The organism is Campylobacter sp. P0109 (assembly GCF_002138755.1).
In the GTDB taxonomy this organism is placed as follows: domain Bacteria; phylum Campylobacterota; class Campylobacteria; order Campylobacterales; family Campylobacteraceae; genus Campylobacter; species Campylobacter devanensis.
This window is the reverse complement of sequence record NZ_MJKK01000003.1, coordinates 1-115,343: the sequence shown is the minus strand read 5'-3', so window position 1 is coordinate 115,343 and position 115,343 is coordinate 1. Positions and strand designations below refer to the sequence as shown.

Sequence of the window (115,343 nt, the reverse complement as noted above, 5' to 3'; positions counted from 1 at the left end):
CTAAACTCTAAAAAGCTGTGATTCATAACACCTTCGCCTTTTGTATCGGTCAAAAATTGACTTCTAAAGCCGATAAGCCCACGAGCTGGAATCTCAAATTCGATTCTAGTTTGACCATCGCCAGTAGGATTCATACTAACCATCTCAGCTTTTCTTTTGCCAAGCTTTTCAATTACTGCTCCAGTACAATCATCTGGTGCATCTATTACAAGTAGCTCAAATGGCTCACATTTTACTCCATCGATCTCTTTTATAATTACTTCTGGCCTACCAAGACAGAACTCAAAGCCCTCTCTTCTCATATTTTCAGCTAGAATTGTAATTTGTAATTCACCACGACCGCTTACTTTAAATTTACCTTCGCCTATATTTTCATATTTCATAGCGATATTGGTTTTCATCTCGCTCTCTAGGCGTTCATCAAGTTTATTTGATGTTACATATTTACCCTCTGTACCTGATAGCGGGCCATCATTTACGCTAAATACTACGCTCAAAGTAGGCTCTTCTATATGAAGTGGATCAAGTGGCATTGGTGAGTTAGGATCTACTACGCTATCTCCTACATCAAGAGCATCAAATCCGGCAATTGCTACGATATCTCCGCTACTTGCTGTATCTATATCTGTGCGTTCAAGTCCTAAAAATCCAATAAGTTTGCTAATTCTACCTGTTGTTTTGCTACCATCTGCTTTAGCTAGCATTACATTTTGGTTTTTGCTAATTGTGCCATTAAAAATTCTCGCAATACCAATTTTACCAACATAATTATCATAATCTAGTGTGAAAACTTGAAGTTGCAGTGGATTTTCATCTTTGCCACTTGGAGCTGGAACATGATTTATAATAGTTTCAAATAAAGGCTCCATATTGATATTTTCATCTTCTAGCTTATGTTTAGCATAGCCATTTTTTGCCGCAGCATATACGATTGGGAATTCAAGCTGTTTATCATTGGCATCAAGTGCAACAAATAGATCAAAAATCTCATTGATAACTCTATCAGGATCGCCAGCTGGTTTATCAATTTTATTTATTACAACGATTGGGCGAAGACCTAAAGATAGGGCTTTTTTTACAACGAATTTGGTTTGTGGCATTACGCCTTCTTGTGCATCTACAAGAAGCAAAACCCCATCAACCATCTTTAAAACACGCTCAACCTCACCACCAAAGTCGGCGTGTCCTGGAGTGTCGATGATATTGATTTTATAATCTTTATAGCGAATAGCTGTATTTTTGCTAAGAATTGTGATACCACGCTCACGCTCGATATCATTGCTATCCATAACTCTTTCACCTATATTTTGGTGTTCTGTAAATGTGCCTGATTGTTTAAGTAGCTCATCTACCATTGTTGTTTTACCGTGGTCAACGTGTGCGATGACGGCGATATTTCTGATATTTTCCACTAGATTTTCCTTAAATATTTTCAAATTTTTAGGGGCGATTATATCTAAAAGTTGCTAAATTTGCTTTGAATTTAATAAATATAACATAAAGCCTAAAATTTGGAATAGAATTTGCTATATAAGACCAAAATTCTTAAACTAGGATAGCAAATGCAAGGTTTAAACGAAGCGCTATTAAGCTCAAGTAATTCCACTCAAGTCCAAAGCAAACCTGTTAAAACTGAACAAAATGAAGGCGATGATAGCTTTTATAAAATGATTGAAAATAGCGTAAAAGAGTATGAAGATTCTAAAGCTTCACAAAACTCTCAAGAAAATAATCAATCAAAATCGCAAGAACAAAGCACCAATCAAACCACACAAGGCTCTAGTACAAACTCTAGCGATAAAACTGCTCAAAACTCTAATCAAACAAATAGCGCTAAAACCGATAGCTCACAAAGCGATAAAATGGTTCAAAATAGCGCTTCAAATTCAGCCCAAAGTAGTCAAAATACAGATGAGATTATGCTAGAAAATGCTGATTTTATAACGCTTTTAAGCCTTTTAGAAGCTAGTGATGGTAGTACTAAAACAGGCGCTAATCTGCTAAGTTCAAGCTTAAATAAATTATTAGCTACTGAACAAAATATCAAAGAGCTAAAAGGGGCTAAAAATCTGCAAGAATTGCTAAATTTAAGTGAAAAATTTGGCCTAGGTCTAAGCAAAATAAAAATCTCAAAAGATGGTCTTGAAGCGCTAAAAAATGAGTTTAAAAACCTAAATGCTAAAGGGTTTTTTAATCAAATTCCAGCGCTAAATCAAGCTATTGATTTAAATGTAATTACTAAAAAAGATATAGAAAAGGCACTTCAAAAAACACAAAAAGATGATAAAAGTGTCTTAAGTAAACTAATGCAAGGTCAAAGTGTAGAACTAAGCGATGATATAAATTCAGTCAAAAAGCTACATCCAGAAGCTAAAATCGATACTCAAAAAATCACCCAAAAGCTTGCTCAAACTGCTGAGCAAAAGCTAAATCAACCTTTTGAGCTAAATAAAGAGATTAAAGATACTAAAACTACTACAACAACTACACCAAATGCTACAAAATCTCAAAGCATATCTAGCATTGATGATTATTTAGCAAATATTATGCAACGAGCAATGAAAGAAAGTAGCGAACAAAGTGCTAAAGTGGCTATGACAGCTACTACTGATTTAGCTAGTAGCAGTGTAGAGACAAGTTTAAGTGAACAAACCACTCAGGGCATAGAATCAACTAGCCAAACAAATTCTCAGGTAAAAGATATTGTAAATAGTGCTAAATTAAATGCTAAAGAGTTAAATTTAAGACAGGTTTTTGATAATTTTACAACTCAGCTTCAAGAAAAAATTAGCGAATACAAGCCGCCAATTACAAGATTTCACCTAACACTAAATCCAGGAAATTTAGGCGAAGTCGAGATTACTCTAATTAATCGTGGCTCAAATTTACATATAAATTTTAACTCCAATAATCAAACTATGCAGCTATTTATGCAACACCAGGCTGAATTTAGAACCAGCCTTGTAAATATGGGTTTTAGTGAGTTATCAATGAGCTTTAATGATAATGCTAATAAAGAACAAAGCCAAGGTCAAAATAAAAAGGCAAAATTTGTTAGTGAAGATAGCGAGCTAACAGAAATAGCTCAAAATGAAGAGAGTGTTTTAGAAGTAATACTACCAAAGTATTTCTAAATTTGGAATGCAAATTGCTTTAAAGTAAAAATGTAAGAAAAAATTAGGAGAGCATCATGGCAACATCTATTAATCAAACACCACAATTCACCACTGATAAATGGGCGGCTAATGAAGCCAAGCAAAAAGCCGATAGCGTAACAGGTGGAGTAAATCCAAATTCGCAATTAGATAAAGATGCTTTCTTGAAGCTTTTATTAGTTGAGTTGCAACACCAAGACCCAACCGAGCCGATGGATAGCGCAAAAATGCTAGAACAAACCAGTCAGCTAGCTACAGTTGAAATGCAAGAAAAAACCAACCAAGTTATGAGCCAATTAAGCGCGCAGATGCAAGCAAGTGCTTCACTAAATGCTATGAGTGCATTAGGCAAGATGGCAAATCTAGCTAACTCAGTAGCCAAAGATACGCCATCATCTCAGGTTGATTTTAGTCTATTCTTCCCAGTTGATGCAGTTAGCGGAACAATTGAGATATACGACTCAGTAGGTAATGTCGTTCGTAATGTCAGCATAAGTGATATTAAATCTGGTGTAAATCAATTTAGATGGGATGGTTTAAGCAATAGCGGAGAACCAACACTTCCAGGTGAATATTTAGTAAAAGCTAAATATATAGATGCTAATGGCGGCAATAGAGAGACTGTTTTAGGTCAGTATCCAGTCGAAGCTGTTAAATTTGAAAAAGGCGTAGCATATATCAAAGTTGCTGGTGAGTTTGTAGCGATGGATCAAGTTAGAGAATTTACTGAATCAATTGTACATAATACAGTAAATTCAAATCAAACTAATTCAAGCAATAAAGAAGAAGAATCAGAAGATGAAGATCTAAGTGATAAACCACAAGATGCTAAAGATAAATTAGCTAAAGATGAGAGTCAAAAAGATGAGGTAGTTAAGTCATGATGATAGGATTTTATAATGGCGTAAGTGGTGTAAAGACTGCTGAATTTGGTCATAGTACTATTGGAAATGATATCTCAAATATTAATACAGTTGGCTATAAAAGCTCTACAGCAGAGTTTAAAAGTCTATTTTATAGTACTTTAGCAAGTGCATCTAGCTCACCGGTAAATTCGCAAATCGGACTAGGCTCGACCAAGATGGCTACATCTTTGAATTTCACTCAAGGGAACCTTCAACCTACTGATAATGTTTTTGATATGGCTATAGATGGAGATGGGTTTTTTGGGTTAATGGGTGCTAATGGTGAGCAGTATTTTACTAGAAATGGTGAATTTACCAAAGATAGCGATGGAAATTTAGTAAATAGAAGCGGTATGTATCTACTAGGTACAGTCGCTCCGCTAAGTAGCGCAACATTAGGAGAGAGTGCATTAAATAAACTAGGAGTAACAGGTGGAAATGTTGAGGCTTATAGTATCCCAATTGGCGATAGTATTAAGCTAGGTAGCGTAGACTCTCAAGGTAAAATTCAGCTCCCAGATATACTATATACACCATCGTCGCCAACAACACAGGTAAGCTACTCAGGCTATTTAAATTCAACTATTTATACTGAGCCTCGTAGTGTAGAGCTTACTAGTGAGAGTTTTGTAGTTGAAGCTAATAAAGATACTAATAAAATCACTATTACTGGCGATTTAAATTTAACTCCAGAGATCCATCATCCAAATAAAGCTAATAACGAGGTAATGATCACTATCACAGATGCAAAAGGTCAAAGTGTACAAATAAAAGCCTCAACTCAAGCTGATGGAAAATTTTCAGCTGAATTTGACAATAGCAATGCAACGACCAAGTTAGATTTAAATGGTGAACTAACCTACTTAGCTAGTGCAATGGTAAAACAAGAAGTAGCTACTCCGCAGACATTTACTACTGATATTTGGGCGCCAAACGGGGATAAAAATATTTTAAAACTTGAATTTACTAAGCAAGTTCCGCAAGATCAGCAAATCGCATTTGATGCTGTTGTAAGCGTGATTGGCCCAGATGGAAATATTATCAGTGCTACACAAGGCGAGCTAAGATATAATCAAAAAGGTGCATTAGTTAGTAATACTTTAGGCGCTATTAATAATGGTGGGGCAAATTTAGAACTATCACTAGGAACACCATATAATCCAGCAGTGCCAAATACAGGCTTTGATGGATTAAAGCCAGCTGAGCAAATTAGCGCTGAATTAAGCGTTTCAAAAAATGGCAGATCCGAAGGTTTGCTAACTGAATATACAATGAGTGATAGCGGGGATATTTTGGCCGTTTTTGATAATGGTGATATGGCAACAGTAGCAAAGGTTGCTCTATATCACTTCCAAAACAATCAAGGCCTAAACAAAGCTAGCGAGAATACTTATCAAGCTAGTGCAAATTCAGGTGAGCCAATATTTTATACTAATGCTAATGGCGAAGTGATTTATGGGGCAACGATTCGTAATCATATGCTAGAGATGAGTAATGTGGATTTAGGTGTATCGCTAACTGATATGATCGTGATGCAAAAGATGTTTGATGCTAGCTCAAAATCCATCACAACTGCCGATGAGATGATAAAAAATGCTATAAATTTGAAACGCTAAATTTAGCGTTTCAAGCTTTTATTTTAACTATAATTTAGTAGAAATCTTAATTGTTTTTCTTTTTATAAATACTACTATATCCAAATTTGAAATATATTTTATAATTAATTTAATTTTAAATTAAATAATTAATCTCTATTTTTAATCTCGTTTTTTTTTTTTGATAACCTACCGTTTGCAAATCAAATTTAGGAAATTAAAAGGTAGGAAATGCAAAAGCATATAAGAGAAAATGGGAATGTGATTTATGGAGATTTGTCTAAGCAGTTAAATTTAAAATATAAATTTAAAGGCAAAAATAATATTATATTTTTTGCCGGTGGGAGTAGAAATGTTAATATCACCTTTGGAGGTAGTAATGGCGTATTGTTTGTAGGCGAGAATGCCGAGCTAACTGGAGGTATTGATTTGAGAAACAGTGGCTTGTTTTATATTGGAAACGGATTTACTTCCAATGGAACCCAATTTAGGGTGTTGGAATCTAAAAATATAATAGTTGGTAATGATTGTATGTTTTCATGGAGCATATGGGTTTCTACAGCCGATCATCATTTGATTATGGATTCAAATACTAATAACAGAGTTAACTTTTCTAAAAGTGTTTATATAGGAGATCATGTCTGGTGCGGTCAAGAATCAGCAATTTCCAAAGGTGTATTTATAGCATCTGGCGCAATAATAGGCGCAAAGAGTATGGCGTGCAAAAACTGCTATTCAAACACAGCAAATGCCGGAAACCCTATTAAAGAAGTAAAGCAAGATCTATTTTGGTTGAGAGATATCACTAGTCCATGGGGAAAAGCAGAAACCCTAAAACACTTAAATATCCCAAATGATAATTTCAAATATACCTATAACCAAAACGAATTCCTATCCCCTAAAGCAATTGAAGAAAAACTAGACTCCCTAAACACAGCACAAGAAAAATTAGAATTTGTATATAATGCAATATATTGCAATAAAAATAAAAATCGCTTTGCATATTTTAAAGATATGCCTTATGATATCCCTTTACCTAAATATGAAAATAAATTTAAATCTTTAAAATTTGAAGAGATAGATGAAACTAAACCACAGCCAACCCCGCCAGCTCCAAAACCTACACCACAGCCAACCCCACAAGAACTAGAGATTAAATCTCTCAAAGAAGCATTATCTAAAAAAGAAAAAGATATTAGTAGCTTAGAAATAAACTACCAAAAAGCCCTAAACACGAAAAATCATTTAAGCTATAAGTTAGGAGCTGCTCTAATAAAAGCCAATAAAAATTGGTATAAAGGCGGATATATCAAATTTATATTTGAAGCTATAAAAATCAAAAACGAGCATAATAAAACTAAAATATAGCTTTAAATTAAATTGTTTAGATAAAATATTTGAGCTTTTTAAGTAGAATTTCCCTTGAGATAGCAAAACCTTAAATGATATTTAAGGATTATGAGGTGGTGATGAGCTTTAATCAAGAAGTCTATAATTTGTTAAGATTAATACCAAAAGGCAAGGTGGTTACATACTCTCAGATTGCGCTGTGTTTGGGTAATGTGAAGTTGGCTAGGGCTGTTGGCAACGCTCTACATAATAATCCCAACCCAAAGCTATACCCTTGCCACAGAGTGGTAAATCGCAAAGGTGAGTTATCTAAGGCATTTGCGTTTGGTGGGAGTGGGGCGCAGATGAAAATGCTAGTTGATGAGAATACCCAATTTGATAGATTTAATCGTGTTAGGCTCGATATTTGCGGGTTTGATATTGAGAAATTTATAAAGTCTCAAAGCTAGATGAATTGTTATAATCTTAATTTATTATTAAATATTTCTATTAGTTTTAATTTATAATTTTATTTTTTTTTTTTTTTTTTTTTTGATAAACTGCCTGCTTTTGAAATTGAATTTGAAAAGTTGGCAAAATGAAAAATATCATACTTCTTGGTGGTAGCAACTCTGTGATGGTAAATGGGTTGCAAAAAGGTCTTAGAGAGTATGCGAATGTGACAAATTTGGCTTTAGGGGCAACAACAAGTATCCAAAACCTTTATGAATTAAAACGAGAAAAAAATCAAGAAGCCATTAAAAATGCTGATTTGATAGTAACTGAGAGTAATATAAATGATATTGACCAACATGCGGCCAATAATTGCGCTTTACCACTTAATATTATATTTAAAAATTTACAATATTTTTATCAAACTTTATATTCACTAAATAAGCCTGTATGTATTATTATTTTTCCATTTTATTTTAAAAATCATCAATTAATTAATAATATGCATAGATTTTTGGCTAATTATTTTGGGTTAAATATTATAGATATACAAAATTACTATGCTATAAATAAATTGGTAGATTTTGGTTCTAAATTTGACCATCATCAGCTTTCAGTCATAAATCGCAATATTGGCAAAGAGATTGCTAAAAATATTGATTGCTTTAAAACTTCAAATAAGAATTTAGATATTAATCTACCTGAATTTAAGATATCAACCCCACAAGATATGAAAAGAGTTGGGAATTTCAAGATTTTCAATCCTAAAAATTCAATGTATGATGAGATAGTTTATAGGTTAGAAGGTGATAATTATTTGAGTTTTGAAGGGTATGAAGGGTATCAAATATTATCTGTGCATAGCTGGAATTTGGGTTTAAATGGAAATATGGACTTTTCAAATGAAAAATATACTTCTATACATTTATATAGTGATAAATTTAGTATTATAAAACCATCATCAAGTCATAATCAAAATTATGAAATACAAGCTGAACCGGTGATAACTAAAAATACTATAGTTAAATACAATAAAGATTTGTTACCTTATACAGAATTGCATATGTTTGCTTGGTTTGATAGCTTAAATTCAATAAATTTACCATACTTCGATCTAATCTCATTTTTCTTATGTAAGCCAAATCCAAAAATGAAATTATTTAATTTAAGTCTTATCCCAAGTGATAAAGATATAGAGATTGATAGTGATATAGACCGCTCTTATCTGATACCAAATATCGTATTTTTCAAAGATTCTATGGAGTTTATAGATGAGTATATCGGGCATTTGTATCCTAATATCACAAAACACATTGATAGAGTCCTAAGCCCACAAATTATAAATAGACTTAAAGAGCAGTTAGCTACGCCACCGCAACCGCCAAAGCCAATCACGCCACAACCAGTTCAACCAGCTCCGCAAGAGCAGATAAACTTACTCAAAGAAGAGATAAATAAAAAAGATAAGGCTATAAAAGAATTTAGCGATAAATTGAGCTCGCAAGAAGCTAGTCTAAAATCAACAAATGAGAGCTTACGCAAAAAAGATCTAGAGATCGAAAATTTAGAAATAAATAGCCAAAATATCAAAAACCATCTAAGCTACAAACTAGGAGCTGCCCTTATAAAAGCACATAAACAATGGTATAAAGGTGGATATATCAAATTTATATTTGAAGCCATAAAAATCAAAAATGAGCATAATAAAACTAAAATATAGCTTTAAATCAAATGATAAAGATAGATTAAATCTAAAATTTAGCCCCAAAAGGGCTAAATCTTCTCACGCTTCTAAAATCGCCCCATTACTTGCGTTGGTAACTAGCTTTTGGTATTGTCTTAACCAGCGACTATCTACCTTTTTGCCGGCGTATTTCCACTCTTGTTTTCTAGCGTTGATCTCATCATCGCTTAAGCGAACATTTATGCTGTATTTATCTACATCAATATCGATGATATCGCCATCTTTTAAGAGACCTATCATACCGCCTTCAGCAGCTTCAGGGCTTACATGGCCTATGCTAAGCCCCCTTGTGGCACCGCTAAATCTCCCATCAGTGATTAAGGCTACATCAGCCCCAAGCCCACGCCCCATTATAAGGCTAGTTGGGCTTAGCATCTCTTGCATTCCAGGGCCGCCTTTTGGCCCTTCGTATCTTAAAACAACCACATCGCCTTTTTTGACCTTGCCACTACTGATACCTTCTATGGCTTCATCTTGGGAGTTAAAGCAGATCGCTTTGCCGCTAAATTGTCTTGAACCGACTATGCCAGCGGTTTTTATAACGCAGCCTTGCTCGGCTAAATTACCAAATAAAATGGCTAGTCCGCCGACTTTTGAGTATGCGTTTGCTACTGTGTGGATGATATTTTGATCCAAAATTTCAGCATTTTTGACCCTATCGCCTAAGCTCTCACCACTTATAGTAGGGGCGTCTAAATTTAGCAATTTATCATCGAATTTAGCTATCTCATTTATAACCGCACTTAGCCCACCAGCCTTGGCTATATCTTCCATATGCACACTAGGTAGGCTTGGGGCGATTTTGGCTATATGTGGGACACTTCGACTAATATCATTTAATTTTGCTATATCTAGTGGCGCACCAGCTTCACGGCTGATGGCAAGCATGTGTAAAATTGTATTTGAGCTACCGCCCATTGCCATATCTACGACCATTGCGTTGTGGATGGATTTGGTATTTATGATATTTCTGATTTTATATCTCTCATCAAGGGCGATTTGGCAGATTCTTTTCGCAGCTTTTCTGATTAGCTCTTCTCGCTCTTTGGTTAGAGCTAGGATAGTTCCATTGCCCTCTAATGCCACGCCCATCGCTTCACAAAGGGTATTCATAGAATTAGCTGTAAACATTCCACTACAGCTACCGCCACCAGGACAAGCGTTACACTCTATATGTTTAAGCTCTTTTTCATCTATTTGCTTTGTCTCATACGCCCCAACAGCTTCAAAAGCTGAATTTAGATCCAAGGCCTCACCCCTAAGCCCAACTCCAGCAGCCATTGGCCCACCGCTTATAAATATAGTTGGCACATTTACTCTTAAAGCCCCCATGAGCATTCCAGGGACTATTTTATCGCAGTTTGGCATACACACTAGCGCATCAAGGCAGTGAGCATTCATCACAGTTTCAACTGAATTTGCTATTATCTCACGGCTTGGGAGAGAGTAGAGCATACCGCCATGTCCCATAGCGATACCATCATCTACGCCGATACAGTTAAACTCAAAAGGCACGCAGCCGTTTTTGCGAATTTCATCTTTTAGGATTTTAGAGTATTTATCTAAGAAAAAATGCCCTGGAATTATCTCTATAAAGCTATTTGCCACGCCTATAAAAGGCTTATCAAAATCCTCATCTCTTAGCCCAGTTGCCCTTAGTAGCGATCTGTGTGGGGTTTTGGTATAGCCTTTTTTGATATTGTCACTTCTCATTTAATCTCCTTAATCTATATTCTTTTTTGGTTTACATAGTAAAAATAGATAGATATATCCTACCACTCCGGCGACAAAACTAGCCAGTAATATCGCTAATTTATCAGCGTGATAAAATACTGGGCTATCATTATAAGCCAAAGCGCCTACAAATAAACTCATTGTAAAGCCGATTCCAGTTAATATACAAACTCCATAAAATTGCAGCCAATTTGAACCTTCAGGAAGTTTAGCAAATCCAAGCTTGATAAAGATAAAGCTAAATAAAAATACGCCAAATTGCTTACCAAAAAATAGGCCAAAAAATATACCCATACCGACTGAATTTATAAGTTGTTTAGGATCAACTCCAGCTAGGCTAACTCCAGCATTGACAAAGGCAAAAACCGGTAAGATAAAGTAGCTTGTAACGCCGTGAAGATCCTTTTCAAGGTCTTTTAGCATACTTGTGCCAGCACTATCTCTCATAGGGATGAAAAATGCGGCTAAAACCCCAGCTATGGTAGCATGGACACCACTTTTTAACACGCTAAACCAAAGGATTAAGGTAAATAGCAAAAATATCGATTTTTTATTTACTTTTAAGCGGTTTAGGATAAATAAAATAATTAAGCAAATAAATGAAATTCCAAGCGAAGTAGTAGATAGCTCAGTTGTATAAAATAGCGCTATAATCACGATCGCACAAAGATCATCTATAATAGCTAAGGTTAGCAAAAATATCTTTAAAGAGCTAGGCACTCTATTACCAAGAAGCATAAGCACCCCAAGAGCAAAGGCAATATCAGTAGCAGTAGGTATCGCCCATCCTCTTATAGCAAACTCATCACTATAATTAAACCCCCAAAATATAAGAGCAGGACAGACAACTCCGCCAAGAGCACCTATAATCGGTAGGGCTATTTGTCTAGGATTGGATAGTTCGCCTTCTACAATTTCACGCTTTAATTCTAGTCCCACAACAAAGAAAAATACCGCCATAAGGCCGTCATTTACCCATAAAATCAGCGGTTTAGCTAGGGTAAATTCTCTAAATCCGATGCTAAATTCAGATCTTAAAATCTCTTGATAGAAGTGGCTTAAAATGCCATTTTGAAATACCAAGGCCAAAATCGTAGCAATAATTAGCAAAACGCCGCCAAAGCTCTCATGCTTTACAAAGGTTTTGATAAAATTTAATTTCATTTTTGCTCCTGTCTTATAATCTCTTTTATTAGTAGTTGAGGGATGATTAACCCACGAAATGAATTTTTAGCAATTGTTACTAAGATATCAATACTCTCACCACTTTTTGGTAAGTAGTCAAAGTTAAAAAATATCGCTTCTAGTGTTTTATTATCTTTTTGTAAAATAATTTTTAGGTGAGATTCCTCCTTGCCAATTTTCTTAGCTGATTTTACCATTGCGCCTTTTAGCTCAAAAAGAGGGCGTGGATTTTTCTGTCCATACGGCTCAAAAAATTCCAAAATCTCTATTAGCTCATAATCAATCGCTTCAGGGTTAATCTGTCCTAAAATCTCATCATTTGTGCTAAAATCATATAGTTCTTGCAAAAAGCAAGATTGATTTATTGCAGTTTTAAATTTGTTTAAATTAGCACTTTCTATCACTATTCCAGCAGCGCCTTTATGCCCGCCATATCCACATAGTAAAGACTCTTGAGAGGCAATTAGCGAAAGAATATCAAATTTACCAACACTCCTAGCGCTACCTTTGGCCTTATCTCCATCTATACTAAAGACAATTGCGGGTTTTTTATACTTTTTAGCCAAGCGACTTGCGACAATTCCGATAACTCCCTCGTGCCACTCATTACCCCATGTAACGATAATATCTTCATTTTCATCTATATCATTTTGGCTAGATTCAAAAAGCGCTTTTTCTTGAGCTTTGCGTGAGGCATTGAATTCGCAAATTTTATCTAGATATCCATTGGCTTCTTTTAAATTTCTAGAGCGTAAAAACTCATATGATATGGTTGCATCATCTATTCTGCCTGCTGAGTTTATTAGCGGAGCAATTAAAAAGCTAATATCATCAAATTCAAATTTTTCTTTATTATAGTAATTTTTTATCGCTTCAAAACAGGCTCTTTTGCTAGAGTTTATCCGTGCTAAACCTAAACGGACTAAAATTCTATTTAAATCTCTTAATTCCATCATATCTGCTATTATAGCTAGAGTTAAAAGATCAAGAAATTTGGCCATATCATAGTTTCTTAGTTCACATACCTCTTTTAGTGCGCCAATTAAATACCATGCTACTTGAGCGCCACAAATTTCGATATTTGGAAATGGGCAGTTAGCTTGCTTTGGATTGATTATTGCATATGCTTCTGGTAGTGTAGGAAGTGGCATATGGTGATCAGTGATGATTAAATCAATCCCTTTTGCTTTACAAATTTTAGCAGCTTCAATAGCGCTAATTCCATTATCTACTGTGATGATTAAAGTGGCATTTTCTAATTCGTTTATAATCTCTTCATTTAATCCGTAGCCATCTTTAAATCTATTTGGAATTTTGATAATAAAGTTAGCAGACATATCAGTTAAAAACTCAGCCATTATAGCTGTGCTTACGATTCCATCTACATCATAATCGCCTACTACTGCTATTAGCTCATCGTTTTGGATGGCTTCTTTGATTCTTTTGGCTGCCTTGAAAGTATCTTTTAACTCACAAGGCAGTGGAATTTCGGAGAGTTTAGTATGGATATCGTTACTAAAACGACTACTTAATAGCTCTTTGATTGCCTCTTTATCTAGCATTTTTATATTCTATTCCAGCTTTTATAAATCCTAGTATTGCAGGGTTTGGCTTGGTTAGCCTTGATGTAAATTCAGGATGAAACTGAACGCCTAAGAAAAATGGATGATCTTTGATCTCTACAGCCTCTATAAGTCCATCACTCTCACCGCTTACTATTAGGCCGGCTTTTTCAAATTCGGCTCTATATTTTGGATTTGCTTCATATCTGTGGCGGTGACGCTCTTTGATTTTGCTTTGATTATTATATACTTTAGCTAGTAGTGAGCCTTTTAGCAAGTCGCACTCATATCCGCCAAGTCTCATAGTGCCACCAAGTGGGCTTGTGTGAGTTCTTAGCTGTTTATTTCCATTTGCATCAATAAAGCTATCTATTAGATATATAATAGGATTTTTGCAATTCTCATCAAATTCGATTGAGTTTGCATCTTCTAATTTTAGTACATTTTTAGCAAATTCTATCATGCTAAGTTGCATTCCAAGGCAGATTCCTAGATATGGGATTTTGTTTTCTCTAGCGAATTTGATAGCTTCTATTTTGCCACTTACGCCACGAGGCCCAAAGCCTCCAGCGACCAAGATAGCATCGCAATCTTTTAATGTTTCAGCAACATTATTAGAATCTATTTTTTCACTATCACACCATTGTATATTTACTTTTGTATCTAAATTGGCTCCAGCATGAATAATGCTTTCAGTTAAGCTTTTATAGCTCTCTTTTAAATCTATATATTTGCCCACAAATGCAAGATTAACCTCTGTGCTAGGAGCTATTACTCTTTTTACTAGATTATCCCAGTTTTGCATATTTGGCTTAGGATTTTTAAGATTTAAATTTTGAGCTATTGGTTCAAGGATATTTTGGTTTAAAAAGCTTAATGGGACTTGGTATATGCTTTGCATATCTGGGCTTTCTATGACTGCATTTCTTTCTATACCGCAACTTGCTGCTATTTTATCTTTTAGCTCTCTATTTAGTGGCATTTCAGTACGACAAATGATCATATCTGGGCTAATACCTATGCGTCTTAATTCGCCTACGCTGTGCTGAGTTGGCTTGGTTTTTAGCTCGCCAGCTACCTTGATATATGGCACTAAAGTAAGATGGATAAACATCCCATTTGATCTTCCCACTTCGCTTCTAAGCGCTCTAATAGCCTCTAAAAATGGAAGACCCTCGATATCGCCTACAGTTCCACCTATTTCTACTATTAAAATATCATTGCCTTCACCAGCTTTTTTAATACGATCTACTATATCGCCTACGATATGTGGGATAACTTGTATAGTCTTTCCTAGGTAATCACCACGACGCTCACGCTCTATAACTGAGCTATAAACCTTACCAGTTGTAAAGTTATTATCTTGAGATAGATCCTCGTCTAAAAATCTCTCATAATGCCCTAAATCTAGATCTGTCTCAGCGCCATCATCAGTGACAAAGACCTCGCCATGTTCAAGTGGGCTCATAGTTCCAGGATCGACATTTATATATGGATCTGCTTTTAGCATACTAACCTTATAGCCTACATTTTTAAGCAGTGTAGCAATGCTTGCTGCTGCGATACCTTTGCCTAAACTACTTAATACTCCACCTGTAACAAATATATATTTCGTCTCTTTACTCATAACTATTCCTTGATTAATTGGGCGATTATATCAAAATTATTTTTACTATCTGATTAAAAATTATAATTATTTTTTATATTTTTATAAAACAAATTATCATATAATGAATAATGTAGAGTAATTAAGGAAAAGTTATGAAATCAATCAAATTATCGTTTATTCTTCCTATATATCTGTTTGGTGTTACAGATTTTGAGCTTATCAATTATAATGATAAAAGCGTAAGCGGTGATGGCGTATTTGTTGGGGTTATCGATAGTGCGATAAATAAAGATCACCCTAGCTTATCAGGGCAAATTCAAGAACAGATTTATTCTAATTATGGAAATAGCGTTTATACTCCAAATTTTTTAGTTGATACTCATGGTAGCCATGTAGCTGGGATTATACTAGCTAAGCCTGATGGCAAAATAGGCGGAATCGCTACAGATGCCAAGGCTTATGGCGTTCAGATAACAGGGCATAATACTGATGGCTCATCTAGTTTTACAGCCCCAAATGTATATGAGTATTTTAAGGATAAAAATATCGCAGCTATTAATAATAGTTGGAATGCCACGGTTTATCCGCTATCTGGATTGAATTCGCTTACTAGTTCATCGATTTCATTTCTAAAAAATGCTAATAATCCAAATGATTATATCCCGTTAATTCAAAGAGATTCAACTGCAAGTGATCTTATAAAGCTATCTAAAGAGAAGCAAATTCTTAGCGTTTTTGCCTCTGGTAATGAGGGGATTATATCTCCTGGGATTATGGCTTTAGCCCCATACTATGATGAAGAGATCAGATCTATAATTGTAGTAACAGCCCTAGATAGCTCACAAATTAGCAAAGATAGTGATGGCAAATTTGTGATGACTACTTACGATAATGGAAACTATGTAAGTGCTGCTACTACATATGCTAATGGATTAAAAGGTGTTTATAACTTTAGTTTAGCAGCACCTGGGACAAATATCAATAGCGTAAATGCTAGCTATAATGTGTATGATGATATATTTAATCGCTTAGATAGAAATCAATATAGAGTCTCTAGCGGCACATCTATGGCAGCCCCTATGGTAACTGGCGCCGCTGCTTTGGTAGCTCAAAAATTCCCATTTATGAGTGGCAAACAGATAGCAGATACCTTGCTCTCTACTGCTAATAAAGATTATATAGCGCCTAAAATTATAGTAAAAGAAACTGTAACTGGAAAATCTCTTTGCGATGGTAATGTTCTTTGTTTTGGCACAAAGAAATACACAGTATTTTATATAGATAATAAAATTCCAAGAAAAGAAGATGGCAGTATAGATGAAAAAGCTGTTGAGACGGATTTAAGAATATCTAATTATTGGGAATCTGGCTGGAAATATGATCGTATGAGTGGTATGGCAGCTATCGATGATGATGACTATCCATGGGTTCAAGAGGTTACGAAAGAGGATCTATTTGGTCAAGGAATTTTGGATATTGATAAGGCTTTAAAAGGTATAGGAATCTTAGATGCAAATAGATTAAGCGATGCTGATGTAAGTAGTCAGTATGGCGAAACTGCGGTATATTACTCGCTAGATACTAAGGGAAATGATACTGAGTTTAGCAACGATATAAGCCAAAGAAAATGGGAAGCCGCCACTCACAACCCCGAAGCATATAATTTGCCTAAAAAATTAGATAATCTAAATGTAGGACTTATCAAATCAGGCAATGGAGTCTTAACCTTAAGTGGTGCCAATAGCTATGAGGGTGCTACTGTTATAAATGCTGGTGGTATAAGACTACTAAGCAAAGATAGTAAAACAGCACAAATAGCCGGAAGTGTCTATGTAAATAGTGGCTCAACCTTAAGCGGTAATGGGGTTATTAAGCAAAATTTAACCAACGATAACTCAATCATTCGCCCTGGCAATGAGGATTTAAGCGATTTAGTCGTTGATGGCACATACTCGCAAACAGGCCAAAATTCAAAGCTTATTTTGGATTTTGGCAATGATGATAACTCGCAATTAATTGCTAAAGATTATAGCATTAGTGGTGGAAATTTGGAGTATAATCCATTAGCGCAGTATTACACAGTTAATAAAGAGATTAAAATTCAATTAGGTGGTTTGGCTACTCATATAGGTAATTTTGCTAATGTTGAGATAGCTAGTAATAATAGTATTAGTTTTGAGATTAAGCTTGATAGCGATAAAACTACGATAAATAAAGATCCAATCTCCATACCGCCAATCCATGAAACCGAGGTGCCATCTAATCCGCAAAACCCAACTCCACCATCTAGTGAGAATGTAACCCCACCGCAATCAGAACAACCAAATACACCATCACAACCAGTTGCCCCTAGTGAGCCAAATAATAATCAAAACAATAACCAACAAGCTCCTAATAATAACCAAAACAACCAAAACAACCAAAACAACCAACAAAATGGCAATCAGCAATCCCCTAGCAATAGCCAAAATAGTGGTTCTCAAAGCTCAAATAGCTCTCAAGGTGGCACAACTTCGCCAAGCAACCCACCATCTAGTGAGAATGTAACCCCACCGCAATCAGAACAACCAAATACACCATCACAGCCAGTTGCCCCTAGTGAGCCAAATAATAATCAAAACAATAACCAACAAGCTCCTAATAATAACCAAAACAACCAAAACAACAACACTGGGCAAACCCCTAATAATAACCAAAATAGCGGAAGCATAATAGTAACTCCTGTAGTTAAACCAAATGCTTACAATAGCAACTCTACTACGCTTAGTCAAACTATGAGAAATATCAGAAGTAATGTAAATTTAAGTAGTAAATATAATCAATTTTTCAATACCCTTGATAGTAGCGATTCTAATACATATCAAGAGACTATGAGCCGTATAGAGGGTAATTCTGTATTTGATTTAACATCAATTATTACGCAAAATCACACTAGTTTTTACCAAAACAATATGCTCTTTAGCATAAATCCAGTAAGTTCAACTCTATTTTCTTATAACTCAAATCCATACGATAGTGGAATTTTTGTCGCGTCTGTGGCTAGTGATTATGCTATAGATTTGGGATTTGATAGTTTAAAACCAAAAAATTATTGGTATATCAATCCAACTTATAAAAGATATAATGGCAATGGATTTGATGGATATCAAAGCGGCGTAAGTGTGAATTTAGCTCATAAATTAGATGATGGGATTATATCTTATGGAGTTGGGGCTAGTAAGTCTAGCTTGGATTTTGATATTGGTGCAACAGCTAAGAGTTCAAATTTTGATATAGCATTAAATTATACTCACGATTTTGAGAGCTTTAAGCTCCTTAGTGGCGGTTCGTTTATGGTTTCATTTAATGAAAATGAGCGTATAGTAGCTAATACCTTAAGTAGCGATTATAAGAGTTATAGCAGTAGCTTGCAACTTGGTGTAGCTAAGGATTTTAGGCATTATAGTATTGTTGTTACTCCGCTTGGATATTTAGGCTATGGTAAAATTTATCAAGAGAGCTTTAAAGAAAGCGGTGGTATATTTGCTAAAAATTACGATAATATAAATCACGATTTATACACAGTTGGCTTGGGGTTAAATTTAGCCTATGAAGGTAGCGATGAAAAAAGTAGATATACAGGTTATATTATTTATGAAAGAATGCTAGATGGCTACGATATGGACGCTAGTGCTGAGTTTAATGATTTTAAGGGGCAAAAATTTAGTCAAAGATATCACTTAGATAAAAATAGGTTAAATCTTGGCGTTGGAGCTGAATACGCCTTTAATAGTGGTTATTTTGCTAAATTTGGCATTGGTAGCGAGTTTGCTACAACTAGTGATAATTATAATCTCTCAGTTACATTTGGTAAAAGATTTTAATTAAAACCTACTTCATAAATTTAGGCTTTTTAGCCTAAATTTAATTATTAAAAGATATAATCTTACATTTATTTTAAGGAGTTTTTGTGAAATTTATCATTTTTTTTATATTTTTAGCTAGCTATGCTTTTGGTATTAGCGTTACTGATATGCGTGGTAAAACCGTACAAATTCCATCAAATTTAAATAGAATAGCTACTATTAGCGATGGCTTTGTTGAGAGTGTTATGACTCACCTTGGTGAGATTCGCAGAGTCAGCGCAATTGCGTCTTGGTCGCTAAAGCGTGATTATAGATATAAGATTAAAGGCATAAACGAAGAGCTTGAATTTACTGGATTAAATACTATGAGAGCTATGCATCCATGGCTTGATACTTTGCCATGCTTTAACTCACCTCAAGGCAATATTATCAACTATGAAACCCTAATGCAATCAGCCCCGCAACTTATTATAGTTCGAGTAGGGGATTGTACTATTGGTGGAGCAGATAAGGCGGCATTAGAAAAAACATTATCTATACTAGAAGCCTCCAAAATTCCTTTAGTTGTACTATACTCGCCTACATATACTAAAAATTTAGCTACGATAAAAGATGAAATGAGAATCATTGGTGAGATTTTTGGAAAGAGTGAGCAAACCTTAAAACTCTATGAGTATTTAGTTGGGATTGAGAATTTAATAAAATCTCGCACCCAAACTGCTACAAATCAGCCAAAAATGCTATATCTAGGCCTAAGTCTAGCAGCTAAGAAAAATGGTGCTAGTGGCATCACATATGGCATTGATACTCCAGAATCTCAGCTTTTAACTACTACTATAAATGCTCAAAACGCATTTAATTTGGCTAAAGGTTCTAGGGTAATGATTAGTGCAGAACAGATATATGCGCTTGAACCTGATGTTATATTGCTACCTACATATAATGGCTATCATCCAACATTTGAACTTTATGAAAATGAGAGTTATGCTAATTTACGAGAGCTAAAGGCTGTACGCCAAAAACGAGTATATTCACTTCCATGGACGCCGATGAACTGCTCAAGGCGTCTAGAATATCCTTTGGAGCTTTTAATAATTGCAAAAGCAGCGCATCCAGATAAATTTACTGATATAAATATTGGCAACTTTGCGCTAGAGTTTTACCAAAAATTATATGGGGTAGATATAGAGGCTGCTAAAATGCTTCGTTCAGCACAAATTTTGGATTGGACTGAGCAGTTTTGAGAGTTTTTTTAGTTGTAGTTTTGCTCTTTGTTTTATTAATTTGCGCATCAATTTTTGCCTTGCTTAGTGGAAATTTATCTCTAAGCGTAGCCGATGTGATGGGCGTGATTGCTTATAAGCTTTTTGGAATAGGAGAGCTAAGTGCAACTGGAGAGATTGTGGTATGGAATCTTAGAGTGCCTAGGATTTTAATAGCGATTTTAGTAGGAGTTTCTTTAGCGTGTGCTGGAGCGATTTATCAAAGTATTTTTAGAAATCCTTTAGTTGAGCCATTTATCTTAGGGGCTAGTTCTGGGGCTAGCTTTGGGGCTAGTCTTGCGATTTTATTGCCAAGCATCTTTTTTTCACTTGAGCTTAGTGCTTTTACTTTTGGACTTTTGGCGGTATTTTTAGCCTATACTTTAGCTTTTGAAAGAGGTGTTACAAATAGTGTTGCGCTTGTACTTTCAGGGGTTATTGTGGGGGCGATTTTTAGCTCGCTTGTTGGAATTATGAAGTATTTAAGCGAGGATGCTCAATTAAGAGAGATTACATTTTGGATGATGGGTGGACTATATCACGCTAGTTGGGATGATATAGCTGTAAATGGGCTATTTGGTATACCGTGTTTTATCATTGCTTTTGCTCTTTCGTGGAAGCTAAATTTGCTTAGCCTTGGCGATGAAGAGGCTAGATCACTAGGTGTAAATCCACAAATTTATAAAGCTATTTTTATCGTTATAGCAACTTTGCTTAGTGCTTTAAGCGTAGCAAGTGTAGGGATTATAGCATGGATTGGATTAATGATGCCGCATGCTGCTAGAATGCTAGTAGGTGCTGATAATAGAGTGATTTTACCTGTAGCTGGACTGATGGGAGCGATTTATTTGCTGCTTTGTGATACTTTATCTAGGACACTAAGCAGCGGAGAAATTCCTGTAGGGATTATTGTTTCGCTACTTGGGGCGCCGTTTTTACTATGGATTTTAAAGGTTAGAAGTGCAAAACTATTTGGATAAATTTGTAGTTGAAAATCTTAAATTTAGCTATGGAAATAACCAAATTTTGTGTGGAATTTCATTTGAGCTTGAGCGTGGGGATTTGCTTGGATTGATGGGATCAAATGGTAGCGGTAAAACCACATTGATACGCTCTCTTTTGGGATTTTTAAATGCTAGTTATTATGAGTATAAAATATTTGGAAGTGAGTTTAAAAGTCTTAAAATTAGTCAAATTTCAAGATTAATATCCTATGTTCCCCAAGCCCATAATCTACCATTTAATTATACTCTTTTTGATATGGTCTTAATGGGAAAAAGGCCGCATTTTGGCGGAGTTTTTGGTTTTAGTAAAGATGATATAAAAGCTGTAGAAAACGCTATGGATATTGTGGGAATTTTACCTTTAAAAGATAAGAGTTTTAGCTCTCTTAGTGGCGGACAAAAGCAGCTAGGATTAATAGCTAGAGCCATAGCCCAAGACTCGCCTATAATGATTTTAGATGAGCCAACTAGTGCGTTAGATTTTAATAATCAAATTTTGATTTGGAAAACTATGCACGCCTTAGCAAAAAATGGTAAAATTATAATAATTTGTAGTCATGAGCCAAATCATATATTTTGGTTTGCCTCTAAGGTTTTAGCTATTAAAGGTGGAAAGGCTTTAGCATTTGGCAAAAGTGAGATAATAAATGAGATTTTATTAGAACAAATTTATGGAGCAAACTATAAAATTTGCTCCTTAGCAAATCAAAAAATAATATACTATTCAATCAATTAATAAAGGAGAAAAAATGGCAAAAGTAGCTGTGATGATGGCAAATGGTTTTGAAGAGATTGAAGCGCTTAGCGTGGTTGATATTTTACGCAGAGCTGGTGTAGAGACTAGTATGGTAGCACTTGATAACTCTTTAGAAGTAATCGGTGCGCATGGCGTAAGCCTAAGAGCTGATGTATTATTTAATGAGTATGATTTTGTCAGTGCTGATATGATTGTTTTACCTGGAGGGCTTCCTGGAGCAGAGTATCTAGCCAAAAGTGATAAACTTGGTCAAAAATTAAAAGAAGCCAAAGCAAATAACAAGAAGTTAGCAGCTATTTGTGCAGCTCCTTGGGCGCTTAGCACTGCTGAGGTTTTAGGTGAGCATTATACTTGTTATCCAGGATTTGAAGATACAGTAAATCACGCTGGATATAGGGCTGATAAAAATGTCGTAATAGATGGAAATATCATCACCTCAAGAGGTCCAGCTACGGCTATGGAGTTTGCTTTAATGCTTGTTCGTGAGCTATGTGGTGAGCAAAAATATAGCGAACTAAAATCTGGGCTTTTAGCCTAATTTTTAGCTTAAAAAATATAGTTGCATTTTTGTCTTTTTATATTAAATTTTTGCTAAATTTAATATAAAAAATTATAGAATATTAAAATTTTTATCTACGGAGGTAATACATTGAGTATCCAAGAAGATTTTGTAACCATTAAAGTCAAAAAATCAAAACTAAAATATGAAGAAGAGCTTAAAAAACTTCAGGTTGAATTTTTAAAATTTCAAACATATGTTAAAAAAGAGGGCTTAAAAGTCTTAATAATTTTTGAGGGTCGTGATGCTTCTGGTAAGGGCGGTACGATAAAAAGATTAATCGAACACGTAAACCCAAGGGGATGTCGTGTGGTTGCGCTTGAAAAACCAAGTGATGTTGAAAGAACTCAGTGGTATTTCCAACGCTATGTTGATCATTTGCCAAGCGCTGGAGAGATTGTAATCTTTGATAGAAGCTGGTATAACAGAGCTGGAGTTGAGCCTGTTATGGGATTTTGTACGCAAGAAGAGCATAGGGAGTTTTTACGCCAAGTTCCTAAATTTGAAGAGATGATAGTAAGCTCAGGGATTATTTTATTTAAGTTTTATTTCTCAGTATCAAAAGATGAGCAAAAAAGACGCTTTAAAGAGCGCAACACTGACCCATTAAAACAGTATAAACTCTCACCAGTTGATGAAAAGAGTCAAGAATTATGGGATCAATATACAATTGCTAAATACTCAATGCTATTAGCTTCAAATACTCCATATGCGCCTTGGTCAATCATTGTAAGCAATGATAAGAAAAAGGCTAGAATAAATGTATTTAAGCATATTTTAAGTAATGTAAATTATGATAACAAAATTAGCCAAAAAGAGCTAAAAGTAGATAATGAAATTTATAGAAGCGGAAGCGCTGAAATCCAAAAAATGGAAGAAAATTTCAACCAAGAACACATTAAAGCTAGGGATTAAGGTTAATTTGTTATAATACAACCTAAAATTTTATCAAGGAAAAATATGTCAAAAGTATGGAAATTCGGTGATAATATTGACACAGATGTCATAATAGCAGCTAGATACCTAAATACTAGCGATCCAGAAATTTTAGCTAAGTATGTAATGGAAGATGCAGATAAAGATTTTAGCTCAAAAGTAAAAGTTGGCGATTGCATTGTAGCTGGTGAAAACTTTGGTTGTGGAAGTAGTCGTGAACACGCTCCAATAGCGATTAAAGCAGCTGGAATAAGTGTCGTAATCGCTAAATCATTTGCTAGGATTTTTTATAGAAATAGCTTTAATACAGGTCTATTGATACTTGAGTGCGCTCAAACTGATAGCATTAATGAAGGCGATGAATTAGAAATTGATTATAGTGGTGGAATTATTAAAAATTTAAGCCAAAATTGCGAGTATAAATTTGAACCAATTCCTGAATTTATGCAAGAACTAGTAAAGTCTGGCGGACTAATTAACTACGCTAAAAGCACTCTTTAAGGATATTTATGAAAAGTTATAATATTTGTGTAATAAAAGGCGATGGAATCGGCCCAGAGATCGCTGATGAGGCTATAAAGGTTCTTGATAGTGTGAGTGCTAAATTTAATTTTGAATTAAATTATGAGTACTATTTGATGGGTGGGGCAGCAATAGATGTCTTTGGTGAGCCTCTTCCTGATGAGACGTTAAATGGTGCTAGAAAGAGCGATGCGGTACTTTTTGGTGCGATTGGTGGTGAGAAATGGGATAATCTACCTAGACATCTTCGCCCAGAGAGTGGGCTATTAAAGCTTAGAAAATCACTAAACGCATATGCAAATTTGCGTCCAGCAATGATATATGATGAGCTTATTAACGCCTCAACATTAAAAGCTGAGGTTATAAAGGGTGTAGATATCTTAGTTGTTAGAGAGCTAACTGGTGGATTATACTTTGGTCAGCCTAGAGAAAAGCTCGAAGATAGAGCCTATAACACAATGACTTATACAGTTAGCGAGATTGAAAGAATTGCTAAAATTGCCTTTGAAGCAGCGATGAAAAGACGTAAAAAAGTTTGTATGGTAGATAAGGCAAATGTACTTGAAACTAGTCAATTATGGCGTGAAGTAACAGCAAAAGTAGCACAAAATTACCCAGATGTAACGCTTGAGTATATGTATGTAGATAATGCAGCTATGCAGCTTGTACGATATCCAACTGGATTTGATGTTATTTTGACTGAAAATTTATTTGGAGATATTTTAAGCGATGAGGCTAGTATGGTTTGTGGCTCTATTGGTCTTCTTCCAAGTGCTTCAATGGGTGGTGATGTAGGAATCTATGAGCCAATCCATGGAAGTGCTCCAGACATAGCTGGACAAGGTATTGCTAATCCTATAGCTATGATTCTTTCAGCTGCAATGATGTTAAGATATGCCTTAGGCGAAAATGAAGCAGCAAACTGCATAGAAAACGCTATAAAAGCTGTATTAAAAGATGGCTATAGAACCAAAGATATCGCTAAATTTGACGCAGTTGAGATCTGTACAACTAGTGAAATCGGCTCAATTATTAGTGACTATATCAAAAAACAATGAGAGGCACAATTACAGAGGCTCTGATTTACGAAAATCAAGGGCTAAGAGATGAGGCTCTAGAGGTTTATAAAAATATTTTAATGCGTGATCCAAACAATCAAGAAGCACGCTCAGCTATTAGACGGCTAAGTGGTCTAAAGCGCAAAAATGGCGAGACAAATGAACAGATGCTAGAGTTTTATCTAAATTTAAAAGAAAACGATGATGCTGGTATAAGAGAATTTAAAAGGTGGTTGATAAAGATATGAGATTAGAAGATATTGCCAAGCTTACTATTGATGAGGTAAATGCTCAACTACAAGGCACAAGCAGTGCTGTGGCTAAAAATGGCTTTATCGTTGAAGAAGCAAGCGATAATGATGAATCTAATGAGTTAAGGCGTGAGTTTGATTTTAATCAAGAACCTCGTCAAACTATGCAGCCTCAGTTTAAAGCTCAAACTATAGCGCAAAAAGAGGCTGCTAAGAAAAATGCTATGGAGATAAAGGAGATGCTAGCTTCTAGAGTCGCATCTATGGATACTTCAGAACCATTAAGATCAAGACCGCAGCCAAAGCCGCAACTCCAACCACAAGCCCAGACAAGACCACAAGCACAAAAAAATCTTGGATCAAGCGAGATGTTATATCTACAAGGGCTAAAAGAGAGAATTGGCGTGCTATTTGAGGGGCTAAATAGCGCTGATAGTAGCAATAGGGAATTTAGGATGGATATGACGATTAAATTTTTGGAATTTATGCTTGCTAGTATCGACAATAGGCTATCAAATCTCTCAAAATAGCGATTTTGACGAACTTAAAAAATTACTTTTAAACCATACAAAACGAGCCTACTTAGTTGGCGGATCGGTGCGTGATGCTATACTAGGAATTGGCTCAAAAGATTATGATATTGAGATTTACGATATTACGCCAGATAAATTTGATGCCCTGATGCAAGAGTGTGGTGCTGTAGGTGTGGGTAAGAGCTATTTTGTCTATAAGTTAAAAAACTATGATCTAAGTTTACCACGAACTGAATCTAAAAGCGGATATGGTCATAAGGGTTTTAGTGTAGAGTATTGCAATGATGAACGCATAGCTAGCGCACGCAGAGATTTTACAATAAATTCAATTATGGTAAATATATTTAGCGGTGAGGTATTGGATTTTTGGGGTGGCGTGAGTGATTTAATGGCTAAAAGATTAAGAGTTACTAACCCTAAAACTTTTAGCGATGATAGTTTACGAGTACTTCGTGGAGTTCAGTTTGCTGCTAGATTTGATTTGGTTTGTAATAGCGATAGTCTTAAGATTATGCAAAAAATAGATATAAGCGATTTAAGTGCTAACCGCATATATTTAGAGCTTGAAAAGTTTTTTATAGCTAAATTTAAAAGACATGCAATGGAGTTACTTAGTGAGCTTGGGCTAGATTTAAAGCTTTTTGGCGTGGAGTTTGATGAGCGATTTATACAACAAATTTCAAATAAAATTCACACTCACAAGGCTTCATTTTTATACCATTTAATTAACTATTACGCTATTGATGGCAAATCTCTTATCTCTAGACTTGCTTTGCCAAATTGCTATTCTATATCTTATAAACAGCCATTTTTAAGGCGAGTAAGTAAATTTGAACTACTTAAAATCGCCCTTGATATGCCGCTTTGTCAGTGGCTTGGACTTGATAGCAAGGCTAGGATTAAGATGGCAAAGGATTTAGGAATTTATGATTGTAAATTCTCACCGCATATTGATACCACCAGTATCAAGGCGACTGGCAAAGCGTATGGCGATGAGCTAAAACGACTTAAAATAGGGGCTATAAAGGATTATTTAAATGATTGCAATTGATCTTGGAAGCAACACGATTAGAGCCTGTAAAATGCGTAGATTGGGTAGTGGGAATTTTGAGTGCGTTTATAGCTTTGAGCGGATAGTTGGTTCAGCTCGTGGGCTAAGCCATACTGGATTAGCCACAGATGCTATGGAGCGCATTAGAACAGCAGTGGCTCAGCTTTGTACTGAGACGTCATTTAGCTCTAGTATAGCAGTAGCGACTGAGGCTTTTAGACAAGCGTCAAATTCTAGCGAATTTTTTAGGGATATTAGAGCTGAATTTGGTATTGAATTTAATATTATTAGTGGTGAAGTTGAAGCATATTTAACCCGTTTAGGTGTAGAAAATCGTGCTAAAATTTTAAATCTTAATCTAAAAGATTCTCTTTTAATCGATCTTGGTGGAGCTAGTACAGAGATTAGTTTTGGCGAGATAAGTCGTAGTTTTAGCTTTGGGATTATCACAGCCTTAGAGAGCAATAAGAGGGCTGAGATATCAATAGCTATAGAGTTTATTAAGCAGTTTAAATTTAACAATATTATTTTAACTTCTGGCGTACCTACAACAGTCGCAGCGCTTAAGCAAGGGTTAAATTATGCTAATTATAGAGCAGATTTGATAAATGGAGTGCAGATTAAAAATACAGATTTAAACTGGGCGGCAAATTTGCTAAAAACTACACCAAATAAAGATGAGCTAGTAGGTAAAAATCGTGCCGATTTGATTGTTAAAGGGTGTGAGATTTTATCAAATTTAGTAGGGTTTAGCCCGTGTATAGTGATTGATGATGGTTTGCGAGAGGGTCTTTTTATAGCAAAAAAATTAAATTTAAAGGAGATAAAATGAGCGTAAAAGCACAAATTTTAAATGATATAAAAGCAGCGATGAAAGCTGGAAATAGTTTTGAGAGAGATACCTTGCGTATGATAAACTCGGCATTTAAGCAGATTGAAGTTGATGAGAGAGTGGAGCTAGATGATGCTAGAATCTTTACAATTTTACAAAGCGAGATTAAGCGTCGCAATGAATCAGCCACGCAGTATAAAAACGGCGGTAGAGATGACCTAGCCCAAAAAGAACTAGGCGAGATAGAGATAATCTCTAGATATCTACCAAAACAGCTTAGCGATGACGAATTAAATACTAAAATATCCGAGCTGATAGCGCAAAATAACTTAAATGGGATTAAGGATTTAGGTGCATTGATGAAGTTAGCCAAAGAGTCCATCGGCTCAGCATGCGATGGTAAGCGTATGAGCGAAGCGGCTAAAAAGGCACTTTCATAATTTAAATTTGCCCCATTTAGGGGCTTTATTATTTGCAGTTATATGTGGCTGTTGCCGATAGGGTTTGGGTATGTTTGGACTCTATTGGCGTTTGGGTTGATTTTAGGTTTGCATATACTGCTGGGTGGCTAGTTCCGGTAAAATCAACGCTATTTAATACACAATTTTTACCAAGCTCATTTGAGTAAAGCTGTGCTTTTTGCATAGCGTTATTTAATACTTTAATGTGTAGTAGCTCGTTATTTTGTGTTGATATGGCATCTGATACTGATGGAGTTATGGCTGGTAGATTAATGCTTATAAACTCATTGTTTTTTAATAGCGTATTTAATTGAGTAATTAAGTTATCATATTTATCAATGCTATTTTTATCAAATTTACATCCAATATCAAAGTTTATAAGCTGTCCGGTGATGATTCTAGCACCATCATTGTAGCTATAGCTTGGATTTATTGAGTAGGTAGAAGCTTTACAAATTTGACTATCTTTGGCTAATTTTAACGCCTTATCAAGTGTAGCAGTGATAATTTCTAGCTCATTTGGAGCTATTTGGTCTTTGGTACGCAAAGCATTTGTAGATTCTAAGCTAATATTTGCACTAAATTGATCTGGAATAAACTCCACGCTCTGTGTAATTGTGCGATTAAATTTAAGCTCTTTATCGCTAAACTGATTTTGAGATAAAAACTTAGCATCAAATACCACACCAGCGATGAATACTATAAGCACAGCCAAAGCAAAAAGCGACTTAAAAAGAAGATTTAACATATTTATCCTTATTTTTAAAATGATTTAGTATTTTACAACAGATAATATAATGCTAAGTAAAGAGCTAAAAAGTTAAAATTTGCTCTTTACTCTATTATTTTTAAACCTTAATCTGCTCAAGCTCACCCAGTGCCGCAGCGATATCTGCTTTTATCTCTTCTAATATCTCATCTGGAGTTGCTATATTTTCGCTATTTATTACGCTTTGTTCTTTTATCCACGATATATCGAGGTTTGTTTTATCTCGCTTTAATATCTCATCTATGCTAAAACACTTAAATCTCTCACTTTGTTTTCTTTGAGCTAGATTATCGCCATAGCATTGGATAAAATCAGCCAAACTCTCATCATTTAGTGGATTTTCTACAAGAGTAAAATTTTGATTTGTCCTTAGATCATATACCCATACTTGAGTAGTTTTAGGCTCATTACTTGGAGTTAATTTATCAAAAAATAGCACATTTGCCTTTACTCCTTGTGCGTAAAAAATCCCAGTAGGCAGACGCAAAATCGTATGTAGATTAAAATCCTTTAAAAGTCGTTGCCTCACTTTCTCGCCAGCTCCGCCCTCAAATAGCACATTATCAGGTAGTATAGCAGCTGCTTTACCACCAATTTTTAACACGCTCATTATATGTTGCAAAAAGTTTATCTGTTTATTAGAAGTGCTTACTATGAAATCATCTCTTTCATAGCTTTCGCTTTGAGTATTTACGCTGCCATCATCACCCATAATTTTGGTAGATGATTTTTTGCCAAAAGGTGGATTTGTCAGTATCATATCGTATCTTTGATCGCCTAGACTTAAAAGGCTATCGCTTGTTTTTACTGGACTCTCATCACCGCCTATATCATGTAAATATAAATTCATCGCACATAGACTAGTAACTAGTGGTGAAATATCGGTGCCACTTAGTGCTTTTGTTTTTAGATTTTCTAGCTTGGTTTTATCTTTGCTACTAGCTCTCATATACTCATACGCTTCTAGCAAAAATCCGCCAGTTCCACACGCTGGGTCATTGATACTCATACCAATTTGTGGCTTCATTACGCTTACTATGGCTTTGATTATTGCTCTTGGGGTAAAATATTGTCCCGCTCCGCCTTTGGTTTCGGTGGCGTTTTTTTGTAATAACCCTTCATAAATCGCCCCTTTGACATCTACATCTAAGCCTAGCCAAATTTCATTATCTATTAAGCTTACTAGCCGTTTTAGTTTGGCTGGTTCGTTGATTTTGTTTTGAGCTTTTTGGTATATAGTGCCTACTATACCACTTTGCTTTGATAGAGTGTTTAGGGCATTGGTGTAAGCAGTTTCTAGCTCACTTCCATCTAAATTTGACAAATTTTGCCATTTACAATGAGAAGGCAAAAGCGACGCAACGCCCAAAAATTTCTCTCTCTCATCATCCATTTTTAAAAATAGCAAATAGGTAATTTGACTTACATAATCTGTATAGCTAACTCCACTATCTCTTAATATACTAGCGTAATTCCATACCTTGCCTATTAACGCACTTTCGCTCATATTTCACTCCTTAACTCTCCACTAAATGCTTTTTTTAATATACTTTGTTTTAAGTTTTTAGCATTTTGAATGCTTTTATCTATCAAATTTAGAGTTTTATCCACTATTGCAAATCTCCTATCTATCTCAGCCACTATTAAATTTTGTTCTGTTAAATTTGGCAAAGGAATTTCAAGCTGTTTTAATTCTGAAACACTAGCTATATTCTTTATAGCTGTACCTATTGTTTTTTCAAGTATTAAATTTTGAAATTTATTAGAATTAAAATAATGAATAAAAAAAGAATTTAAAATTTGCTTTTGATCTAATTTTATTTTTAATAAAGCTTGATTTATTATCCCTATTTCTGTATTTTTCGGTAGTTCTAAAATTTTTCCTAATGTTCCAGAGCAACTAATCAATAAATCACCAGCACTTGCTTTAAATGCTTCAAGTTCTTTAAATTTTTCTTTTGTTATAAAATATCGTTTCCAATGCGGATCTGAATTTATAGGATTATATTGTTCAAAAACCCTTATACCATTATCAACAAAAAATTCTTTTTTTAAAGCACTTCCAAAGGGACCTCGCTTCATCGAGTATTTTTCTTTTGAAATAATTTCCCCCAGTTTTTTGACTTCCCAGTGAGTAGGTGAAGTGCTAGGTAGCAAATCGCCATTAAACGCAGATTTAAGCACGCTTTGTTTATAAAGTTTTAGATTTTCTTTTGCATTTATTAGATTGGTTATAGCATTTTCAATTTTTGCAAAACTATCATCTAACTTATCCGCAATAGCCTTTTGCTCTGATAATGGTGGAAGTGGGATTTCAAAATTTTCTAAAAAATTGATTTGTAAATTTTTTACAGTTGAGCCAACAGCCAAATTTGAAAGTTTTGAATATGTATCGCTACTACTAAAAAAATAAAAAACATAATCCTTTGAAATTTGAATTTTTGGTTCAAAAATCAACCAACCATCATGAACAGCCCCATTTATTTTAGAAATATATGGTCTGCCAAAACTCATTGAATTTGTTAAAAGCAAATCTCCTGCTTTGACGGCTCTACTTTTTTTTAATCCACTTGCTAAAATTTTTTGTTTTGTATGTGTAATATATTTTGAACCAGTTTCAATATCACCGATTTTTATCCAATTTATTCCATTTTTATCATCTGTTAAATAGCTTTTAATAGGGCGTGGAGAACCACCACGAACAATATTGAAAATTTCCCCCAGTTTTTTGACTTCCCAGCCTTTTGGTATTTTATTCATCATTTTGCACTACTTCTAAATTTATCAATTATAATATCTTTTAATTCTTGTGGTAATTCTTTAAAATTTTTAATTAAACTATCAATACCTATTGTTTTATTATTTTGTGTTTTATCCATAAAATCACTTGGATTTTTTGAGATTATATCTATTGCCGATGACATAAGTTTAATAAGTAGCTCTTGATTTTCTTCGTTTAAATTTTGAATTTGATCTTTATAGCTTGCATATGAGCTAGTAACAGCTACTTTGTGTGCGTATTCTTGATATAATCTAGCTGCTTCTTTGCGTCTATTTGAGCAAAAAACTGCAAGCCAAATAATAGGCAATGAAATTACAAATTTACCAATAAAGCTAAATAATGCAACATTAAATGCATTTGTATCTACCATATTTGCTAATAATACTTTAATGTCTTCTAAAGTCCAAATAGATAATCCGATTAATGTAATTACACATATAATAAAGCCACCATTCCAAAATTTAATAATTATACCTATATCCTTTTTTTCTTCTTGATAAGAAGCTGAAAGACTGGCATTTGTAGCTTTTTCGTGTAGCCCTTTTATCATTTTATCATATTCATCGTGCTTAGCTTTCATTTTATCGTCATATTCTTTAAGCTCTGCAAACATCGTATCTAAGTGCTGTTCTAATCCGCCACTTCTTTTGTCATCATCACCCTTTTCACCAAAAATTTTTACATAGAATTTACTTATCTCATCTATTTTATTTGAATTTTCAGCTATTAGCTCTTTTGTGTTTTTAACATCGTTTGAAAGAGTAGTTATATAATTTTCTATTTCTTGCTCTATTGATAATTCGCTATTTTCTTGTTTTTCAAATAATGCTATTTGATAAGATTCAATATCTTCGTAGTACTGGTCTAACTTTTCTTTACTTGCTAAAATTTTAACTTTTAGCTCCTCTATTTCTTGATTATTTTCTTCTATTTGATTAGCATCAGTTTGAACTTTGTCTAAATCAACATTATTTAAAGCATTTCTTATAGCATTATCGTAGCTTGAAACCATTTCAGATATAGTTTCACGAGCTTGATTTTTAGGTATATATACATTTGAATACTGAGCTAGAACTTTTAAGCACGTATTGCATTTAGTGTTAAAATCTCTATAGTTATTAATCATGTAATTTATCTTATCGATTTCTTGATAAAATTCATAAGGCAGTAAATCCTGATCTAAATTTTTTATATATCCTTCTATATATTTAAGAATTTTCTTTGAGCGTGCAAAATCTTGAAGTTCGTCTTGCGGAATAGTGCTTTCATCAAAGTTATTAAGCCATTCTCTCATTTGGTTTATTAAATTAGTAAAATTATCTAAACTTGTCATAAAATTATCCTTTTAACTTTTATATTTTACTATATATTGAATAAAATTTTTAAAATTAATGTATAAATTAATGATTTTATACTATCATTACACCAGCTCAACTACCAGTGGTAGAAAGAGGTGGCTAGAAGTCGCCGTAGTACTTCACCATATCGGGGGATATTCCCCCGTAATCAAAACCACTCGCAATGCAGAAAATTTTATATATCATTTATTTCCTTTACGCCACTAAGGCTTGATTTAATTCTATTAGTAAATTCTCAAAGTTGTCAAAAAGCGTTCTAGCTTTTAAAATCCCACCCTTATCACTCAAAAAGCTCTGTATGTCTGCTAAATCAAGATAAGAATTGCTTATTATATACTCTTTTATAAGCTCTAAAAATTCGTTTTGTTTTTCATTAAATATTATACCCTTGTTCTTTTGCCTACCTTTCCATAGTTCAAATCTAGAATTTGCTATGCTGCTAAACTCCCTAAGCTCATCATCAAAACCTAGAGCAAATTTGACTAATTGTATGATATTTGTAAGACACCCCACAATACTTTTGGCGTTATTTTTCACTTTGTCTGGTTTGATTAAAGCGTAAGAATTCCATATTTGAAAACTATCTAGATTGTTAGATTTTAGCTTGTCGTTTAGTTCGTTTATTAACTCATAAGTAAGTTTTCTATTTTTATAATCTTTATTATAGATTATGCTTAGAGCCGTGATCTCATCTTTATTTTCATTGATAAAATCATTAAAATTTGCGATTATTTCATTTGCTTTGTTTTTATTGAATTCCGCATTTATCACACTATCTGGCGAAATATCATCTATATAGAGTTTTGATTTTTGCGATAGATCTAGTAACATTTTACGAAATATAGGCTTATTAAATGGTTTTAAAACTTCATCTTTTTTGGCTATGATTTCATCATTGTTTAAGTTTTGTGTAAGATCTACATCTAAGGTATCTAAAATATCGCTAGCGAGTTGCCCTAGTGTTTTTGAATCTAGTATTTTTGAAATTTGAGTTTTGTCATCATCGCTGATATTGGCTTCTATTCGCACTAGGCGTCCAGCAAGGCTAGAGAGCGTATCATCGCTAGTATCGCCATTAGCAACATTTTCTAAGATTTTAGCTAGACTTATACCTTTTTTGCGTTCAAGTGGTGCTGAAATTGTTTTTTTGCTTTCGCTTACACCTACGGCATCTATGAGATAGAATTTATCTTTGCTTTTAGCATTTGGTGTGATAGTTTGTAAATCATTAGGATTTATGGTGCGAACGCCTCTACCCTTCATCTGTTCGTAATACAAAGATGACTTTACATCACGCATAAAAATCACTACTTCAAGTGGCTTAATATCTGTACCTGTAGCTATCATATCTACAGTAACTGCTATGCGAAAAGTCGGGTCTGTTTTAAAGGCTTTTATTAGCTCTTCTGGTTTTGCGTTACCGATATTATATGTAATTTTTTTGCAAAAATCATTACCTTGCCCAAAAACTTCTCTAGTTATGCGAGTGATATTTTCAGCGTGATTATCATCTTTAGCAAATATAAGAGTTTTTGGTACAAAGCTATGCTCACGCTCTGGATAAAGCTCGGTAAAAATAGCTTTCTTGTAACATTCTAAAATAGTTTGAATTTGATTTATAGATACTACGGAGCGATCTAGGTCTGTTTTTTGATATTCTAAATTTTCATCTAGGCTTTCATAGTATTTTAATCTAGTTTTTTTGTCCATTACAGGCACTAAAAAGCCTTTTTGGATAGTGTTTCCGTATTCGCTGATTTGAGTTTTGATGCGAAAAATTTCACAATCAACATTTATACCATCTATTATAGAGCGCTCTAGCGGGTATTGACTAACTAAATTCGCACTAAAATATCCTAAAGTCTGCTTAGATGGAGTAGCAGTAAGTCCGATGATAAAGGCGTCAAAATACTCTAAAACCTGTCGCCACTCGCCATAAATACTTCTATGGCATTCATCAACTACGATAAAATCAAAACTCTCAATAGGGATATTTGGATTATAGCTTACTATTCGTTCGCTCTTATTTTCGCTTTTATAGTTTTCATAGGCTGAAATTTCTTCATCTTTTTCATCATAGTATTCATCGCCACTAAGCATAGAATACATACGCTGAATAGTGGTGATAACGACTTTTGCATCTTTATCTATGGTATTTGTATTAAGATGTTGAGTTATATAAACTTCACTAAATTTGCGATTTTCATCATTTAGGTGAAAATTTTCAAATTCATTTTTGGTTTGTTTGCCAAGATTGTTTCTATCTACCAAAAATAACACCCTTTTTGCACCAGCAAATTTAATAAGGCGATAGATAAAATTACATGCTGTAAAAGTTTTGCCAGAGCCGGTTGCCATTTGGATTAAGGCTCTTGGTTTATAATTTTTAAGGGAGTTTTCTAGCGAATTTATGGCATCAAATTGACACTTTCTAAGGTTTGCCATTTGTAGGCTCGGCATAGATGAAATTCTATTTCTTAAAGTATCTTCTCTTAGAATTTTTGCTAAAAATCAGGGCGATAGAATGCAAAAATTCGTCTAGAACGGCTTTTTTTATCACGCAAATCAGTAAAATAAATCTCAACACCATTGCTTTCAAATAAAAATGGCAACTCATTATCCATATGAGTGCGGACATTTGTAGGTAAATTTTTAGCATAATGACGCGATTGATTTTCTACACCGCTTAGACTAAGACCAGCTTTTTTAGCTTCTATAACGCCGCAAGCTTTGCCATCTATAAAGATAAGATAATCGGCAAAACTACCATCACTCATAGCAAACTCACGAACTACAACCCCACGATTTGCAGTGCGATCAAACTCATCTCTATTTTGTACGATAAACCCAGCTTTAACAAGTAAGGTATCTATATTTTGTCTAGATTTTTGCTCTGGTGTCATTTAAATTTCCTATAAATTTAACTTAACTCAATAGAGTTTTTAGTTTTTATTTTGCAATAGTTCTTATTAATTTTAATAAACTTTGATAGATATTTTTTATTTTTTTGAATATAAATTCACGCTTTACTTTGCAATGCTAAGTGCGATAAATTATCTCTTTTTATACCTTTAAACTTGCTTAATTTATATTTAATACAATTTTAAAAAAGTTTTAAGTTTTATTGTAGCTATAATTATTAAAAATTTATTTACACCTTTTTATATACAGTTATATTGCTCACAGCAAATTTGCGATAAAGCCAATAAATATAAGATTGCTTTACTTCGTTAGCATTAAATTAAAATAATTGAAATAAGGCGATAGCAAAAACTTAAAAGCTAGTTAAATATGGTTTAAAGTGTGTTTAAAATATTTAAAAAAGTGTTAAAGAGTGATATTGGTGCCTAGGGGGAGACTTGAACTCCCGACCTCCGGCTTATGAGACCAGCGCTCTAACCAGCTGAGCTACCGAGGCACAAAGGATTATGGTGGCTCTAACAGGACTTGAACCTGTGACCCCCACCATGTCAAGGTGATGCTCTACCAACTGAGCTATAGAACCTTTTTGGCTAAAAAGAATAGAATTATACAAATTCAAGCCTTAAATTTGAATAAATTTTTGGGCTTGAATTTAAAATTTATACCAAATTTGCCTTTACAAGCATAGCATATAGGATAACAAACATTATAATTGTAGGGACTTCATTATACATTCTAAAGAATTTACCACTTTTTGTGCAGCGATTTTCTTTAAATTGTTTCATAAAATATCCTAAACTAAAATGATAAATCACTAAAATTACTACACAAAGTAATTTCATATGAAAATATCCTTGCTTCATTAGTTCAGGTTTAGCGCCAATTAAAATAAATAATCCTGAAGCTATCGTAATAATCATCGCAATCCATCCAATTCCATGAAATAGTTTGGATTCTTGAATTTTTACAACATCACAAAAGCCGTTATTTGCGATATGTTCAGCATGATAGACAAATAGTCTAGGCAGATAAAAAAGCATCGCCATCCACGATATAAAAGCAGCATAGTGCAACCATTTTAACCATAAATAGGTTTGAAATTCCATATTTTCTCCTTAAATTTTTTGCAAGTTTAGCATATGATTTATAAATGAATTTAAATATTTTTTAAAATTATATCTTTTTGCCTTAGATACTCTTCGTAATTTATAGCACCACTTTTGTAAAGCTCGTAAAGTTTTTCTATATTTTCTAAATTTTTAATATCACTAATACTATGCTGCAATGCGTTTATCTCGTTTATTTTTACCACCCAGCTATGAAGCAAAAAAGCATCAATTAGCCACCATATTAGCCAAAATCCTAAAAATATATAGCCAATTAAAAATATTGTCGTAGCACTTCCAATCCAAAATAGTGTTAACTGCATAACTCCGCTTAAAAACTTTCCGCAGTAAATTCTATGAGCGCTAAAAGCTGATAGAAAAAACCATAACAGATAGGCTATGTAGATATTTCGTCCCATTATTTTGCCTTTTTTTGGATTAAGGTTTGTAGCAAGATTATAGCTACGCCTAAATTTATCATTATATCAGCAAAGTTAAACACAGCAAACTCAAACCACTTATGCCAAAATATATAATCGACTACGCCTGGATGTATGAATCTATCAAAAATATTAGAACATCCACTGCCTAAAATCAAACCAAAAGCCGCTGTGTGCGACTTTAAAAGCTCTTTTTGTTTAATTAAATAAATAGCTAAAAGTGCGATTAATGCAATCTGAAGATATTTTAAATTTCCTTCTAAAAACGCTAACATTGAAAATGCAACGCCTTTATTGTAAACTAGCACTAGATCAATAAAATCGCTTTGCCATCTAAAGCCTTGTAAAAATAGCCATTTGATTAGCTGGTCAGTTGCAAAAATGATAGCAAAATAGCCTAAAAATTGTAAAAATACCTTATTCATTTAATGCTTTTAAAAAGAATTTTTCTACCTCTTCCATCTTTTGAGCGACTAGATTTTCATCCTTGCCCTCTAAGAGTAGTCTAATTAAGTTCTCTGTACCAGAGTAGCGAAATAGTGATCTAATATGGAGTTTTTCTAGTTCGGATTCAAGCTCTTTTATTCCGCTGATTTGATCAAGTGGGCGTTTTTGTACTATTTTTAAATTTGTTAATTTTTGTGGATATGGTTTGATTTTTCCAAATATTTCACTAGCTTTTTTACCACTTTTTAATAAGCATGCACTAACTTGAAGTGCTGAGACTAATCCATCTCCGGTTTTAGAAAAGTCGCTAAATATGATATGGCCGCTTTGTTCGCCTCCAAAGTTTATCCCATGTTCTTTCATCATCTCTAAGACATATTTATCGCCAACATTTGAGCGTTTTAGGGCAATTTTGTGTTTGCTTAAGTAATCATCTAAAGCAGCATTGCTCATCACAGTTGTTACTATTGCTTTTTTGCTTAGCATATTGTTATCATCTAAATAGCTAGCCAATACCCCAAGAAGCGCATCACCATCGACTACTGTACCTTTTTCATCTACTACAACTAGCCTATCAGCATCTCCATCAAATGCAAATCCTATATCAGCTCTAAGTCTTTTAACCTCAGTAGCAAGACTCTCAGGATGCAAAGCGCCGCAATTTTCATTAATATTTGAACCATTTGGTTCATCATTTAAAACTATTATTTCAGCGCCTAATTCGCTAAATACTGTCGGAGCAACTTTATAGGCTGCACCATTTGCTACATCTAGGACAACTCTTAACCCTTTTAAGGTTAGCTCTTTTGGAAAGGAGTTTTTAATATGTACGATATAGCGACCTATTACATCGTCTATTCTTTTGGCGCTTCCGATATCTAGGCCAGTTTTTTGATTGTGTTGGATTAAATCTAGATTAAAGTAAATTTCTTCAATCTCTCTTTCATCGGCTTCAGCTAGTTTATTGCCACTCCCATCAAAAAATTTAATTCCATTATCAAAAAATGGATTGTGACTCGCACTTATCATAATTCCAGCATCACAACGCATATCTTCAGTTAAAAATGCAATAGCAGGAGTTGGCATTGGGCCAATTTGCACTACATCATAGCCAACTGCTGTAAGTCCTGCTACTATAGCAGTTTCTATCATATAGCCACTTTTTCTTGTATCTTTTCCTACTAGAATTTTATTAGTTTTAGAGTGCGCTCTAAAGTAAATTCCAGCAGCCATCGCTAGGCGCATAGCAGTCATTGCATCGAGCTTTTTACCTGCTAATCCTCTTACTCCATCAGTTCCAAATAGCTTCATATCATCCTCATAAATTTGTAAATTTAATCGCATTTTAGCTAAAAATGTTAAACTAACAAAAATAGTGCTAGAGTTGGCTATTTTACTATATTAAAAGATACTTAAATTCAGTTTTAATTAATAATATTTTGGTATAATTCCGAGCTAAAATTATGAAAAAGGTAAGTTATGGCAAATCATAAATCTGCTGAAAAAAGAGCAAGACAAACCATTAAAAGAACAGAGAGAAATAGATTCTACCGTACAAGACTTAAAAATTTAACAAAAGCGGTAAGAGTTGCAGTAGCTAACAACGATAAAGAAGCAGCATTATCAGCATTAAAAGATGTAAATAAAAGCTTCCATAGCTTTGTAAGCAAAGGTTTCTTGAAAAAAGAGACAGCTTCTAGAAGAGTTAGCCGCTTAGCAAAATTAGTAAATACATTAGCTGCGTAAGCTAGTTTATGCTCGCACAAAAATTACAACCATTCATAGATCGTTTTAGCGAGATTGAGAGCTTGCTAAGCGATCCATCAGTCATTAGTGATATATCCCGTATGACTGAACTTTCCAAAGAACAGCGAAATTTAGAACCGATTAAAGAAGCTAGTGATAGGTATCTTAGTATCTTATCAAGTATCGAAGAGAATCGTGAATTATTAGGTGATCCTGAGTTGGGTGAGTTGGCTAAAGATGAGCTTAAAACGCTTGAGCCAGCGCTTGAGAGATTAGAAAATGAGATTAGAATTCTACTTATCCCAAAAGATCCAAACGATGATAAAAATATATTTTTAGAGCTTAGAGCAGGTACTGGCGGAGATGAAGCAGCATTATTTGTTGGTGATTTGGCAAATGCATATATGCGCTATACAGAGCAAAGAGGATATAAATTCGAAATTGTTAGTTCTAGCGAGGGAAGTGCTGGCGGATTTAAAGAGATTATTTTGCTAATAAAAGGTGATGGTGCATATTCAAGACTTAAATTTGAAGGCGGTACCCATAGGGTTCAGCGTGTACCTGAAACTGAGTCACAAGGTAGGGTACATACATCTGCTATCACAGTAGCAGTAATGCCAGAAGTGCAAGATAGCGAGATTATTATCAATGAAAATGATCTTAAAATCGATGTAATGCGCAGTAGCGGTCATGGTGGTCAAAGCGTAAATACTACTGACTCGGCTGTAAGAATCACGCATAAACCAACTGGTCTAGTAGTAGTCAACCAAGATGGCAAAAGTCAGCATAAAAACAAAGAAGCCGCAATGAAGGTTTTAAAAGCTAGATTGTATGAGATGCAAGAAAAAGAGCGTCTAGCAGCCCAAAGTCAAGAGAGAAAAGATCAAGTCGGAACAGGCGATAGAAGTGGTAGAATTCGTACATACAACTATCCACAAAATAGGATTAGTGATCATAGGATAAATTTGACTCTATATAGACTTGATGCGATTATGGCGGGCGGGTTATTTGATGAGATTATCGATCCATTGATAGCTGATTATCAAGCAAATGCAATAGCGAGTGCTGGCTTGTGATGGAGTTGCTGCTTTTGGCTGTGGCACTATCGATGGATAGTGCAGCATTAAGCATAGCCAATGGCGCAAGATGTGGAAAATTAAATTTATTTAAAATTAGCAAAATTGCCTTTATTTATGGATTTTTTCAAGCTCTTATGTTGCTTATTGGTTACTTTTTAGGGCTTGAATTTATTAAATATGTCGAAGCCATTGATCATTATATAGCATTTTTTATATTATTTGTTTTGGGCGCTAAGATGATAAAAGATTCTAGAGAAGAAGAGAATCTAGAGTGTAGTATTGATTTGAGTTTAAAACTTTTAATAATTGGGGCGATCGCCACTAGTATAGACGCATTGGCTGTTGGTGTAGCGCTTAGCTTTGAGGGTGGTAGTATCGCAGTTAGCTCAATAGTTGTAGGGCTAGTATGTTTTGCTATTTGTATTGTTGCAGTTTATATCGGCAAGTATCTAGGTGAAGCGCTAGAGAAAAAGGCGCTTATTTTGGGTGGGGTTATCCTTATAATTATCGGATTTAAGATTTTGTTATCTCATATTTTTGATTTAGATATTTAGTTAGTATAGGCCATTTTTGATCTTTTTTATAACTCTTTTTTGGGTTAGTAAATTTATGGTATCAATGGCCGTTGGTTTGCTGATATTTAGCGTAGCGCATAGCTCTTTTATAGTGTATTTAGATCTCTTATCATCATCTAAATTATCTATGATAAACTCAATAATTTCTGATTTTTTATCCCCTAAAATCATACAAATAACACTTTTATATAGAGCTATATTATCCAAATTTATCTCCATTAATCTTTTTGATACATTATATCTAAGTTTGGATTATAGACGCTTGTTTGGATAGCAAAAAATCCTAGCATAGTGTGAAAAATATTATCATGTGAAAAGCTATTATCTTTTAATATTTTTAAGCTTTCTAGCTGATTTTGATCTTTTAGCCATAGCAGTGCTGGGACTTTGGTTTGAAAATCTGGTGCTAAGAAATATGGGGCGCCATGAAGGTAAATTCCGTTTTCTCCAAGGCTCTCGCCATGGTCGCTAACATAGAATAATCCGGTTTGCATATCGCTTTGTTCTAGCATATCTACTATTTGATTGACTATATAATCTGTGTATAAAATTGTGTTATCATAGGTGTTTACTATCTCTTCATAGGTGCAGTTTTTAAGCGTAGCGGTATCGCAAGTCGGGCTGAATTTAGCAAATTCTTTTGGATATCTTTTGAAGTATGTAGGTCCGTGGCTACCTTGGAGATGGATTACTATAAAGCTACTCTCTTTGGTATTTTGAATTCTCTGCCTGATCTCATCAAGCATAACGCCATCATAGCTATCGCCGCCAAAATTTTTGGTATCTTTTAAGCGAGCGCAGACGCCTTTGCAATATCCAGAGTTATTGCCTATCCAGCTTACTTTTATCCCAGCAGTCTCTAAGACATCTAGTAAATTTCCGCTATTTTGGGCTATATCAGCGGAGAAATTATCTCTATTTAAATTTGAAAACATACAAGGCAAGCTTATAGCAGTTGAGGTCCCGCATGAGCTAAATTTAGAAAAGCTTAAAAGCCCATTTTTTATTGAGTATGGATTTGTATCGTATTTATCATATCCATTTAGTGAGTAGTTTGCCGCTCTAGCAGTCTCACCAGCTACAAAGACAAATAGCTTTTTTGTCTCTTTTGTCTGTTTAGCATCAAGGCCAATAGGATTAAATTCGGCCTTTGGTGATAGGGATTTTATATATTTGAAGCTTGAGTATAGTGAATAAAATGGGGTTGTGTAAAATCTTATTTGATTGTAATTTCTAAAAAATGGGATATAATCTTTGCTTAAAATACCAAAAAGAGAGCCAAAAACTACTAATGAAGAGATTATGAGTATGGTGCGATTTTTTAAGGCTGTTGAGATATTGGTTTTGGTTATTTTGACTTTTATTATCAAAAATACAGCCACAATGGCTAAAAATATCCAAAATATCATATTTAAATTTAATAGATCTTGAACCTCTTTGGCGTCTGTTTGAAGGGCATTTCTTATCATTTCACTATCGATGATTACCGAGTAGGCATTCATAAAATAGGCCCCAACAACGCCAACGATGGTTACAAATATTGCTAAAGCCTTTGTGATATAGGGCAAAAATATTAAGCCAAATACAAATACTATTAACGAGTAAAATAGTATCGGTAAGGTTAATAAAGTAGAGATATTTTCAGAGAAATTTAAATTTTCAAACCCAAAGGCAAAAAATTTATAATTTAATGCTGTGATAAATAGGGCAAAATATAGAATAAATTTGTTTGAGCTCAATATAATTTCCTTTGAATTAAATTAAAAAAGATAGATTATATAGTTAATTAGTAATTTAATGATAAAAATATGGTTAATGATTGTAAATTTTAAAAAATATTTTAAAATTTGAATTATAATGAGATTAAAAAAGGATTAAATTTGAGATTGATTTCGTGGAATGTCAATGGGCTTAGGGCTGTTGTAAATAAAGATGGATTTTCGTGGCTTGGTGAGTATAGGCCAGATTTTTTGGCTTTACAGGAGATAAAGGCAAGCGAGGATAAGATACCAGCCGAAATTTATAATCTAGGATTTGAGAATATATCTGTAAATTCAGCTAAAAGAGCGGGGTATTCGGGTGTGATGAGCTTATCAAATTTAAAAACACAAAATCTAAAATCGCAGTTTTTTGATGATGATGAGGGTAGAGTTTTGGAGCATATATTTGATAATATCCATCTTTTTAATATATATTTCCCAAATGGTCAGCAAGGTGATGAGAGACTAGGGTATAAGATGGATTTTTATGATAAATTTCTAGTTTATATCAATGCTTTGGTTAGTGATGGTAAAGGGGTGATATTTTGCGGTGATGTTAATACTGCTCATCGTGAAATAGACCTTAAAAACCCAAAGGCAAATGCTAAAACTAGTGGATTTTTACCAGTTGAGAGAGCGTGGATTGATAGGGTGATCGAGGCTGGCTTTATCGATACTTTTAGATATATTCGTGGCGATATAGAGAGTGCGTATTCGTGGTGGAGTTATAGGTTTAACGCACGGGCTAAAAATGTCGGCTGGAGGATTGATTATTTTTTTGTCTCGCAAGGGTTAAAAGATAGATTAAAAGATGCTTTTATATTAAGTGATATCGAGGGTAGTGATCACGCTCCAGTTGGGATTGATATTGATTTGTAGGAGAATTTTATGAGTTTAGTTTTGGTTGTAGATATTCAAGAGAGATTAACTCCAGCGATGAGTGATGCAGAAGAGTTAGTAGCAAATTCGTTAAAGTTTTTACAAATTGCTAAAGAGCTTGGAATAAAAATCATTGCAACTGAGCAATATCCAAAAGGACTTGGAAATACTATAGATAGTTTAGATTGTTTTATAGATGAAAAATTTCAAAAGATGGAATTTAGCGCTTATAATGCTATAAAAGATCAATTAACAATGGTAAATAATATCTATATAATTGGCATTGAAGCACATATTTGTGTATATCAAACAGCTTTGGATTTAATAAAAAATGGCCATAATGTTACGCTAATTGATGAGTGTATTAGTTCTAGAGATCCAAAAAATAAATCCCTTGCATATGCAAATTTAAAAAATATAAGTGTAAAACCACTTGAAATGGTGGCATTTGAATTACTCAAAAGTGCTGAACACTCAAGCTTTAAGGCTATTTCAAAATTGATAAAATAGTTTTATTATTTTCTTTAGTGATAGCAAATTGCCACTAAAGAAAATAAGTTTTACTAATATTACAAGAGATAAAAGCAGCAGTTAGAACTAACAAATTTAACTATATTTACTCCATATCATAGCTATCTTCTTCCTCCTCATTATCATATGAATAGTCGTTTTCATCATAGTTGTAGCTATGATGGCTATCTTTGTAGCCATCATCGTAGTCATCATACTCATCATAATCTAGATCTTCATCTAAGTCATCATCATATATTTTAGACACTTTTTTCTCCTTTATAAATTTGAATTTTTGGGATGGATTCTATATATAGACTTCTGCTAGGGAAAGCGAAACTCGCATCATCATATCGCTCTACTATCTCCATTATTTTTAGCATTACATCCTCTTTGGTAGCTAAATACTCGCCCCAAATCACGCTTTTGCTAAAGCAATATATCAAGATATTTATAGAGTTATCGCCAAACTCATCAAGCACTACAAAAAGATTGCTCTTATATCCATCTAGGTCATCGACTGAAACCATACTTTGGCGATATTTTATCCGTGCGTCATTGCTATTTAGGGCACTATCTATACCGCTTTTAGCGATGCCAGGGTGATTTAAAAGCATCTGTTTTATATCATTTATGCAGTTTTGAATACTCTCTTTGCTTGTAGTGTAGCTTAGGCCGACTTGCATTTTGATTTGACGACCGACTTTGCGGCGATTCCAGTTTTTGATACTTTCGCTCATAATTTTTGAATTTGGTACAAATACCAAGGCATTATCAAAAGTCCTAATAGTGGTTTTTCTAAGTCCGACTTCTACTACAGTTCCTTCTATCCCAGCGCAAACTATCCAATCGCCTTGACTAAATGAGCTATCAAAAAGCAGTAAAATCGAAGCAAAAAAGTTGGCTATAATATCCTTTGTTGCTAATGCTACGGCTAATCCGCCGATACCAAGGGAGGCGATAATGGTGCTGATATCAAAGCCAATTTTGCTTAAAATTACCAAAATTGTAATGAGAATAACGATGAAATATAGCACTTTGATTATGAGATTTATCACCTCTTTTCGGCCTGATTTTTGGGCGATTTTGGATAATAGCATTATGCCATATCCATCAAGGGCACCTATCACAAACCACGCTATAACCACGCTATAAGCGATATCGAAGTAGTTTTTTATCTCTATATTTATGGTGGAAGGATAATAGGCAATTATCAAAGATAAATTTAAAGCATAAATAATAAAAAATGTAAATACCGGTAGCCTGATAGCAGCTACAAACTGCTCTTTAAATTGATTTTGTGTATTTTGATAGCGTGATAAGATGGTGATAAATATCCTATAAAGCAAAAGTGAGGTTAGTCTTGGTATTAAGATAAAAAATATACAAACTAAGATTATAATCGCTATTTTGCCGATATTTATAGAATTTGAGTTGAGGTTTAGAGATGAGTTTATCTTGTCAATTACGCTTTGTAAATTTAGGCTAGTTAACACAAAATTACTATCAAATAGTTCAGAATTATCCTTTAAATAGTTGAGAATTTCGCTATAAGTTTGCCTTTTTAGCTCTAAGGCGTCTATATCATCTTTATAAATTTGAGTTTGGTCTTGGCTTAGGGCTTTTATCTCTTGGTAGTTTGAGATTTGAATTTGAGTTATAGCATCTATCAAGGCTTCATCTGGAGTTTGGTCGTAGTCTTTGAAGGCTATTGAAATTTGAGATAGAGTTAGGTAGTAAATTTTGTCTAAATTTATAGATGCTAAATTTATTTGAGTTTTGATATAGTGATTAGAGCTAGGCTTATATTTTGCAAGCTCTTTATTTAGTACTTTTATGTATGAGTTTATCTGTGTTTGATTGAAGTCACTACTGCTAGTTATGAGTGCTGGTAGGCTCTTGATAAGGCTATCTTTTTCTTTTTGTAGAATGGATATCTCATCATTAATGCTAGCATTTTGCTCTTTTATTATGGTTAATTGAGAATTTAGCGATATGATTTTATCACTTACGCTAATTAGCTCATTTGATAATAAGATATTACAAAATAGATTAAAAATCAGTAAAAATTTGAGAGTAAATTTCTTCATAGTTGATGCTCTTTTCTAATAATTTAAAGCTTTTTGTAGTGTCATCATAGTTGTATAATTCTCCTGTTTCTATAATGTAGTGCCAACCATATAGTTTTAGCTCTTTGGCTTTGAGTTTGTCTATCACGCCTGGGAAGGTCATGATATTTTGAAGTGAGTTAATGATATTTAGCCTTTCAGTTACCCAAGCTCTTTTGGCTGGTGTTATATTCTTGTCTTTTAAAACTTCAGTTTTGATATTTTCAATTATCATAAGCCACTTTTTGACAATTGGTGTATTGGCTAGCTTATCATCGCTTTGATATAGTGCCTCACAGCCACCGCAGTTGCTATGTCCGCAAACTATGATATTTTTAATCCCTAGAGTATGTATCGCATACTCAATAGCAGCCGTTGTAGCTAAAAATTCATCTACTAATCTATAATGCGGGACTATATTTGCGATATTTCGCACGACAAATAGCTCACCGGGCAAGGTATTGGTAATCAAATTTGGGACAACTCTAGAATCAGAACAACCGATAAATAGCGTGTGTGGCGCTTGTTTTTTGCTTAGATGTTCAAATAGCTCTTTGTGCTCTATGAAGTTTTCTTCCATGAATTTAACTGCGCCGTTTATTATATTGTGATGCAAATTTACTCCTATTATTCTATATTATTTGGCAATACCGGCCTAGCTAATAGATAGCCTTGTGCATAGTCTATGCCTAGATTTTTGACAATCTCTAAAATTTGTGGAGTAGAGACAAACTCAGCCACGGTTTCATATCCTTGACGCTTAGCAAAATCTACAATCGTCATTACCACGCTTTGAGCATTCTTATCAAATGGTAGTTTAGATATGATAGAACCATCTATTTTGATATAATCTATATTTAATTCAAGCATTCTATAGTAGTTAGAATACCCACTACCAAAGTCATCAAGACTAAGCCTACAGCCATAATTTTTAATCTCTTGAATAATTGGGTTTATAGCATCATAATCATCAACCCCTTCACTCTCTAAAATCTCAATGGTAAGATTTTGTGGATTAGAACAGCTATCTAGCTTTTGAATAAATAAATTTTTAACTGGTTCATTCATCATATCTACACTTGAGAGGTTGATAGAAAATCTCTTTTTATCCCCAAAACGTTCTAAAAGTTCAAAAGCACGATTGATAACTTGCTTGGTAAGTGCTAGATATAACGATGTTAGCTTGGCCACACTTAAAAACTCATTTGGATAGTGAATTTGATTTTGTTGATCTAAAATACGAATTAAAATCTCATATGAGCTAATTTTTGGTTTATTTTCTCTAATATCAAATATTCCTTGACACTCGACAATTACTCTATTTTCATTTAAGGCGTATTGAATTAGTCGTGTAATGGTGGCGTTTTTTTGATAGTTTTTCTCTATTGGGTTATCGTGATTATAAAAGCTAAAACTTAAATCTTTATCCTTAGCATCTTGAGCAGCTAAAATAGCTTGAGTTAGTCTATTTAAATTTGGCTTATCTTCATTTGAGCTAATACCAATGGTAATAGAAATATTTGGTAAAATCTCAAATCCGCCCTCAGTCTGAATGGTGATATTTTTGGATTTGAAATATTCTAAAAGATATTTTATATCTTTTTTGATATTATCGCCTTTATACCAGATACAAAACTCATCAAGTTGCATTCTATATGCCATAGCGTCGATTTTATAAGTGCTAATAGCTAGTTTGATAGAGTTGGCAATTGCTACAAATATTAAATCAATTAAATCTGAGCGGTAAAAAAATCTTAAATTTACAAAATCTGTAATCATTAGATAAATTAGTGTGCCATTTTGGTTGGCTTTGATAGCATCATTGAGTGAGGTTAAATTTCTTAATCCTGTGAGATTATCAATATTTGAACTCTCTTGTAGTTGAGCGTTTTTAAAGTTTAATTCCTTACTAGTTAATCTCTCTTTTGTGATATCACGTTTTAGGATTATAGCTCCACTAATATCGTTAAATTCATCTAACATTGGTATCGCAACTATATTTTCGTAGATAAGAATTCCATCTTTTGATTTGCTCACAAATTCGTTATATGTTTTAACATCTTTGCTTTGGCAAATTTCATCAAATATATCAGTTCCTTGCATATTCATATTTAATGCACTTAGCTCTTGATTTATAATATCTTCTGGGCTAAAACTGCTTGAATTTATAAATGAATTATTTACACTTGATATTCTTCCAAATTTGTCTAAGATTATTATTTGATTTGGGTTGCTATCAATAAGATAGGCAAGCTGCTTTAGCTTAGCTTTATTACTGCGATTTTGATTGCTTAAAATCCCATTTTTAGTCAAAGCTAAAAATGCTACAACTAGTAAAAATACTGAACATGTAATAAGCGCATATAAAGCAGAGTTAAAATGCTCTATTGAGTGGTTTAGGAGTTGGTCAATTTTGCTTTCAATTTTTAGTGCTTTGTTTTGGATTTTAAGGTTTGGAATAGTGATTAAGTTATCATTTACATGCTGAATTTTGATTAAAAATTCATAATCAAACTGCTCCCTTGGCTCGTTAATTAGCTTGGTTAGATACCTATCAAACTCATCTCTATTAAAATCAGATATAAATCTTGAGTTGATTAACAAAGCATAGGCTTGTGCCATTTGTTTAAAATCTATAGTATTTGGTAGTTCTTTGTTTAGCTCAAATAGACTTTTAGAGATATCTTGACGGATTATATAATAATTTCTAATGATATCATTTCTGGTTTTTAATCCGCTTTTTAATGTGTCTAAAAGTTCAACATGTTCAACATTATAAAATAGTTTTGTAATAATAAAATTTGAGCTGATTTTATCCATTAAAGTGTTGATTTCATTAATACTATTTTCGGTATTTTCAATTGTCGTATGGATATTTTGGAGGTCAATTTGCAGATACAATTCCTCATTTAAGCGCTTTAATTCAGCAAAATCATATAATCGCTCATCTGTTTTTAATAAAATTTGCCCAGTTGATACGATAAAATAAAGGCATACCAAGACAAAAAATATCAATACAATTCTTATAATATTAGTTTTTAAAATATTTGCTTTCAAAATATCATAACTTTCACGCAAGTGGCGATGCTCTCACTGATCTCATCGCCTTTTGCTAGGTTTATTATCTTGTTTTTTATCTCATCTTTTGTGTAGTTTTGGCCGCTCATCTCTAAATGCCAAGCCAAATTCTCTACCATATCATCTAAGCTTCTTGTGGCAGTTCTATTCTCATTTATAATTTTGGATTTGAGCTTGATATTTTTGGTTTTTAGAAACTCTTCAAGCCTAGCTATAGGTGCTGACATATCAGATCTATTGGAATTGCTTTTAAAAAGCTCTAACAAATTTGATTTTCTAGGTTTGAGCCAATTCATATATATATGCGTATTAGCAAGGTTATAAAATATCTCAAAATCATCATCGCTCCTAAGTGCGGGCGACATAGTCAAAAATGCTATATCAAATTTACGATTTTTGATATCGTGTATTTGGTTATTTGTGGTTTGTATGTTGGTTATATTGTGTTCTTTGGCGCTTAAGCTTAAAATCTCAAGCATAGAATCACTGATATCTAAGGCTAAAACGCTCTTGCTCATTTTGGCTAAATGTAAGCTATATACACCAGTTCCAGCACCTATATCAATTACGCTTTTATCAGCAAAGCTAACCCCGCACTCATCCAAAAAAGCGAAAAATTCCGCCTCAAATGGACGCATAATAGGGCTAAATTTAGGATATGTTTTGGACTTTTTATTCCAAATTTCACGCATATAACTACCTTAGGATTGTTTGCTAAATTTTATCAATTTTTGCTTTAAATAAATTTAAGTCAAATCAGATATAATTTTACACTTAATTTTATGGAGAAAATATGGTTAGATTTAGCTTGATTTTGGCATTTTTGGTTGGAGTGATTTGGGCTAGGCCGGTAGTGAGTGCAAGTATTTTGCCAACGGCGTTTTTTGTTGAACAAATTGGTGCTAGTAGTGTTGAGGTTAATACGATTGTTCAAGAATTTGCCGATCCACACTCGTTTGAGCCTCGAGCTAGCGATATGAAAAAGCTTGAAAATAGCGATCTTTTCTTTGCAGTTGGAATAGAATATGAGGATGTTTGGTTGCCTAAATTTAGCAAGACATTTCCAAATTTAAAAGTTATAAAAACTCAAGGCAAAACACCAAAATATGATAAAATCACTCATGATGATCACCAAGAACATGGCGATCATAAGCATGAAGAACATAAGCATGAATTTGATACTCATATTTGGCTTGACCCTATAATGGTAAAGGAACAATCTAAAATAATTGCTAATGCTTTAAGTCAAAAATATCCACAAAATAGCGAACTCTATAGCCAAAATTTGGATAAATTTAATCAAGAAATTGATAAATTAGATAGTTATATAAAAGATAGTTTAAAAGATTTAAAAAATAGAAAATTTATGGTTTTTCATCCATCTTGGGGATATTTTGCTAAGCGTTATAATCTAACTCAAATCGCTATAGAATCAGGTGGCAAAGAGCCAAAGCCTGCTGCCCTTGCAAAGCTTATTAAAATGGCAAAGAGTGAAAATATCAAGGTGATTTTCATCTCGCCTGAGTTTAGTCAAAAATCAGCTAAATTAATCGCAGAACAAACTGGCGCAAAGTTAATAGAAATCAATCATTTATCAAAAAATTGGCTTGAAAATATGTATACAATTGCTGATATTTTTAAAAGTTCGCTATGAATATTGAGATTACAAATTTAAGCTTTGGCTATGATGATGGTAATATTTTTAAAAATTTAAATTTTAGCTACCATAGTAGAGATTTTTTAGCAATTATTGGACCAAATGGCGGAGGCAAAAGTACACTTTTAAAGCTAATGCTTGGAATATTAGAGCCACAATCTGGTAAAATTAGTATAGATTCTAAGCCGCCAAAATTAGCAAAAGAACTAATTGGCTATGTTCCGCAGTATATTCCAGTTAATAAAACCTTTCCAATGAGTGTTTTAGAAGTTGTACTGATGGGAAGACTGCGTAGTGGGCTATTTAAGTTCTATTCAAAAGCAGATAAAAATATGGCTATGCAAGCTCTTAAGATGGTAGGTATGCAAGATTTTAGCACCAGGGGAATTGGCGCACTTAGTGGCGGTCAAAGACAAAGAGTTTATATTGCTAGGGCATTAGTAAGTGGGGCTAGGATCTTAATGCTAGATGAGCCAACGGCTAGTATCGATACGCAAGGCCAAGCTCAAATTTATTCTGTATTAAAAGAGATAAACCAATCAAATGTAGGAGTAATTGCCATAAGTCATGATATAAATATGGCTATGAATTTTGCTACTAAAGTCGCCTATGTAAATAGTGGTAGCGTAGTGCTTCATGATATTTCAAATTTGGATAATAGAGAGTTTATAAATCATCTTAGTAAGAGTCATACACATTTTTGCGATGTTGAACTAGCGCTTAATAGTTGTGGTTGTGCTTCACATAAGGAGTAGTAGTGGAGATTTTAAGCTTTAGCTTTATGCAAAATGCTTTAATTGCTGGGATTTTAGTTAGTATAGCGTGCGGTGTGATTGGTTCACTTATTGTGATAAATAAGATGACATTTATCGCTGGTGGTGTTGCACATGGGGCGTATGGCGGGATTGGAATAGCCTTTTTTTTAGGCGCATCTCCACTTCTTGGAGCGGCTGGGTTTGCAGTAGCAATTGGGCTACTTATCGCATTTATTAGTGGACAAAATCGTGATCGAATAGATAGCGTAATTGGTGCTATCTGGGCGTTTGGAATGGCTGTTGGGATTATTTTTGTTGATCTTAGCCCAGGATATAATGCTGATTTGATGAGCTATCTATTTGGTTCGATTTTAGCTGTAAGCACAGAAGATCTGATATTTATGGGTATTTTGGATGCTATTTTTATAGCTTTTGCTTTGCTTTTTTACACTCAAATTTGTGCTTTTTGCTTTGATAGTGAGTTTGCTAAGCTTCGTGGAGTAAATGTTAACTTTTTATACTATTTGATGAGTGCTCTTATTGCTCTTTGTGTAGTTAGCACTATTAGGGTTGTGGGGCTTATTTTGGTGATTGCTTTGCTTAGTATTCCACCATATATTGCTGAGAAATTTAGTCCAAATTTGGCCATAATGATGGTTTTATCTGCGATTTTATCAGCTATATTTATATTTTGTGGGTTGATACTTAGCTACTATTTTGATCTTACTAGCGGAGCAGCAATTATCGCAGTAGCTACTGTGGTATTTTTTGTAGTGGAGTTTTATAAAAGAGGGTGATTAAATCCTCTTCATCATTGTCTCTAGCCAAGCTTTATCGAGCCACTGAGTATTATTATCTGAACGGTATTCAAAATTGTTACTTACGGCACGACCTTTTTCTCCAAGCCTATTAATAGCAAAATTAGCCTGTTTATCATAAAATTTAATAGATGGCCCAATTACATAATGATCATCAAATTCCAAGCTGTGCATAGTATCATCAGCACTTATCATTATTTCATGAAGTTTTTCGCCTGGACGAATTCCAATTATTTTAATAGGTAAATTTGGCGCTAGAGTTGCAGCCAAATCAATAATTTTCATAGATGGAATCTTAGGGATAAATAGCTCACCACCTTGCATTCTAGCAAAGTTTTTAAGAACAAATTTAACCCCATCTTCAAGTGTAATCCAAAATCTAGTCATTCTCTCATCTGTGATTGGTAGTTCTTTTGCGCCATTTGCGATTAGGCGCTTAAATAGTGGAACTACCGAACCTCTTGAGCCTACAACATTACCATATCTGACGACACTAAACCTAGTTGGGCTTGTGCCTGCGATATTATTGGCTGCTATAAAGAGTTTATCACTTGCAAGTTTAGTAGCACCGTATAAATTTACAGGATTGCACGCTTTATCAGTACTTAGAGCAATTACCTTTTCTACTCTATTTTTTAAACTAGCATTAATTACATTTTGAGCGCCATGAATATTGGTTTTAATACACTCCATTGGATTATATTCTGCGATTGGTACATGCTTCATCGCAGCAGCATGGATGACAAAATCTACACCATTCATAGCAGTGTTTAGTCTATTTTCATCACGCACGTCACCGATAAAATATCGCATTGATGAGCTTGAAAACTCCTGTGCCATTTCATATTGTTTTAATTCATCTCGTGAGTAGATTATTATTTTGTTTGGTTTATAATTTTCTAGCAATATTTTGGTATATTTTTTACCAAAACTACCAGTTCCACCAGTTATCAAAATATTTTTATTGTTAAACACTGCTATCTCCTAATATTAATGCATCTTAGCTGGAATTACTTTTTTAACCGGAATTTGGTTTAGTTCATAAGTTTTGCCATTGCTAAAGGTTAAATTTAAATCTATATTGCTATTTTCATTGATTTGATTTTGAATACCTAAAAACATTATATGAAGTCCACCTGGTTTTAGTTCAACTGATGAATTAGCTGGGATTTTGATACTTGGAATTTGTATCATTTTTTTCATACCATTTTCTTCTATGTGAGTGTGAAGTTCAGTTACTTTACTTATATTACTATTAGCTGAAATTAATTCAACATCGCTATTGCTTGTATTTTGAATTTTCATAAATGCAGCGCTGTTTTTAGCATTTGGTGGAGTTGCTTTGGCATATGGGTCAACTAATAAAACTTCAGCTTGTAAAGTAAGCATAGTTATAGCTGCTAAAGAGAAATATTTGAACATTACAATATCCTTATATAAAAATTTAAATAGGCCAAATTATACAGGAATTTAAATTAATTTTCAACCGATTTTGATATAATTTTGGAATTTAAAAATTTATAAAATTCAAGGAAAAACAGAGTGAAAAAGCTTATTTTGCTACTAATTTCAGCTTGTATGATTGCTGGTGAATTAGAAGACTTATACCTTCAAGGTGGTATCACAGCAGTGCAAAAAAAGATAGAAAAAAATCTTCAAAATCCAGAATACTGGAATAATAATTTAAAAGATATGAACTTGACATACGGCTACTATAGTAATAGCGATAGACTTATTATTGCAGTGGATAAAACTGCAAAGCAAATTTCAATAAATAGATATGAAAATGGTAATATTAAGGTGTTAAAAAGCAATGAGATAATCACTGGATTAATGGGCGAAAAACTAGTCGAGGGTGATCTAAAAACACCTGTAGGTGCATATGAGATTACTCGTAGATTTACCCCGCCAACAACATATTATGGGCCAGTTGCCTTTAGTCTTTCATATCCAAATTTATACGATAAGATGCGTAGCAGAACCGGCAGCGGGATTTGGATTCATGGCTATCCGATGGAGGGCGATGTAAGAGAAAACGAAGTAGAAACTAGAGGTTGTGTGGCGATGAAAAATGATCTGTTAATAGCCTTTGAAGATGTCGTAAAAAATAATAAATCCATTGTAATAATTAGTGAAAAAGGCTATCCGCAAGCTTTAACTTCAGATATTGCAGTGATTTTTGCTGGACTTTTTGCGTGGAAAAATGCTTGGACGATAAGCGATTTGGATAGATATTTAAGCTTTTATAGTAGTGATTTTCGCCGTTTTGATGGAATGAAATTAAGCGAATTCTCGGCGATGAAAAAAAGAGTATTTAGTAAGAATGAAAGCAAGATAATTGAATTTAAAAACTTTACAATCGTACCATATCCTAGTACTGATAGTAAAAATATTTATCGTGTGAGCTTTGATGAGAGATATAGAGCTGATACATATAATTTTGATGGGCAAAAGGTGCTATATGTGGCTGTAGAAAATAATAAGATGAAAATATTAATAGAGGAGTAAAAAATGAGCGATGATAAAGAGTTAGTTAAAAAGCAAATAGAAGAGTTTTTAGCTGCAAGGGGTAGATTTTTTGAAGTTTTGGATGCGAGTGTGCCTAAAAAGGGCAATAGCACGGCTTTTGACTTTGATGCTTGTAATGAACCAAGTCTAAAAGCACTATATAAAGAGTTTTACGCATATGATTATGCAGTAAGAAAGATGTTGCCACATATTTATAAAAAATTTGATTTGAGCTTTAATGTCTGAGATCTTACTCTCTAAGAGTGCTTATGAGCATAATCTTACTCAAATTGCTAAAAAAGTAGGCTCTAAAAAACGAATAATTTCTGTATTAAAAGATAATGCTTATGGGCATGGGGCGCTTTTAATGGGGAAAATTGCAAAAGAGTTTGGTATAGAGATAACCTGCGTAAAAAGCGAGATAGAAGCTAGAGAACTAGCTGGATTATTTAAGAGTATTATAGTGCTTTCTCATCTGCCAACTGGAAATGAAAGTAGTGAGTTTATTTATGCTATTAATGATATTAGGGCTTTAGAGATTATTAGGCCTGGTACTCAAATTCATCTTGCTATTGATACTTTAATGCATAGAAATGGTATAGATGTAAGTCAGATTAAAAGTGCTATAGAGATTATTAAAAGACGAAATTTAGATCTAAAAGGTGCTTTTACTCACTTTAGAGCTAGCGATGAGCATGGGGCAGATTACTTCGTGCAAAAAGATAATTTTGAGCTAGCTAAAATTATGATAAGAGAGCTATTTAATAAAGAGCTTATATTTCATTCTCATAACTCCGCAGCAATAGAAAGAGCTAGCGATGTAGGCGATGAGTATGTTCGTGCTGGTATGGCACAATTTGGATATTCTGGATTTGATGAGAGCTTAGGATTAAAAAAAGTTTTAAAGCTATATGCAAATCGTGTAAGCTCTAGAGTATTAAAAGCTGGTCAAAGCGTGGGCTATGGTGGCGTATTTACGGCTAAATATGATATGAATATTGCTACATATGACCTTGGCTATGGCGATGGGTTGCTTCGTTATAATGGTAAAGGCGAGTTATATTTAGCCAATGGCGAGCCAATTTTAGGCAAGATGTCTATGGATAGCTTTAGCTCTATAGATATGGGTGAGAGAATCTGCGTATTTGATAATGCTGATATTTGGGCGGAGTTTTTTGATACTATTAATTATGATATTTTAGTTAAGCTTAGCCCTACGATTGCTAGAAGAGTAGTGGAGTGATTGTTTAAATTTTTAGATTTAGACTATTTAATTTTTTTAGACTAAGCAAATTTAGATTAACCAAAATTTGGTTAATAAATTTTTAGATTATTAAATTCAAATCAATTTTTTAGATTAAGTGATTTTTAGATTAATAAAATTCTATTATTTAAATTCAGATTTAGATGATTGAATTTCTTCGGTTATTTGATTTTTAATTTTGAACCACATAAATGGCTCAGCCGACGCATTGTCGGCTAGAGTTTATTATACATATCCTTGATCGATCATCGCATCAGCGACTTTTCTAAATCCTGCGATATTTGCTCCTAGAACAAGGTTGCCCGGTACGCCAAATTCAACAGAAGTTTCATAGCTAGCTTCAAAGATATTTGTCATAATGCGGTGAAGTTTGCTATCTACTTCATCGAAAGTCCATTTTTGCATACTTGCGTTTTGTGCCATTTCTAATCCACTAGTTGCCACGCCACCAGCATTTGCAGCCTTAGCAGGACCAAATAAGAAATCTTTTTTGCTAAGCATAAAATCAATAGCCTCAAGTGTGCTAGGCATATTTGCGCCTTCACAAACCAATCTACAACCATTATTATAAAGAGTTTTGATATCTTCTAAATTTAGCTCATTTTGTGTAGCACTTGGGAATGCAGCATCACATGGAACGCTCCAAATAGCATTTGTACCAGCTTTATACTCGCTAACAGGAGTGAATTTCGCACTAGGTTTAGCCGCTGCGTATTCGCTAAGGCCTTTTCTCTCAACCTCTTTAATGCGTTTTAATAGCTCTACATCGATACCTTCACTATCATAGATAAATCCAGTTGAATCACTAACTGTTATAGGAAGTGCGCCAAGTTGATATAGTTTTTGAGCTGTATATATAGCCACATTGCCAGCACCGCTTATTGAACATTTTTTGCCTTCTAGGCTGCTATTTTGTTTTTTAAGCATCTCTTGAGCGAAATATACTGAGCCATAACCAGTAGCTTCTACCCTTACTAAGCTACCACCCCAGTCTAGTCCTTTACCAGTCAAAGCACCATCAAAGCGATTTGTTAGTTTTTTATATTGACCAAACATATAGCCAATTTCACGACCACCAACGCCGATATCGCCAGCTGGGACATCTTTTACATCGCCGATTAATTTGTATAATTCATTCATGAAAGCTTGACAAAATCTCATAATCTCGCCATCGCTTTTGCCTTTTGGATCGAAATTTGCGCCGCCTTTACCGCCGCCCATATTAAGACCTGTGAGTGAGTTTTTAAAGATTTGCTCAAAGCCTAAAAATTTGATGATATCAAGGCATACTGATGGGTGAAATCTCAAACCACCTTTATATGGTCCAAGAGCAGAGTTAAATTCTACACGATATCCGAAGTGTGAGCAAGGTTCGTTTTTGTCATTCATATAAGTCACTCTAAACATCGTAGTTCTTTCAGGCATTACAATACGATCTATGATTTTGTGATCTAGATACTTTTTCTCTTTTTCTAAAAGTGGCTCTAAAGTATGTAAAACCTCTGTAGCGGCTTGTAAAAATGTTGTTTGACCTGGACTTGACTTTTTGATATTTTCAAGTGTTTGGTTGATATACTCATGTACTGACATTGTAACTCCTATTGTGAAAATGTTTGTAGTTGGATTATATTTAATTTTTCTTAAATTTAATCTGAATATAGAAAAATTTGGGATAATTTTTGGTTATATTGTTACAAATTTACCCACTTTATGGGTGAAAATTATGCTTTTTTGCTAGAGAGATAAATTTTTTTAAAGCTCTTTTTTCTTTGGTATTCACACTATAACTAATGTGCTCTAAATACCATAAAATCAGGCTTGGTGATATATTTCTACTTTTTGAATATTCATTGAGTATGTATTTTGGTATCTTTATTTTTTGCTTTAAGAATTGATTAATAATTTTTTTATACAAATTTTGATTTTTATTACAGCAAAATAGTCCAAAAACAAAAGGTAACCCCGTTTTTTGATACCAAATTTCACCCATATCATAAAATTTATCCCCACCATCTTTTATATATTGTCTTAATGCTTCATCTCCTATTATTATCTCTCCATTAAGCGATAAAATTTTACCAAGCATATTTGAACTCTTAGATGCGGGGTCTAGTTTTTTGGGGCTATTTTTACGCACCAAGACAGATTTTACCGCACCTTTGGCGCATATTCCTAAATTTAGTTTTGTGTATTTTGGATTTCTACTCTCTATGCTTGAGATGATGGCGGCATCGATTCGTCTTTTGCTTAGATCTTCGCATAACTTTGCTGGGGTGCCTTTTTTGAATTCAATAGATTTTTTAGTTTGATTGCTTAGTGGGTAGCGCTTTAAAAATACATGAAATGGAAGCAAATTTAGATAATCAATCTTACCAAATAGCATATTTAAACCCTTTATAGTGTGTTATCTTCAGCGTCTTTAAGGGCTGAGATTTGTAGCCTTTATGGCTTAAAATTTGGATTAAATATATGGATTATACCCCAAATTTGCTTAATTTTTGAGTGTTAGCGTAGGGAATTATATCTAAAATAAATCAAAATATATTAAGCTATTTTTCTTATAGCCGATTTATGGATTATATTTCAAATAAAAAGAGATTTTATGAAAAATTTGCTTTAGCAACTATTTTTTAGTTTCTGCTCTTTTTTCAGCAGATAATTTTATCTTTTATTTTAATAATGGCGAACTTAGAGTTGCCGATATTAAGGCATATTAATTAACTTTGGGCGATTAATTCGCCTAAAGCTCAACGCAAGAAAGGTTTAAAATGAATATTAGCTTGCTATCATCAAATACATTTCAAATTCAAATTAATCAAAAATTGCCAAAAATAGAGCTAAATTTCGCTCAAACAGAGCAAATAAAACAAGATGAAAACACTGATAGATTTGGTAGAAAAATAGAGTATTATGATTATTATGCAGGATCTTACGGAGACATAAATATAGTCCAAAAATATGGAACAAAAACACAAACCAAAGAAGAAGCGTTGGATGAATTTATCGCTAGACAAACAAAGAGTATTTTAGGTGGTGCTTTTTATAATTCAACATTTGGTGCGTCAGATATAAGAGGTATATCAGAAGTAAGAGAACATACTATTACCATAGAGGATTTTGAGTATCCAACATTTGATAGTGGATATTTTTTTCATAATAATTATTATCAATATGGCAAAATCCCGCAAGAGTACTACCTAAACTCCTACGCAAACTCAAATTTAATTGATACTAAATTTGGTAAAGCGGAGCTATTTTTGGATTTAGCTGGGGATAATGATAGATTAGGAGTTGGAAGCTTTAGCTCAAATTCGCAGCTTTTTAGATTTGATAGTGATGGAAATGGATTTGTAGATAAAAATGACACCTACTTTGATAAATTAAAAATAAGAGCTTATGATAAAGATGGAAATGAGATTATCAAAAAACTTAGCGAAGTAGTTGATAGTATAAATTTAAAAGATTTCATAGATAGCAAGAGCAATGCCTTGAAAAAACTTGAAGCTCAAAAAGATAATTATGGAACAATAGAAGCTTATGAAAACTCATTACAATCGCTAAAAGATTATAATCCATACTCTATTTTTAAGCCTGAAGTAAGATATGAAAGTATGAATGAGAATGATATAAAAGAGCTCTCAAAACTAGCTGATGAAGATGGTTGGATAGATATAAATTCAAATTTGGGAGCTTTTAATGGATTGCTTGGGATTGCTTATGCTAAGCAAGGAGTTGATGGGAGTTATAGATTAGAAGAGTTATCGAGTTATCCGCATACTACAAATTTTGGCTTTAATAATGTATTTGATACAACAACCAAAGAGTACTATTGGCGAGATAGCGATAAAAACTCTTATCAAAATCAACAATACACGAGATTTATGAATTTATACAATGATTATATGAGCGAGCTTAAAAATAGAGATGATTATATAAATGAATTTGATGATGAAACAAAGGCAAAGTATCAAAATGTAAAATCTAGCGTTATGCTGTCTATAGAGCGTGAATTTAGCTCTGCGACCGGACTTAACTTCACCTTAGAAAATCTACAAAAAGTTAAAGATAGCTTTGAAAAAGATAGAGCAAATACCGCAAATATGCTTAAAGACACAGACACATTAACAGCTATAAGAATTAATAAAAATGGCACATTTACCCTTAAATTTAACAGCGGAAGGGAGATAATCGTAAATGAGCTTTATAAAGATAGCGGTAAGGCTTTTGACGTAGAGCTAAATTTAAATGCTAAATTCGCCACTCAAATAGAGCTAAATCAAGATATAGATTTGGTGGTGAGCGCAGCTAAAATCCAAGATAAAATCACAGGGCAAATCGAGATAAAATCCCTAAAAGATCTAGGTGTGGAGATAATCAAAAAGTTATCAAATAACAAATTCACACTCCAAACAAAAGATGGTAAAACCATAATCATAGATCAAATTTATACTAGATTGATGCCAAATAATCAAAATGATATAAATTTAATAGACGATAAGGATAAATTTTACCCAAAACCGCTTAGAATTTGGGTTTAAAATAGCTTTAGTATCTGTTTATTATAAAAAAGTATTATTATAAAGATATAAAAGGAAAAATACTCAAAAAGTATATTTTTGCTCTTGCTTTGGCTCTACCTTTGTTTGCTCAAGAGAGATTAATCCATGTTTATAAGTCGCCATCATGTGGTTGTTGTGGGCTTTGGGAAAGTTATATGGAGAAAAATGGTTATAAGATCAGCTCTCATGCTAGTGAGGACTTTATAAAAATTAAAGAAAAATTAAATATCAAAGATGAGTATCAAAGTTGTCACACAGGGGTTATCGATGGTTACGCTATTGAGGGGCATGTGCCTAGTAGCGCTGTGGATTGGCTATTAGAAAATAAGCCTAATGGCGTGATAGGAATTTCAGCCCCTGGTATGCCTATGGGAAGCCCTGGAATGGAGCAAGGAATAGAGGAGAAATATCCTGTAATTTTGATGAAAAAGGATGGCTCAAGTGAGATTTTTGGATATTATAAGGGGGATAAAAAGATTTAATTTATTATGAAATTTAAATTTAGTATTAAATAAATTTGAATTAAGAAAAAATTTATATAAAATATTGATGAAATTTAATTTTGATAGTGATAACCGCATGAGTATAAGCAGTTATCACTAAATTTATAAGTTAAAATAAATTTTTTAGCCTTTGTATATAAGCACTCTCATCAAACTCTTTTACCAATGCCACTCCATCTTCTACAGCTGCTTTTGCTACAGCTGGAGCTACTACTAAAAGAACTCTTGGGTCAAATGGTTTTGGGATTATATAATCTTTACCAAATTTAATCTCATCTACGCCATAAGCTTTGCAAACCTCGCTAGGGACGCTCTCTTTGGCTAATTTTGCTAGAGCTTGTGCGGCGGCTATTTTCATATTTTCGGTGATTTTTGTCGCTCTTACATCGAGCGCACCACGAAATATAAATGGAAATCCTAAGACATTATTTACCTGATTTGGATAGTCGCTTCTGCCTGTACCGATGATGATATCATCTCTAATCGCATGAGCTTCTTCTGGTCTGATCTCTGGCTCTGGATTGGCTAGAGCGAAGATTATAGGATTATTTGCCATGCTTTTTACCATATCAGGCGTTAGAAGTTTGGCTTTAGAAAGGCCTAAAAACATATCAGCACCCCTTAAAGCATCGCCCAAAGTTCTATCATCTGTGTCTATGGCAAATTCCATTTTTTGCTCGGTCAAATCATCTCTTTTTGAGTGGATAACGCCCTTGCTATCGCACATAATTATATTTTTAACCCCGACACTTTGATACATTTTCGCACATGCTATTCCGGCTGCTCCGCTACCGCTTACTACAACTTTAATTTTACTAATATCCTTGCCATTTATCTCTAAAGCGTTTAATAATCCCGCCGTTGTGATAATGGCTGTGCCGTGCTGATCATCGTGCATTACAGGGATATTTACACTTTCTTGAAGTTTTTTCTCTATGTAAAAGCATTTTGGAGCGGCGATATCTTCTAGGTTTATACCACCAAAAGTTGGGGCTAGAGCTTTACAAATTTCAACTATCTTATCTGGGTCTTTCTCATCAAGTTCGATATCAAAGGCATCTACATTGGCAAATTTTTTAAATAAAACAGATTTGCCCTCCATAACAGGTTTTCCAGCGATAGCACCGATATCACCAAGGCCTAAAACCGCCGTGCTATCTGTGATTACGGCTACTAGATTGCCTTTGTTTGTGTATTTGTAGGCTAATTCGTTGTTTGCACTTATCTCCATACAAGGTTCAGCAACTCCTGGGCTATATGCTAGACTTAAATCTTCAGCACTCACACAAGGTTTTTTGACATTGATTTCTATCTTGCCATCTATGTGATAATCAAGAGCTTTTTGTTTTAAACTCATATTCTTTCCTTAAATTTAACTTTAAATTTTAAAATAATATAGAATTATAACTTAAATTTATTTCATTATAGGTAAATATTTAAATAATAGATAAAATTTATTATTTATGTGTTACTTTTTGTAAATTAAATGGTAAATTTAAGCTATACTTAATAAAATAAAAGCCAGAGCCTTAAGCTCTAGCTAAGTTTTATAAAGATTTTAGGAAGTTTTGGATTCTTGATTTTAACTCATCAAGACCGATAAATTCTATAACTTCAAAGATACTAGGACTTACCGCACTACCTGTAATTGCTATTCTAATTGGTTGGGCTAGATCTTTTAGCTTTTTGCCTTTTTGAGTTAGAAATTTATTTGTCATCTCCTCAACTGCCTTAGCATCCATATTGGCATTACCAAGAGAGTTGGCAAATTCGCTTAAAAGTAGCTTATTATCATCATTTATAAATTTTTTCACAGCATTTTGGTCATAATTTGTTGGTTGATTGATGATAGCAAGAGCCGAAGCTTTTAGTTCTAAGAGAGTTTTTGAACGCTCTCTTAATAGATCTAGTAGCATTTGGCCTTTATTTATTGCCCTAAAATCTAATCCAAAATATAGCATATCATCAGCTAATCTTTCAAATGGTAAAGTTTTTATGTAGTGAGCATTTAGCCATTCTAGTTTTGATGGATTATATGTAGAGGCTGATTTGCTAAGATTATATGGATCAAATAGCTCTAACATTTGATGCATACTAAATATCTCATCATCTCCATGGCTCCAGCCAAGACGCACTAAGAAATTTAGCAATGCCTCAGGTAGATAGCCCATATTTTTATACTCCATTACATCTGTTGCGCCGTGTCTTTTGCTAAGTTTTGCTCCATCGCTTCCATTGATCATAGCTACATGAAAAAACTCTGGAATTTTAAATCCAAGTGCTTCATATAGTATAATCTGTTTTGGCGTGTTGCTTAGGTGATCATCGCCTCTAATGATATGTGTAACTCCCATCAATGCATCATCTATCACAACACAAAAATTATATGTAGGCGACCCATCACTTCTAGCGATAATAAAATCATCTAAGATATCCTCGCAGTTAAATTTAATATACCCTTTTACTCCATCGGTAAATTCAATTACTCCATCAAGTGGAGCTTTTATACGAATTACAGGCTCAATGCCTTGTGGTGGTGTGCCATTAAAATCTCTATATCTGCCATCATATTTTGGTCTTTGCTTATTGGCTTCAGCCTCGGCTCTCATCTGCGCTAGCTCTTCTTGAGTAGTGTAGCACTTGTAGGCTTTGCCATCTTTTAGTAGTTGATCAATATATTTTTTATAAATATCAAATCTTTTTGATTGATACTCTACTTCACCATCATAATCCAACCCACACCAATTAAAGGCTTCTCTAATAGCAATTGTAGCCTCTTGTGAGTTTCTTTTAAGATCGGTATCTTCTATTCGAAGTAGAAATTTACCGCCATTTTTGCGAGCATAAAGATAGCTATATAGTGCAGTTCTAAGCCCACCAATGTGTAAAAATCCAGTTGGAGATGGAGCAAATCTTGTAGTTAGCATTACAATTATCCTATTATTTATTTAAATTTGGATATAATTTTAGCTCAAATTTGCTTTAATAAAGGTTTTATATGATAAAAAATTTAATTTTTACAGCACTATTTTTGGCTATTTGTGCCGATGCTAGATTTGTAGGTGGTTTAGTTGCGACTGTAGATAATGAACCGATTACGACTTATGAGCTAAACACTACGATGACTAAGATGAATCTAAACAAAGAGGCTGCACTAAATCTACTAATAAAAGATAAACTTGAGCTTGCTCAAATAAAAAAGCTAAATATAACTGCAAGTCAATTAGAAATAGAACAAAAGATCGCTCAGTTAGCCAGTGCAAATAAAATGAGCGTTGAAACATTTAAATCAGTTATAAAATCTCGTGGTACAAGTGAAACACAAATGCGTGAAAATATGGAAATATCGATTAAAAAAGAGAAGCTTTATGCTGGAATTTTAAATACTCCAAACCAAAATATCACTCCACAAAATGCTAAAAGATTTTATGAAAATAATCCTGGAATGTTTTTGCAATTTGATAAGGTTAGCCTAATTCGTTATACTTCAAATGATCCACAGGCCTTAAATTTGCAAGCTAAAGATTATAAAGCAAAAATAAACGGAGTGCAAAAAGAGAATTTAAGTCTAAGTTCATCTGAGATTGCTCCTGGGTTAGTTTATATCTTTAATACTACCCCAAATGGTGAATTTACACCAATTTTAGAAGGACCAATGGGGTTAGAAAGATTTTATATAGTAGCTAAAAGTGGCTCAGTTTTACCGCCATTTGAAGTAGTAGAACAAGCTGTAGTAAATGCAATGGTAGAACAAGAAAGAGAGATTGCTATAATGGATTATTTTAATAAATTAAAGGTAAAAGCAAATATAAAATATATAAAATAATCTAAATTTGACTCTTTATTACATTTATTTTAGAGCTATTTTGAAGCTTTGCATCATCTTTGAAAATAGCTCTAACCTTATCCATACCGATATAAAATTCCTTCATCAAGCTAAGCCATAAATATCTACCAAATTGAGTTGATTCTATATGGTTGTTTTGAATTTTTATCGCACCAACAAGCCTTAAGAGATTGAGTTCTAAATTTAGAGTTTTATATAGATTTATATTGTTTGTTTGATTAAATTTATCAATATCTATAAATCCACTAAAAATTTCGGTCAAAAATAGATATTTTACCCGCTCTTTTGAGCTAAATTTGCAATTTGCAATTACTGAACTTTGTTGGTTTTGAATTTTTTCATTATATTTATTTAGATTAAACGCATTGATAAAAAGCTCCCCACCAAGAAAACTAAATCCACCACTTCCAATTCCTAAATACTCATGTTTTGAGCTTACATATTCATCATTTAGGCTAGATTTTTCTTTGGCGTATGACCAGGCGTTATTTTTATGATAATCTTTGAAATTCTCCTCTATAATAGAGTAAAACTCATACTCGTTATCTTTGTAACTATTGCCTAAAGTAGAAGCAATTTTATCTTTGGTTAAATTTGATTTCATCAACGGATAAAATGTAATTTGCTGCGCTTCAATACTTTTGGCTAGATTTATATCATTTAGTAGCATATCTTTGGTTTGATTTGGGAAGTTAAAGATTAGGTCTATACTTGTAACCGGTAAGATATTAATTGCATTTTTTAGTTTATTTACTAAATCAACACTTGAGCCAAATTTCTCATATCTGCCAACACGCTTTAAAATATCATCATTAAAGCTTTGCACACCAATACTTAACCGACTAATTAATCCTTTAAAGCGTTTAAGATTTGCAGGTTTTATATGGCTTGGGTCGCTCTCGCATGATATCTCATCTATATTAAAAAGCTTTTTGGCTAGCTCTAAGGTTTTTATCAGCTCATCTTCATTTATAAGAGTTGTGCCACCGCCAACATACATTGAGTTAAATTTATATCCTAATGCATGGATTTGCTCCATTTCTTGGCGAAGATTTTTAAAATACTTTTTAGCAAGGTTTTCATCATAGGCATATTTATGAAATGAACAATATGGACAAAATGTATGACAAAATGGTATATGCGCATATAGCATATAATTTATATTTGGATCTGGAAGTTTGGTTTTACTATTTTGTAATATATCTAAATTTAGTTGAGTTTTTAAAGATCTATTTAACGAATATTTTGCATATTTGAGTGCTAAATTTTGGACTATGGAGAGAGGTTTCATCTGCTATAACTCTTTAAAATTGATTTAAATCGCAAATTATAGCAGATATTTTAAATTAAATATTAAATTTAACTTTATTTTAATTTTATAAGCTCAGATATTGCCTCTACTAGTTCTTCTTGGCTATTTATGTGTTCAATATTGATAAGGTATTTACCATTTACTATAAATCCAGGAGTACCGCTAATTTTAGCTACCTCTAAAGCTTGGTTAGTTAATTTAGCATACTCTTTACCCTCATTTGAATCTGCGTAATCTAAGATAGATTGTATGCTAGCATTTTTCACCCCATTTGCTTTTAAAATGCTTACAGCTCTTTGATAAAATTCTTCGCCGTTTTTATATGTTTTTTTATTTACAAAAGCATCTTCAAAAAAGCCTTTTAATACTTGATGAAAATTCGATTTTGCACTTAGACTATTTATTCCATTTTTCTCATCTATGCTCTTAGCATAGCCTAAAACCTCGCTCATTAAAAAGCCAAATTCGCCCATTTGACGCACTTGCCACTCATCATATTTTAGATTTGGCAGGATTTCAGATATAAACTTTAGTGTTCCAGCCCTAAAGTGATTATAGCAGTGAATACATCCATAGCTAAAGATCTCTATAACGCTATTTTGAGCATCTTTAAACTGCGCATTAGATGGTAGTTTGATGTACTCTTTGCCTTCAGTGATAGCATTTGCCCCTACTGCTAGTAAAAGTAAAAATGCTGTGATAAATTTTTTAAATTTCATTTTAACCTCTTTATTTTAGATTTTTAAAGCTTAGTGGTAGTTCTAAATTTAAACCTTTTACTAGCTTTATTGTATTTTGAAGCTCATCAATTGACTTGCTTACTACTCTTACTTCATCGCCTCTAATTGATGTATTTACCTTGATTTTAGCCTCTTTTATCGCTTTTGTAATTTTTTTAGCATTATCGCTATCAAGGGTATCATTTAGTTTTAGTATGCATTTTGTATTACCGCCACTTGCATTTTCTCTGCTTTTTTCACTAAGTGCAACTGGTGGTATTTCTCGTTTGATTAATTTGCTTATTACTATATCTTTTAGCGCATCTATTTTAGAGTCGCTAGAGCTTAAAAGAGTAATGGTTTTATCTTTTTCATTTAGTTCAATTTCAGCCTTTAACCCTTTAAAATCAAACCTATTTGCAACCTCTTTTTTAGCTACTTCTAGAGCGTTTTTGACCTCCATCATATCGACATTTGCACTTATATCAAAGCTATGTTCATCAGCCATTTTTACCCCTTTATGAAATCTTCTATATTTTTAGCACTTAGCTCAATTAGTTTTTTTCTAGCCTCTACACTCGCCCACGCAATATGTGGAGTAATCATTAATCTATCTTTATTTTTTACTTTTAATAAAGGATGATCGGCTCTAATTGGCTCTTTTTCAAGCACATCAGTAACAAAATAAATTTCACGCTCATCTATAATTTGGGCGATTTTTTCTTCATCTATTATACCGCCACGACCGCTATTTACAAGCATTGCGCCATCTTTTAGCTGGTTTAGGGCATTAGCATCAAATAGATTTTTTGTATTTTCATTTAATGGAGCGTGAATGCTTATTATATCGCACTGTAAAGCCTCTTTAAAGCTTACTCTTTTAAATTTGCTATTTGAGTTGTTTCCACTTGTTGAATAGTAGCAAACATCGCAACCAAAAGCTTGAGCGATTTTAGCTATTTCAAGACCGATTGTGCCAAGACCAACTACGCAAAATCTTTTACCGCTAAGTTCGAAAATTGGTCTATCTAAATTTACAAATATTGGACTTTTTGCCCAACCATCGCTATTTTTGCCATAGTTTTCATAGTAGCTTGTACTATTTCTAATGGCTAAGATATTGGCAAAAGTTTGTTGAGCTACGCTATTTGTAGAGTAGCCAGCTACATTTTTAACTGGAATATTAGCCTCTTTTGCAGCTTCTAAATCGATATTATTTACCCCTGTTGCGGTTACGCAGATTAATTTTAAATTTGTTTGAGCAATAACATCTTTTGTAATTAATACTTTATTTGTTAATACTATATCTGCATTTTGAAGTCTTTGAACTGTTTGATTAGCCTCAGTCATATTATAGCTAACAAACTCACCAAATTTGCCAAATACAGCATCTAAATCTACATCATTACCTAATGTATCAGCATCTAGACATACTATTTTCATATTTTTCCTTTTATAAGTAATGGCTTTAATATTAACATTTTTTTATTAATTTTGAGCGCTAAATTTGCAAATATTTACAAATTTTGCCGATCTATTTGGTAGAATATATAAAAATAAAAGGTAAAATCATGGCAATAGGTCCAGTAGCAAGTATGGTATATGTAAATCAAAATGCTCCAGTTGCAGCATCAGTGCAAAGCGATTTTCAATCTAAGTTAGATATGCAAATGGCAATGAATGCTGCAGCGTCAACTGAAAAGAAAAAAGAGATCGAAGAAACTCGCCCAACTGAGGAGAGCTACAGAATTGATCCAGAAAATGAGCATGAAAAACAGACGCAAAAAGAGGATTTAAATGGGCAAAATCACAAGCCAAAGCACAATGATAAAGAAAGCGATGAATTTGAGCTTGATGAGAGTAATGATGGCGAATTTGATGAAATGGATGGGATTGAGTTTAAAAGATTAGATATAGTGGTATAATATGAGATATATATTTTTAGCGCTTTTTTGTATAGCATTACAAGCTGGAGATATTAGCAAAATAGACATTGTAGTAGCTAAGCGTGGAATGCTTGGGGTATATATTTATGGAGCTGGCACAAGTAATGTTATAGTAAGTTTTGATGGAGAGAGGATAGAGAGCTGTCGCATTGATGGAGTTAGCAGTTTGCTAGATAGAGTAGTAAGGCAGTGGGCTTTGCAATGTAAGCTACCAAATAGGGCTGGAAAGGTTGAGATAAAATATTTTGATACATATAATAAGCGTCAAACAGTAGCCAAATTCATCAACTAAATTTGGTTAAATTTTAGCTAAATTTGGGTAAAATCACAGCTTTTAAGGATTGTTTATGAAAAAGAGAATTTTTGTTGGGGTCGCTTTGTTTGCGGCGTTTTTGGCAGTTGTGGTGCTAGATATTTTTTGGCTAAATTTTGCTATTTTTGGCGTACTTTTAGCTATTGCTGTGCTAGAGAGTCTAAAGCTTTATGGACTTAAGGAAAAGTCGCTTGCAGTGATTGCAGTGGCGTTTTTTACACTACTACCTTTTATTGGTGGAATTCAAGATATTTTTAAGATAATACTTCTAAATTTGATTGTAGTAGCTAGTGTTTTAGCATATACCAAAAATGAGAATTTAAAGATAATTTTGCCATTCATATATCCAACTGCACCAATGTTTATGCTTTTTGCAATTTATCAAAGTTATGGAATTGAGGCACTATTTTGGCTTATTTTTAGCGTGGTGGCTAGTGATAGTGGGGCCTATTTTATAGGAAAATTTTTTGGCAAAAGAAATTTTAGTGCTTCAAGCCCAAATAAGACTCTTGAAGGTGTTGTAGGCGGATTTGTGATTGGGTCTGTATTTGGTGTGGCTGCTGGGTTATTTTTGATGGATATAGACTTTTTAATTGTTATTTTATGTTCAGTTAGTGTGGTAATTTTTGGGATATTTGGAGATCTATTTGAGAGTTATTTAAAGCGTTTAGCTGGCGTTAAAGATAGTGGTGTAATACTAGGTGAACAGGGTGGATTATTAGATAGAATGGATGGATATCTATTTGGCGTCTTGGCGATGTATATGGTGCTTGTATGATAATTCTTGGTAGCAGTGGAAGTATCGGTCTAAATGCATTAAATTTAGCCAAAGAGTATAACTTAAAAGTCGATGCTTTAGCATGTAAAAGTAGCCTTAAAGTATTAAATGCACAAATAGAGGAATTTTCTCCAAAATTAGTATATATAGATGATGATAGCTTAAAACCTTTGGTAAATCACAAATTTGTTTTTAGCAAAAAAGATGGAATAGAGAAATTTTTAATAGCATGTGATGAGCAAAGTCATGGCTCAAAACTTATAAATGCTTTTGTAGGATTTGATGGATTAGTGCCTAGTGTGATGGCTTTAAAGTTGGGATTTGATCTGGCTTTGGCAAATAAAGAGAGTCTTGTAGCTGGTGGGCAATTCTTAGATTGTTCAAAGATTACGCCAATTGATAGTGAGCATTTTGGACTGAAATTTTTGCTAAAAGATCGCCCAGAGCTACATAGATTGATTATTACAGCAAGTGGCGGTGCCTTTTATGGGCGTGATATTTCTAGTTTAAAAGATGCTAGTGTAGAAGATGCATTAAAACATCCTAATTGGAATATGGGGGCAAAGATTACTATTGATAGCGCTACAATGGTAAATAAGCTATTTGAGATTATTGAAGCGTTTTGGCTATATGGATGCCAAAATATAGAAGCATATATAGAAAGAAAGTCTTTAATTCACGCACTTATCGAATTTAAAGATGGCTCTACAACTGCGCATATATCAAAGCCAGATATGAGATTAGCTATTGCTCATGCCATAGGTCTTAATAATCAAAGAATTATTGAAAATTTAGATATTGCAAAATTACAAAATATAACTCTTGAGCCAATTGATTTAGAGCGATATAGAGCTTTTAGTTTAAAAGATAATCTCTTGCAAAATCCACAAATTGGTGCAATTATAAATGCTGCAAATGATGAAATAGTAGCAGGATTTTTAAGTAAGAAGGTTAAATTTAACTCCATTAGTAGTGCGATTTTTGATGCTTTGGATAGATTTTCTTGTTTTAAACTAGATAGCTTAGAGTCTGTAATCGAGATAAATCAAAAAGTAAGAGAGTATGTAAAACATAGATATATTAGTTAAATTTTATCAATTTTTAACAAAAAATTATTAAAATATGAGAAATTAAAGGAATTATATTGCGTAAAATTATTGCATTTTTAACTATTTTTATATTTGCTAGTTATGCTTATGGCGAGTTTTCTTTAATAAAACTTGGCATTGATAATAACAATACTGTACTTGTAACTGGCGGAATTCAAGGCGATGAACCAGGTGGATTTATGTCTGCTAATTTATTAGCTCGTGGATATGAGATTACATCAGGATCGCTATATGTAGTGCCAAATTTAAATATGCCAAGCATTATTAAAAAATCTCGTGGCATAAATGGAGATATGAATCGCAAATTTGATACACTTTCAGATAAAGACCCTGAAAAAGATATAGTAGAACAGATTAAATCTTTGGTTTTACAACCTAATATTACTATGCTTATAAATTTGCACGATGGAAGTGGTTTTTATCGTCCAAAATATATAAATAAAATGATGAATTCAAATCGCTGGGGAAATATTGCTATTATTGACCAAGCAACTCTGCCAAATGCTATATATGGCGATTTAGAAGCTACTGCAAATAAGGTAGTAAAAGAGTTAAATAAGCACCTTTTAGATCCAAAGCATAAATACCATTTACGCAACACGCATACAGCCAAAGGTGATAAAGAGATGTTAAAGAGCCTTTCATATTTTGCGATAAAAAATGGTAAGGCAGCATATGCAAATGAAGCGAGTAAAACCTTGCCGGTGCATGAGAGAGTTTATTATCACTTAATTGCAGTGGAAGAGTATTTAAAGCTAGCTGGGATCGAATTTAAGCGTAAATTTGAGCTAACACCGCAAGGCGTTAAAAAGGCGCTTGATGAGGATTTATCTGTTTTAGTGTGCGGAAAGTTTATGTTTTATTCGCCAAAATCTCGCTTAGGTTATATTCCGCTTTCAAATGATGGCGAGCTAGAGTTTGATTGTGATAATGCTTTAGTTGCTCTTACTAAAAATAAAGATGAATATAATATCCATTATGGCAATAAGATTGTAACAAGATTTACGCCGCAGTTTTTTGAGTATTCAAATTTGATTAATGAAATTGAAATTCGCATAGATGAAGGAGAGCCTAAATTTGTAATTTTAGGACAAAAAATCAGTGCTAAAAATAGCTTTGAGATAATCAAAAGAGATGGGGTGAGAACCAATATAATAGGCTATGGCACAACCCCAGTAGATGAAAGCGGTATAAAAATTAGTAAAGATATGATAAAATCACGCTTTTCTATGGATAAAGATGAGTCAATTTATAGGGTTGAATTTTATGAAGAGACAGACTCAAAAGATAAATTTATTGGTATGATTTTGGTGGAGTTTGTAAAGTGATTTTAGGGATTGAGAGTAGTTGTGATGATAGTTCAGTAGCACTTTTGGGTTTAGATTTAGAGCTAAAATATCATAAAAAAATTAGCCAAGAATTAGAACATAGCAAATATGGCGGTGTTGTGCCTGAGCTAGCTGCAAGACTTCATACTGCAGCATTACCAAATTTGATTAAAGAGATTCAGCCATATTTTAAGGATATTAAAGCAATTGCAGTAACAAATCAACCCGGTCTTAGTGTAAGTCTTGTTGGTGGAGTAAGTGTAGCAAAAGCACTTGCTATTGGATTAAATTTACCATTAATTGAGGTAAACCACCTAGTAGGACATATTTTTTCGCTATTTTTAGAAGAATCTGAACAGCTGCCTCTTGGTGTTTTATTAGTTAGTGGCGGTCATACTATGATTTTATATGTTGAGGAAAATGGAGATATTACCACACTAGCTTCGACTAGCGATGATAGCTTTGGCGAGAGTTTTGATAAGGTTGCTAAAATGATGGGACTAGGTTATCCTGGCGGAGTGGCAATTGAGAATTTAGCTAAACAATCAAATAGTCATAGATATAAATTTACTATTCCATTAAAGGGTGATAAAAGATTAGAATATAGCTTTTCAGGGCTTAAAAATCAAGTTAGATTAGAAATAGAAAAGAGTGTAGCAAATAACAGCCAAGATATTGATTTTGCCGATATCGCAGCTGGATTTGAAAGGGCTGCATGTGAACATATTATAGATAAGCTTAATAGGATTTGTATAGAATATAAATTTAAAAATCTAGGCGTAGTAGGCGGAGCAAGCGCAAATATATATCTACGCAGTATGCTTCTTAAGTTGTGTGATAAATTTGATATAAATTTACTAGTAGCACCAATGGAATTTTGTAGTGATAATGCTGCTATGATAGCAAGAGCTGGATTGGCAAAATTTAAAAAAAATAAATTTACCCAATCAAAAGAGCTAAAAATTAGCCCTCGTTCAAGCTTAAGCTCAATTTACTTGTGATATAATAAGCATATGAGATGTGTAATTTTTTTCCTGTTTTTTTGTGTTAGTTTGCATGCTTTTACATTAAGTATAAATGCTGGTAAGTATCATAGTGATTCATACTATATAATTCATCTTCAAGATGATAAGGAGATAATTTGCGAAGAACGCAATAATGAAGAGAATAAAGTATATAGTTGTAAGGTTTTTGCTAAATTTGAAAAGAATTTAAAAAATCAAGATCTACCATTTGCTAGAATTAGTTTCCATCCTGTAAGCGATGGATTTACAGTGGTTATTCAGCCCAAAATGTCCTCTAGAATCTTTAATGCAAGTAATAAACTATTTGATTCGCATAATGCTAAAGCTGATAAAGATAGCCATTCAAAACATTTTACTATTAATATAAATAAACACCTTAATGAATTAGATACTAGCTATATTAATGGGATAAATTTTCCTATAAAATATCCAAATTTAATACATCCAAGCGTAGGTGCTTTAGATTTAAATAAAGAACCAATTACATATAACGAAAATGGCGATATGGGCATATATCTCTCGATTAAAAAGAGCTATGAGCGTAAAGGTTATAGAGAGGTTATTTTTGAGAGTCAAAAAGCGATGAATATGCACCCAGATAGTATATTCTTAGGAGAGTTTTTGCTATATCAAATTCGTGCTATGGATAAGCTAGTAATCCAAGAAGCAGAGTACCAATCTACTCAAAAAATTAATCAAACTATTATAGATTCAGCCAAATTATGGATGAGATTTAATGGTTCTGATAGAAATTATCCTGAGGTTTTATACATCAATATGATGGCACATTTAAATAGCGATTTGCGTGAAGATGCAGAGTATATACTAGATATGTTAATGACTGAATATAGTGAAGATCAATGGACCAAGCGAGCAATTATGGGTTATGCTGACTATTTAGTAGCCCAAGGCAAACTAGGCGATGGAATGAGATTTTATGAAGATGTTTTATATAGCTCAAATGATCCAGATATTGCTAGTGAAGCCTCGCTAAAGCTAGTTAAAATTTATCTTTCGCAGCAAAGATTTACTGAAGCAGCGCATTATATCGATAGAGTTGTTACGGCAAATTCAAAATATATTTTAGATAATAAAGATTATAGTATAGAGGTTGCTGATGAATTACGTGCTAATGGTCTATTTGATACAGCCTCCAAGCTTTATAGAGTAATATTTGAAGATTCAACCTTACATGATGGACATTATGAAATTAGCCTTCGTCGCTTAGGTACTACACTAGTTCGTGGAAGCGACCCTGTGAGCGCTCATGAATATTTAAAAAGATATAAAAAAGAGTATCCTGATAATGAATTTACTAGTGAAATAGATAAGGCTATAGATGCGTTATTTTTTGATTTGCCAAATACAAGCAGCGAAGAAAAACACGCTCACTATGCTGATTTGCTAGAGCGTTATCCTGGACAAGAGTTAGCTAAAATGGCTCTTAAGGCTGAAGTTGATTTAAGCTTTAAAGAGAAAAAATATGGCGATATTTTAAAATTGCGTGGTCTTATAGCTGATTTAAATGAGAGTAAGGTTGCTGATGTAATGAATGCTGCAGCATTAAATTTAGCCAATAACCGCAATCAAAACTCAGATTGTATAGATCTTATAGCTTTAATAGATGAATATGGATTAGAAGATAAAATTTCTGATAAACTAAAATTATTTAACTGCTATGATAGAATGAGGCGCTATACTCAAGCATATAATTTGGCCGAACAACATCTTAATGAGCCAAATTTAAATAATCGTGTTGTTTGGTTAAATAATTTTACTAAAATAAATTATAAAATTACTCGTTATACTAATGCTATCGATACTAGTTTTAAGGCTGTTGAGCTAGCTAGCAAAGTGCCATATAGTGATCCAAGTGAGGCGATTATATATAGATTTTATTCACTTTTAAAGCTTAATAGATTTGATGAGGCTATATCTGCGCTTAAAACCTTAGATGGGAAAAGAGGTATTGATTTGATGTTGATTGAGGCTTATGATACTGCTATGCATTATGCTAATCAACAAGGAAATCAAATCGCAGTAGATTATGCTATAAAAGTGTTAAATTTACAAAAAAAGCTAAATATTAATACATTTAGCCCAGAAGCAAATTTTATATATATAGATAGTTTAGTTGCAAGGTCAAAACTTCAAGAGGCAAAAAATGAGCTTGAGGAGATTTTTGCGCTAAATTTAAAACCGCATAACCGTGCTAGAGCCTTGCACGAAATAGCTCAAATTGAAATCTCGCAAAATAATTTAAAAGAAGCAGCTAAATATATAAATGAATGCTTAGAGATTGCAGGTGATAGCCAGTGGCGTGGGCTTTGCACTGAGCAAAAGTTATTAGTTGATGGAATTTAGCGATTTGATTTGAGTTAAAACCACACTTAAATCTAGATTTTTTCCATCAAGTTTTATACTATCAAAGCCTTTATTAAATGTTCTTTGACGCTTAGCTAGCTGAGTGGTATGAATAATTATTAGATTTTCTAGTTCATTTAGATTAATCTTGCCATTTAAATACTCTTTACACTCTTTTAGACCAATGGAATTAAGCGGTTTTAAAGAGTTATTATAGTGTTTAAATAGATACTCAGCCTCATCTATTAGGCCATTTTGTAGCATATTTTTGGTGCGGATTTTTATGCGTTCTATTAGTTCTATTTTATCCCAAACTAATTCAAAAATTGGTAAGTTTTTAATCACCGGTTGGCTTGTGTTATCTCGTAGCCATTGCGATGGAATGGCACTGGTTTGGGTGTAAATTTGATACCATTTGTGTAGGCGAAATTTATCATTTTTGCTAAATTTAGAGCAAAATTCGCTATCAATTTTTACTGCTAAATTCCAAATTTCATCATCACTTATATCTATTTTGATTGGCTTTGTTTTAGGCGCTAGACCACTTAGCATAGCTTTTAGATAAAACCCACTTCCACCAGTAATTATTAATGGAATATCTAGATTTTTTGCATATGCTAAAGCTTGCTTATATTCAGCGATAAAATCCCCTACGCAAAACTCATCATTAGGACTAGCTATATCAATTCCAAAATGCTTAACAAGAGCTAACTCATCGCTACTTGGCTTAGCACTAGCGATATTAATTTCTTTATATAGGCATAATGAATCAAGACTTAAAACCACTCCATTAAGCTCTCTTGCAACCTTAATAGCTAAGTCGCTTTTTCCACTTGCAGTAGTGCCAATAATTGCAAATTCATAAAACATTTTACACTCTTTATTTTTGTATATTTTATCTAAATCATCACCTTAAATTGCTTAAAATAGCTATTTATCAATCAAAATTTAGATAAATTTTGCTAAAATAGTAACTTAAAGGAAAAATATGGCCAAATTTATACAAATTTTAAAAGATATTAATGAATTAATTGTATTTAAACATTCTGTTTTTGCCTTGCCATTTATATTTGTAGCGATGATTGTGGCTTCAAAAAGTGCAAATGGTTCGGTTTGGTTTGGTTTTGAATTGTTGATCTTGGGGTTATTTTGTGCAGTTAGTGCCAGAAATTTTGCTATGGGAGCAAATCGTTATCTAGATAGAGATATTGACAAAGATAATCCACGTTGCGCTTCTCGTCCAAGTGTAGATGGTAGAATTGGCAGTAAAAATTTATTAATCTTTATTTGGCTAAACGCATTAATTTTTGTAGTTGTAGCATATTTTATAAATTCACTTGCATTTTGGTTAAGCTTTCCGATTTTAGCAATTCTAGGAGCATATTCGTACTTTAAAAGATTTTCTAGCCTTGCACATGTAGTTCTTGGGATATGTCTTGGGCTCTCACCAATTGCTGGGGCTATTGCAGTGCTTGCTGATATACCTTTGTGGGTAATTTTGTTATCTTGTGGGGTTGTCTTTTGGGTGGCCGGATTTGATATTTTATACTCTTTGCAAGATATGGATTATGATAAAAAAATGGGATTATTTAGTATTCCTAGTATTTATGGGGCGCAGGCTTCGATGTTTATTTGTGCTCTTTTTCATTTTCTTACAATACTTTTTTGGCTACTTTTTGCTATTAGTGCAAAGCTTGGAATAATAGGATTTATAGGTGTAGCAGTTAGTGGAATTATTTTATATCTTGAACATAGAATTGTTAGACGAGATTTTAGTAAGATTGATAGAGCATTTTTTACTTTAAATGGCTATTTAGGGATTATATTTTTTATCTTTGTATTGGTGAGTTTATGGTAGATTTTAGATTGATTAGTAGTAGGGTTGAGATTGAGTTTGAACCTGATATGGATGGGGCGCACGAGAGTGAGTTTAATCAAAGTAGGAGCAATATCGATGAGTGGCTAAGCATCGAGATGGCTAGGGGTGAAGGTGAGAATAGCGATCCGCTAACTATAAAGCTTTTAGTTGAACTATATAAAAAAGTAGAAGAGTTATCAAATATCATTAAAAATCAGCACACTCCACTAAAGCCACTTAAATTTTGCCTTGATACTAGTAAAATCGGATATGAGGGATTTGAATTTGATAAAGATTGTTTAGAAATTGGGACTAGTTATTTTGCTAGAGTAAATTTGCCATTATTTATCAAGCGTGAAGTTATGGTATATTTTAAAGCAATTACGCCAAAGTGTGCTAAGATTTTAAAAATTTCAAGAGGTAATGAGCGTGAGTGGAACGCTTTTGTAGCTGAGAGCGAGAGATTAGAGATAAGGAAGGTTAAAAATAGTGAGCAATGAGTTATTACTTTATGTAGCATTTGCGCTATTATTGGGTGTGTTTGGAGCGATATTTTGGCTAAGAGATAAGCAAGTAAATCTAAAATTTGCTAAATTTGAATTAGCAATAGAGGGTCTAATAAAAGAGAATTATCAGCTCAAAAAACAACTAACAGAATTAGCACAAACTCCGCCACCAGTGCTACAAAATCCAGTTGATATGAGTCAGATAGAGCATCAAATTGATATTAAAATTAGCGAAGGATTAAGTCATAAAATCGCTCCAATAATAGAAAATGTTCGCATAATAGAACAATCTGTAAATGAGATAAAAGATGATCAATTAGATAGATTATACAACCTTGAAGAACGAACTAAAAGTATAAGCAAAATTACACCGCCAAGTTTTGAAGTAAGCAATGAGAGCAAGGTAGTTGAGATGTATAGGGCTGGAAAAAGTCCTGAGATGATTGCTAAAGATCTTCAACTAGGCGTAGGACAAGTTACGATGATTTTGAAATTTAAAAAAGAGATGTAATGCTAGTTGATAAATTTGGTCGAGTGATTGATTATTTAAGAATTTCTGTAACTGAGCTATGTAATTTTAAATGCAGATATTGTATGCCAGAAGATAATCAATTTAATAACATTGGTAGGGATAATATCTTAAGCTACGAAGAGATGTTTGAATTTGTTAAAATTTGCCTTGATAATGGAGTAAAAAAGGTTAGACTCACAGGTGGTGAGCCGCTAGTAAGAAAAGATATTCAAAAATTTGTTAAAATGATAAATGATTATAAGCCAGGTCTTGATTTAGCGATGACGACAAATGGATATTATTTAAAGCAAAAAGCTAAAGAGTTAAGGGAGGCTGGATTAAAAAGATTAAATATATCGCTTGATACTTTAGATGCTAAAAAGGCCAATTTTCTAGCTAGAAAGGAAGTTTTAAGCTATGTTTTAGCTGGAATTGATGAGGCAGTAAATGAAGGATTTGCAATAAAGCTAAATACTGTTGCTTTGCGTGGAGTAAATGATGGAGAGTTAATAGAACTTTTAGAGTTTGCAAAAAGCAAAAATGCTCAAATTCGTTATATCGAATTTATGGAAAATACCCACGCTGCTAGTGATTTAAAGGGACTTAAAAAGGATGATATTTTAGAAATATTATCTAAAAAGTATAGCATAAAAGAGATTACAAAAAGCCCAAATAGCCCTTCAAGCCTATTTGAAACCAGCGATGGGTATAAATTTGGAATAATTGATCCACATAAGCATGATTTTTGTGCTAGTTGCAACCGCTTACGCCTAAGTGCTGATGGGCTTTTAATTCCGTGTTTATACTATGAAGATGGTCAAAGCATAAAAGAAGCTATGAGAGCTAGAGATTATACAAAAGCTAGAGAGATTTTAAAAGCTGTCTTAGATGCAAAACCTGAGAAGAACAAATGGGAAAATGACGGTAAAGGCGAGATCTCAAGTAGGGCATTTTATCAAACTGGTGGATAATATGGTTGAGATTGTTGAGTATTTTAGTTCGATTCAGGGCGAGGGAAAATTTCAAGGTAAAAATGCATTTTTTATCCGTCTTGGTGGATGTAATCTTAAATGTGTTGGGTTTGGTTGTTCTCTTCGCTCACCAAAAACTGGAGAGATGTTATTAGGGTGTGATACTATTAGAGCCGCACAATCATCACATTTTGAGTATGAAAAATTTGACTCTCAGCGTTTAATTAGCTTACTTCTTGGGTTAAAACATAAACCTTTAATCATTATCACTGGTGGCGAGCCGCTTATCTATTATAGCGACCGTGATTTGCTTAAGTTTCTTGAATATGCTATTAGTGTGGGATTTAGCGTACAGTTTGAGACAAATGGAACAATTGATGTTGATTTTGCTAAATTTCCAATATATAAAAAATGCACTTTTGCTGTAAGTGTAAAATTAGCCCTAAGTGGTGAACCAGCCCATAAAAGAATTAATAAAAAAGCGCTAAAATCACTATTTAGCAATGCTAGTTGTTTTTATAAATTTGTAACTACTGGTGAGCAGATTGATGAAATTAAAGAAATTTTAGCTTTACAAAATGGCGAGGTTTGGTGTATGCCTTTAGCAAGAGACCAAAATGAGCTAGAATACAACGCTAAAAATGTAGTAAATTTATGTATAGAAAATGGATTTAATTATAGCGATAGATTGCATATTCGAATTTGGAATGATTTAAATGGAGTTTAATGTATGATAATTAGAAAAATTTATGATTTTGAAAATGCACATATCGTAAGATTTTGTAGTTCTAAGCGCTGCAAGGAGAGTATTCATGGTCATAGCTATAGATGTGAGGTGTTATTAAAGTCTGATTATCTTGATGCTGCTGGAATGGTGTATGATTTTGGGCTTATGAAACAGCACATTAGAATGATTATTGATAGTTTTGATCACACGACCACATTATATGCAAAAGATAGCGATGAGTATAAAAATGATATGAAAAAGCATTCTAAACGCTGGATAGAGCTTCCATATAACCCAAGTGCTGAACATTTTAGCCGTATATTTTTTGTATTAATTGATAAGCTACTTAGTCAGTGTGTTATGCAAAATGGTGAAAAAGGTGTAGAGCTTTATAGTATTATTGTGCATGAAACAGCTACTGGTTATGCGCAGTGTTTTAGAGAGGATGCATATAGCACAAAAATGGGGCTTATAAATTTAGATGAGATAATCTTTAGTGATGAGATTAAAAATGAGTGGAATGATTTTGATTTTTACGAACAGCTTAAAAATGGCAATAAATTTATAAATCCAAAGGAGTGTTAATGAGAAAATTATCCTTGATAATTTTATTAATTGTTAGCTTTTGTGGTTGTGAGGATAAAGCATCACAAACTAATAAAAATGACGCTATAGAAATTCCGCCACCAGATGTGCCAATTGCTAAAAGCGATGGTAATGCAACAATTGATAGCGACTTTCCACCAATGCCGGTAGCAGAATGATTGAGACATATGTGCTTAGTGCTAGCTTGCACCTTGGGTTTATAAAGATACTTTTAGCTTTGCTTGTAGTTCATCTAGGGCTTGTGTTTATCGGTGATACAGCTAAATTTGGTTATATTAAAAGACTTATGCTTTTCTTACCGACTTATTATGTGTTTATGGCATTTATATTTTTTACTGGAATGCTAAATTTGGCTATTTTACACTTTAGTATGAGTTTATCGATTTGGATAATGATTGTATGCTGGATAGGATTAATTCCGCTTGGTGCGATTGGGTTTAAGCGGTTAAAAGCAGTAAGGGTTAATAAGGAATTTGGTAAATTTAAGAAATTTATGGCTATAAAAATATTTTGTGAAATAGTTATTGTTGGATTTGGGACATTTATTGGAATTGTATTATGAAATTTATATATCATGCTGGTGCTGGAAGCGAGAATATAGATATTGATGGCGATAGCTTTAGCCATTTAAAAGCTCTTAGATTGACTCAAGGTAAAAGAGTAGATATAAGAAATTTAAAAGATGGATATAGCTATATTTATGAGATTATTAGTATGGATAGAAGGCGAGCTAGCTTGGAATTAGTGTTTAAATCATTAATCCCTTTTGTAGAGCATAAATTTGAGCTAGCGTGGGCAGTAGTTGATCCTAGCGTAATAGAAAAGAGCTTGCCAAGTCTAAACGAGCTTGGTGTAGGGCGTTTAAATTTAGTATATTGTGAGTTTTCCCAGCGAAATATTAAGATAAATTTAGAGCGATTAGAGCGGATTTTAATTAGTAGTTCTCAGCAGTGTGGTAGAAATTCTATCATGGAGATTGTGGTTTTTAATAGTATTGATGAGCTTTTAGCTTATAAAAGCGATGTAGCGCTTATTGATTTTGGTGGGGCGAGTTTATCTGGATATGAGGGCAAAGAGATGCTTTTTATCGGGCCAGAAGGTGGATTTAGTCAAAATGAAAGAGATAAAATAGGGATTAAATTTGCTCTAAATTCTCCATATATACTTCGTTCAAATAGTGCCATTATCGGCGTTGCTAGTAAGATTTTGATATAGATTATGGAAGTTATAGTAATTTTAATGATATGTTTAGCGCGTGCAATTATATGTGCGTTACCTGGATTTATTCTTGGATTTTTTTATGATTTACAAGAGCGTAAAAAGTATATATTTTTAGCTTGTGCTTTTATGTTTAGTTTATATTTAGCATTTACAAGGCCTGAAGGGATAGGTTTTTGGGGAATTTTAATTGGATTTATAGAGGATTTTGGCGGAATTTATATAGGGGCTTTTATCTTTATAGGACTTAGAAATATGGCTAAAAAATTCGGCCTTTGTAAGATTTGTGATAAATTTAGGAGAAAGCGTGAAAACTCTAACAATAATTGATACTTTTGGATTCTTTTTTCGTCTATATTATGCTATGAGTGGTTTGAAAAATAAAGATGGCAAACCAAGTGGTATGATTCATGGATTTGCTAATTTTATAGCAAATTTAAAGCAAGAATTTCATAGTGATTATATTGTTTTTGCCCTTGATAGCGGAGGTAAAACTTTTAGAAATGATATAGATCCAAATTATAAAGCTAACCGCTCAGAAGCCCCAAAGGAGCTAAAAGAACAGCTTCCAATATGTATTGATATGATTGAGAGAATGGGCTTATGTAGCCTAAGAGTTGAAGGATATGAGGCTGATGATATTATTGCAAGTTTTATCAAAAATAATCCACAAAATGATTTATTAATTAAAGTAGTTACTCATGATAAGGATCTATATCAGTTAATCAATGATAGAGTAAGCATTTATAGTCCGGCTAAAAAGGAGTTATATGATAGGGATGGTTGTTATGAAAAATATGGCATATATCCTGAGCAGGTTAGAGATTTTTTAGCATTAACTGGTGATAGTGCCGATAATATCCCAGGTGTTAAGGGTATTGGAGATAAAGGAGCTAAAAAGCTCTTAGATGAGTTTGGAACTATTGAGAATTTGTATGAGAATTTAAATCAAGTCAGAAATGAGCGAACTAAAAATTTGCTTTTTGAGGGCAAAGAGAGTGCTTTTATATCTAAGAGACTCGCAAGTTTATATGATGGGCTTAAAACACCTGATTTACAAAATGCCAAATTTCCTCAACACAATCCACTTATAAATATACAAGATATTCTAAAAGAGTACTCATTAAATCGCCTTTTAGCTAATCTTAGAAGTGATGAGCCAGTAAAGGAGCTAAGTTTTGAGCCGGTTTTGATTACTGATGAGTATGAGCTAGAAAGGATTTTAGGGGGTATTAGTAGTGATACGCTAATTGCTTTTGATACTGAAACAACTAGCATAGAGGCTAGAGAAGCTAAAATTGTAGGATTTAGCTTTTGTTTTAATGAACAAAAGAGTTACTATGTTCCTATAAATCATAGCTATCTTGGTGTACCTAATATGGTTAGCTATAAAGTGGCAGCTTGGGCAATTGAGCAGATTTTTTCAGCTTTTGTAATTGGGCAGAATTTAAAATATGATTTTAAAATTATACTAAATAATTTTGGTATAAAACCACCGAAAAATTATGCTGATACGATGATAATGGCATGGCTAGATAATCCAAGTACAAGCGTAGGAATGGATGCACTAGCTAAAAAACTTTATGATTATGATACGATTAAATTTGAAAGCGTTGTAAAAAAGGGTGAAACCTTTGCTAGTGTAGAACTAGAGAGCGCAGCAAAATATGCAGCTGAAGATGCGTGGATAACGCTTAGATTTTATAACAGTTTTTGTAAGAAACTTGAGCCTAATATGCTAAAAATTGCCAAAGAGATTGAATTTGATTTTATATTAACTTTACTTGATATGGAAGATAATGGAATTAAAGTAAATCAATCTAAGCTTAGGGAGTTGATTGATAAAAATAATATCCAGTTAGAGAGCTTAAAGGTTCAAATTTATGAGCTATGTGGAATAAAATTTAATATAAACTCTACTAAACAGTTAGGTGAAGTGTTGTTTGATGAACTAAAGCTTCCTAGCAAAAAAAAGACAAAAACTGGTTATAGCACTGATGAGAGTGTGCTTAGTGAGTTAGTAGAGCTTCATCCATGTGTCGCTAAAATCTTAGAGTATAGAGAACTTTATAAGCTACAAAGTACATATTGTGAGCCGATTTTAAATTTAGCCCAAAAGGATGTTGATAGCAGGGTTTATACCAGTTTTATTCATACTGGTACAGCAACTGGTAGGTTAGCTAGCAAAAATCCAAATTTGCAAAATATCCCAGCTCGTGGAAGTTATGCTAAGCCGTTTAGAGCAGTATTTGAAGCAAAAGATGGTTATAGTCTTTTAAGTCTTGATTACTCCCAAATTGAGCTTAGATTGCTAGCGCATTTTAGTAAGGATGTAGCACTTGTAGAGGCATTTAAAAGTGGTAAAGATATTCATGCTCAATCGGCTATAAATATCTTTGGTGAGTCAAATGAGCAAAATAGAGCAATTGCAAAATCTATAAATTTTGGATTAATATATGGTATGGGAGTTAATAAACTTAGTGCTAATTTAGATATCGACAAAAAGGCAGCTAAAGAGTATATTACTAGATATTTTAATGCATTTAGTGGCGTTCAAGATTATCTTCAAAGTATAAAAGATAGCGCCAAAAGAGATGGATTTGTAGAGACTTTACTTAATAGGCGTAGGTATTTTGATTTTTCTAATGCCTCAGCTATGCAGGTTGCAATGTATGAAAGAGAAGCAGTAAATAGCAAATTTCAAGGCAGTGCCGCAGATATTATTAAGCTTGCAATGCTTAAAATTCGCCCAATGTTAGGCGATGCAAAGATGTTGCTTCAAATTCATGATGAGTTGATTTTTGAAGTTAGTGATGATATGGCACAGGAGTTTGGAGCACAAGTGGCTAATGTTATGAGCAGTGTTGTAAATTTAAATGTTCCATTGGTCGTGAACTATAATATAGCAAAAAATTGGGCTAATCTAAAGTAATTTGGTAAAATTCAGTTAAATTTTTGTTAAATTATGTAATAATTAAATAATTTTTAAAATGGGGTCTTTATGGATATTTCTACTATTTTAGGGATGGTTTTTTCCATCGCAAGTATCTCGGTTGGAGATATTTTAGAAGGTGGTAATCCTTTGCATGTTTTGCATCTTAGTTCTGTACTCATTGTTATACCTACAGCGATGTTCTCATCTATGACTGCTACAAACAAAAAATATATCAAGGCTACTTTTCAAGAGCTAAAGATTGTATTTAAAGGCTCTGGTGTAGATATGAGTGCTAGGATTGCAGAGCTAGTAGAGTATAGTACGCTAGCTAGAAAAAATGGAATTTTGTCTTTAGAACAAAAGGCTATGGCGGTTGAAGATGAATTTTTGCAAACCGGGCTTAATATGTTAGTTGATGGTCAACCTATAAATGAAGTCAAAGAGCATCTAGAGTTATCTATTCAGACAACTGAAGAATATTATCACGAGTGTGCGCATTATTGGATTAGAACTGGTGAGAGCTGTCCGACATTTGGACTAGTTGGGGCGGTTATGGGGCTTATGCTTGCATTACAACTACTTGATAATCCTGCTGCGATGGCTGCTGGTATTGCTTCGGCATTTACAGCGACTGTTACTGGTATTATGGGTTCGTATGCTATTTTTGCTCCGTGGGGTAATAAAATGCTAAACAATGCAAAAGACATCATAAAAGAAAAAGAGATGATCCTAGAAGCATTAATCGGTATTGCTGAAGGAGCAAATCCAAGAAGCTTGGAAGCAAAATTATTTAACTTCCTAGATAAAAATGAACCAAGAAATTCACAATTTAACTAAGGTAGAATATGGCAAAGAAGAAAAAAGCACAAGAGTGTCCAGCAGGTGAGAAATGGGCTGTTCCATATGCGGATTTTCTCTCTTTGCTTTTGGCGCTTTTTATTGCACTTTATGCGATTTCAGCAATTAATAAAGCCAAAATAGAGGCATTAAAGACTGAATTTATAAAGATTTTTGATTTTCCTGATACTCACTCATTAAAAGATACTAAAAAACCATCAAGAAGTGATAAGGAATTTGATAGTCCTAGTATTACAATGCAAGTACAAAATGATGCGCCAACAAATGTAAATGTAAATAATGAAAGATATAAAGTTACACTAGATCAAGCAGAAAATCAAGTGGCGATTGATTTACCAGCAAACATTAAATTTGATCATCAAAGCTCAAAAATTTATAATCCAGATGTGATAAACTTTATCAATATTCTATCTATGATTATAAATAAAATTCCAGCTTCTGTAGCTGTGGATATTAGAGGTTATGCTGATGATTTTGGCGATTATGCTGCTGATTATAGGCTAGGAATCGAGCGTGCTTATAGTGTGTTTGCAATGCTGGCAAACAACGGTGTAGATACTAAAAGAATGCGTATAACATCATTTGGTGATAGTGTAAATATTATAAATAGTGATTTAAAAATTGCTAAAATATATTTTAAGATTGATGTTAAAGATAAAGCGCTTCAAAAATCAGTTTTAGATATACTTAGTGAGCTTAAATAAAAATCATTATCATTTTATATTAAGTTATATATAAGTTTAAATTTGATAACCTACGGGTTAAATTTAATTTAAGGAGTATAAAATGGCAGTAAGAATTACTGATATATGCATTAGTTGCGGTTCTTGTATTGATGAGTGTCCAGTTGGCGCAATTGTGGATGACGTAGATAATCCAACTGGTGAAGATACTTATTATGTTTATGCTGATAAATGTGTTGAATGCGTAGGTCATAATGATGAACCAGCCTGTGCTAACGCCTGTCCAACTGATGGATGTATTGTTTGGAGTGATATAGTAGAAGGTCAGCCAAGCAGAGACGACATTGGTGCCAATTTAAGAGATGGTACAAACCCTGTAGTAGCTTAATCTAACTATAATTAAAAAAGATTACTATTTTTTTAAGCTTAGTTTTGATATAATCACGATTTTTAAAACCTGATTAATAGGAGATCGATATGGAACAAACTCTATCAATAATTAAACCAGATGCGACGAAAAAGGGCGTAATCGGTAAAATTATCGATAGATTCGAAAGCAATGGGCTTAGAATCGCAGCAGCTAAAAAAGTACAATTAAGCGTAGAAGATGCTAAAAAATTTTATGAGGTACATGCTAGTAGGCCATTTTACAATGATTTAGTCGAATTTATGACTAGTGGCCCAGTGGTAGTAATGGTGCTTGAGGGTGAAAATGCTGTTTTAAAAAATAGAGAATTAATGGGCGCTACAAATCCTAAAGAGGCGGCACCTGGTACTATTAGAGCTGATTTCGCTGAGAGCATTGACGCAAACGCAGTCCATGGTAGCGATAGTTTAGAAAATGCTAAAATTGAGATTGCATTTTTCTTTGCTAGTAGAGAGATCTGCTAAGGTTATTTAATTGAAAATTCGCTTTGATAAGCTAACTACTACGCCAGTTAATTTTGAAAGCAGTATTGATGGAGTTAAATTTAGCGGTAGTATTAAAAAAACTACTCTAAATTTAGCCAAGTGCAGCGGTAGATTAATCGGTGAATTAGAGCATATTTGTGATAGTTGTGGCACTGATATAGTTTTAAGCCTAGATGAAGAACTAAATCTAATTTTAAGCGATGGTATCTATAAAGATAGCGATAATGAGCTAAGTAATACCATAGAATTTTTTGGTGGTATAATAGATACAGATGAGATCTTAATTGGTGAGTTAGAGGCCTTTAAAAGCGATTATTTTTATTGTGATAAGTGTAAAATTTTAGAAGGAGAGTAAAATGGCAGTACCTAAGCGTAGAGTGAGTCATACAAGAGCTGCAAAGCGTAGAACCCACTATAAAGTTACATTACCAATGCCCGTAAAAGATAAAGACGGCAGCTGGAAAATGCCTCACCGTGTAAATAGAACAACTGGCGAGTACTAATATAAACGATGATTAAAATAGCAATTGACGCTATGGGCGGGGATTTTGGTGCTGAGCCAATTATAGCTGGAGTTATTGAAGCTTTAAAACAAAGAGAGTTTCAAGCTTATTTAGTAGGTGATGAGAGTAAGCTAAAATCCCTTATTCCACATAAATACTCTAAATTTATTACTTTTGTTCAATCTAGCGAAGTGTTTGCTATGGATGAGAGTGCTACTGATGCGCTAAAACGTAAAGAAAGTACGATATTTAAAGCTGTCGAGCTGGTTCGTAGTGGAGATTGTAAAGCAGTAGTATCAGCCGGTCATAGTGGTGCTAGTATGAGTTTAGCAACTTTACGCCTTGGACGAGTAAAGGGTATTAGTAGGCCAGCAATTGCTACTTTAATGCCTACAACACAGGCTAATCAAAAAACATTGGTCTTAGATGTTGGTGCAAATGTTGATTGTAAGGCAGAAAATTTATTTGAATTTGCCATTATGGGCTATGCTTATGCTAAAGAGATTATGAGGATTGATAATCCTAGAATTGGTCTACTTAGCAACGGTGAAGAGGATTGCAAAGGTAATGAAATTACAAAAGATGCATTTGAAATGCTTAAAAAACTCGATAGTTTCATCGGAAATGTAGAGGGTAATCAAATTTTTGATGGAAGTGTTGATGTTATCATCTGTGATGGATTTGTTGGTAATATTTTATTAAAAACCAGCGAAGGTGTTGCTAGTGCAATTACTAAAATTATCAAACAAAGTGTTAAAAAATCTCCGCTTGCAATTTTAGGTGCGATTTTGATGAAGAGTGTATTTAGAGGACTTAAGAACCAGATTGATTATGATGAATATGGTGGTGCACCACTTCTTGGTGTAAAAGATTGTGTAATTATCAGCCATGGTAAATCAAGTCCAAAAGCTATCAAAAATGCAATATTCCAAGCTCTTAAATTCTCAGAATCTAACATAAATGAGGTTATTTCAAATGAGCTTACAAAGTTTGCAAAATGACTAAAGCTTCGTTAATTTCAATTGGCGCTTATGCTCCTAAAGATATTCTTACAAATTATGATTTAGAAAAGATAGTTGATACTAGCGATGAATGGATAACTAAGCGTACTGGAATTAAAGAGCGTCGTATCGCTAAGGATGAATTTACAAGCGACTTAGGTTATAGGGCGGCTTTGCAAGCTTTGGAGCGCTCAGGATTAGATAAGAGTGATATCGATGCTGTAATATGTGCTACTATTACACCAGACTATTTTTGCATGCCTTCAACTGCTTGTGTGATCGCAAATAAACTAGGCCTAAAAGATGTAACAGCCTTTGATATTAGTGCGGCTTGTACAGGATTTATCTATCTTTTAGAGTTAGCTAAATCTATGATCGAAAGCGGCGCTAAGAGAAATATTTTAATTATTGGAGCTGAGAAAACTAGTGCGATTATGGACTGGAGTGATCGTAGTATTTGTGTGCTTTTTGGTGATGGAGCAGGTGCAGCCGTAGTTAGCGCAAGAGATAACAATCCAATTTTAGATGTACATACTTCAAGCGATGGAAGCAAAGGTGAGCTATTAATAACTCCGGGTTGCGCTATTGTAAATCCTGCAAATAAGGATACTATAGAAAATCGGCTAAATTTTATGAAAATGTCTGGTAACGATGTTTTTAAAATCGCCGTAAATACTCTAACAAAAGATGTGGTTAATATTTTAGAGAAAAATCAAATTCCATCAGATAATATAGATCTTTTTATCCCGCATCAAGCAAATTTAAGAATTATAGAGGCCGTAAAACAAAGATTAAATTTTAGCGATTCTCAATGTGTTGTAACTGTGCAAAAGTATGGTAATACTAGCTCGGCATCTATTCCTATGGCGATGAATGATGCCTATGAGAATAGTAGACTTAAAAATGGCTCATTAATATTACTTGATGCTTTTGGCGGTGGATTTACTTGGGGTTCAGCACTTCTTTATTTTGGTGGAAAGTAGTTGATATGAATGAGAATTTAATAGCCTATTTAGTTGCTTATTTAATTGGCGCAGTGCCTTTTGGTTTACTTTTTGGCTTACTTTTTGGTGGAATAAATATTAAAAAAAGTGGCAGTAAAAGCATTGGTGCTACAAATGTGTTAAGAGTAATTAAAGAGAGCAATCCTTCGCTTGCTAAAAAACTTGCTATTTTAACTGTTGTGTTTGATGCGCTTAAGGGTGTAATACCTATTTTGGTTGGTAAATTTATATTTGAACTTGACATAGCTACTCTTTGGGCGATGGGAGTTTTATCTGTTGTAGGTCATTGTTTTTCACCATATTTGATGTTTGAAGGTGGCAAGGGAATTGCTACTGGAGCTGGTGTTTTGGCGTGTTTTTTACCATTTGAGTTGATTATTGCTGTTATTGTATGGTTTATTGCTGGTAAAGTGCTTAAGATTTCTAGTTTAGCTTCGCTTATAGCGCTTCTTGCAATGGTTGTATCATCATTTATATTCCACTATGATATACCTGAAATTAACACGCATGCACCAATTTTAATTATTGCATTCATTGTAGTTTATAAGCATATGCCAAATATTAAACGCCTATTAAGTGGTTCTGAGGGCAAGGTTATTTGATTAGTGTTTTTGTTGATAGCCTTGAGTTTGATACAATAATTGGTCTTTTAGATTTTGAACGAGTCGAAGCTCAAAGAGTTTGTATTGATATGGAATTTAGCGCTGATGAATTTATAGATTATGCTAAGGTTTGTGAAGTTACACAAAGTGAATTTAAAGAGCAAAAATTTTATAAAATAGAGGATGCACTAGAGTATTTTTCCATTAAATTCAAAGAAAACTACCCAAGTCTAAATAGTTTTTATATGAAAATTTCCAAAACTCAAATTATTAAAAATGCTACTGTAGGTGCGAAAATAATAAAGAATTATTAAAAATTGTTTAAATTTTCTTGAATTTTGGCTTAAATTTTGCTATAATCTCGCATTAAATTTTTTACTTTTAAGGAAAAGCTAATGAGAATTTTGATAGTAGAGGATGAGACTACGCTAGGCAAAACTATAGCCGAAGGTTTGCAAGAGTTTGGCTACCAAACAGATAATTCTGAAAATTTTAATGATGCAGAATATTTTATTGGTATTCGCAATTATGATCTTGTGCTTAGCGATCTTATGCTTCCAGATGGTGATGGAATTGATTTAATTAATGTTATCAAACAAAAATCTCCACGCACATCTGTAGTGATTATTTCAGCAAAAGATGATAAAGAAAGTGAAATAAAAGCTTTTAGAGCTGGTGCTGATGATTATATTAAAAAGCCATTTGATTTTGATATTTTAGTTGCTAGACTTGAGGCTAGACTTCGCTTTGGTGGTACAAATGTGATTAAAATTGATGATTTAACAATTGATCCAGATGAAGAAAAGATTACATATCAAGGCACAGAAATTGAATTAAAAGGTAAGCCATTTGAGGTTTTAACTCATCTAGCACGCCATAGCGACCAGATTGTAAGCAAAGAACAACTTTTAGATGCTATCTGGGAGGAGCCTGAGCTAGTTACGCCAAATGTAATTGAAGTTGCTATTAATCAAATTCGCCAAAAAATGGATAAACCACTTAATATTTCCACAATTGAAACAGTAAGACGCCGTGGATATAGATTTTGCTTCCCCAAAAAAGCTTAAGGGCTAAATTTGCCCTACAATTAGCATCGGCTTCTACGATGCTAATTGTTATATTTTCGGTGATGTTATACCACTATATTAAGATTACAATCTTTGAAAATATAGTCCAAAGTCTAACTTTGGAGGCTAAGAATATCTCTTCAATGAATGAGAATGAGAGTCTTGAGTATAAAAATAGTAATTTTGATCTAATTAAAATAGTCTTAAATGATGATAATCTCACTCGGCCTGAATTTGTCTCAACTAAAGATATTAATGCTACATATTTAACGCTATATTATCCATATCAAAACCGTCTTTTGGTATTAACTAAAAATACTAGCGAATATAGTTTAATAGTAGATCAAATTTTAGTTGATATTTTAATCATTAATTCCACAGCAATATTTTTAATTTTATTTTATGCGCTATTTTTATCTAGAATGTTGCTAGCGCCTCTTCGTTCGTTTTGTCTAAAGCTTGGGCAGTTAAATGAGAGATTTCTTCAAGAAGTTGAGACAGATGAATTGCCGGTAGAATTTAAGCCTTTGGGTGATGGAGTAAATAGATTAATTGGTAGGATTTTGACCTTTGTACAGTATCAAAAGGAGCTTTTTATTGGAGCTGCGCATGAGCTAAAAACACCACTGGCAGTAATGAAAACTAAAAACGAAGTTACCCTTATTAAAGAGCGTGATACTCAAAAATATATTGATACATTAAAAAACAATAATGAAGCTATAAATCAGATGAATAAAATGATTAGCTCAATTTTGGAGATTGGTAGACAAGAAGGCGCACAGTTTGAACAGCCAGTGATGACTGATATGATTGCTTATATAAATGAGATTGGTAATAATTTCTTAATTCTTGCAAAAGGTGATGATAAAAATATTAGAATGAATTTGCGCCCTCATAGTCTTAAGATTATGATCCAGCCAACTCTATTTTTACATGTATTGCAAAATTTTGTCCAAAATGCAATTAAATTCTCTCCAAAAGGTGCCACGATTGAGATAAATTCTACACTCGCAAACGGTGAATTTATCGTTCGTGTGATTGATGAAGGGATTGGAATTGATGAGAGCAAGGATCTTTTTGCTCCATTTAAGCGCTATGGAAATAGCAGCGGGGCTGGACTTGGATTGTTTTTAGCTAAGGGAGCAGCACAAGCACTTGGCGGAAGGATTGAACTGCGTAATCGCATAGATAGAAGTGGAACGATAGCGACGCTAACGCTACCTATACGAAATAGTAAATATAAAAAATAAATTTAAAAGAGATTTAATGTCAAAAAGAGTTGCAGTTATTGACCTTGGATCAAATTCGGCTAGAATGGCGATATTTGAACGAACTAGTAGGCTTGGGTTTTTTATTCTTCGTGAGTATAAGGTAAAGGTACGTCTTGGAGAGGGCGCTTATGAGCGTGGTGGAGTATTGCAGCCTCAAGCAATGGATAATGTTTTACATGCATTTAGTGAATTTAAGCATTTTTTGAGAATTTATAAGGTTAGTAAGGTTTTATGTACCGGTACTTCAGCTTTGCGTGATGCACCAAATTCGAATATCTTTATTAATATGGTAAAAAGAGAGCTAGGATTAAATTTGCGAGTGATAAGTGGAGATATGGAGGCTTTTTATGGAGGGCTTGCAGCACTAAATCTACTTAGCCCTCTAAATGAGGCTACTACGATTGACATTGGAGGCGGCTCGACTGAGCTGGCTAAAATCAAAGATGGCAAAATCGTAGATATCATTTCGCTTGATATTGGTACAGTTAGATTAAAAGAGCTATTTTTTGATAAGGGAGATATAGATGGAGCAATTAAATTTACTCAAGAGATAATTGCTCAAATTCCATCGCACTTTATAAATGAAAATATAATAGCAATTGGCGGAAGTTTACGAGCTATATCTGGTGCGATTATGCAGTTGCAAAATCATCCAATTAGATTAGTGCATAATTTTACTTATGAGTATAAAAATTATCTGAATTTAATTGGTAAAATTGCTACAGATAAGGAATTTGATTTAAAAAATATAGCCATTAAAAAAGATCGATTTGATACTATTAGACAGGGTGCGATGATATTTAGTGCTGCGGCTAAAAATTTAAAAGCTAAGATGGTTTATACTAGCGGTGTTGGGATTAGAGAGGGGGTATTTTTGACTAATTTGCTTCGTCCAAATTTAAAATCCAAAGAGCTAATCCAAATGCCACAAAAGTATAAAATAGCCTTTCCAAAAGGCTTTAATCCAAGTCTTAGGAGCCTTCAAGATAGATTTGCTAAGCGTGATAATAGTATTACTACAAAGCATGTAAAGACTCTATTTGAGATTTTAGCGCCACTTCATAAGCTTAATCCAAGCTATTTAAACGAACTTATAATCGCTTCTAAACTCTATAATATCGGTAGAAGTGTTGGTTTTTATTTGGAGAATTCTCATAGTGGATATCTTGTGAAAAATGCTCTAAATTACGGCTACACGCATCAGCAAAAAGCGTTAATCGCTGCTATGATTGAGTATCAGGGTAAGGCTATAAATAGTCTTGGTGAATTTGAAAAATTGCTTCCTAGTATTGATGTAGTTAGATGGCTTAGCTTTATTCTTGGACTTGCTGGAGCATTGAGCCTTAGTCCAAATATTAGTTTTGAATTTAGTTCAAATACTTTATATATTAAAGGTGCAAAGAATTTTTTTATGTTAAAAAATGAGATAAGAAAACTAATAAAACCTGAGATTTTTGTGATTTCGTTTGAGTAGGTTGAATTTGATAGGTATCAAATTCAACTAAATACCTTAAAATCTTCTACCAATTGTAAATTCAAAGCTGCTTGTGTCATCGCCTGGTTTATCATCTAGAGCTTGAGCGTAGAATAGTTGAAGTGGGCCAATTGGTGTAATCCACTCAATACCAGCTCCAGCACTAGAACGCTTAATCTCATTAATATCACTATGACCAATCATACCATAATCATAGAAAATCACTCCACGCATTTTAAGGCGATTAATGATTGGAAAGCTTAGTTCAAATGAGTTATTGAAGCTGATTTTACCGCCAGTTTCAATAATTTCACAGCCATTTATTACAGTGCCATTACTATTTTTAGGATTGCAGATTTTTTTCTTTGGTGTAACTGATCTGCTATCATAACCTCTAATTGAGTTAATTCCACCTAAAAATAGCTTTTCATTAATAGGCAATTTTGAGCTATCATCATTATAAATATATCCAAATCCAGATTTATATCGTAAAATTAAATCCATATCTATATAGTCTTGTAAACCTTGATAAATATTAAATGTAGTTCGGTTTTTGATAAACTCCATATCGCCTCCAAGGCCAGCATACTCTAGGCTAGTTGATGCAATGATACCACTTCGTGGAACATAGTAATCATCGGTATTGTTAAATGATATACTAGGAGTTAATGCGCTTTTGATATTTACGCCATTTTGATATCCAGCATCTCTATAAAATGCATCTAACCCCTCTATCTCGCTACGCTCAATTTGGTAGCTTAAATATGCGTTTATATATCTGCCTAACTGTCTTCCGCCTATAATATTAGCTCCATAGTTTTGCTCATCATACTCATCCCAGCTATAATCATTAGCAAACAGCCCCCCACCAAGACTATAAGCTGAGTCATTTACACGTGGATTGGTTAAATTTATATTTCCGCTTAATGTATCATCGCTTTTATCAACCATAATACTGCCTTTATATCCAGAGCCAAATACATTTGAGTCGCTTACTCCGGCATTTAATAGCAATCCATCGCTACTTCCATAGCCTATACCGCCTACAATACTACCAGTTGAGGTTTCTTTTACGGCTATTTCTAAGTCGATTTGGTCTTTATCTACACGTTTTTCGATTATCTGGACATCTTCAAAATACCCACTTCTTTTTAATGCATTTTTAGAGTCTATAAGATCGGTTTTATTATATAAATTCCCTTCTGTTAAATATAGCTCACGCCTAATAACCCGATCAGCCGTACGATCATTTCCGCTTATTATCACATCTCTTATATATACCTTTTCTTCAGGAATTACCTCATAGACTATATCAGCAGTATAATCGCTATTTTTTGTAATATTTGGATTAACTTTTACATAAGCAAAGCCCTTATTTGCTACTATATTTTCTAGAGTGCTAATGTCTAATTTCATCCATGATGAGTTTAATATATCACCTTTTTGCAGCTTAAAATCATCAATTATTTCAGCTGTATCAAGTTCTAAAAACTCAGGCGCTTTAATACTAATTTGATTAGCTTTATAAATTTCACCCTCACTGATATAATAGGTCAAATCAGCTTTGTAATTATCAAAATGAGCGTTTAAATTTGGTGCTGAGACGCTAGCGTCTAAGTAGCCTTTTTTTAGATATTCATCTTGAATTTTGGCACTATCACCTGGGAGTTCATAAATTTTAGCTTTGCCATCATTTAATCCCCACATCCATCCCATAAATTCTCTACTTTTATTTGCTACGGCTGGTTCGATATCTGAGTAATCTAACGCATCAGCACCTATTAAATTCACATTTTCAATAGTGATATTTTCGCCTCTATTTACTGTTAGAGTTATATGAAGTGAGTTTTTATTCTCATTTATTGGTACAATATCGGTAGTTACAACAGTATCAAAATAACCTCTAGCTTCATAGAATTGACGAATTCTAATTTTGGTATTATTTAGTGCAAACTCATCATACATTTGACCTTTTTTGATATCTATTATTTGTTCAATGGATTTTTGATCATTTGTAACAACACCATTAATATCAATTTTAGCAATTACTGGCTTTTCGACCAAATTTACTATTATATTGCCTGCATTTTCTTCGATAGTAATATTTTCAAAATACCCTTGTTTGTATAAATTTATAATAGCACGATTAGCGATCTCATCACTAAAATTACTACCAACTTTTAGTCCGCTAATATCAGTTGCACTCTCATTAGAGAGATGTAAAAGACCGTTAAATGTAATACTCTGAATCTGAGTAGCCTCCAAAGCGGCTGCTACAATAAAGCTTGAAAGTACTGCTTTTTTCATAAAATTACCTAAAAATAAAATGGGTAAAATGGTATCATAAATATTTTTAACTTTTGATTAAGTAGCCTTTTGGACTAAATTTGATATAATCGCACGCTAAAAATTTCTAAGGAAACACTATGCATGTAGGGATTATTGGACTTGGGCTTATTGGCGGGTCTTTAGGTTTGGCACTAAAAGATATGAAGCTTATTGCCAAGGTTAGTGGATATGATTTAGATAAAAATAATGAAAATGATGCACTAAATTTAGGGCTTGTTGATGATATTATAAGCTTTGAAGAGATGAAAAAAAGCTGTGATATGATATTTTTAGCAATTCCAGTTGAAGCCATTATTAAGGTTATGCAAAACTTAAAAGATATCCCAAGCAATACTACAATTGTTGATCTTGGTTCAACAAAGGAGCAGATTTTACGCTCATGCCCAACTGAAATTAGGAGCAATTTTGTTGCAGCTCATCCTATGGCTGGAACAGAAAATTCAGGACCAAAGGCTGCTTTTAAAACTTTGTTAAATGGCGCTGTAGTAGTAATTTGTGATGATAAAAACGCTGGAGAATTTCATATTAAAAGAGTTGTTGAGATTTTAAGTCATGTTGGGATGAAGATTGTATTTATGGATTCAAAAAGTCACGACCATCATGTAGGAATTATCTCACATTTGCCACATGTAATTAGCTATAGTTTGGTAAATTCGACCTTAAAAGAGGAAGATAAACGAAATATTTTACTTTTAGCAGCTGGTAGCTTTAGTGGAATGGCAAGAATAGCAAAGTCTAATCCACAAATGTGGAGTGATATTTTTAAACAAAATAAAGATAATCTTTTAGAAGCAATTACATCATTTAAAAATGAACTTGAAATTTGCGAAAATATGATAAAAAACGAGAAGTGGGATGAGTTAAAAGAGTGGATGGAGACTGCACGCGCTTTAAGAGAGATACTTTAATACTATTTATTGAATTTATTTAGATAGAATTTTGCGATTTAAATTTAGTAAAGGATAGTTGTGAGAGGTTCAAAGGTTAAAACTTTTATATTTGCATTGATTTTTATCGGACTTATTTTTGGTGTTGTTGGAGTATTAAACTCAAATTCAATGGATTCAGAACCACCAAAAATATCTATAAATAGTGAAATTTACTGGAATCAAAAGACTCCAATTGATCTAAATATTAGTGATAATGGTACACTACAATCATTTAAAGTTACATTAGTAGATGGACAAAGCGCTCATGTTATAATGGATGAAAAATTTAATGAACCACAAAATCAAGCACAGATAAATTTAAAATTTCCAAAAAGTCTAATTTTAGATAAAAATCGTGTATATGAGCTATTAATAGAAGCAAAGGATTCTAGTTTTTTAGGTGGAAATGTAGCTAGTAAAAAGGTAAATTTGATAATTGATAGTAAAAATCCTCAAATTCAACTCATAAACCAATCATATAAAATTACTAAAGGTGGCTCGGCTGTTGTAGTTTTTAAAGCAGTTGATGAGAATTTACAAAGTGTTTATATCCAAAACGGAGATCGAATTTTTAAACCAACTAAATTTGTAAAAGATGGCTACTGGGCTTCTTTGCTCGCATGGGATTTACAAAGCCCAAATTTTAAAGCTAGAATTGTGGCTGTAGATAAAGCCGGTAATAAGAGTTTCTCAAGTATTGGCTACTATTTGCAAGATCGTAAATATAAAGAGTCTAGAATTGCTTTGAGTGATAGATTTTTAGATGGTAAAATTGATGAGCTAGCTAACCAATATGCTCAAAATTATCCAGAGCTTGATAGACTTGCAAAGTTTAAATTTGTAAATGAAACTCTAAGGGATTCAAACGAAGATATGATTCATAAGATAACTTCAGCAGTGCCAGAGGAGATTATAGATAGCTTTTATATTGAACCATTCTATCCGCTTAGAAATGGTGCAGCAGTAGCAAGTTTTGGAGATCATAGATTTTTTACCTATAATGGAGAAGATGTAAGTCAAAGCTGGCATATGGGGCTAGATCTTGCTAGTACAGCTATGGCATCAATTGATACGCAAAATGCAGCTTTTGTGGTATATAATGATTTAAATGGAATTTATGGTGAGAATATTATTTTATATCATGGATTTGGACTTTATACACTTTATGGGCATTGTAATGGTACTTTGGTTAAACCTGGTGAGCATATTGGAGCTAAGCATATAATTGGTAAAACTGGCACTAGCGGATTAGCGCTTGGCGATCATTTGCACTTTGGGGTGTTAATTCAAGGCGTTGAGGTTAGGCCTGAGGAGTGGATGGATAGAAAATGGATGAAAGATAATATCTATGATATTTTAAATTCAGCCAAAAAAGCTATAAAAGGCTGAAATTTTAAGATTTTTTAATCCTTTTAGGATTATAATTTGCAAAATTTTAAGGAATATTGTGAAACAAAGAACTATAGGAAAACGAGTAGAAGGAGTCGGAATTGGTCTTCACAAAGGTGAGCCAATTAAGCTGATTTTAGAGCCTTTAGAAGCTGATAGTGGAGTAGTATTTTATAGAAGTGATAAGGCTACAAGTTTTAAAGCTGAGCCAAGTAGTGTATTAAATACTCAGATGGCTACAGTAATTGGCAATGAAAAGGCTACAGTATCAACTATCGAACACCTAATGAGTGCGATAAATAGCTATGGAATTGATAATATCAGAGTTATTTTAGATGCAAATGAAGTACCAGTGATGGATGGAAGTGCTATTAGTTTTTGTATGATGCTCGATGAGGCTGGTATAGTCGAGCTAGAAGCTGATAAAAAAGTAATAGTAGTTAAGCGAGAAGTAGAGGTAAGAGAGGGCGATAAATATGTCAAATTAACTCCATCAACTAATCCAAAATTTAACTATACAATTAAATTTGAAAATCCAGTAATTGGCTTACAAAGTTATACTTTTGAATTTAGTAAAGAAAATTTTATAAACCAAATAGCAAGGGCTAGGACTTTTGGATTTTTAAAAGACGTACAAAAACTAAATTCAATGGGCTTAGCTCTTGGCGGAAGCTTAGATAATGCTGTAGTAATAGATGGTGGTAAAATATTAAATCCTGAGGGGTTACGATTTGAAAATGAATTTGTCCGTCATAAAATTTTAGACGCAATTGGCGATATAAGCTTACTTGGAGCACCTATGATTGGAGATTATGAAGCTTTTGCTGGAAGTCATGATTTAAATCATAAATTAACTGTAGCACTATTAAGCGATGAGAAAAATTATGAGATTATAACTCTAAGTGAAGCAACACAAAAAGAGTATGAAAAGGCATTTGCATAAAAAAGGTTGATATATTAGTAATTTGCCTTAGTTCACCTTTGCTTGTGGGTGTATATTTAGGTGGAAATTTAATTGAGCAGATTAAGAGCGATGAAAAAGCAAGCGAATCTTTAGGAGAGATTTTGGGTTTGCTAAGTGCTAAATTTGAGATTAGTAAAATTATTTATGCTAATGGGCCAGGAAGCTTTATGGGGCTAAAGGTTGCTTATTTGACACTTTGTACTTTTTGCGTGGCTCGTGGGTTAGAGTTTTATGGAGTTGATGGATTTGCTTTAAATGGAGCTAAGCCAATTAGAGCCAATAAAAATATGAGTTTTGTGCTAAAAAATGGGGCTATTAGTCTACAAAGAGTTGAACCGTATGAATTGGAGTTGCCAATAAGTTTAGATGGTTTGGAGTTGATAGCTGATGCATTGCCAAATTATGTTATAGATGCAGTTTAGGAGATTATAATGACTATATTTACACCAGCAACAAGTGCGAATTTGGGACCTGGATTTGACTCTTTGGGTCTAGCTTTAAAGCTTTATAATGAGGTTAGCATCACTGAACAAAAGATTAGCTCTATTAATATTATAGGCGAGGGAAGCGATAAAATTGCTTTGAAAAAAAATAATACATTTGTAAATATTTTTAATGAAACTATTACTAGCTTAAATGGTAAGAGTTTAAATTATAAATTTAACTTTGTAAACAATATTCCCTTTTCAAGAGGATTAGGAAGCTCTAGTTCGGTTATTGTAGGGGCTATTGCGGCTGCTTATTATATGGCTGGATTTAAGGTTGAGCGTAGCGTAATTTTGAATAAAGCTTTACAGTATGAAAATCATCCTGATAATATTTCGCCAGCCGTTTGGGGTGGATTTACAGTAAATATTGTTAGTGGCGATTCAGTTTTTACTCAAAGAACAGATATTGATTCAAATTTAAAAGCTGTGGTTGTTATTCCAGATGAGCCGATGAATACCAAGCAAAGCCGTGGCAAACTCCCTGCAAACTATACAATGAGCGAGTGCGTAAGCAATCTTAGTCATGCTGCTTACTTAAGTAGCTGTTTTATTAAAAAAGATTATGATAATTTGCGTTTAGCTAGTATTGATAAAATGCATGAAGAGCACAGAATGAGTGCTTTACCAGAGCTTTTTAGGGTTAAAGAAGTAGCATATGCTAATGGTTCTTTAATGAGTACACTCTCAGGAAGCGGATCAAGCTTTTTGAATTTAACCTATGATGATAGAGCGCAAGCTTTAGCACAGGCTTTGCAGAGTGAGTTTAGTAAATTTAGAGTTGTAATTTTAGATATTGACAACGATGGATTTAATATAAAAAGCTAAAAATAAAGAAAACTAAGATATAATAGTGCGAAAATTTCATAAACCTATTAGAATGTGCGTGGTTTGCAAGAGTAGATTTTACCAAGATGAGCTTTATAAATTCCGATCAGTAAATGGTGAAATAGTATTAAATTTATGCAATGCTAGATCGTTTTATGTTTGTAAAATTTGCATAGAAAAAGATGTAAAAGAGCTAAGAAAACCACTTGCAAAATTTGGAAAAAATAGTATAAATTTAAAGGAGATAATAGTCAATGGCAAAGATTAGAATTCACGAAATAGCAAAGGAGCTAGGCTCATCGTCTAAAAAAATTTTAGAGAAGGCAAAAGAGCTAGGCTTTGCGGTGACTACTGTCTCAAGCGCTGTAAGTCCAGAAGATGCTGCAAAGCTTTATGATTATGTCCAATCTGGTATAATCCCAGAGGCTAAATCGGCTAAAAAGTCAGCAGTTAAACAGCCGCTAAAAGAGGAGTCAAAACCAACTATAAAAGATGAGTCACTCAAAACTCAGCTAGCACCTGAGTCAGTAAAAGTAGTAGTTGTAGAGTCAAAACAGCAGCCAGAATCCAGCCAAAAAGATGAATCAAAACCTGAGAGTCTAGCAAATTCAAGTATAAATAAAAGGCGTGGCTTAGTAATTGTTAAAAAGAAAAAAGACGAACAGCCAAAAGTAGAAAAATCTAGTAGCCCAACAATGATAAATAATAAAGCACTTGAATCTATGTTTGGTAGTGGTGAGGAGAGTTTTAAAAAGAAGAAAAAAGATAAAAAACAATTTCAAGCCACTAAAAAAGAGAGTTCATCAAAGCTTGATTTAATGGGTCTTAGTGAATTTGGTGATGATATTGTAATCGATGATGAAGATGTTGTAGTTCTGCCAGACCTCACAGTAAAACCGATTGAAACTGAAAGGGTTCAAACTGCTAAAAAACCTCTAAATATCTATAAACCTGCGCAAAATAATGGATTTAACCTTGAAGGCGGAATTCAAAGAAGTAGCCGCAAAAAGCATAAAAAAGTGGTCAAAGATAATCAAAATGAGAGCGTTGTAAGTGTAGATATACCAAAAGAGATTAGAGTATATGAATTTGCTGACAAAATCAAAAAATCCCCAAGTGAGATTATTGGTAAGCTTTTTATGCTTGGCAAGATGACTACCAAAAATGACTTCTTAGAAGAAGATGAGATTGAAATTTTAGGTGCTGAGTTTGGTATTGAGATTAATATTGTAGATACTCAAGAGGAATTTGACTATGTCAAAGCTTATGAGGGTGAAGATGATCAACACTCCGAGCCTAGAGCGCCTGTAGTTACGATAATGGGGCATGTTGATCATGGTAAGACAAGCTTATTAGATTATATCCAAAACTCTAGAGTAGCAAGTGGTGAAGCCGGTGGTATCACTCAACATGTTGGCGCATATATGGTAGAAAAAAATGGCAAAAATATCACATTTATTGATACGCCAGGGCATGAGGCCTTCACTGCTATGAGAGCTAGGGGAGCTAGTGTTACTGATATTGTTATTATCGTAGTGGCTGCTGATGATGGTGTCAAACCTCAAACCAAAGAGGCGATATCTCACGCTAAGGCAGCGGGCGTGCCAATTATCATAGCTATAAATAAAATGGATAAAGAGAGTGCTAATCCTGATTTAGTAAAAACCGGTTTGGCAGAACTTGATATTATGCCTACAGAGTGGGGTGGGTCTTATGAGTTTGTCCCAGTATCGGCAAAAACGGGGATGGGGATAGAAGATTTATTAGAAATAGTGCTTTTACAAGCTGAAATTTTAGAGCTAAAAGCCAATCCAAATAGAGAAGCCAAAGCTACAATTATAGAGAGTTCATTGCAAAAAGGCCGTGGCCCAGTAGCTACTGTGATTGTTGAAAATGGCACACTAAAAGTAGGTGATACTATAGTTGCGGGTGTGGCATATGGTAAAGTAAGGGCTTTAAGCGATGATAAGGGCCGAAGCTTAAAGGCTATTAAGCCAGGAGAGTGTGGGGTGTTAATAGGTCTAAGCGAAGTGCCTGAAGCCGGTGAGACGCTAATTAGCGTAAAAAGTGATAAAGAGGCTCGTGAATACGCACATAAAAAATATGAGTATCTACGCCAAAAAGAGTTAAGCAAATCTACAAAAGTTACAATAGATGAGTTAAGCGCCAAAATCGCAGAAGGCGAGTTGAAAAACCTCCCTGTAATAATCAAAGCCGATGTCCAAGGCTCATTAGAGGCTATTAAAGCTAGTCTTGAGAAGCTTAGAAATGATGAGATTAAAGTTAGCATTATCCACTCTGGTGTAGGCGGTATCACTCAAAGTGATATTTCACTAGCTAGTGCTAGTCAAAATTGCGTGATATTAGGATTTAATATCAGACCAACTGGTGATATCAAAGAAAAAGCCAAAGAAAAAGCTGTCGAGATCAAAACCTATAATGTAATTTACAATCTTTTAGATGATGTTAAGGCTCTATTAAGTGGCCTTATGAGCCCAGTTATCACTGAAGAGGATCTTGGTCAAGCTGTGATTAGACAAGTTATAAATGTGCCAAAAGTCGGTCAAATCGCTGGCTGTATGGTGACTGAAGGTATCATTAGTAGGGGTGCGAAAATTCGTGTTATCCGTGATGGTGTGGTGGTATTTGAAGGCAATATCAGCTCACTTAAACGCTTTAAAGATGATGCCAAAGAGGTAGCAAAAGGCTATGAGTGTGGCGTAGGAATTGAAGGCTATAATGATATGAGAGAGGGTGATTATATTGAGAGTTATAAAGAAGTAGAGAATAAGGCAGAGATATGAACCCTGCTGAGTTAAAAAGACTTCGCACCCAAAGCATATTAAAAGAGCTGATCCCAGAAGCCCTAAGCACTCTTGAAGATGAGTATTTAAAGGGGCTTTGTGTTACTGATGTTGAGTGTAAAAAGGGTAGATATGATGCCTTTGTATATCTAGATAAGATGAATTTTGATGAGAAAGAACAAGCCTATATATTATCTCATCTCAAAAAGATTAGTCGCCATATCCAAAATCATTGTATGGCAGCTGAGGGGTGGTATAGGGCTCCAAATTTTCATTTTATCTTTGATGATAGATTAAAGTATCAAAATCATATAGACGCTCTATTTGCTAAGGTTGCTGATGAGTTACAAAAGGGTAAAAAGTGAATTTAGAAGAGTTAGAAAAGTTATTAAATGATTGTGGCGTGGCTCTGTATGATACAGAGATAGCCAACGAAAATGGCCGCCAAATTTATAGAGTTTATATAACCAAAAGTGGTGGTGTGAGCTTAGATGATTGCGAGGTTGTTAGTAAGCTTTTATCGCCTATTTATGATGTTATGCCGCCAGTTAGTGGGGATTGGGTTTTAGAAGTTTCTAGCCCAGGACTTGAGCGAAAACTAAGCAAGATAGAACACTTTGCCAAAAGCATTGGCGAAATGGCGAAGGTGGCTCTAAATGATAAGAGCCAAATAGTTGGTAAAATAATAAGTGTAAATGGCGATGATATATTGATTAATAGTGATGAAGGGGATATAAATATAAATTTTAATGATATCAAAAAAGCCAAAACTTTCATCCAGTGGTAACTATGGGTGATGAGTTTTATCTATCTTTAGCTATTGATAAAGCGTGGGATTATCAGCTTTTGACCTATCCTAATCCCGCAGTTGGGGCTGTGATTTTAGATGAAAATGGCAAGATTTTATCTATTAGTGCTCACCAAAAAGCTGGAGAGGCTCACGCTGAATTAAATGCGACAAAAGAGGCTTTAGAGAGCAAAGATAGCAGTTTAAAAACCATATTTGCCACCGCTAAAAATCCAAATGAGCTATATAATCTCATAATCCAAAATCACCGAAATTTGCTTAAAAACTCCACCTATTATGTGACGCTAGAGCCATGCGCTCATCAAGGCAAGACGCCACCTTGTGCGAGTTTGATTCTTGCTATGGGTGCAAAGCGTGTAGTAATTGGCTCAAGAGATTATGGAGAACATGCCAAAGGCGGGGCTGAGTTTTTAGCTCAAAATGGTGTTGAGGTAAAGCTTGATGTGTGTAAGGCTAGGTGCGATGAACTACTAGAGCCATTTCTTAGATGGCAAAGCGGGAATTTTACATTTTTTAAAATTGCTCTTAGCCAAAATGGGGTTGCAACTGGTGGAGTAATATCAAATTTAGCCAGTCGTACTCATACTCATCGTCTTAGAGAGCTTGCTGAACTGATGATAGTTGGCGGAGCTACAGTTTGCACAGATAGACCAACGCTAGATGCTAGGCTAATTAGTGGGCGTGCGCCAGATATTTTAATCTACTCATCTAAAACTGAATTTGATTTACAAATACCGCTTTTTAATATACCAAATCGTAAAGTTGAAATCTCAAATTCGATAGAACCGGCTTTTAAAAAGAGATTTGTTATGATTGAAGGTGGTGAAAATTTCTTAAGAAATTTAGATTCTAGAGTAGATTGGATTCTAATTTATCGCTCAAATGAATTCAAAAGTGCTAATAATATAAATTTAGATATGAAGGTTAAAATCTTACATAGAAGTATTTTTGGCGATGGAGAGCTTTTGTGGTGCAAGAGACTAGATTTAGGAATTAATGCATGAAATATGTAACTATTTTTGGCTCAGCCAGATTAGATGCTAGCAGTGAACATTACCAAAAAGCATATAAAATCGCAAAAGCTTTGGCAGCTACTGGATATGGGGTTATCACTGGCGGAGGTGGCGGTATTATGGAAGCAGCAAACCGTGGAGCATTTGAGGCTAGAGGGGATAGTATAGGGATAAATGTTATATTGCCAAATGAGCAACAGCTCAATTCTTATTGCACCAAATCGCAGACATTAAATAGTTTAAGCGAGCGAAAAAACGCTTTAATAAAAGATAGTTTTGCTTTTATTATTTTTCCTGGTGGTTTTGGAACGCTTGATGAGGCTTTTGAGGTTATTACATTGGCGCAGGCAAGGCTTAGAGATCATAAGGTGATTTTTGTTCAAAGATATTTTTGGGCGCCACTTTTTAACTTTTTAGATAATCTTGTGAATTTGGGTTTGGTTAATAAAAATAGCTATTATAGTGCTGATAATATAGATGAGATTATGGATATTTTACTTTTATAGCATAAATATAAAGCAGTGCTAGCTTATTACTATATTATGTATGCTAAATGTCAATTTACTTAGATTATACAAGACAAATTTGGCTAAATGAGTTTTAAAAACTTGTATTTTTAAGATAAAATTATTAAGGTTTTGTATAAGATTAGATTTGCTCAAACTAATTCTAAATTTATATAATATACTATTTAGATATATTATATAAATTTTTACTATCTCGTTTTATTATATTTAGAAATATTTTGTATAATCATCAAAAAATAGCGATAAAAGGATTATTTTGAAAGTATTAATAGCATTAAGCGGTGGTGTAGATAGCTCAATGAGTGCCAAATATTTACAAGATCAGGGTTATAGTGTAGTAGGTTGCTATATGAAGCTACACGGCAGAGAGGATTACCATAGACATAATATTGAGAATGTCAAAAAAGTATGTGAGTTTTTAGGGATAGAGACTCATGTTTTAGATCTGCAAGAGACTTTTAAAAAAGAGGTTTATGATCTATTTGTTAATTCATACAAGGATGGAATTACGCCAAATCCATGCGCTCACTGTAATCGCTTGATTAAATTTGGTGCACTTTGGGAATTTGCTAAGAGTCTAGGCTGTGATAAAATCGCAACTGGTCATTATGCTAGAATAGAAAATGGTTTAATAAAATCTGCTATTGATGAGACTAAAGATCAAAGTTATTTCTTAGCCAATCTTGACCCGCAAATTTTACCTTACATCATCTTTCCACTCGGAGATAAGCTCAAAGTCGATATAAAAGCCCAGGCTTCGCAAATACCACAGATTGCATCGTTGGCCTCACAAAAGGAAAGTAGTGAGATTTGTTTTGTTGAGACTACATATATTGATGTTTTAAAGCAGCACTATAATACCAATCTTCCAGGTATTGTTCGTAATTCAAATGGCGATGCTATCGGTACTCATGATGGCTATATGCATTATACAATTGGCAAGCGCAAAGGCTTTAAAATCAATGGTGCGCATGATCCTCATTATGTAACTAATATCAATGCTAGAGCTAATGAGATTACTGTAGGTAAAAAAGATGAATTAGAGTGCTATGAATTTAAAACACGTAATTTTAATAATTTTACTCAGTTGAGCGAATTTGAATCTTATGTAAAAATTAGATATCGTTCAAAGCCTATTTTATGTGTTGTTCATGTAAGCAATGGAGTAGCAACTGTAGAACTAAAGAGCAATGCTGGAGCTGTTGCTAGTGGTCAGTTAGCTGTATTTTATGATGAAAATCAAAGGGTTTTAGCTAGCGGATTTATAGAATAAATTTGCTAGTCAATTTATTCTTTTGAGTTTAGATATTATTATATGTCTTGTGCCTGCCGTGTATAGTAATTGTTTAAATTTATACTATGCTAAATTTGCAAAAGCAAGGCTAAATTTATCATTTTTATCGCTTTTATATTAATTTTTATCGGTTTATTAATTAAATTTAGATAAAATATTGCCTAAAATTTTTTATAAAGAGGTTACAATGGCACTACCAGAAGCAGAACATATATGGTATGATGGCAAATTAGTCAAATGGCACGAGGCTACAACTCATGTTTTAACTCACTCATTACATTACGGCAATGCTGTATTTGAAGGCGTTAGAGCTTATATGACACCAAAGGGTTTAGCTATTCTTTGCCTTGAAGCACATACAAAAAGGCTATTTGAATCTGCTAAGGCTTGTGGGATTAAAATTCCATTTACCGCTGAACAGATCAATCAAGCACACATTGACCTATTAAAAAGCAACACCTACACAGATAATGTCTATATTCGTCCACTTGTATTTTTAGGCTATGGTAAAATGGGCGTTAGTCATATTGGATGCCCAGTAAATGTCGCTATTGCAGCGTGGCAGTGGGGTGCATATATGGGCGAAGAAGCTCTTCAAAATGGTATAAAAGTCAAAATCGCCTCTTGGATGAAGCCAGCACCATTTTCTATGATGGCAAAGGCCAAAGCAAGCGCAAACTACTTTAATTCTCAAATGGCAAATTTCGAAGCACACGAAGCTGGTTGCGATGAAGCTTTATTGCTTGATCCGCAAGGCTTTATCGCTGAAGGTAGCGGTGAGTGCTTTTTTATAGTCAAAGATGGCGTGATAATCACCCCACCAAATGACACTAGCTTAGAGAGTATTACTCAAAAAAATGTGATTCAAATAGCAAAAGATTTAGGCTATACAGTACTTCGCCAAAGAATTACTAGAGATGAAACTTATAACGCTGATGAAGCATTTTTTACTGGAACAGCAGCAGAGGTTACGCCAATTAGTAGTATAGATAGTAGAGTAATTGGTAGCGGCAAAAGAGGTCCAGTATCGCATGAGCTTCAAGGTGCGTATTTTGATATAGTAATGGGTAAAAATCCAAAATATGAACATCTACTTACTTATATTAATTAAAGGATAAGAATTGCCTGCAGATTTAAATGACTATTTTAATAAAAAAAATGGCAACTCAAATAACGATGAGAGGAAGCCAAATTTTAATTTTAAAAAGCCAAATGTACCAAATTTGAACGGAGGTTTAGGTAAATTTAGTGGTATTATATATGCTTTAATTGCTATAATTGTTATCTTGGTGGTAGCTAAGCCATTTGTGGTTATTAACTCAGGTGAGGTAGGTATCAAATCTACTGCTGGTAAATTTGACCCAAATCCACTTCAACCAGGATTTCATTTTTTTATACCTTTTATTCAAGAGGTACGCATAGTTGATACTAAAGTTCGTCAGATTAATTACACCTCTACAGAGGGTAGAAATGAGACAAATTTCCGTGGTAGCGGAATTGAAACTAAAGATACTATATCGGTTTTAGATTCTCGTGGACTTCCTGTTAGTATGGATATTACTGTTCAGTATCGCCTAAATCCACAAAATGCACCGCAAACCATTGCTGCGTGGGGTTTTAGCTGGGAGAATAAAATTATAGACCCAGTTGTAAGAAATGTGGTAAGAAATGTAACAGGTAAATACACAGCAGAAGAGCTACCAGAGCGTAGAAACGATATCGCCGCAGCTATCGATATGGGAATTCGCTCTGATATTGATAAGCAACCAAATCAGCCAGTAGAATTAGCTAGTGTTCAGCTAAGAGAGATAATCTTACCACCAAAAGTAAAAGAGCAGATTGAAAGAGTCCAAATAGCAAAACAAGAGGCTGAAAGAACTAAATATGAAGTTGAGCGTGCAAATCAAGAAGCTCTTAAAAAAGCTGCTCTTGCTAAAGGTACAGCCGAAGCCGTTAAAATCGAAGCCCAAGGTAGAGCCGATGCTGTAAAAATAGAAGCTGATGCGCAAGCCTACTCAAATTCACAAATCGCAAGAAGCTTGACAAATAATCTTTTAGAGCTAAAACAGATTCAAACTCAAAAAGAGTTTAACGAGGCCTTAAAAACAAATACAGATGCTAAGATATTCTTAACTCCTGGTGGAGCTGTTCCAAATATCTGGGTAGATACCAAAGATAAACAAAGACAAACTTCAACACAAAATTAAGGATTTTTAGATGAGCGTGAGTGTAAATTGGGATAAGATTAATGGCATGCTCCCAGTAGTAGTCCAAGAGGCTACTACCAATGAGGTCTTAATGCTTGCATATATGAATCAAGAAGCCTTTGAGCTTACTAAAAGTACTGGTCTAGCTCACTACTACTCACGCACTAAATCTAGAATTTGGAAAAAGGGTGAAGAGAGCGGTAACTTTCAAATTGTTAAATCCATTAGCCTTGATTGCGATAGTGATGCTTTGCTTTTAAAAATAGAACAAATAGGTAGTGTAGCATGTCATACTGGAGAGAAATCTTGCTTTTTTAATCATTTAAATTTAGAACAAAACAGCAGGCCAAATTTAAATAAAGAGATAAAATATGATATCTTAGATCATCTTTATCATATTGCACTTAATAGAAAGCTAACTTCAAGTTCAAATTCATATATTGCTAAACTTTATACAAAATCTCCAGATAGTTATCTTAAAAAAATATCTGAAGAAGCGTGTGAATTTGCTCTTGCGATTAAAGATTTAGAGCGCTTTAAATTATATGCAAATATGAACAAAGAGAGTTTTGGTGAGCATAAACCAGGTCAGCCAAAATATGACGCTATTTACGAGGCAGCTGATGTGTTATTCCATATGATTGTTGCGTTAGCTGATTATGATATTCATCCAAATGCAGTACTAGAAGAACTAAAACGCCGTGAAGGTATAAGCGGAATAGAAGAGAAGAAAGCCCGTGACAAATAGTATATTTTCTACCATTAAATTTTATGTAAGCAACTTTGGATTTTATGATTATGTCGCAGTTTCGTGGGTAATTTTGCTATTTTTGGCGCTATTTATTTTAGCCATTTATATGATGTTTAAGCGTCCATTTGTTGCTATAATTTTATTTTTGCTTAGCTTTGTAGGGCTAGGTGCTGGTATAAATTATTCACTTAAATTTATTGATGATGTAACACGCCCAAAAGATGTAAATATTGGCCCACTTCGTCAGTTATTTTACTCTGATGTTATGATAGCTGATGTAAATATAACCAATAAATCCAAACAACCATTTAAAAAGTGCCGAATAAAGCTAAGTTTTCACAATATCGGAAAAAGCAAATTTGAAAATTTAAAATTTAAATTTAACCCATTTCATACAGAGGTAATTATAACTGAGCAGATTGAACCTAGCAAAACTGGGGAAATCAAATTCGTTATGAAAGAATTTCGCCCACAAAACTATACCACCACACTAAGAACGGAGTGTTTTTAATGAGCTATTTTAATATATTTCATATAATAGTATTGATACTGATTTTATCTATGTTTGGCTTATTTACCTATTTAATAATCCTAAAAGAACACCGCACTAAACAAGCTATTAGTCTACTTATTGTTAATGTTGCTATTATGAGTTGTTTGGCTATGATTTCAATGATGCTAATTGATAAATATACCAAAGTTGCAGAGATTATCAATTTAGAGGGTAGGCGCACCTTAATCAATGAGACTATTAGTTATAGTGGTATTATTAAAAATGTTGGTTATGGTTATATTAATTCATGTACAATCAATATTGAATTAATCAATACTCCAGAAAAAGGATTAGAGGCTAGCAATTTTGAAAATCGTGGATTTTTTGATACTTATATTGGTAGTAATCATAGCCAAAAAGGTTCGCAAAAAGGTGAATTTTTAATACTCAAAGACCTTCCAAGCGGTGATCAAAGAGGCTTTAGCTTTACAATGCCATATCCTGCTCACTTTAAAAACCATACTACAAATTATACGCTAGATTGTAAATAATTTAAGTCAAATTTAAATTTGGCTTAAATATTTATATATAATTTTCTTATAATAATTAATCTGTCTATTTTAAGTTATTATAAATCTAATATGAGCTAAAATATATAATAAAAAATTTCAAAGGATAAATATGCTCAAAAATATGAAGCTATCAGTTAAACTTGCTTTTGCGGGTTTTGTATTTACTGCCTTGATAGTAGCTACCGTTGCTGGTATCGCCACATATCAAGCCATAAATAGAGTCGAGTCGAATTCTGCTGCCTTCATGGAAGCTGGTTCTTTATCACAAGCAAATTACATCGCTGCTGAATTTAACAAAATTTCCGATGCTTTAAATGCTTATAAAACAGTTATGGAATCATCATTAAATTCCGGTATAGCTATGCCTGTTGATATCATAACAAATATGTTAAGCGAAGCCATAAAAGATCAAAAAATAGCCGCTGGTATATTCTTCTACACTACAGATGACAGCATATACGCCAAAAACCCAAATTCAAACGACCCACGATATACCCAAGCTGGCGATCTAGCCATATATGTCAATTATCACAACAGACTTGAGCGTATCGAAGATAACTTCAAAAGCAAAGATTATTACGCAAATGGCCTTAGCAAACCAAGATTAACCGAGCCTTTTAGCGATCATATAGAGGGTAAAAACATAACAATGGCTTCTATGACTTTCCCTGTGAAATACAAAGGCAAAACAATAGGTATAATCGGTGCTGATTTGGATTTAGAAACATATTTTATAGATAGATTAAAAGAGATTAAACTATACAAAAGCGATACAAGCTTCTTAGTCTCAAACAAAGGTATAATGGTAGCCAGTCCTAACCCACAAAATAGGGGATTATCTATCCAACAAGTAAATCCAAATCTAGCTCAACTACTACCAGTTTTAAATAACAAAGAAATTGATTACGCTACAGTAGCAGCTATGAGCAAAAGCATACAAGAACACGCTCACTTCAACCTATCCAGAGTAAATATGCATAATATGGATGAGAATTGGGGTCTTGCTACACTAGTTCCTACTAGAGAGATTTTCGCTGAAATCTCATCAGCTAGAAATAGCTTAATAATTGTAGGCATAATAGTCGCTATAATCGGTGGATTTTTCCTATTCTTCGCTACAAAAATGCTAATTACTAGAATAGAAAATATCAGAGCTTTACTATCAGATTTCTTCGATTTCTTAAACCACAAAAGAGCCGACGCTCGCCTAGCAGTAATTACCAATAACGATGAAATCAGCCAAATGGCTAAGGCTATCAACGATAATATCGTAATCGTAAAATCAAATTTAGACAAAGACTCAAAAGCCGTTGAAGAGTCTCTAAAAAAAGCTAGCGAAGTAGAAAACGGAAATCTAACTGCTAGAATCACTCTAAACCCAGCTTCACCAGAGCTATTAAAACTCAAAAATGTCCTAAACAAAATGCTAGATGTCCTAGAACAAAAAGTAGGTAACGATATCAACGCCATCCAAAGTGTATTTGATAAATTCAAACAACTAGATTTCACCGTAAGAATAGAAAACCCAAAAGGCGAAGTCGAGATAGTTACCAATCTACTAGGTGATGAAGTTACTAAAATGCTAAGGGCAAATCTAGAACAAGCAAACAACCTACAAAATAAAGCCGATGAGCTAAAAGGCTTTGTCGCATCACTAAACGAAGGTGCTAAATCTCAAAGCGAATCCCTACAAGAGAGTGCCGCAGCGGTTGAAGAGATGAGTAGCTCAATGAACTCTATAAATGATAGAGCTAGTGAAGTTATCAAACAAAGCGAAGATATCAAAAATATAATCACAATAATTAGAGATATCGCAGACCAAACAAATTTATTAGCCCTAAACGCAGCTATCGAAGCAGCTCGTGCTGGAGAGCATGGTAGGGGATTTGCCGTGGTGGCTGATGAGGTCAGAAAACTAGCTGAAAGAACTCAAAAATCCCTAGGCGAAATCGAAGCAAATGTCAATATCCTAAGCCAAAGCATAAATGAGATGAGCCAAAGTATCAGCGAGCAAACAACAGCTATAAACCAAATCAACGAAGCTATAGTAAATGTCGATGGTCTAACTAGACAAAACACACAAATCGCACAAAATAGCAATGTAGTAGCAAATGAAGTTGATATGATTGCAAATGCAATTGTGCAAGAGGTTAAGAAAAAGAAATTTTAAATTTAGCTTTTTATATTGTAACAACTCTTACTATTAAAAGTTATACTATTAAAGCCCCCACTCTATTGTGGGGCGCTCTCATTAAATCAACCGCAATATATATTTTTACTCCATCCCCTCAAACAAATCCCACTCTAAAAATTATAAAATCACTTAGCCTAAATCTATAATATATAATCTAAATTTAATTAATTACTCAAATTTATTAAAAATTTGCAATATTTTCTTCAAATTTATCAAAATCCCCCCCCCATATATAAACTTTTTAATATTTGGTTCGATATAATAAAAACAACCCCTAAATGGATTTAAGTTTTATAGGGAAATCTTAACACAAAGGAAAAGTT

115 protein-coding genes, 2 tRNA genes and 2 pseudogenes (1 of these 119 running past the window's edge) are annotated in these 115,343 nt (G+C 33.6%); 83 read left to right on the top strand and 36 right to left on the bottom strand.

The genetic code is table 11. From position 1 onward, the window contains the following. Window positions 1-1,412: the 5' portion of a translational GTPase TypA gene (gene typA, locus CIGNP109_RS04360; RefSeq protein WP_086228345.1), read on the bottom strand. Its footprint begins 391 nt before the window's first position; only the first 1,412 of its 1,803 coding nucleotides appear in the window; it begins with the start codon at window positions 1,410-1,412; the stop codon falls past the left edge of the window. 150 nt (window positions 1,413-1,562) lie between these two features. Between typA and fliK the strand changes: the two genes are divergently transcribed. The 6 genes from fliK to CIGNP109_RS08610 all read left to right on the top strand — a co-directional run bounded on the left by fliK (window position 1,563) and on the right by CIGNP109_RS08610 (window position 9,157). Further along, window positions 1,563-3,134, top strand: coding sequence for a flagellar hook-length control protein FliK (fliK, locus tag CIGNP109_RS04355; protein ID WP_086228344.1), 1,572 nt, complete (start codon window positions 1,563-1,565; stop codon window positions 3,132-3,134). Between the two features lie 56 nt (window positions 3,135-3,190). After that, window positions 3,191-4,039, top strand: coding sequence for a flagellar basal body rod modification protein (locus CIGNP109_RS04350; RefSeq protein ID WP_086228343.1), 849 nt, complete (start codon window positions 3,191-3,193; stop codon window positions 4,037-4,039). After that, on the top strand, window positions 4,036-5,676 hold the full coding sequence (locus CIGNP109_RS04345) for a flagellar hook-basal body complex protein (RefSeq protein ID WP_086228342.1): 1,641 nt from the start codon (window positions 4,036-4,038) through the stop codon (window positions 5,674-5,676). The genes CIGNP109_RS04350 and CIGNP109_RS04345 overlap by 4 nt, the downstream gene beginning before the upstream one ends. 210 nt (window positions 5,677-5,886) lie before the next feature. Further along, the gene (locus tag CIGNP109_RS04340) at window positions 5,887-7,023 is read left to right on the top strand and encodes a hypothetical protein (RefSeq protein ID WP_086228341.1); all 1,137 of its coding nucleotides are present in this window, start codon (window positions 5,887-5,889) and stop codon (window positions 7,021-7,023) included. Window positions 7,024-7,097: 74 nt separating this feature from the next. After that, the gene (locus CIGNP109_RS04335; RefSeq protein ID WP_086228340.1) at window positions 7,098-7,454 is read left to right on the top strand and encodes an MGMT family protein; all 357 of its coding nucleotides are present in this window, start codon (window positions 7,098-7,100) and stop codon (window positions 7,452-7,454) included. A gap of 128 nt (window positions 7,455-7,582) precedes the next feature. Next, window positions 7,583-9,157, top strand: a complete 1,575-nt coding sequence (locus CIGNP109_RS08610; protein WP_236847556.1) for a hypothetical protein — start codon at window positions 7,583-7,585, stop codon at window positions 9,155-9,157. A gap of 63 nt (window positions 9,158-9,220) precedes the next feature. Here CIGNP109_RS08610 and ilvD read toward each other — a convergent pair whose 3' ends face one another. From ilvD to CIGNP109_RS04310, 4 genes are read right to left on the bottom strand one after another with little or no spacing between them, the layout of a single operon-like run. After that, window positions 9,221-10,894 carry a dihydroxy-acid dehydratase gene (gene ilvD, locus CIGNP109_RS04325; RefSeq protein ID WP_086228339.1) on the bottom strand — a complete coding sequence of 558 codons (1,674 nt, stop codon included), beginning with the start codon at window positions 10,892-10,894 and terminating at the stop codon, window positions 9,221-9,223. A gap of 9 nt (window positions 10,895-10,903) precedes the next feature. Then, entirely contained in the window at window positions 10,904-12,079 is a 1,176-nt protein-coding gene (nhaA, locus tag CIGNP109_RS04320; RefSeq protein ID WP_086228338.1) for a Na+/H+ antiporter NhaA, read from the bottom strand. Then, on the bottom strand, window positions 12,076-13,662 hold the full coding sequence (recJ, locus tag CIGNP109_RS04315; RefSeq protein WP_086228337.1) for a single-stranded-DNA-specific exonuclease RecJ: 1,587 nt from the start codon (window positions 13,660-13,662) through the stop codon (window positions 12,076-12,078). The genes nhaA and recJ overlap by 4 nt, the downstream gene beginning before the upstream one ends. Beyond that, window positions 13,652-15,289 (bottom strand): CTP synthase, encoded by a 1,638-nt coding sequence (locus CIGNP109_RS04310; RefSeq protein ID WP_086228336.1) that lies wholly within the window; start codon window positions 15,287-15,289, stop codon window positions 13,652-13,654. Before CIGNP109_RS04310 ends, recJ begins: the two co-directional genes overlap by 11 nt. Before the next feature lie 134 nt (window positions 15,290-15,423). Between CIGNP109_RS04310 and CIGNP109_RS04305 the strand changes: the two genes are divergently transcribed. The 13 genes from CIGNP109_RS04305 to CIGNP109_RS04245 all read left to right on the top strand — a co-directional run bounded on the left by CIGNP109_RS04305 (window position 15,424) and on the right by CIGNP109_RS04245 (window position 28,321). Next, window positions 15,424-19,134: a S8 family serine peptidase gene (locus CIGNP109_RS04305; protein WP_086228335.1), complete on the top strand. Its 3,711-nt coding sequence runs from the start codon at window positions 15,424-15,426 to the stop codon at window positions 19,132-19,134. An 86-nt stretch (window positions 19,135-19,220) separates the two neighbouring features. Next, window positions 19,221-20,360 carry an ABC transporter substrate-binding protein gene (locus CIGNP109_RS04300; protein WP_236847555.1) on the top strand — a complete coding sequence of 380 codons (1,140 nt, stop codon included), beginning with the start codon at window positions 19,221-19,223 and terminating at the stop codon, window positions 20,358-20,360. Further along, complete coding sequence (locus CIGNP109_RS04295) at window positions 20,357-21,358, top strand: FecCD family ABC transporter permease (RefSeq protein ID WP_086228334.1); 1,002 nt, start codon at window positions 20,357-20,359, stop codon at window positions 21,356-21,358. Before CIGNP109_RS04300 ends, CIGNP109_RS04295 begins: the two co-directional genes overlap by 4 nt. Continuing rightward, window positions 21,339-22,118 (top strand): ABC transporter ATP-binding protein, encoded by a 780-nt coding sequence (locus CIGNP109_RS04290; RefSeq protein ID WP_236847554.1) that lies wholly within the window; start codon window positions 21,339-21,341, stop codon window positions 22,116-22,118. The genes CIGNP109_RS04295 and CIGNP109_RS04290 overlap by 20 nt, the downstream gene beginning before the upstream one ends. 13 nt (window positions 22,119-22,131) lie before the next feature. Then, the gene (locus tag CIGNP109_RS04285; RefSeq protein ID WP_086224922.1) at window positions 22,132-22,677 is read left to right on the top strand and encodes a DJ-1 family glyoxalase III; all 546 of its coding nucleotides are present in this window, start codon (window positions 22,132-22,134) and stop codon (window positions 22,675-22,677) included. Window positions 22,678-22,788: 111 nt separating this feature from the next. Continuing rightward, a complete protein-coding gene (gene ppk2 / locus CIGNP109_RS04280; protein WP_179187284.1) occupies window positions 22,789-23,613 on the top strand; it encodes a polyphosphate kinase 2 in 825 nt (274 codons plus the stop codon). 45 nt (window positions 23,614-23,658) lie between these two features. Continuing rightward, complete coding sequence (locus tag CIGNP109_RS04275; protein WP_086228333.1) at window positions 23,659-24,135, top strand: 3-isopropylmalate dehydratase small subunit; 477 nt, start codon at window positions 23,659-23,661, stop codon at window positions 24,133-24,135. Window positions 24,136-24,143: 8 nt separating this feature from the next. Continuing rightward, window positions 24,144-25,214, top strand: a complete 1,071-nt coding sequence (gene leuB, locus CIGNP109_RS04270) for a 3-isopropylmalate dehydrogenase (protein ID WP_086224920.1) — start codon at window positions 24,144-24,146, stop codon at window positions 25,212-25,214. Then, window positions 25,211-25,462, top strand: a complete 252-nt coding sequence (locus CIGNP109_RS04265; protein WP_086224919.1) for a hypothetical protein — start codon at window positions 25,211-25,213, stop codon at window positions 25,460-25,462. Before leuB ends, CIGNP109_RS04265 begins: the two co-directional genes overlap by 4 nt. Continuing rightward, window positions 25,459-25,995, top strand: a complete 537-nt coding sequence (locus CIGNP109_RS04260; RefSeq protein ID WP_086228332.1) for a CiaD-like domain-containing protein — start codon at window positions 25,459-25,461, stop codon at window positions 25,993-25,995. The genes CIGNP109_RS04265 and CIGNP109_RS04260 overlap by 4 nt, the downstream gene beginning before the upstream one ends. Next, entirely contained in the window at window positions 25,955-27,049 is a 1,095-nt protein-coding gene (locus tag CIGNP109_RS04255; protein ID WP_086228331.1) for a CCA tRNA nucleotidyltransferase, read from the top strand. The genes CIGNP109_RS04260 and CIGNP109_RS04255 overlap by 41 nt, the downstream gene beginning before the upstream one ends. Next, window positions 27,036-27,881, top strand: a complete 846-nt coding sequence (locus CIGNP109_RS04250) for a Ppx/GppA phosphatase family protein (protein ID WP_086228330.1) — start codon at window positions 27,036-27,038, stop codon at window positions 27,879-27,881. Before CIGNP109_RS04255 ends, CIGNP109_RS04250 begins: the two co-directional genes overlap by 14 nt. Next, on the top strand, window positions 27,878-28,321 hold the full coding sequence (locus CIGNP109_RS04245) for a GatB/YqeY domain-containing protein (RefSeq protein WP_086228329.1): 444 nt from the start codon (window positions 27,878-27,880) through the stop codon (window positions 28,319-28,321). The genes CIGNP109_RS04250 and CIGNP109_RS04245 overlap by 4 nt, the downstream gene beginning before the upstream one ends. 28 nt (window positions 28,322-28,349) lie before the next feature. Here the strand turns inward: CIGNP109_RS04245 and CIGNP109_RS04240 are convergent, their stop codons facing one another. The 12 genes from CIGNP109_RS04240 to glmM form a co-directional block, all read right to left on the bottom strand. Beyond that, a complete protein-coding gene (locus CIGNP109_RS04240) occupies window positions 28,350-29,090 on the bottom strand; it encodes an SIMPL domain-containing protein (RefSeq protein WP_086226029.1) in 741 nt (246 codons plus the stop codon). Between the two features lie 100 nt (window positions 29,091-29,190). Then, the gene (locus CIGNP109_RS04235) at window positions 29,191-30,618 is read right to left on the bottom strand and encodes a type I restriction-modification system subunit M (RefSeq protein WP_086228328.1); all 1,428 of its coding nucleotides are present in this window, start codon (window positions 30,616-30,618) and stop codon (window positions 29,191-29,193) included. Then, window positions 30,615-31,874, bottom strand: a complete 1,260-nt coding sequence (locus CIGNP109_RS08605; RefSeq protein ID WP_236847553.1) for a restriction endonuclease subunit S — start codon at window positions 31,872-31,874, stop codon at window positions 30,615-30,617. Before CIGNP109_RS08605 ends, CIGNP109_RS04235 begins: the two co-directional genes overlap by 4 nt. Beyond that, a complete protein-coding gene (locus CIGNP109_RS04220; protein WP_086228327.1) occupies window positions 31,871-33,226 on the bottom strand; it encodes a hypothetical protein in 1,356 nt (451 codons plus the stop codon). Before CIGNP109_RS04220 ends, CIGNP109_RS08605 begins: the two co-directional genes overlap by 4 nt. Window positions 33,227-33,446: 220 nt before the next feature. Continuing rightward, a complete protein-coding gene (locus CIGNP109_RS04215; RefSeq protein ID WP_201789954.1) occupies window positions 33,447-35,696 on the bottom strand; it encodes a type I restriction endonuclease subunit R in 2,250 nt (749 codons plus the stop codon). 59 nt (window positions 35,697-35,755) lie between these two features. After that, on the bottom strand, window positions 35,756-36,154 hold the full coding sequence (locus tag CIGNP109_RS08525) for a type I restriction endonuclease (RefSeq protein WP_201789953.1): 399 nt from the start codon (window positions 36,152-36,154) through the stop codon (window positions 35,756-35,758). A 438-nt stretch (window positions 36,155-36,592) separates the two neighbouring features. Next, window positions 36,593-36,669 (bottom strand) — tRNA-Met (locus CIGNP109_RS04210). Window positions 36,670-36,680: 11 nt separating this feature from the next. Further along, a tRNA-Val gene (locus CIGNP109_RS04205) sits at window positions 36,681-36,756 on the bottom strand. A gap of 76 nt (window positions 36,757-36,832) precedes the next feature. Next, entirely contained in the window at window positions 36,833-37,279 is a 447-nt protein-coding gene (locus CIGNP109_RS04200; RefSeq protein WP_086225308.1) for a CopD family protein, read from the bottom strand. Between the two features lie 50 nt (window positions 37,280-37,329). After that, the gene (locus CIGNP109_RS04195) at window positions 37,330-37,698 is read right to left on the bottom strand and encodes an NINE protein (protein WP_086228326.1); all 369 of its coding nucleotides are present in this window, start codon (window positions 37,696-37,698) and stop codon (window positions 37,330-37,332) included. Further along, complete coding sequence (lspA, locus tag CIGNP109_RS04190) at window positions 37,698-38,144, bottom strand: signal peptidase II (protein ID WP_086228325.1); 447 nt, start codon at window positions 38,142-38,144, stop codon at window positions 37,698-37,700. Before lspA ends, CIGNP109_RS04195 begins: the two co-directional genes overlap by 1 nt. After that, complete coding sequence (gene glmM, locus CIGNP109_RS04185) at window positions 38,137-39,477, bottom strand: phosphoglucosamine mutase (RefSeq protein ID WP_086228324.1); 1,341 nt, start codon at window positions 39,475-39,477, stop codon at window positions 38,137-38,139. Before glmM ends, lspA begins: the two co-directional genes overlap by 8 nt. Before the next feature lie 168 nt (window positions 39,478-39,645). Between glmM and rpsT the strand changes: the two genes are divergently transcribed. From rpsT to CIGNP109_RS04170, 3 genes are read left to right on the top strand one after another with little or no spacing between them, the layout of a single operon-like run. After that, window positions 39,646-39,912 carry a 30S ribosomal protein S20 gene (gene rpsT, locus CIGNP109_RS04180; RefSeq protein ID WP_086228323.1) on the top strand — a complete coding sequence of 89 codons (267 nt, stop codon included), beginning with the start codon at window positions 39,646-39,648 and terminating at the stop codon, window positions 39,910-39,912. An 8-nt stretch (window positions 39,913-39,920) separates the two neighbouring features. Next, complete coding sequence (gene prfA, locus CIGNP109_RS04175) at window positions 39,921-40,988, top strand: peptide chain release factor 1 (protein WP_086225313.1); 1,068 nt, start codon at window positions 39,921-39,923, stop codon at window positions 40,986-40,988. After that, complete coding sequence (locus tag CIGNP109_RS04170; protein ID WP_086228322.1) at window positions 40,988-41,545, top strand: manganese efflux pump MntP; 558 nt, start codon at window positions 40,988-40,990, stop codon at window positions 41,543-41,545. The genes prfA and CIGNP109_RS04170 overlap by 1 nt, the downstream gene beginning before the upstream one ends. On the opposite strand, the gene CIGNP109_RS04165 is transcribed toward CIGNP109_RS04170, so the two are convergent. Both CIGNP109_RS04165 and CIGNP109_RS04160 read right to left on the bottom strand, forming a co-directional pair. Next, a complete protein-coding gene (locus tag CIGNP109_RS04165) occupies window positions 41,546-41,773 on the bottom strand; it encodes a replication/maintenance protein RepL (RefSeq protein WP_180380013.1) in 228 nt (75 codons plus the stop codon). It abuts the gene before it with no gap. 11 nt (window positions 41,774-41,784) lie between these two features. Beyond that, window positions 41,785-43,305, bottom strand: a complete 1,521-nt coding sequence (locus CIGNP109_RS04160) for a phosphoethanolamine transferase (RefSeq protein WP_180380012.1) — start codon at window positions 43,303-43,305, stop codon at window positions 41,785-41,787. A gap of 141 nt (window positions 43,306-43,446) precedes the next feature. Here CIGNP109_RS04160 and CIGNP109_RS04155 point away from each other — a divergent pair, with 141 nt between their 5' ends. After that, entirely contained in the window at window positions 43,447-44,205 is a 759-nt protein-coding gene (locus tag CIGNP109_RS04155; protein WP_086228320.1) for an exodeoxyribonuclease III, read from the top strand. A 9-nt stretch (window positions 44,206-44,214) separates the two neighbouring features. Further along, entirely contained in the window at window positions 44,215-44,715 is a 501-nt protein-coding gene (locus tag CIGNP109_RS04150; protein WP_086228319.1) for an isochorismatase family protein, read from the top strand. Between the two features lie 106 nt (window positions 44,716-44,821). On the opposite strand, the gene CIGNP109_RS08415 is transcribed toward CIGNP109_RS04150, so the two are convergent. From CIGNP109_RS08415 to CIGNP109_RS04130, 5 genes are read right to left on the bottom strand one after another with little or no spacing between them, the layout of a single operon-like run. Then, a complete protein-coding gene (locus tag CIGNP109_RS08415) occupies window positions 44,822-44,983 on the bottom strand; it encodes a hypothetical protein (RefSeq protein WP_180380011.1) in 162 nt (53 codons plus the stop codon). Next, complete coding sequence (locus tag CIGNP109_RS04145) at window positions 44,976-46,805, bottom strand: mechanosensitive ion channel family protein (RefSeq protein WP_086228318.1); 1,830 nt, start codon at window positions 46,803-46,805, stop codon at window positions 44,976-44,978. Before CIGNP109_RS04145 ends, CIGNP109_RS08415 begins: the two co-directional genes overlap by 8 nt. Beyond that, window positions 46,768-47,403: a carbonic anhydrase gene (locus CIGNP109_RS04140; protein ID WP_086228412.1), complete on the bottom strand. Its 636-nt coding sequence runs from the start codon at window positions 47,401-47,403 to the stop codon at window positions 46,768-46,770. The genes CIGNP109_RS04145 and CIGNP109_RS04140 overlap by 38 nt, the downstream gene beginning before the upstream one ends. A 47-nt stretch (window positions 47,404-47,450) precedes the next feature. Beyond that, window positions 47,451-49,838 carry a sensor domain-containing phosphodiesterase gene (locus tag CIGNP109_RS04135; protein ID WP_180380010.1) on the bottom strand — a complete coding sequence of 796 codons (2,388 nt, stop codon included), beginning with the start codon at window positions 49,836-49,838 and terminating at the stop codon, window positions 47,451-47,453. A gap of 38 nt (window positions 49,839-49,876) precedes the next feature. Further along, window positions 49,877-50,593 (bottom strand): class I SAM-dependent methyltransferase, encoded by a 717-nt coding sequence (locus tag CIGNP109_RS04130; RefSeq protein ID WP_086228317.1) that lies wholly within the window; start codon window positions 50,591-50,593, stop codon window positions 49,877-49,879. 101 nt (window positions 50,594-50,694) lie between these two features. Here CIGNP109_RS04130 and CIGNP109_RS04125 point away from each other — a divergent pair, with 101 nt between their 5' ends. Genes CIGNP109_RS04125 through CIGNP109_RS04115 form a run of 3 tightly spaced genes read left to right on the top strand, consistent with a single transcriptional unit; the run spans window position 50,695 to window position 53,110 of the window. Beyond that, on the top strand, window positions 50,695-51,555 hold the full coding sequence (locus CIGNP109_RS04125) for a metal ABC transporter solute-binding protein, Zn/Mn family (RefSeq protein WP_086228316.1): 861 nt from the start codon (window positions 50,695-50,697) through the stop codon (window positions 51,553-51,555). Then, on the top strand, window positions 51,552-52,313 hold the full coding sequence (locus tag CIGNP109_RS04120; protein WP_086228315.1) for a metal ABC transporter ATP-binding protein: 762 nt from the start codon (window positions 51,552-51,554) through the stop codon (window positions 52,311-52,313). The genes CIGNP109_RS04125 and CIGNP109_RS04120 overlap by 4 nt, the downstream gene beginning before the upstream one ends. A gap of 26 nt (window positions 52,314-52,339) precedes the next feature. Further along, window positions 52,340-53,110: a metal ABC transporter permease gene (locus CIGNP109_RS04115; RefSeq protein ID WP_086228410.1), complete on the top strand. Its 771-nt coding sequence runs from the start codon at window positions 52,340-52,342 to the stop codon at window positions 53,108-53,110. Here CIGNP109_RS04115 and pseB read toward each other — a convergent pair whose 3' ends face one another. Next, window positions 53,111-54,106, bottom strand: a complete 996-nt coding sequence (gene pseB / locus CIGNP109_RS04110; RefSeq protein WP_086228314.1) for a UDP-N-acetylglucosamine 4,6-dehydratase (inverting) — start codon at window positions 54,104-54,106, stop codon at window positions 53,111-53,113. 15 nt (window positions 54,107-54,121) lie between these two features. Then, window positions 54,122-54,553: a copper chaperone PCu(A)C gene (locus CIGNP109_RS04105; protein WP_086225323.1), complete on the bottom strand. Its 432-nt coding sequence runs from the start codon at window positions 54,551-54,553 to the stop codon at window positions 54,122-54,124. Between the two features lie 120 nt (window positions 54,554-54,673). Between CIGNP109_RS04105 and CIGNP109_RS04100 the strand changes: the two genes are divergently transcribed. Genes CIGNP109_RS04100 through CIGNP109_RS04090 form a run of 3 tightly spaced genes read left to right on the top strand, consistent with a single transcriptional unit; the run spans window position 54,674 to window position 56,882 of the window. Then, window positions 54,674-55,639 carry a L,D-transpeptidase family protein gene (locus CIGNP109_RS04100; protein ID WP_086227257.1) on the top strand — a complete coding sequence of 322 codons (966 nt, stop codon included), beginning with the start codon at window positions 54,674-54,676 and terminating at the stop codon, window positions 55,637-55,639. Between the two features lie 3 nt (window positions 55,640-55,642). Further along, window positions 55,643-55,885, top strand: coding sequence for a CmeU family protein (cmeU, locus tag CIGNP109_RS04095; protein WP_086225325.1), 243 nt, complete (start codon window positions 55,643-55,645; stop codon window positions 55,883-55,885). Next, the gene (locus tag CIGNP109_RS04090; RefSeq protein ID WP_086225326.1) at window positions 55,878-56,882 is read left to right on the top strand and encodes an alanine racemase; all 1,005 of its coding nucleotides are present in this window, start codon (window positions 55,878-55,880) and stop codon (window positions 56,880-56,882) included. Before cmeU ends, CIGNP109_RS04090 begins: the two co-directional genes overlap by 8 nt. 246 nt (window positions 56,883-57,128) lie before the next feature. Here the strand turns inward: CIGNP109_RS04090 and gdhA are convergent, their stop codons facing one another. Both gdhA and CIGNP109_RS04080 read right to left on the bottom strand, forming a co-directional pair. After that, window positions 57,129-58,493 carry an NADP-specific glutamate dehydrogenase gene (gene gdhA, locus CIGNP109_RS04085; protein ID WP_086228313.1) on the bottom strand — a complete coding sequence of 455 codons (1,365 nt, stop codon included), beginning with the start codon at window positions 58,491-58,493 and terminating at the stop codon, window positions 57,129-57,131. A gap of 118 nt (window positions 58,494-58,611) precedes the next feature. Continuing rightward, the gene (locus CIGNP109_RS04080; protein ID WP_086228312.1) at window positions 58,612-59,286 is read right to left on the bottom strand and encodes an MqnA/MqnD/SBP family protein; all 675 of its coding nucleotides are present in this window, start codon (window positions 59,284-59,286) and stop codon (window positions 58,612-58,614) included. 385 nt (window positions 59,287-59,671) lie between these two features. On the opposite strand from CIGNP109_RS04080, the gene CIGNP109_RS04075 reads away from it, so the two are divergent. Next, the gene (locus CIGNP109_RS04075) at window positions 59,672-61,441 is read left to right on the top strand and encodes a hypothetical protein (protein ID WP_086228311.1); all 1,770 of its coding nucleotides are present in this window, start codon (window positions 59,672-59,674) and stop codon (window positions 61,439-61,441) included. Between the two features lie 59 nt (window positions 61,442-61,500). Beyond that, a complete protein-coding gene (locus CIGNP109_RS04070; RefSeq protein WP_439098217.1) occupies window positions 61,501-61,944 on the top strand; it encodes a DUF411 domain-containing protein in 444 nt (147 codons plus the stop codon). Window positions 61,945-62,074: 130 nt separating this feature from the next. Here the strand turns inward: CIGNP109_RS04070 and CIGNP109_RS04065 are convergent, their stop codons facing one another. Both CIGNP109_RS04065 and gltX read right to left on the bottom strand, forming a co-directional pair. Then, a complete protein-coding gene (locus tag CIGNP109_RS04065) occupies window positions 62,075-63,322 on the bottom strand; it encodes a malic enzyme-like NAD(P)-binding protein (RefSeq protein ID WP_086228310.1) in 1,248 nt (415 codons plus the stop codon). Between the two features lie 190 nt (window positions 63,323-63,512). Next, entirely contained in the window at window positions 63,513-64,892 is a 1,380-nt protein-coding gene (gltX, locus tag CIGNP109_RS04060) for a glutamate--tRNA ligase (RefSeq protein ID WP_086228309.1), read from the bottom strand. A 71-nt stretch (window positions 64,893-64,963) separates the two neighbouring features. On the opposite strand from gltX, the gene CIGNP109_RS04055 reads away from it, so the two are divergent. After that, complete coding sequence (locus CIGNP109_RS04055; RefSeq protein ID WP_179187277.1) at window positions 64,964-65,791, top strand: peptidylprolyl isomerase; 828 nt, start codon at window positions 64,964-64,966, stop codon at window positions 65,789-65,791. Window position 65,792: 1 nt separating this feature from the next. Here CIGNP109_RS04055 and CIGNP109_RS04050 read toward each other — a convergent pair whose 3' ends face one another. From CIGNP109_RS04050 to CIGNP109_RS04035, 4 genes are all read right to left on the bottom strand, one after another. Beyond that, window positions 65,793-67,103, bottom strand: a complete 1,311-nt coding sequence (locus tag CIGNP109_RS04050; protein ID WP_086228308.1) for a coproporphyrinogen III oxidase family protein — start codon at window positions 67,101-67,103, stop codon at window positions 65,793-65,795. A gap of 74 nt (window positions 67,104-67,177) precedes the next feature. Beyond that, window positions 67,178-67,843 (bottom strand): disulfide isomerase, encoded by a 666-nt coding sequence (locus tag CIGNP109_RS04045; RefSeq protein WP_086228307.1) that lies wholly within the window; start codon window positions 67,841-67,843, stop codon window positions 67,178-67,180. Between the two features lie 10 nt (window positions 67,844-67,853). Continuing rightward, window positions 67,854-68,351 (bottom strand): YajQ family cyclic di-GMP-binding protein, encoded by a 498-nt coding sequence (locus CIGNP109_RS04040; protein WP_086228306.1) that lies wholly within the window; start codon window positions 68,349-68,351, stop codon window positions 67,854-67,856. 2 nt (window positions 68,352-68,353) lie between these two features. Then, window positions 68,354-69,286, bottom strand: a complete 933-nt coding sequence (locus tag CIGNP109_RS04035) for a D-2-hydroxyacid dehydrogenase (protein ID WP_086228305.1) — start codon at window positions 69,284-69,286, stop codon at window positions 68,354-68,356. Between the two features lie 128 nt (window positions 69,287-69,414). Between CIGNP109_RS04035 and CIGNP109_RS04030 the strand changes: the two genes are divergently transcribed. Genes CIGNP109_RS04030 through CIGNP109_RS04000 form a run of 7 tightly spaced genes read left to right on the top strand, consistent with a single transcriptional unit; the run spans window position 69,415 to window position 76,706 of the window. Further along, the gene (locus CIGNP109_RS04030; protein WP_086228304.1) at window positions 69,415-69,768 is read left to right on the top strand and encodes a hypothetical protein; all 354 of its coding nucleotides are present in this window, start codon (window positions 69,415-69,417) and stop codon (window positions 69,766-69,768) included. 1 nt (window position 69,769) lies between these two features. Beyond that, window positions 69,770-70,081: a hypothetical protein gene (locus tag CIGNP109_RS04025; RefSeq protein ID WP_086228303.1), complete on the top strand. Its 312-nt coding sequence runs from the start codon at window positions 69,770-69,772 to the stop codon at window positions 70,079-70,081. A 55-nt stretch (window positions 70,082-70,136) separates the two neighbouring features. Next, entirely contained in the window at window positions 70,137-70,880 is a 744-nt protein-coding gene (locus CIGNP109_RS04020; RefSeq protein ID WP_086228302.1) for a phosphatidate cytidylyltransferase, read from the top strand. Next, window positions 70,877-71,968, top strand: a complete 1,092-nt coding sequence (dxr, locus tag CIGNP109_RS04015; protein ID WP_086228301.1) for a 1-deoxy-D-xylulose-5-phosphate reductoisomerase — start codon at window positions 70,877-70,879, stop codon at window positions 71,966-71,968. The genes CIGNP109_RS04020 and dxr overlap by 4 nt, the downstream gene beginning before the upstream one ends. Before the next feature lie 56 nt (window positions 71,969-72,024). Next, window positions 72,025-73,317: a M99 family carboxypeptidase catalytic domain-containing protein gene (locus CIGNP109_RS04010; protein WP_236847552.1), complete on the top strand. Its 1,293-nt coding sequence runs from the start codon at window positions 72,025-72,027 to the stop codon at window positions 73,315-73,317. Then, the gene (gene tsaD / locus CIGNP109_RS04005) at window positions 73,314-74,318 is read left to right on the top strand and encodes a tRNA (adenosine(37)-N6)-threonylcarbamoyltransferase complex transferase subunit TsaD (protein WP_086228300.1); all 1,005 of its coding nucleotides are present in this window, start codon (window positions 73,314-73,316) and stop codon (window positions 74,316-74,318) included. The genes CIGNP109_RS04010 and tsaD overlap by 4 nt, the downstream gene beginning before the upstream one ends. A gap of 51 nt (window positions 74,319-74,369) precedes the next feature. Continuing rightward, window positions 74,370-76,706, top strand: coding sequence for a tetratricopeptide repeat protein (locus CIGNP109_RS04000; RefSeq protein WP_086228299.1), 2,337 nt, complete (start codon window positions 74,370-74,372; stop codon window positions 76,704-76,706). Here CIGNP109_RS04000 and miaA read toward each other — a convergent pair. Further along, window positions 76,689-77,576 (bottom strand): tRNA (adenosine(37)-N6)-dimethylallyltransferase MiaA, encoded by an 888-nt coding sequence (miaA, locus tag CIGNP109_RS03995; RefSeq protein ID WP_086228298.1) that lies wholly within the window; start codon window positions 77,574-77,576, stop codon window positions 76,689-76,691. The genes CIGNP109_RS04000 and miaA overlap by 18 nt on opposite strands. A 118-nt stretch (window positions 77,577-77,694) precedes the next feature. Between miaA and mqnP the strand changes: the two genes are divergently transcribed. The 24 genes from mqnP (at window position 77,695) to CIGNP109_RS03875 (ending at window position 95,413) form a co-directional block, all read left to right on the top strand. Beyond that, window positions 77,695-78,564 carry a menaquinone biosynthesis prenyltransferase MqnP gene (gene mqnP / locus CIGNP109_RS03990; protein ID WP_086228297.1) on the top strand — a complete coding sequence of 290 codons (870 nt, stop codon included), beginning with the start codon at window positions 77,695-77,697 and terminating at the stop codon, window positions 78,562-78,564. Beyond that, a complete protein-coding gene (locus CIGNP109_RS03985) occupies window positions 78,558-79,064 on the top strand; it encodes a hypothetical protein (RefSeq protein ID WP_086228296.1) in 507 nt (168 codons plus the stop codon). The genes mqnP and CIGNP109_RS03985 overlap by 7 nt, the downstream gene beginning before the upstream one ends. Then, window positions 79,054-79,581, top strand: a complete 528-nt coding sequence (locus tag CIGNP109_RS03980; protein ID WP_086228295.1) for a DUF6115 domain-containing protein — start codon at window positions 79,054-79,056, stop codon at window positions 79,579-79,581. Before CIGNP109_RS03985 ends, CIGNP109_RS03980 begins: the two co-directional genes overlap by 11 nt. After that, a complete protein-coding gene (moaA, locus tag CIGNP109_RS03975) occupies window positions 79,581-80,552 on the top strand; it encodes a GTP 3',8-cyclase MoaA (protein WP_086228294.1) in 972 nt (323 codons plus the stop codon). The genes CIGNP109_RS03980 and moaA overlap by 1 nt, the downstream gene beginning before the upstream one ends. A 1-nt stretch (window position 80,553) precedes the next feature. Next, window positions 80,554-81,279, top strand: coding sequence for a 7-carboxy-7-deazaguanine synthase QueE (locus tag CIGNP109_RS03970; RefSeq protein ID WP_086225434.1), 726 nt, complete (start codon window positions 80,554-80,556; stop codon window positions 81,277-81,279). A 3-nt stretch (window positions 81,280-81,282) separates the two neighbouring features. Beyond that, entirely contained in the window at window positions 81,283-81,864 is a 582-nt protein-coding gene (locus tag CIGNP109_RS03965; RefSeq protein ID WP_086227239.1) for a 6-pyruvoyl trahydropterin synthase family protein, read from the top strand. Beyond that, window positions 81,864-82,043: a hypothetical protein gene (locus tag CIGNP109_RS03960; RefSeq protein ID WP_086225348.1), complete on the top strand. Its 180-nt coding sequence runs from the start codon at window positions 81,864-81,866 to the stop codon at window positions 82,041-82,043. The genes CIGNP109_RS03965 and CIGNP109_RS03960 overlap by 1 nt, the downstream gene beginning before the upstream one ends. Beyond that, window positions 82,040-82,447, top strand: a complete 408-nt coding sequence (locus CIGNP109_RS03955; protein ID WP_086228293.1) for a hypothetical protein — start codon at window positions 82,040-82,042, stop codon at window positions 82,445-82,447. The genes CIGNP109_RS03960 and CIGNP109_RS03955 overlap by 4 nt, the downstream gene beginning before the upstream one ends. Next, the gene (locus CIGNP109_RS03950) at window positions 82,444-83,100 is read left to right on the top strand and encodes a 16S rRNA (uracil(1498)-N(3))-methyltransferase (RefSeq protein ID WP_086228292.1); all 657 of its coding nucleotides are present in this window, start codon (window positions 82,444-82,446) and stop codon (window positions 83,098-83,100) included. The genes CIGNP109_RS03955 and CIGNP109_RS03950 overlap by 4 nt, the downstream gene beginning before the upstream one ends. 24 nt (window positions 83,101-83,124) lie before the next feature. After that, a complete protein-coding gene (locus tag CIGNP109_RS03945; protein WP_086228291.1) occupies window positions 83,125-83,433 on the top strand; it encodes a hypothetical protein in 309 nt (102 codons plus the stop codon). Continuing rightward, window positions 83,411-86,035: a DNA polymerase I gene (gene polA, locus CIGNP109_RS03940; protein WP_086228290.1), complete on the top strand. Its 2,625-nt coding sequence runs from the start codon at window positions 83,411-83,413 to the stop codon at window positions 86,033-86,035. Before CIGNP109_RS03945 ends, polA begins: the two co-directional genes overlap by 23 nt. A 69-nt stretch (window positions 86,036-86,104) precedes the next feature. After that, the gene (motA, locus tag CIGNP109_RS03935) at window positions 86,105-86,875 is read left to right on the top strand and encodes a flagellar motor stator protein MotA (protein ID WP_086225353.1); all 771 of its coding nucleotides are present in this window, start codon (window positions 86,105-86,107) and stop codon (window positions 86,873-86,875) included. An 8-nt stretch (window positions 86,876-86,883) separates the two neighbouring features. Then, window positions 86,884-87,600 (top strand): flagellar motor protein MotB, encoded by a 717-nt coding sequence (gene motB / locus CIGNP109_RS03930; RefSeq protein WP_086228289.1) that lies wholly within the window; start codon window positions 86,884-86,886, stop codon window positions 87,598-87,600. 82 nt (window positions 87,601-87,682) lie between these two features. Then, the gene (locus CIGNP109_RS03925) at window positions 87,683-87,967 is read left to right on the top strand and encodes a 4Fe-4S dicluster domain-containing protein (RefSeq protein WP_086228288.1); all 285 of its coding nucleotides are present in this window, start codon (window positions 87,683-87,685) and stop codon (window positions 87,965-87,967) included. A gap of 89 nt (window positions 87,968-88,056) precedes the next feature. Next, complete coding sequence (gene ndk, locus CIGNP109_RS03920; protein WP_086228287.1) at window positions 88,057-88,470, top strand: nucleoside-diphosphate kinase; 414 nt, start codon at window positions 88,057-88,059, stop codon at window positions 88,468-88,470. Between the two features lie 10 nt (window positions 88,471-88,480). Then, a complete protein-coding gene (locus tag CIGNP109_RS03915) occupies window positions 88,481-88,846 on the top strand; it encodes a hypothetical protein (RefSeq protein ID WP_086225357.1) in 366 nt (121 codons plus the stop codon). A 1-nt stretch (window position 88,847) separates the two neighbouring features. Beyond that, window positions 88,848-88,994, top strand: coding sequence for a 50S ribosomal protein L32 (gene rpmF, locus CIGNP109_RS03910; protein ID WP_086225358.1), 147 nt, complete (start codon window positions 88,848-88,850; stop codon window positions 88,992-88,994). A gap of 8 nt (window positions 88,995-89,002) precedes the next feature. Continuing rightward, window positions 89,003-89,995 (top strand): phosphate acyltransferase PlsX, encoded by a 993-nt coding sequence (gene plsX / locus CIGNP109_RS03905; RefSeq protein WP_086228286.1) that lies wholly within the window; start codon window positions 89,003-89,005, stop codon window positions 89,993-89,995. After that, the gene (locus CIGNP109_RS03900; RefSeq protein ID WP_086228285.1) at window positions 89,992-90,978 is read left to right on the top strand and encodes a beta-ketoacyl-ACP synthase III; all 987 of its coding nucleotides are present in this window, start codon (window positions 89,992-89,994) and stop codon (window positions 90,976-90,978) included. Before plsX ends, CIGNP109_RS03900 begins: the two co-directional genes overlap by 4 nt. 5 nt (window positions 90,979-90,983) lie before the next feature. Beyond that, the gene (gene plsY, locus CIGNP109_RS03895) at window positions 90,984-91,601 is read left to right on the top strand and encodes a glycerol-3-phosphate 1-O-acyltransferase PlsY (protein WP_086228284.1); all 618 of its coding nucleotides are present in this window, start codon (window positions 90,984-90,986) and stop codon (window positions 91,599-91,601) included. Next, on the top strand, window positions 91,598-91,915 hold the full coding sequence (locus CIGNP109_RS03890) for a dihydroneopterin aldolase (protein ID WP_086227228.1): 318 nt from the start codon (window positions 91,598-91,600) through the stop codon (window positions 91,913-91,915). The genes plsY and CIGNP109_RS03890 overlap by 4 nt, the downstream gene beginning before the upstream one ends. An 81-nt stretch (window positions 91,916-91,996) precedes the next feature. Continuing rightward, entirely contained in the window at window positions 91,997-92,668 is a 672-nt protein-coding gene (gene hsrA / locus CIGNP109_RS03885) for a homeostatic response regulator transcription factor HsrA (protein ID WP_086225363.1), read from the top strand. A gap of 38 nt (window positions 92,669-92,706) precedes the next feature. Then, window positions 92,707-93,918, top strand: coding sequence for a sensor histidine kinase (locus tag CIGNP109_RS03880; protein WP_179187009.1), 1,212 nt, complete (start codon window positions 92,707-92,709; stop codon window positions 93,916-93,918). 16 nt (window positions 93,919-93,934) lie between these two features. Further along, the gene (locus tag CIGNP109_RS03875; RefSeq protein ID WP_086228283.1) at window positions 93,935-95,413 is read left to right on the top strand and encodes a Ppx/GppA phosphatase family protein; all 1,479 of its coding nucleotides are present in this window, start codon (window positions 93,935-93,937) and stop codon (window positions 95,411-95,413) included. A 36-nt stretch (window positions 95,414-95,449) separates the two neighbouring features. Here the strand turns inward: CIGNP109_RS03875 and bamA are convergent, their stop codons facing one another. Further along, window positions 95,450-97,720, bottom strand: coding sequence for an outer membrane protein assembly factor BamA (gene bamA, locus CIGNP109_RS03870; protein ID WP_086228282.1), 2,271 nt, complete (start codon window positions 97,718-97,720; stop codon window positions 95,450-95,452). Window positions 97,721-97,839: 119 nt separating this feature from the next. Between bamA and CIGNP109_RS03865 the strand changes: the two genes are divergently transcribed. From CIGNP109_RS03865 to CIGNP109_RS08840, 19 genes and pseudogenes are all read left to right on the top strand, one after another. Next, the gene (locus tag CIGNP109_RS03865; protein ID WP_086225366.1) at window positions 97,840-98,670 is read left to right on the top strand and encodes a prephenate dehydrogenase; all 831 of its coding nucleotides are present in this window, start codon (window positions 97,840-97,842) and stop codon (window positions 98,668-98,670) included. A gap of 60 nt (window positions 98,671-98,730) precedes the next feature. Beyond that, window positions 98,731-100,080 (top strand): M23 family metallopeptidase, encoded by a 1,350-nt coding sequence (locus CIGNP109_RS03860; RefSeq protein ID WP_236847551.1) that lies wholly within the window; start codon window positions 98,731-98,733, stop codon window positions 100,078-100,080. 58 nt (window positions 100,081-100,138) lie between these two features. Next, on the top strand, window positions 100,139-101,023 hold the full coding sequence (gene lpxC / locus CIGNP109_RS03855) for a UDP-3-O-acyl-N-acetylglucosamine deacetylase (RefSeq protein WP_086228281.1): 885 nt from the start codon (window positions 100,139-100,141) through the stop codon (window positions 101,021-101,023). 44 nt (window positions 101,024-101,067) lie between these two features. Then, the gene (locus tag CIGNP109_RS03850) at window positions 101,068-101,466 is read left to right on the top strand and encodes a glycoprotease (protein WP_236847563.1); all 399 of its coding nucleotides are present in this window, start codon (window positions 101,068-101,070) and stop codon (window positions 101,464-101,466) included. A 9-nt stretch (window positions 101,467-101,475) separates the two neighbouring features. Further along, entirely contained in the window at window positions 101,476-102,357 is an 882-nt protein-coding gene (gene thrB / locus CIGNP109_RS03845) for a homoserine kinase (RefSeq protein ID WP_086228280.1), read from the top strand. Between the two features lie 25 nt (window positions 102,358-102,382). Further along, a complete protein-coding gene (locus CIGNP109_RS03840; protein WP_201789923.1) occupies window positions 102,383-102,625 on the top strand; it encodes a DUF448 domain-containing protein in 243 nt (80 codons plus the stop codon). After that, window positions 102,612-105,161 (top strand): translation initiation factor IF-2, encoded by a 2,550-nt coding sequence (gene infB / locus CIGNP109_RS03835; RefSeq protein ID WP_086228279.1) that lies wholly within the window; start codon window positions 102,612-102,614, stop codon window positions 105,159-105,161. Before CIGNP109_RS03840 ends, infB begins: the two co-directional genes overlap by 14 nt. Beyond that, window positions 105,158-105,526 (top strand): 30S ribosome-binding factor RbfA, encoded by a 369-nt coding sequence (rbfA, locus tag CIGNP109_RS03830; RefSeq protein WP_086227221.1) that lies wholly within the window; start codon window positions 105,158-105,160, stop codon window positions 105,524-105,526. The genes infB and rbfA overlap by 4 nt, the downstream gene beginning before the upstream one ends. Further along, the gene (rimP, locus tag CIGNP109_RS03825; protein ID WP_086228278.1) at window positions 105,523-105,948 is read left to right on the top strand and encodes a ribosome maturation factor RimP; all 426 of its coding nucleotides are present in this window, start codon (window positions 105,523-105,525) and stop codon (window positions 105,946-105,948) included. Before rbfA ends, rimP begins: the two co-directional genes overlap by 4 nt. Before the next feature lie 2 nt (window positions 105,949-105,950). Beyond that, complete coding sequence (gene ribD / locus CIGNP109_RS03820; RefSeq protein WP_086228277.1) at window positions 105,951-106,973, top strand: bifunctional diaminohydroxyphosphoribosylaminopyrimidine deaminase/5-amino-6-(5-phosphoribosylamino)uracil reductase RibD; 1,023 nt, start codon at window positions 105,951-105,953, stop codon at window positions 106,971-106,973. After that, a complete protein-coding gene (locus CIGNP109_RS03815) occupies window positions 106,970-107,488 on the top strand; it encodes a TIGR00730 family Rossman fold protein (protein ID WP_086228276.1) in 519 nt (172 codons plus the stop codon). Before ribD ends, CIGNP109_RS03815 begins: the two co-directional genes overlap by 4 nt. 277 nt (window positions 107,489-107,765) lie before the next feature. Continuing rightward, on the top strand, window positions 107,766-108,782 hold the full coding sequence (gene mnmA, locus CIGNP109_RS03810; protein ID WP_086228275.1) for a tRNA 2-thiouridine(34) synthase MnmA: 1,017 nt from the start codon (window positions 107,766-107,768) through the stop codon (window positions 108,780-108,782). Window positions 108,783-108,990: 208 nt separating this feature from the next. Then, window positions 108,991-109,914 (top strand): branched-chain amino acid transaminase, encoded by a 924-nt coding sequence (locus CIGNP109_RS03805; RefSeq protein ID WP_086228274.1) that lies wholly within the window; start codon window positions 108,991-108,993, stop codon window positions 109,912-109,914. A gap of 10 nt (window positions 109,915-109,924) precedes the next feature. Beyond that, window positions 109,925-111,010: an SPFH domain-containing protein gene (locus tag CIGNP109_RS03800; RefSeq protein WP_086228273.1), complete on the top strand. Its 1,086-nt coding sequence runs from the start codon at window positions 109,925-109,927 to the stop codon at window positions 111,008-111,010. Window positions 111,011-111,020: 10 nt separating this feature from the next. Beyond that, on the top strand, window positions 111,021-111,758 hold the full coding sequence (gene hisIE / locus CIGNP109_RS03795; RefSeq protein WP_086228272.1) for a bifunctional phosphoribosyl-AMP cyclohydrolase/phosphoribosyl-ATP diphosphatase HisIE: 738 nt from the start codon (window positions 111,021-111,023) through the stop codon (window positions 111,756-111,758). After that, window positions 111,748-112,272 carry a DUF2393 family protein gene (locus CIGNP109_RS03790; RefSeq protein WP_086228271.1) on the top strand — a complete coding sequence of 175 codons (525 nt, stop codon included), beginning with the start codon at window positions 111,748-111,750 and terminating at the stop codon, window positions 112,270-112,272. The genes hisIE and CIGNP109_RS03790 overlap by 11 nt, the downstream gene beginning before the upstream one ends. Continuing rightward, window positions 112,272-112,805, top strand: coding sequence for a DUF2393 family protein (locus CIGNP109_RS03785; RefSeq protein ID WP_086228270.1), 534 nt, complete (start codon window positions 112,272-112,274; stop codon window positions 112,803-112,805). The genes CIGNP109_RS03790 and CIGNP109_RS03785 overlap by 1 nt, the downstream gene beginning before the upstream one ends. Before the next feature lie 130 nt (window positions 112,806-112,935). Beyond that, window positions 112,936-113,541, top strand: a pseudogene (locus tag CIGNP109_RS08845) (cache domain-containing protein); the annotation flags it as partial. Between the two features lie 441 nt (window positions 113,542-113,982). Then, window positions 113,983-114,996, top strand: a pseudogene (locus CIGNP109_RS08840) (methyl-accepting chemotaxis protein); the annotation flags it as partial. Window positions 114,997-115,343 lie beyond the last annotated feature (347 nt).

What these genes read in the sequence shown, in the direction of transcription:
- fliK (WP_086228344.1), top strand. Translation starts at nt 1,563, where the DNA reads ATGCAAGGTTTAAACGAAGCGCTATTAAGCTCAAGTAATTCCACTCAA.
- CIGNP109_RS04350 (WP_086228343.1), top strand. Translation starts at nt 3,191, where the DNA reads ATGGCAACATCTATTAATCAAACACCACAATTCACCACTGATAAATGG.
- CIGNP109_RS04345 (WP_086228342.1), top strand. Translation starts at nt 4,036, where the DNA reads ATGATGATAGGATTTTATAATGGCGTAAGTGGTGTAAAGACTGCTGAA.
- CIGNP109_RS04340 (WP_086228341.1), top strand. Translation starts at nt 5,887, where the DNA reads ATGCAAAAGCATATAAGAGAAAATGGGAATGTGATTTATGGAGATTTG.
- CIGNP109_RS04335 (WP_086228340.1), top strand. Translation starts at nt 7,098, where the DNA reads ATGATATTTAAGGATTATGAGGTGGTGATGAGCTTTAATCAAGAAGTC.
- CIGNP109_RS08610 (WP_236847556.1), top strand. Translation starts at nt 7,583, where the DNA reads ATGAAAAATATCATACTTCTTGGTGGTAGCAACTCTGTGATGGTAAAT.
- ilvD (WP_086228339.1), bottom strand. Translation starts at nt 10,894, where the DNA reads ATGAGAAGTGACAATATCAAAAAAGGCTATACCAAAACCCCACACAGA.
- nhaA (WP_086228338.1), bottom strand. Translation starts at nt 12,079, where the DNA reads ATGAAATTAAATTTTATCAAAACCTTTGTAAAGCATGAGAGCTTTGGC.
- recJ (WP_086228337.1), bottom strand. Translation starts at nt 13,662, where the DNA reads ATGCTAGATAAAGAGGCAATCAAAGAGCTATTAAGTAGTCGTTTTAGT.
- CIGNP109_RS04310 (WP_086228336.1), bottom strand. Translation starts at nt 15,289, where the DNA reads ATGAGTAAAGAGACGAAATATATATTTGTTACAGGTGGAGTATTAAGT.
- CIGNP109_RS04305 (WP_086228335.1), top strand. Translation starts at nt 15,424, where the DNA reads ATGAAATCAATCAAATTATCGTTTATTCTTCCTATATATCTGTTTGGT.
- CIGNP109_RS04285 (WP_086224922.1), top strand. Translation starts at nt 22,132, where the DNA reads ATGGCAAAAGTAGCTGTGATGATGGCAAATGGTTTTGAAGAGATTGAA.
- CIGNP109_RS04275 (WP_086228333.1), top strand. Translation starts at nt 23,659, where the DNA reads ATGTCAAAAGTATGGAAATTCGGTGATAATATTGACACAGATGTCATA.
- leuB (WP_086224920.1), top strand. Translation starts at nt 24,144, where the DNA reads ATGAAAAGTTATAATATTTGTGTAATAAAAGGCGATGGAATCGGCCCA.
- CIGNP109_RS04265 (WP_086224919.1), top strand. Translation starts at nt 25,211, where the DNA reads ATGAGAGGCACAATTACAGAGGCTCTGATTTACGAAAATCAAGGGCTA.
- CIGNP109_RS04260 (WP_086228332.1), top strand. Translation starts at nt 25,459, where the DNA reads ATGAGATTAGAAGATATTGCCAAGCTTACTATTGATGAGGTAAATGCT.
- CIGNP109_RS04250 (WP_086228330.1), top strand. Translation starts at nt 27,036, where the DNA reads ATGATTGCAATTGATCTTGGAAGCAACACGATTAGAGCCTGTAAAATG.
- CIGNP109_RS04245 (WP_086228329.1), top strand. Translation starts at nt 27,878, where the DNA reads ATGAGCGTAAAAGCACAAATTTTAAATGATATAAAAGCAGCGATGAAA.
- CIGNP109_RS04240 (WP_086226029.1), bottom strand. Translation starts at nt 29,090, where the DNA reads ATGTTAAATCTTCTTTTTAAGTCGCTTTTTGCTTTGGCTGTGCTTATA.
- CIGNP109_RS04235 (WP_086228328.1), bottom strand. Translation starts at nt 30,618, where the DNA reads ATGAGCGAAAGTGCGTTAATAGGCAAGGTATGGAATTACGCTAGTATA.
- CIGNP109_RS08605 (WP_236847553.1), bottom strand. Translation starts at nt 31,874, where the DNA reads ATGATGAATAAAATACCAAAAGGCTGGGAAGTCAAAAAACTGGGGGAA.
- CIGNP109_RS04220 (WP_086228327.1), bottom strand. Translation starts at nt 33,226, where the DNA reads ATGACAAGTTTAGATAATTTTACTAATTTAATAAACCAAATGAGAGAA.
- CIGNP109_RS04215 (WP_201789954.1), bottom strand. Translation starts at nt 35,696, where the DNA reads ATGGCAAACCTTAGAAAGTGTCAATTTGATGCCATAAATTCGCTAGAA.
- CIGNP109_RS08525 (WP_201789953.1), bottom strand. Translation starts at nt 36,154, where the DNA reads ATGACACCAGAGCAAAAATCTAGACAAAATATAGATACCTTACTTGTT.
- CIGNP109_RS04200 (WP_086225308.1), bottom strand. Translation starts at nt 37,279, where the DNA reads ATGGAATTTCAAACCTATTTATGGTTAAAATGGTTGCACTATGCTGCT.
- CIGNP109_RS04195 (WP_086228326.1), bottom strand. Translation starts at nt 37,698, where the DNA reads ATGGGACGAAATATCTACATAGCCTATCTGTTATGGTTTTTTCTATCA.
- lspA (WP_086228325.1), bottom strand. Translation starts at nt 38,144, where the DNA reads ATGAATAAGGTATTTTTACAATTTTTAGGCTATTTTGCTATCATTTTT.
- glmM (WP_086228324.1), bottom strand. Translation starts at nt 39,477, where the DNA reads ATGAAGCTATTTGGAACTGATGGAGTAAGAGGATTAGCAGGTAAAAAG.
- rpsT (WP_086228323.1), top strand. Translation starts at nt 39,646, where the DNA reads ATGGCAAATCATAAATCTGCTGAAAAAAGAGCAAGACAAACCATTAAA.
- prfA (WP_086225313.1), top strand. Translation starts at nt 39,921, where the DNA reads ATGCTCGCACAAAAATTACAACCATTCATAGATCGTTTTAGCGAGATT.
- CIGNP109_RS04170 (WP_086228322.1), top strand. Translation starts at nt 40,988, where the DNA reads ATGGAGTTGCTGCTTTTGGCTGTGGCACTATCGATGGATAGTGCAGCA.
- CIGNP109_RS04150 (WP_086228319.1), top strand. Translation starts at nt 44,215, where the DNA reads ATGAGTTTAGTTTTGGTTGTAGATATTCAAGAGAGATTAACTCCAGCG.
- CIGNP109_RS04145 (WP_086228318.1), bottom strand. Translation starts at nt 46,805, where the DNA reads ATGAAGAAATTTACTCTCAAATTTTTACTGATTTTTAATCTATTTTGT.
- CIGNP109_RS04140 (WP_086228412.1), bottom strand. Translation starts at nt 47,403, where the DNA reads ATGGAAGAAAACTTCATAGAGCACAAAGAGCTATTTGAACATCTAAGC.
- CIGNP109_RS04130 (WP_086228317.1), bottom strand. Translation starts at nt 50,593, where the DNA reads ATGCGTGAAATTTGGAATAAAAAGTCCAAAACATATCCTAAATTTAGC.
- CIGNP109_RS04125 (WP_086228316.1), top strand. Translation starts at nt 50,695, where the DNA reads ATGGTTAGATTTAGCTTGATTTTGGCATTTTTGGTTGGAGTGATTTGG.
- CIGNP109_RS04120 (WP_086228315.1), top strand. Translation starts at nt 51,552, where the DNA reads ATGAATATTGAGATTACAAATTTAAGCTTTGGCTATGATGATGGTAAT.
- CIGNP109_RS04115 (WP_086228410.1), top strand. Translation starts at nt 52,340, where the DNA reads ATGCAAAATGCTTTAATTGCTGGGATTTTAGTTAGTATAGCGTGCGGT.
- CIGNP109_RS04105 (WP_086225323.1), bottom strand. Translation starts at nt 54,553, where the DNA reads ATGTTCAAATATTTCTCTTTAGCAGCTATAACTATGCTTACTTTACAA.
- cmeU (WP_086225325.1), top strand. Translation starts at nt 55,643, where the DNA reads ATGAGCGATGATAAAGAGTTAGTTAAAAAGCAAATAGAAGAGTTTTTA.
- CIGNP109_RS04090 (WP_086225326.1), top strand. Translation starts at nt 55,878, where the DNA reads ATGTCTGAGATCTTACTCTCTAAGAGTGCTTATGAGCATAATCTTACT.
- gdhA (WP_086228313.1), bottom strand. Translation starts at nt 58,493, where the DNA reads ATGTCAGTACATGAGTATATCAACCAAACACTTGAAAATATCAAAAAG.
- CIGNP109_RS04080 (WP_086228312.1), bottom strand. Translation starts at nt 59,286, where the DNA reads ATGCTATTTGGTAAGATTGATTATCTAAATTTGCTTCCATTTCATGTA.
- CIGNP109_RS04075 (WP_086228311.1), top strand. Translation starts at nt 59,672, where the DNA reads ATGAATATTAGCTTGCTATCATCAAATACATTTCAAATTCAAATTAAT.
- CIGNP109_RS04065 (WP_086228310.1), bottom strand. Translation starts at nt 63,322, where the DNA reads ATGAGTTTAAAACAAAAAGCTCTTGATTATCACATAGATGGCAAGATA.
- gltX (WP_086228309.1), bottom strand. Translation starts at nt 64,892, where the DNA reads ATGCTAACTACAAGATTTGCTCCATCTCCAACTGGATTTTTACACATT.
- CIGNP109_RS04055 (WP_179187277.1), top strand. Translation starts at nt 64,964, where the DNA reads ATGATAAAAAATTTAATTTTTACAGCACTATTTTTGGCTATTTGTGCC.
- CIGNP109_RS04050 (WP_086228308.1), bottom strand. Translation starts at nt 67,103, where the DNA reads ATGAAACCTCTCTCCATAGTCCAAAATTTAGCACTCAAATATGCAAAA.
- CIGNP109_RS04045 (WP_086228307.1), bottom strand. Translation starts at nt 67,843, where the DNA reads ATGAAATTTAAAAAATTTATCACAGCATTTTTACTTTTACTAGCAGTA.
- CIGNP109_RS04040 (WP_086228306.1), bottom strand. Translation starts at nt 68,351, where the DNA reads ATGGCTGATGAACATAGCTTTGATATAAGTGCAAATGTCGATATGATG.
- CIGNP109_RS04035 (WP_086228305.1), bottom strand. Translation starts at nt 69,286, where the DNA reads ATGAAAATAGTATGTCTAGATGCTGATACATTAGGTAATGATGTAGAT.
- CIGNP109_RS04030 (WP_086228304.1), top strand. Translation starts at nt 69,415, where the DNA reads ATGGCAATAGGTCCAGTAGCAAGTATGGTATATGTAAATCAAAATGCT.
- CIGNP109_RS04025 (WP_086228303.1), top strand. Translation starts at nt 69,770, where the DNA reads ATGAGATATATATTTTTAGCGCTTTTTTGTATAGCATTACAAGCTGGA.
- CIGNP109_RS04020 (WP_086228302.1), top strand. Translation starts at nt 70,137, where the DNA reads ATGAAAAAGAGAATTTTTGTTGGGGTCGCTTTGTTTGCGGCGTTTTTG.
- dxr (WP_086228301.1), top strand. Translation starts at nt 70,877, where the DNA reads ATGATAATTCTTGGTAGCAGTGGAAGTATCGGTCTAAATGCATTAAAT.
- miaA (WP_086228298.1), bottom strand. Translation starts at nt 77,576, where the DNA reads ATGTTTTATGAATTTGCAATTATTGGCACTACTGCAAGTGGAAAAAGC.
- mqnP (WP_086228297.1), top strand. Translation starts at nt 77,695, where the DNA reads ATGGCCAAATTTATACAAATTTTAAAAGATATTAATGAATTAATTGTA.
- CIGNP109_RS03985 (WP_086228296.1), top strand. Translation starts at nt 78,558, where the DNA reads ATGGTAGATTTTAGATTGATTAGTAGTAGGGTTGAGATTGAGTTTGAA.
- moaA (WP_086228294.1), top strand. Translation starts at nt 79,581, where the DNA reads ATGCTAGTTGATAAATTTGGTCGAGTGATTGATTATTTAAGAATTTCT.
- CIGNP109_RS03970 (WP_086225434.1), top strand. Translation starts at nt 80,554, where the DNA reads ATGGTTGAGATTGTTGAGTATTTTAGTTCGATTCAGGGCGAGGGAAAA.
- CIGNP109_RS03965 (WP_086227239.1), top strand. Translation starts at nt 81,283, where the DNA reads ATGATAATTAGAAAAATTTATGATTTTGAAAATGCACATATCGTAAGA.
- CIGNP109_RS03960 (WP_086225348.1), top strand. Translation starts at nt 81,864, where the DNA reads ATGAGAAAATTATCCTTGATAATTTTATTAATTGTTAGCTTTTGTGGT.
- CIGNP109_RS03955 (WP_086228293.1), top strand. Translation starts at nt 82,040, where the DNA reads ATGATTGAGACATATGTGCTTAGTGCTAGCTTGCACCTTGGGTTTATA.
- CIGNP109_RS03950 (WP_086228292.1), top strand. Translation starts at nt 82,444, where the DNA reads ATGAAATTTATATATCATGCTGGTGCTGGAAGCGAGAATATAGATATT.
- CIGNP109_RS03945 (WP_086228291.1), top strand. Translation starts at nt 83,125, where the DNA reads ATGATATGTTTAGCGCGTGCAATTATATGTGCGTTACCTGGATTTATT.
- motA (WP_086225353.1), top strand. Translation starts at nt 86,105, where the DNA reads ATGGATATTTCTACTATTTTAGGGATGGTTTTTTCCATCGCAAGTATC.
- motB (WP_086228289.1), top strand. Translation starts at nt 86,884, where the DNA reads ATGGCAAAGAAGAAAAAAGCACAAGAGTGTCCAGCAGGTGAGAAATGG.
- CIGNP109_RS03925 (WP_086228288.1), top strand. Translation starts at nt 87,683, where the DNA reads ATGGCAGTAAGAATTACTGATATATGCATTAGTTGCGGTTCTTGTATT.
- ndk (WP_086228287.1), top strand. Translation starts at nt 88,057, where the DNA reads ATGGAACAAACTCTATCAATAATTAAACCAGATGCGACGAAAAAGGGC.
- rpmF (WP_086225358.1), top strand. Translation starts at nt 88,848, where the DNA reads ATGGCAGTACCTAAGCGTAGAGTGAGTCATACAAGAGCTGCAAAGCGT.
- plsX (WP_086228286.1), top strand. Translation starts at nt 89,003, where the DNA reads ATGATTAAAATAGCAATTGACGCTATGGGCGGGGATTTTGGTGCTGAG.
- CIGNP109_RS03900 (WP_086228285.1), top strand. Translation starts at nt 89,992, where the DNA reads ATGACTAAAGCTTCGTTAATTTCAATTGGCGCTTATGCTCCTAAAGAT.
- plsY (WP_086228284.1), top strand. Translation starts at nt 90,984, where the DNA reads ATGAATGAGAATTTAATAGCCTATTTAGTTGCTTATTTAATTGGCGCA.
- hsrA (WP_086225363.1), top strand. Translation starts at nt 91,997, where the DNA reads ATGAGAATTTTGATAGTAGAGGATGAGACTACGCTAGGCAAAACTATA.
- CIGNP109_RS03880 (WP_179187009.1), top strand. Translation starts at nt 92,707, where the DNA reads ATGCTAATTGTTATATTTTCGGTGATGTTATACCACTATATTAAGATT.
- CIGNP109_RS03875 (WP_086228283.1), top strand. Translation starts at nt 93,935, where the DNA reads ATGTCAAAAAGAGTTGCAGTTATTGACCTTGGATCAAATTCGGCTAGA.
- bamA (WP_086228282.1), bottom strand. Translation starts at nt 97,720, where the DNA reads ATGAAAAAAGCAGTACTTTCAAGCTTTATTGTAGCAGCCGCTTTGGAG.
- CIGNP109_RS03865 (WP_086225366.1), top strand. Translation starts at nt 97,840, where the DNA reads ATGCATGTAGGGATTATTGGACTTGGGCTTATTGGCGGGTCTTTAGGT.
- thrB (WP_086228280.1), top strand. Translation starts at nt 101,476, where the DNA reads ATGACTATATTTACACCAGCAACAAGTGCGAATTTGGGACCTGGATTT.
- infB (WP_086228279.1), top strand. Translation starts at nt 102,612, where the DNA reads ATGGCAAAGATTAGAATTCACGAAATAGCAAAGGAGCTAGGCTCATCG.
- rbfA (WP_086227221.1), top strand. Translation starts at nt 105,158, where the DNA reads ATGAACCCTGCTGAGTTAAAAAGACTTCGCACCCAAAGCATATTAAAA.
- ribD (WP_086228277.1), top strand. Translation starts at nt 105,951, where the DNA reads ATGGGTGATGAGTTTTATCTATCTTTAGCTATTGATAAAGCGTGGGAT.
- CIGNP109_RS03815 (WP_086228276.1), top strand. Translation starts at nt 106,970, where the DNA reads ATGAAATATGTAACTATTTTTGGCTCAGCCAGATTAGATGCTAGCAGT.
- CIGNP109_RS03805 (WP_086228274.1), top strand. Translation starts at nt 108,991, where the DNA reads ATGGCACTACCAGAAGCAGAACATATATGGTATGATGGCAAATTAGTC.
- hisIE (WP_086228272.1), top strand. Translation starts at nt 111,021, where the DNA reads ATGAGCGTGAGTGTAAATTGGGATAAGATTAATGGCATGCTCCCAGTA.
- CIGNP109_RS03785 (WP_086228270.1), top strand. Translation starts at nt 112,272, where the DNA reads ATGAGCTATTTTAATATATTTCATATAATAGTATTGATACTGATTTTA.